114 protein-coding genes and 1 pseudogene (1 of these 115 only partly in view) are annotated in these 112,238 nt (G+C 60.8%); 75 read left to right on the top strand and 40 right to left on the bottom strand.

Annotated elements, in window-relative coordinates; translation table 11 throughout:
• On the bottom strand, positions 1–10 hold the 5' portion of the coding sequence (locus tag ACHZCU_RS01800; protein ID WP_319517404.1) for a LacI family DNA-binding transcriptional regulator. Its footprint begins 1,016 nt before the window's first position; the window shows 10 of its 1,026 coding nt (coding positions 1–10); the start codon lies at positions 8–10; its stop codon lies off the left edge, out of view.
• 367 nt (positions 11–377) lie between these two features.
• Between ACHZCU_RS01800 and ACHZCU_RS01795 the strand changes: the two genes are divergently transcribed.
• Complete coding sequence (locus ACHZCU_RS01795) at positions 378–1,445, top strand: sn-glycerol-3-phosphate ABC transporter ATP-binding protein UgpC (protein WP_319517403.1); 1,068 nt, start codon at positions 378–380, stop codon at positions 1,443–1,445.
• A 39-nt stretch (positions 1,446–1,484) separates the two neighbouring features.
• The gene (locus ACHZCU_RS01790; RefSeq protein WP_319517402.1) at positions 1,485–1,856 is read left to right on the top strand and encodes a DUF4186 domain-containing protein; all 372 of its coding nucleotides are present in this window, start codon (positions 1,485–1,487) and stop codon (positions 1,854–1,856) included.
• An 11-nt stretch (positions 1,857–1,867) separates the two neighbouring features.
• Here the strand turns inward: ACHZCU_RS01790 and glcF are convergent, their stop codons facing one another.
• Genes glcF through ACHZCU_RS01770 form a run of 4 tightly spaced genes read right to left on the bottom strand, consistent with a single transcriptional unit; the run spans position 1,868 to position 6,221 of the window.
• On the bottom strand, positions 1,868–3,184 hold the full coding sequence (gene glcF, locus ACHZCU_RS01785; RefSeq protein ID WP_319517401.1) for a glycolate oxidase subunit GlcF: 1,317 nt from the start codon (positions 3,182–3,184) through the stop codon (positions 1,868–1,870).
• 9 nt (positions 3,185–3,193) lie between these two features.
• Positions 3,194–3,571, bottom strand: coding sequence for a DUF4870 domain-containing protein (locus ACHZCU_RS01780; protein ID WP_319517400.1), 378 nt, complete (start codon positions 3,569–3,571; stop codon positions 3,194–3,196).
• Positions 3,568–4,791 (bottom strand): glycolate oxidase subunit GlcE, encoded by a 1,224-nt coding sequence (glcE, locus tag ACHZCU_RS01775; protein ID WP_319517399.1) that lies wholly within the window; start codon positions 4,789–4,791, stop codon positions 3,568–3,570. Before glcE ends, ACHZCU_RS01780 begins: the two co-directional genes overlap by 4 nt.
• The gene (locus ACHZCU_RS01770) at positions 4,788–6,221 is read right to left on the bottom strand and encodes an FAD-linked oxidase C-terminal domain-containing protein (RefSeq protein WP_319517398.1); all 1,434 of its coding nucleotides are present in this window, start codon (positions 6,219–6,221) and stop codon (positions 4,788–4,790) included. Before ACHZCU_RS01770 ends, glcE begins: the two co-directional genes overlap by 4 nt.
• Before the next feature lie 114 nt (positions 6,222–6,335).
• On the opposite strand from ACHZCU_RS01770, the gene ACHZCU_RS01765 reads away from it, so the two are divergent.
• Positions 6,336–7,247, top strand: a complete 912-nt coding sequence (locus tag ACHZCU_RS01765) for a LysR family transcriptional regulator (protein WP_319517397.1) — start codon at positions 6,336–6,338, stop codon at positions 7,245–7,247.
• Positions 7,248–7,256: 9 nt separating this feature from the next.
• On the opposite strand, the gene ACHZCU_RS01760 is transcribed toward ACHZCU_RS01765, so the two are convergent.
• Positions 7,257–7,421 carry a DUF1328 family protein gene (locus tag ACHZCU_RS01760; protein ID WP_106310149.1) on the bottom strand — a complete coding sequence of 55 codons (165 nt, stop codon included), beginning with the start codon at positions 7,419–7,421 and terminating at the stop codon, positions 7,257–7,259.
• 249 nt (positions 7,422–7,670) lie between these two features.
• Between ACHZCU_RS01760 and ACHZCU_RS01755 the strand changes: the two genes are divergently transcribed.
• The 4 genes from ACHZCU_RS01755 to ACHZCU_RS01740 all read left to right on the top strand — a co-directional run bounded on the left by ACHZCU_RS01755 (position 7,671) and on the right by ACHZCU_RS01740 (position 10,973).
• Complete coding sequence (locus ACHZCU_RS01755) at positions 7,671–8,141, top strand: NUDIX hydrolase (protein WP_319517396.1); 471 nt, start codon at positions 7,671–7,673, stop codon at positions 8,139–8,141.
• A gap of 76 nt (positions 8,142–8,217) precedes the next feature.
• On the top strand, positions 8,218–8,955 hold the full coding sequence (locus tag ACHZCU_RS01750) for a 16S rRNA (uracil(1498)-N(3))-methyltransferase (protein ID WP_319517395.1): 738 nt from the start codon (positions 8,218–8,220) through the stop codon (positions 8,953–8,955).
• Between the two features lie 138 nt (positions 8,956–9,093).
• A complete protein-coding gene (locus ACHZCU_RS01745) occupies positions 9,094–10,467 on the top strand; it encodes a glutamate--cysteine ligase (protein WP_319517394.1) in 1,374 nt (457 codons plus the stop codon).
• A gap of 128 nt (positions 10,468–10,595) precedes the next feature.
• Positions 10,596–10,973 (top strand): VOC family protein, encoded by a 378-nt coding sequence (locus tag ACHZCU_RS01740; protein ID WP_319517393.1) that lies wholly within the window; start codon positions 10,596–10,598, stop codon positions 10,971–10,973.
• A 188-nt stretch (positions 10,974–11,161) separates the two neighbouring features.
• On the opposite strand, the gene ACHZCU_RS01735 is transcribed toward ACHZCU_RS01740, so the two are convergent.
• Entirely contained in the window at positions 11,162–11,437 is a 276-nt protein-coding gene (locus tag ACHZCU_RS01735) for a DUF1127 domain-containing protein (protein WP_181190833.1), read from the bottom strand.
• 271 nt (positions 11,438–11,708) lie between these two features.
• Between ACHZCU_RS01735 and ACHZCU_RS01730 the strand changes: the two genes are divergently transcribed.
• Entirely contained in the window at positions 11,709–12,659 is a 951-nt protein-coding gene (locus tag ACHZCU_RS01730) for a LysR substrate-binding domain-containing protein (RefSeq protein WP_106310357.1), read from the top strand.
• A gap of 74 nt (positions 12,660–12,733) precedes the next feature.
• Here ACHZCU_RS01730 and ACHZCU_RS01725 read toward each other — a convergent pair whose 3' ends face one another.
• A complete protein-coding gene (locus ACHZCU_RS01725; protein WP_319517392.1) occupies positions 12,734–14,233 on the bottom strand; it encodes a catalase in 1,500 nt (499 codons plus the stop codon).
• Positions 14,234–14,381: 148 nt separating this feature from the next.
• On the opposite strand from ACHZCU_RS01725, the gene ACHZCU_RS01720 reads away from it, so the two are divergent.
• Together ACHZCU_RS01720 and ACHZCU_RS01715 are read left to right on the top strand one after the other, a co-directional pair.
• On the top strand, positions 14,382–15,293 hold the full coding sequence (locus tag ACHZCU_RS01720) for a hydrogen peroxide-inducible genes activator (RefSeq protein ID WP_319517391.1): 912 nt from the start codon (positions 14,382–14,384) through the stop codon (positions 15,291–15,293).
• Between the two features lie 111 nt (positions 15,294–15,404).
• Complete coding sequence (locus ACHZCU_RS01715; protein WP_319517390.1) at positions 15,405–16,730, top strand: hypothetical protein; 1,326 nt, start codon at positions 15,405–15,407, stop codon at positions 16,728–16,730.
• Positions 16,731–16,732: 2 nt separating this feature from the next.
• Here the strand turns inward: ACHZCU_RS01715 and ACHZCU_RS01710 are convergent, their stop codons facing one another.
• Entirely contained in the window at positions 16,733–17,404 is a 672-nt protein-coding gene (locus ACHZCU_RS01710) for an outer membrane beta-barrel protein (protein ID WP_319517389.1), read from the bottom strand.
• Positions 17,405–17,591: 187 nt separating this feature from the next.
• Here ACHZCU_RS01710 and ACHZCU_RS01705 point away from each other — a divergent pair, with 187 nt between their 5' ends.
• A complete protein-coding gene (locus ACHZCU_RS01705) occupies positions 17,592–18,239 on the top strand; it encodes a DNA-3-methyladenine glycosylase I (RefSeq protein ID WP_319517388.1) in 648 nt (215 codons plus the stop codon).
• Here ACHZCU_RS01705 and ACHZCU_RS01700 read toward each other — a convergent pair.
• Positions 18,236–19,285 (bottom strand): putative sulfate exporter family transporter, encoded by a 1,050-nt coding sequence (locus ACHZCU_RS01700; RefSeq protein WP_319517387.1) that lies wholly within the window; start codon positions 19,283–19,285, stop codon positions 18,236–18,238. The two genes, ACHZCU_RS01705 and ACHZCU_RS01700, sit on opposite strands and share 4 nt — an antisense overlap.
• Positions 19,286–19,382: 97 nt before the next feature.
• Between ACHZCU_RS01700 and ACHZCU_RS01695 the strand changes: the two genes are divergently transcribed.
• The gene (locus ACHZCU_RS01695; protein WP_319517386.1) at positions 19,383–20,270 is read left to right on the top strand and encodes a LysR substrate-binding domain-containing protein; all 888 of its coding nucleotides are present in this window, start codon (positions 19,383–19,385) and stop codon (positions 20,268–20,270) included.
• A gap of 4 nt (positions 20,271–20,274) precedes the next feature.
• On the opposite strand, the gene ACHZCU_RS01690 is transcribed toward ACHZCU_RS01695, so the two are convergent.
• Positions 20,275–20,943, bottom strand: a complete 669-nt coding sequence (locus tag ACHZCU_RS01690; protein WP_319517385.1) for a DNA-3-methyladenine glycosylase I — start codon at positions 20,941–20,943, stop codon at positions 20,275–20,277.
• A gap of 155 nt (positions 20,944–21,098) precedes the next feature.
• Between ACHZCU_RS01690 and hisS the strand changes: the two genes are divergently transcribed.
• From hisS to ACHZCU_RS01665, 5 genes are all read left to right on the top strand, one after another.
• Complete coding sequence (gene hisS / locus ACHZCU_RS01685) at positions 21,099–22,628, top strand: histidine--tRNA ligase (RefSeq protein ID WP_319517384.1); 1,530 nt, start codon at positions 21,099–21,101, stop codon at positions 22,626–22,628.
• Positions 22,629–22,975: 347 nt separating this feature from the next.
• The gene (locus ACHZCU_RS01680) at positions 22,976–23,338 is read left to right on the top strand and encodes a VOC family protein (protein ID WP_319517383.1); all 363 of its coding nucleotides are present in this window, start codon (positions 22,976–22,978) and stop codon (positions 23,336–23,338) included.
• 76 nt (positions 23,339–23,414) lie between these two features.
• Positions 23,415–24,542 (top strand): ATP phosphoribosyltransferase regulatory subunit, encoded by a 1,128-nt coding sequence (locus ACHZCU_RS01675; protein ID WP_319517382.1) that lies wholly within the window; start codon positions 23,415–23,417, stop codon positions 24,540–24,542.
• Entirely contained in the window at positions 24,539–25,228 is a 690-nt protein-coding gene (hisG, locus tag ACHZCU_RS01670) for an ATP phosphoribosyltransferase (RefSeq protein WP_106310200.1), read from the top strand. The genes ACHZCU_RS01675 and hisG overlap by 4 nt, the downstream gene beginning before the upstream one ends.
• A gap of 199 nt (positions 25,229–25,427) precedes the next feature.
• Entirely contained in the window at positions 25,428–26,135 is a 708-nt protein-coding gene (locus ACHZCU_RS01665; protein WP_319517381.1) for a glutathione S-transferase C-terminal domain-containing protein, read from the top strand.
• A gap of 271 nt (positions 26,136–26,406) precedes the next feature.
• On the opposite strand, the gene groL is transcribed toward ACHZCU_RS01665, so the two are convergent.
• Both groL and groES read right to left on the bottom strand, forming a co-directional pair.
• Entirely contained in the window at positions 26,407–28,065 is a 1,659-nt protein-coding gene (groL, locus tag ACHZCU_RS01660) for a chaperonin GroEL (RefSeq protein ID WP_319517380.1), read from the bottom strand.
• A gap of 82 nt (positions 28,066–28,147) precedes the next feature.
• Positions 28,148–28,444, bottom strand: coding sequence for a co-chaperone GroES (gene groES / locus ACHZCU_RS01655; RefSeq protein WP_106310208.1), 297 nt, complete (start codon positions 28,442–28,444; stop codon positions 28,148–28,150).
• A gap of 266 nt (positions 28,445–28,710) precedes the next feature.
• On the opposite strand from groES, the gene chrA reads away from it, so the two are divergent.
• The 8 genes from chrA to ACHZCU_RS01615 all read left to right on the top strand — a co-directional run bounded on the left by chrA (position 28,711) and on the right by ACHZCU_RS01615 (position 37,509).
• Entirely contained in the window at positions 28,711–30,021 is a 1,311-nt protein-coding gene (gene chrA, locus ACHZCU_RS01650; protein ID WP_319517379.1) for a chromate efflux transporter, read from the top strand.
• Positions 30,022–30,075: 54 nt separating this feature from the next.
• Complete coding sequence (locus tag ACHZCU_RS01645; RefSeq protein WP_319517378.1) at positions 30,076–30,924, top strand: TIGR01459 family HAD-type hydrolase; 849 nt, start codon at positions 30,076–30,078, stop codon at positions 30,922–30,924.
• 32 nt (positions 30,925–30,956) lie between these two features.
• A complete protein-coding gene (locus ACHZCU_RS01640) occupies positions 30,957–31,937 on the top strand; it encodes a bifunctional riboflavin kinase/FAD synthetase (protein ID WP_319517377.1) in 981 nt (326 codons plus the stop codon).
• A 190-nt stretch (positions 31,938–32,127) separates the two neighbouring features.
• The gene (locus ACHZCU_RS01635; protein ID WP_319517376.1) at positions 32,128–32,544 is read left to right on the top strand and encodes a YeeE/YedE family protein; all 417 of its coding nucleotides are present in this window, start codon (positions 32,128–32,130) and stop codon (positions 32,542–32,544) included.
• Between the two features lie 12 nt (positions 32,545–32,556).
• Positions 32,557–33,012 (top strand): YeeE/YedE family protein, encoded by a 456-nt coding sequence (locus ACHZCU_RS01630; RefSeq protein WP_319517375.1) that lies wholly within the window; start codon positions 32,557–32,559, stop codon positions 33,010–33,012.
• Positions 33,013–33,272: 260 nt separating this feature from the next.
• Positions 33,273–36,155, top strand: coding sequence for an isoleucine--tRNA ligase (gene ileS, locus ACHZCU_RS01625; RefSeq protein WP_319517374.1), 2,883 nt, complete (start codon positions 33,273–33,275; stop codon positions 36,153–36,155).
• A gap of 185 nt (positions 36,156–36,340) precedes the next feature.
• Positions 36,341–37,006, top strand: a complete 666-nt coding sequence (locus ACHZCU_RS01620; protein WP_146132356.1) for a hypothetical protein — start codon at positions 36,341–36,343, stop codon at positions 37,004–37,006.
• A 23-nt stretch (positions 37,007–37,029) separates the two neighbouring features.
• Complete coding sequence (locus ACHZCU_RS01615) at positions 37,030–37,509, top strand: GNAT family N-acetyltransferase (RefSeq protein ID WP_106310228.1); 480 nt, start codon at positions 37,030–37,032, stop codon at positions 37,507–37,509.
• 4 nt (positions 37,510–37,513) lie between these two features.
• Here ACHZCU_RS01615 and ACHZCU_RS01610 read toward each other — a convergent pair whose 3' ends face one another.
• Positions 37,514–37,963, bottom strand: coding sequence for a nucleoside deaminase (locus ACHZCU_RS01610; RefSeq protein WP_319517373.1), 450 nt, complete (start codon positions 37,961–37,963; stop codon positions 37,514–37,516).
• A 100-nt stretch (positions 37,964–38,063) separates the two neighbouring features.
• Between ACHZCU_RS01610 and ACHZCU_RS01605 the strand changes: the two genes are divergently transcribed.
• A complete protein-coding gene (locus ACHZCU_RS01605; protein ID WP_319517372.1) occupies positions 38,064–39,548 on the top strand; it encodes a pseudouridine synthase in 1,485 nt (494 codons plus the stop codon).
• Positions 39,529–40,086, top strand: a complete 558-nt coding sequence (gene rsmD, locus ACHZCU_RS01600) for a 16S rRNA (guanine(966)-N(2))-methyltransferase RsmD (protein WP_319517371.1) — start codon at positions 39,529–39,531, stop codon at positions 40,084–40,086. Before ACHZCU_RS01605 ends, rsmD begins: the two co-directional genes overlap by 20 nt.
• Positions 40,087–40,093: 7 nt before the next feature.
• Here the strand turns inward: rsmD and ACHZCU_RS01595 are convergent, their stop codons facing one another.
• The 5 genes from ACHZCU_RS01595 to hemP are packed head-to-tail and all read right to left on the bottom strand — an operon-like array spanning position 40,094 to position 44,143.
• Positions 40,094–40,882: a heme ABC transporter ATP-binding protein gene (locus ACHZCU_RS01595; protein WP_319519726.1), complete on the bottom strand. Its 789-nt coding sequence runs from the start codon at positions 40,880–40,882 to the stop codon at positions 40,094–40,096.
• Positions 40,883–40,892: 10 nt separating this feature from the next.
• Positions 40,893–41,993, bottom strand: coding sequence for an iron ABC transporter permease (locus ACHZCU_RS01590; protein ID WP_319517370.1), 1,101 nt, complete (start codon positions 41,991–41,993; stop codon positions 40,893–40,895).
• Between the two features lie 7 nt (positions 41,994–42,000).
• On the bottom strand, positions 42,001–42,882 hold the full coding sequence (locus ACHZCU_RS01585; protein ID WP_319517369.1) for an ABC transporter substrate-binding protein: 882 nt from the start codon (positions 42,880–42,882) through the stop codon (positions 42,001–42,003).
• Positions 42,883–42,890: 8 nt separating this feature from the next.
• Positions 42,891–43,955, bottom strand: a complete 1,065-nt coding sequence (locus ACHZCU_RS01580) for a ChuX/HutX family heme-like substrate-binding protein (protein WP_319517368.1) — start codon at positions 43,953–43,955, stop codon at positions 42,891–42,893.
• Positions 43,956–43,969: 14 nt separating this feature from the next.
• The gene (gene hemP, locus ACHZCU_RS01575) at positions 43,970–44,143 is read right to left on the bottom strand and encodes a hemin uptake protein HemP (RefSeq protein ID WP_106310249.1); all 174 of its coding nucleotides are present in this window, start codon (positions 44,141–44,143) and stop codon (positions 43,970–43,972) included.
• A 192-nt stretch (positions 44,144–44,335) separates the two neighbouring features.
• Between hemP and ACHZCU_RS01570 the strand changes: the two genes are divergently transcribed.
• The gene (locus tag ACHZCU_RS01570; RefSeq protein ID WP_319517367.1) at positions 44,336–44,809 is read left to right on the top strand and encodes a hypothetical protein; all 474 of its coding nucleotides are present in this window, start codon (positions 44,336–44,338) and stop codon (positions 44,807–44,809) included.
• 91 nt (positions 44,810–44,900) lie between these two features.
• The gene (locus ACHZCU_RS01565; protein ID WP_319517366.1) at positions 44,901–46,373 is read left to right on the top strand and encodes a TonB family protein; all 1,473 of its coding nucleotides are present in this window, start codon (positions 44,901–44,903) and stop codon (positions 46,371–46,373) included.
• 9 nt (positions 46,374–46,382) lie between these two features.
• Here ACHZCU_RS01565 and ACHZCU_RS01560 read toward each other — a convergent pair whose 3' ends face one another.
• Both ACHZCU_RS01560 and rpsU read right to left on the bottom strand, forming a co-directional pair.
• Positions 46,383–47,243, bottom strand: a complete 861-nt coding sequence (locus tag ACHZCU_RS01560) for a tetratricopeptide repeat protein (RefSeq protein ID WP_106310258.1) — start codon at positions 47,241–47,243, stop codon at positions 46,383–46,385.
• 146 nt (positions 47,244–47,389) lie between these two features.
• Positions 47,390–47,602 carry a 30S ribosomal protein S21 gene (gene rpsU / locus ACHZCU_RS01555; RefSeq protein WP_024710130.1) on the bottom strand — a complete coding sequence of 71 codons (213 nt, stop codon included), beginning with the start codon at positions 47,600–47,602 and terminating at the stop codon, positions 47,390–47,392.
• Between the two features lie 364 nt (positions 47,603–47,966).
• On the opposite strand from rpsU, the gene ACHZCU_RS01550 reads away from it, so the two are divergent.
• From ACHZCU_RS01550 to ACHZCU_RS01530, 5 genes are read left to right on the top strand one after another with little or no spacing between them, the layout of a single operon-like run.
• Entirely contained in the window at positions 47,967–49,220 is a 1,254-nt protein-coding gene (locus ACHZCU_RS01550; protein WP_319517365.1) for a sarcosine oxidase subunit beta family protein, read from the top strand.
• Positions 49,221–49,230: 10 nt separating this feature from the next.
• Positions 49,231–50,067 (top strand): alpha/beta fold hydrolase, encoded by an 837-nt coding sequence (locus ACHZCU_RS01545; RefSeq protein WP_319517364.1) that lies wholly within the window; start codon positions 49,231–49,233, stop codon positions 50,065–50,067.
• 3 nt (positions 50,068–50,070) lie between these two features.
• Positions 50,071–50,373, top strand: coding sequence for a sarcosine oxidase subunit delta (locus ACHZCU_RS01540; RefSeq protein ID WP_106310266.1), 303 nt, complete (start codon positions 50,071–50,073; stop codon positions 50,371–50,373).
• On the top strand, positions 50,370–53,327 hold the full coding sequence (locus tag ACHZCU_RS01535; protein ID WP_319517363.1) for a sarcosine oxidase subunit alpha: 2,958 nt from the start codon (positions 50,370–50,372) through the stop codon (positions 53,325–53,327). The genes ACHZCU_RS01540 and ACHZCU_RS01535 overlap by 4 nt, the downstream gene beginning before the upstream one ends.
• Entirely contained in the window at positions 53,320–53,874 is a 555-nt protein-coding gene (locus tag ACHZCU_RS01530; RefSeq protein WP_319517362.1) for a sarcosine oxidase subunit gamma, read from the top strand. Before ACHZCU_RS01535 ends, ACHZCU_RS01530 begins: the two co-directional genes overlap by 8 nt.
• Here ACHZCU_RS01530 and ACHZCU_RS01525 read toward each other — a convergent pair.
• The 12 genes from ACHZCU_RS01525 to ACHZCU_RS01470 form a co-directional block, all read right to left on the bottom strand.
• Positions 53,868–54,932, bottom strand: coding sequence for a DUF2332 family protein (locus ACHZCU_RS01525; protein ID WP_319517361.1), 1,065 nt, complete (start codon positions 54,930–54,932; stop codon positions 53,868–53,870). The genes ACHZCU_RS01530 and ACHZCU_RS01525 overlap by 7 nt on opposite strands.
• A 4-nt stretch (positions 54,933–54,936) precedes the next feature.
• Positions 54,937–55,425 carry a MaoC family dehydratase gene (locus ACHZCU_RS01520; protein ID WP_319517360.1) on the bottom strand — a complete coding sequence of 163 codons (489 nt, stop codon included), beginning with the start codon at positions 55,423–55,425 and terminating at the stop codon, positions 54,937–54,939.
• Positions 55,426–55,473: 48 nt separating this feature from the next.
• Positions 55,474–57,450, bottom strand: coding sequence for a glycogen debranching protein GlgX (gene glgX / locus ACHZCU_RS01515; RefSeq protein WP_319517359.1), 1,977 nt, complete (start codon positions 57,448–57,450; stop codon positions 55,474–55,476).
• Between the two features lie 8 nt (positions 57,451–57,458).
• On the bottom strand, positions 57,459–59,087 hold the full coding sequence (locus tag ACHZCU_RS01510) for an alpha-D-glucose phosphate-specific phosphoglucomutase (RefSeq protein ID WP_319517358.1): 1,629 nt from the start codon (positions 59,085–59,087) through the stop codon (positions 57,459–57,461).
• The gene (gene glgA / locus ACHZCU_RS01505; RefSeq protein WP_319517357.1) at positions 59,084–60,535 is read right to left on the bottom strand and encodes a glycogen synthase GlgA; all 1,452 of its coding nucleotides are present in this window, start codon (positions 60,533–60,535) and stop codon (positions 59,084–59,086) included. The genes ACHZCU_RS01510 and glgA overlap by 4 nt, the downstream gene beginning before the upstream one ends.
• 3 nt (positions 60,536–60,538) lie before the next feature.
• Positions 60,539–61,801, bottom strand: coding sequence for a glucose-1-phosphate adenylyltransferase (gene glgC, locus ACHZCU_RS01500; protein WP_106310289.1), 1,263 nt, complete (start codon positions 61,799–61,801; stop codon positions 60,539–60,541).
• Between the two features lie 13 nt (positions 61,802–61,814).
• The gene (gene glgB / locus ACHZCU_RS01495; RefSeq protein WP_319517356.1) at positions 61,815–64,028 is read right to left on the bottom strand and encodes a 1,4-alpha-glucan branching protein GlgB; all 2,214 of its coding nucleotides are present in this window, start codon (positions 64,026–64,028) and stop codon (positions 61,815–61,817) included.
• Positions 64,025–66,487 carry a glycogen/starch/alpha-glucan phosphorylase gene (locus tag ACHZCU_RS01490; RefSeq protein ID WP_319517355.1) on the bottom strand — a complete coding sequence of 821 codons (2,463 nt, stop codon included), beginning with the start codon at positions 66,485–66,487 and terminating at the stop codon, positions 64,025–64,027. The genes glgB and ACHZCU_RS01490 overlap by 4 nt, the downstream gene beginning before the upstream one ends.
• A gap of 336 nt (positions 66,488–66,823) precedes the next feature.
• Positions 66,824–67,720, bottom strand: coding sequence for a transglutaminase domain-containing protein (locus ACHZCU_RS01485; protein WP_106310375.1), 897 nt, complete (start codon positions 67,718–67,720; stop codon positions 66,824–66,826).
• Positions 67,721–67,726: 6 nt separating this feature from the next.
• Complete coding sequence (locus ACHZCU_RS01480) at positions 67,727–70,123, bottom strand: circularly permuted type 2 ATP-grasp protein (protein ID WP_319519725.1); 2,397 nt, start codon at positions 70,121–70,123, stop codon at positions 67,727–67,729.
• Between the two features lie 164 nt (positions 70,124–70,287).
• Positions 70,288–73,617, bottom strand: coding sequence for a transglutaminase family protein (locus ACHZCU_RS01475; protein ID WP_319517354.1), 3,330 nt, complete (start codon positions 73,615–73,617; stop codon positions 70,288–70,290).
• A gap of 198 nt (positions 73,618–73,815) precedes the next feature.
• On the bottom strand, positions 73,816–74,106 hold the full coding sequence (locus ACHZCU_RS01470; RefSeq protein WP_106310304.1) for a transcriptional regulator: 291 nt from the start codon (positions 74,104–74,106) through the stop codon (positions 73,816–73,818).
• A 202-nt stretch (positions 74,107–74,308) separates the two neighbouring features.
• Between ACHZCU_RS01470 and ACHZCU_RS01465 the strand changes: the two genes are divergently transcribed.
• From ACHZCU_RS01465 to rplQ, 33 genes are all read left to right on the top strand, one after another.
• Positions 74,309–74,971 (top strand): DUF1906 domain-containing protein, encoded by a 663-nt coding sequence (locus ACHZCU_RS01465; RefSeq protein ID WP_319517353.1) that lies wholly within the window; start codon positions 74,309–74,311, stop codon positions 74,969–74,971.
• A gap of 158 nt (positions 74,972–75,129) precedes the next feature.
• The gene (locus tag ACHZCU_RS01460) at positions 75,130–76,755 is read left to right on the top strand and encodes an ABC-F family ATP-binding cassette domain-containing protein (protein WP_319517352.1); all 1,626 of its coding nucleotides are present in this window, start codon (positions 75,130–75,132) and stop codon (positions 76,753–76,755) included.
• Positions 76,756–77,154: 399 nt separating this feature from the next.
• Positions 77,155–77,526 carry a 30S ribosomal protein S12 gene (gene rpsL, locus ACHZCU_RS01455; protein ID WP_018065617.1) on the top strand — a complete coding sequence of 124 codons (372 nt, stop codon included), beginning with the start codon at positions 77,155–77,157 and terminating at the stop codon, positions 77,524–77,526.
• 74 nt (positions 77,527–77,600) lie between these two features.
• Positions 77,601–78,071, top strand: a complete 471-nt coding sequence (gene rpsG, locus ACHZCU_RS01450) for a 30S ribosomal protein S7 (RefSeq protein ID WP_106310313.1) — start codon at positions 77,601–77,603, stop codon at positions 78,069–78,071.
• A gap of 27 nt (positions 78,072–78,098) precedes the next feature.
• Positions 78,099–80,198: an elongation factor G gene (fusA, locus tag ACHZCU_RS01445; protein WP_319517351.1), complete on the top strand. Its 2,100-nt coding sequence runs from the start codon at positions 78,099–78,101 to the stop codon at positions 80,196–80,198.
• Between the two features lie 69 nt (positions 80,199–80,267).
• Positions 80,268–81,443 carry an elongation factor Tu gene (gene tuf / locus ACHZCU_RS01440; protein WP_319517214.1) on the top strand — a complete coding sequence of 392 codons (1,176 nt, stop codon included), beginning with the start codon at positions 80,268–80,270 and terminating at the stop codon, positions 81,441–81,443.
• 149 nt (positions 81,444–81,592) lie between these two features.
• On the top strand, positions 81,593–81,901 hold the full coding sequence (gene rpsJ / locus ACHZCU_RS01435) for a 30S ribosomal protein S10 (protein ID WP_018065614.1): 309 nt from the start codon (positions 81,593–81,595) through the stop codon (positions 81,899–81,901).
• A gap of 129 nt (positions 81,902–82,030) precedes the next feature.
• Positions 82,031–82,726, top strand: coding sequence for a 50S ribosomal protein L3 (rplC, locus tag ACHZCU_RS01430; protein WP_106313018.1), 696 nt, complete (start codon positions 82,031–82,033; stop codon positions 82,724–82,726).
• Entirely contained in the window at positions 82,726–83,346 is a 621-nt protein-coding gene (gene rplD, locus ACHZCU_RS01425; RefSeq protein ID WP_106313021.1) for a 50S ribosomal protein L4, read from the top strand. The genes rplC and rplD overlap by 1 nt, the downstream gene beginning before the upstream one ends.
• Positions 83,343–83,636, top strand: coding sequence for a 50S ribosomal protein L23 (locus ACHZCU_RS01420; protein WP_106313024.1), 294 nt, complete (start codon positions 83,343–83,345; stop codon positions 83,634–83,636). The genes rplD and ACHZCU_RS01420 overlap by 4 nt, the downstream gene beginning before the upstream one ends.
• A gap of 41 nt (positions 83,637–83,677) precedes the next feature.
• Positions 83,678–84,514 carry a 50S ribosomal protein L2 gene (gene rplB / locus ACHZCU_RS01415; protein ID WP_319517350.1) on the top strand — a complete coding sequence of 279 codons (837 nt, stop codon included), beginning with the start codon at positions 83,678–83,680 and terminating at the stop codon, positions 84,512–84,514.
• 15 nt (positions 84,515–84,529) lie between these two features.
• Positions 84,530–84,808 (top strand): 30S ribosomal protein S19, encoded by a 279-nt coding sequence (gene rpsS, locus ACHZCU_RS01410; RefSeq protein ID WP_024708105.1) that lies wholly within the window; start codon positions 84,530–84,532, stop codon positions 84,806–84,808.
• Between the two features lie 2 nt (positions 84,809–84,810).
• Positions 84,811–85,194 (top strand): 50S ribosomal protein L22, encoded by a 384-nt coding sequence (rplV, locus tag ACHZCU_RS01405; RefSeq protein ID WP_106313030.1) that lies wholly within the window; start codon positions 84,811–84,813, stop codon positions 85,192–85,194.
• A complete protein-coding gene (gene rpsC, locus ACHZCU_RS01400) occupies positions 85,194–85,907 on the top strand; it encodes a 30S ribosomal protein S3 (protein ID WP_319517349.1) in 714 nt (237 codons plus the stop codon). The genes rplV and rpsC overlap by 1 nt, the downstream gene beginning before the upstream one ends.
• Positions 85,908–85,943: 36 nt before the next feature.
• Positions 85,944–86,357, top strand: a complete 414-nt coding sequence (rplP, locus tag ACHZCU_RS01395; RefSeq protein ID WP_106313035.1) for a 50S ribosomal protein L16 — start codon at positions 85,944–85,946, stop codon at positions 86,355–86,357.
• Between the two features lie 12 nt (positions 86,358–86,369).
• Positions 86,370–86,570: a 50S ribosomal protein L29 gene (rpmC, locus tag ACHZCU_RS01390; protein ID WP_024708101.1), complete on the top strand. Its 201-nt coding sequence runs from the start codon at positions 86,370–86,372 to the stop codon at positions 86,568–86,570.
• A gap of 21 nt (positions 86,571–86,591) precedes the next feature.
• Positions 86,592–86,828: a 30S ribosomal protein S17 gene (rpsQ, locus tag ACHZCU_RS01385; RefSeq protein ID WP_106313038.1), complete on the top strand. Its 237-nt coding sequence runs from the start codon at positions 86,592–86,594 to the stop codon at positions 86,826–86,828.
• Positions 86,829–87,195: 367 nt separating this feature from the next.
• Positions 87,196–87,564 carry a 50S ribosomal protein L14 gene (gene rplN, locus ACHZCU_RS01380; protein ID WP_106313041.1) on the top strand — a complete coding sequence of 123 codons (369 nt, stop codon included), beginning with the start codon at positions 87,196–87,198 and terminating at the stop codon, positions 87,562–87,564.
• A 13-nt stretch (positions 87,565–87,577) separates the two neighbouring features.
• On the top strand, positions 87,578–87,889 hold the full coding sequence (gene rplX / locus ACHZCU_RS01375; protein ID WP_106313044.1) for a 50S ribosomal protein L24: 312 nt from the start codon (positions 87,578–87,580) through the stop codon (positions 87,887–87,889).
• The gene (gene rplE, locus ACHZCU_RS01370; protein ID WP_106313047.1) at positions 87,882–88,439 is read left to right on the top strand and encodes a 50S ribosomal protein L5; all 558 of its coding nucleotides are present in this window, start codon (positions 87,882–87,884) and stop codon (positions 88,437–88,439) included. Before rplX ends, rplE begins: the two co-directional genes overlap by 8 nt.
• Positions 88,440–88,471: 32 nt before the next feature.
• Positions 88,472–88,777: a 30S ribosomal protein S14 gene (rpsN, locus tag ACHZCU_RS01365; protein WP_024708096.1), complete on the top strand. Its 306-nt coding sequence runs from the start codon at positions 88,472–88,474 to the stop codon at positions 88,775–88,777.
• 11 nt (positions 88,778–88,788) lie between these two features.
• Positions 88,789–89,187 carry a 30S ribosomal protein S8 gene (gene rpsH / locus ACHZCU_RS01360; RefSeq protein WP_106313051.1) on the top strand — a complete coding sequence of 133 codons (399 nt, stop codon included), beginning with the start codon at positions 88,789–88,791 and terminating at the stop codon, positions 89,185–89,187.
• A 43-nt stretch (positions 89,188–89,230) separates the two neighbouring features.
• On the top strand, positions 89,231–89,764 hold the full coding sequence (rplF, locus tag ACHZCU_RS01355; RefSeq protein ID WP_319517348.1) for a 50S ribosomal protein L6: 534 nt from the start codon (positions 89,231–89,233) through the stop codon (positions 89,762–89,764).
• Between the two features lie 12 nt (positions 89,765–89,776).
• Positions 89,777–90,139: a 50S ribosomal protein L18 gene (gene rplR, locus ACHZCU_RS01350; RefSeq protein ID WP_106313056.1), complete on the top strand. Its 363-nt coding sequence runs from the start codon at positions 89,777–89,779 to the stop codon at positions 90,137–90,139.
• A 171-nt stretch (positions 90,140–90,310) separates the two neighbouring features.
• A complete protein-coding gene (rpsE, locus tag ACHZCU_RS01345; RefSeq protein WP_106313059.1) occupies positions 90,311–90,880 on the top strand; it encodes a 30S ribosomal protein S5 in 570 nt (189 codons plus the stop codon).
• Positions 90,881–90,892: 12 nt separating this feature from the next.
• Positions 90,893–91,093 (top strand): 50S ribosomal protein L30, encoded by a 201-nt coding sequence (rpmD, locus tag ACHZCU_RS01340; protein ID WP_106313062.1) that lies wholly within the window; start codon positions 90,893–90,895, stop codon positions 91,091–91,093.
• A 14-nt stretch (positions 91,094–91,107) separates the two neighbouring features.
• Positions 91,108–91,584, top strand: coding sequence for a 50S ribosomal protein L15 (rplO, locus tag ACHZCU_RS01335; RefSeq protein WP_319517347.1), 477 nt, complete (start codon positions 91,108–91,110; stop codon positions 91,582–91,584).
• Between the two features lie 222 nt (positions 91,585–91,806).
• Positions 91,807–93,144, top strand: a complete 1,338-nt coding sequence (secY, locus tag ACHZCU_RS01330) for a preprotein translocase subunit SecY (RefSeq protein ID WP_106313068.1) — start codon at positions 91,807–91,809, stop codon at positions 93,142–93,144.
• A complete protein-coding gene (locus tag ACHZCU_RS01325) occupies positions 93,141–93,791 on the top strand; it encodes an adenylate kinase (RefSeq protein WP_319517346.1) in 651 nt (216 codons plus the stop codon). Before secY ends, ACHZCU_RS01325 begins: the two co-directional genes overlap by 4 nt.
• Positions 93,792–94,099: 308 nt before the next feature.
• Positions 94,100–94,468, top strand: coding sequence for a 30S ribosomal protein S13 (rpsM, locus tag ACHZCU_RS01320; protein WP_106313074.1), 369 nt, complete (start codon positions 94,100–94,102; stop codon positions 94,466–94,468).
• A gap of 142 nt (positions 94,469–94,610) precedes the next feature.
• Positions 94,611–95,000, top strand: coding sequence for a 30S ribosomal protein S11 (gene rpsK / locus ACHZCU_RS01315; protein ID WP_106313077.1), 390 nt, complete (start codon positions 94,611–94,613; stop codon positions 94,998–95,000).
• 97 nt (positions 95,001–95,097) lie between these two features.
• A complete protein-coding gene (locus ACHZCU_RS01310) occupies positions 95,098–96,108 on the top strand; it encodes a DNA-directed RNA polymerase subunit alpha (RefSeq protein ID WP_106313080.1) in 1,011 nt (336 codons plus the stop codon).
• A gap of 45 nt (positions 96,109–96,153) precedes the next feature.
• Positions 96,154–96,582 (top strand): 50S ribosomal protein L17, encoded by a 429-nt coding sequence (rplQ, locus tag ACHZCU_RS01305; RefSeq protein WP_319517345.1) that lies wholly within the window; start codon positions 96,154–96,156, stop codon positions 96,580–96,582.
• 379 nt (positions 96,583–96,961) lie between these two features.
• On the opposite strand, the gene ACHZCU_RS01300 is transcribed toward rplQ, so the two are convergent.
• Complete coding sequence (locus tag ACHZCU_RS01300) at positions 96,962–97,777, bottom strand: DUF817 domain-containing protein (protein ID WP_319519724.1); 816 nt, start codon at positions 97,775–97,777, stop codon at positions 96,962–96,964.
• A gap of 650 nt (positions 97,778–98,427) precedes the next feature.
• Between ACHZCU_RS01300 and ACHZCU_RS01295 the strand changes: the two genes are divergently transcribed.
• Positions 98,428–99,000 (top strand): DoxX family protein, encoded by a 573-nt coding sequence (locus tag ACHZCU_RS01295; protein ID WP_319517344.1) that lies wholly within the window; start codon positions 98,428–98,430, stop codon positions 98,998–99,000.
• A gap of 70 nt (positions 99,001–99,070) precedes the next feature.
• On the opposite strand, the gene msrQ is transcribed toward ACHZCU_RS01295, so the two are convergent.
• Positions 99,071–99,724: a protein-methionine-sulfoxide reductase heme-binding subunit MsrQ gene (gene msrQ, locus ACHZCU_RS01290; RefSeq protein ID WP_319517343.1), complete on the bottom strand. Its 654-nt coding sequence runs from the start codon at positions 99,722–99,724 to the stop codon at positions 99,071–99,073.
• 8 nt (positions 99,725–99,732) lie between these two features.
• The gene (msrP, locus tag ACHZCU_RS01285; protein ID WP_319517342.1) at positions 99,733–100,710 is read right to left on the bottom strand and encodes a protein-methionine-sulfoxide reductase catalytic subunit MsrP; all 978 of its coding nucleotides are present in this window, start codon (positions 100,708–100,710) and stop codon (positions 99,733–99,735) included.
• A 314-nt stretch (positions 100,711–101,024) separates the two neighbouring features.
• Between msrP and ilvD the strand changes: the two genes are divergently transcribed.
• Positions 101,025–102,860, top strand: a complete 1,836-nt coding sequence (ilvD, locus tag ACHZCU_RS01280; protein WP_319517341.1) for a dihydroxy-acid dehydratase — start codon at positions 101,025–101,027, stop codon at positions 102,858–102,860.
• A gap of 190 nt (positions 102,861–103,050) precedes the next feature.
• Positions 103,051–104,219, top strand: a pseudogene (locus ACHZCU_RS01275) (IS481 family transposase); the annotation flags it as partial.
• Positions 104,220–104,317: 98 nt separating this feature from the next.
• On the opposite strand, the gene ACHZCU_RS01270 reads toward ACHZCU_RS01275, so the two are convergent.
• The gene (locus tag ACHZCU_RS01270; protein WP_319517340.1) at positions 104,318–104,674 is read right to left on the bottom strand and encodes a MerR family transcriptional regulator; all 357 of its coding nucleotides are present in this window, start codon (positions 104,672–104,674) and stop codon (positions 104,318–104,320) included.
• A gap of 83 nt (positions 104,675–104,757) precedes the next feature.
• Between ACHZCU_RS01270 and ACHZCU_RS01265 the strand changes: the two genes are divergently transcribed.
• The gene (locus ACHZCU_RS01265; RefSeq protein ID WP_319517339.1) at positions 104,758–105,576 is read left to right on the top strand and encodes an alpha/beta hydrolase; all 819 of its coding nucleotides are present in this window, start codon (positions 104,758–104,760) and stop codon (positions 105,574–105,576) included.
• 265 nt (positions 105,577–105,841) lie between these two features.
• On the opposite strand, the gene ACHZCU_RS01260 is transcribed toward ACHZCU_RS01265, so the two are convergent.
• Together ACHZCU_RS01260 and ACHZCU_RS01255 are read right to left on the bottom strand one after the other, a co-directional pair.
• Positions 105,842–106,210, bottom strand: a complete 369-nt coding sequence (locus ACHZCU_RS01260; RefSeq protein WP_319517338.1) for a hypothetical protein — start codon at positions 106,208–106,210, stop codon at positions 105,842–105,844.
• 22 nt (positions 106,211–106,232) lie between these two features.
• Positions 106,233–106,607: a hypothetical protein gene (locus ACHZCU_RS01255; RefSeq protein ID WP_319517337.1), complete on the bottom strand. Its 375-nt coding sequence runs from the start codon at positions 106,605–106,607 to the stop codon at positions 106,233–106,235.
• Positions 106,608–106,792: 185 nt separating this feature from the next.
• On the opposite strand from ACHZCU_RS01255, the gene ACHZCU_RS01250 reads away from it, so the two are divergent.
• The 4 genes from ACHZCU_RS01250 to ACHZCU_RS01235 all read left to right on the top strand — a co-directional run bounded on the left by ACHZCU_RS01250 (position 106,793) and on the right by ACHZCU_RS01235 (position 111,501).
• Positions 106,793–108,310, top strand: coding sequence for a sulfatase (locus tag ACHZCU_RS01250; protein WP_319517336.1), 1,518 nt, complete (start codon positions 106,793–106,795; stop codon positions 108,308–108,310).
• Between the two features lie 191 nt (positions 108,311–108,501).
• Positions 108,502–109,908, top strand: coding sequence for a Do family serine endopeptidase (locus ACHZCU_RS01245; RefSeq protein WP_319517335.1), 1,407 nt, complete (start codon positions 108,502–108,504; stop codon positions 109,906–109,908).
• Positions 109,905–111,218: a replication-associated recombination protein A gene (locus tag ACHZCU_RS01240; protein WP_319517334.1), complete on the top strand. Its 1,314-nt coding sequence runs from the start codon at positions 109,905–109,907 to the stop codon at positions 111,216–111,218. The genes ACHZCU_RS01245 and ACHZCU_RS01240 overlap by 4 nt, the downstream gene beginning before the upstream one ends.
• Before the next feature lie 76 nt (positions 111,219–111,294).
• Positions 111,295–111,501 carry a hypothetical protein gene (locus ACHZCU_RS01235; protein WP_319517333.1) on the top strand — a complete coding sequence of 69 codons (207 nt, stop codon included), beginning with the start codon at positions 111,295–111,297 and terminating at the stop codon, positions 111,499–111,501.
• A gap of 83 nt (positions 111,502–111,584) precedes the next feature.
• Here the strand turns inward: ACHZCU_RS01235 and gpt are convergent, their stop codons facing one another.
• The gene (gene gpt, locus ACHZCU_RS01230) at positions 111,585–112,082 is read right to left on the bottom strand and encodes a xanthine phosphoribosyltransferase (RefSeq protein ID WP_319517332.1); all 498 of its coding nucleotides are present in this window, start codon (positions 112,080–112,082) and stop codon (positions 111,585–111,587) included.
• Between the last annotated feature and the right edge of the window lie 156 nt (positions 112,083–112,238).

Below are 112,238 nucleotides of genomic sequence, written 5' to 3'. Positions count from 1 at the left end.
TTGTCGCCATGTTTCTCCGCGCTCCAATGCCCCCTATTTAGGGGCTCGTTCGGCAATAGCCAGCGTTTTCGGAGACCTTGGCTGATCGGAAACGGCCGCAGCGCTGTTTCAGCCGTTGCAGCCGTTTCCTGACCCTTGAAACCATCCCCGGCACATTTCATGTGCCGGGGCGGGCCGCACCCATCCCGGACCGCAGTTTTTTTGCTCGCACTGCTTGTCCGGTAGACATGTAACGGCAATCCTCCCCGATTGGTTTCCGATTCGCTAAAATTTAATTCTGCCGCCTTTCTTGATCTCGCATTGCGTCATGCAATTTCATCATTCGCCAAAATGCGCTAATGCGGTCGCAGGAAAGCGCCCCGGAGGAAAGAAAAACAATGGCCAGTCTCACGCTGCGCGACATCGTCAAGAAATACGGTCAACGCCAGGTCATCCACGGTCTCGATCTCGACATTGCCGATGGTGAATTCATTGTCCTCGTCGGCCCGTCGGGTTGCGGCAAGTCAACGCTTCTCAGGATGCTTTCGGGGCTGGAGGAAATCACCGGCGGTGAGGTGCTGGTCAACGGCGTGGTCGCCAACAAGATGCAGCCGCGCCAGCGCAACATTGCCATGGTGTTTCAGGATTTTGCGCTCTATCCGCATATGAGCGTGCGCAAGAACATGGCGTTTGCGCTGCGCATGGCCGGTATCTCGCGGGCCGAGCGGGATGCCGCCGTTGAGCGGGCGGCCGAGATGCTGGGTCTGACCCCGGAGTTGGAGCGCTATCCGAGCGAGCTGTCCGGCGGCCAGAAGCAGCGCGTTGCCATGGGCCGGGCGCTGGTGCGCAATCCGGAAGCCTTCCTGTTCGACGAGCCGCTGTCGAACCTTGATGCCAAGCTCCGCGCCCAGATGCGCGCCGAAATCAAGGCGCTGCACCGCAGGCTTGAGACGACGATGATCTATGTGACCCATGATCAGATGGAAGCCATGACCATGGGCGAGCGTATCGTGCTGATGCGCGCCGGCGTGATCGAACAGGTCGGGACCCCGCTCGAGCTTTATGACCGGCCGCAGAACGTTTTCGTCGCAGGCTTTATCGGTGCGCCGGGCATGAACCTCATTGAAGGCACGGTCGAGGGTGAGGACGGGGCGCCGGTGCTGCGCAGCAGGGGCGGCGCGCTCTGGCCGCTGCCGGCGCTTCCCGCAGTGCAGGCCGGGGCCGCGATCACCATTGGCGTGCGGCCCGAACACGTGGCGTTTTCCGACGCAGGGACCGGGGCCGTGATCGAGTTTACCGAAACCACCGGTTCTGAAACCCATGCGACAATGACGGCGGGTGGTGATCAGGTTCTGCTGCTGACCCCGGAACGCGTTCCCTATGAGCGTCATCAACCGGTGACGATTACCTTCGATGCCGAACGGATGCACATCTTCGACACGGAAAGCGGTGCGCGGCTGAACTGATACCAAGAGTCAATGTTTAGGACTCATATGGGGCGCAAGATGATCCGTCGTGACCTCGACCCGCTTTTCGATCGGCTGTCGCATTCGAGGTTCAGAAGCCGTTTTGCGCTTTCGGCGAAAGACAGGGCCTATGCCGCGGCAAAGGGCCGGGCGGAGGTGAATGCCCATGCGGAGGATTTTATCCGCAAGCGGCTGGCCCCCGCCGCACCGGCCAATGACGGAAAACAGACGCCGATGCGTGGCCATCCGGCCTTTGTCGCCCAGCATGCCACGGCCACCTGCTGCCGGGGCTGCCTGATGAAATGGCACGGCATCGCTGAGGGCCGGGCGCTCGAGGAAGACGAAATCGCCTATGTGGTTTCGGTGCTGGACCGCTGGATCGTCAGCCAGATGTCGCCTGGCAGCGACTGACGCGCGCCGCTTCAGGCGGAGCGTTTCAGCGCTTTCAGTTTTTCGGGCTTCTCGCCGCCATAAGCCCAGTCCAGCAGTTCCACCGTATGCAGGATCGGCACGGCGGTGCCCGAGGCAATCTGGGTGATGCAGCCGATATTGCCGGTGGCAATGATGTCCGGTTTCACAGCTTCGATATTCTTCACCTTGCGGGATTTGAGCTTGGCGGAAATTTCCGGCTGCATGATGTTGTAGGTGCCCGCCGAGCCGCAGCACAGATGGCCTTCCGCCGGTTCGCGCACGCTAAAGCCGGCCGCTTCCAGCAGCAGTTTCGGACCGGCCTTGATCTGCTGGCCATGCTGCATCGAACAGGCGGAGTGATAGGCGACGGTCATGTCCTTGCGCTGCTGTTCGGCAAGGTCGAGCGTGGTCAGATATTCAGTGATGTCCTTGGCCAGCGCGGAGACCCGTTCGGCTTTTTCGGCATAGGCGGGATCGCGCGCCAGCATGTGGCCGTAATCCTTGATCGTGGTGCCGCAGCCCGATGCGGTGATGATGATGGCATCGAGCCCGCCAGCATCGATTTCACGACACCAGACATCGACATTGCGCCGGGCCTCGAAAAGCGCCTGTTCCTCGCGGCCCATATGGTGGACCAGCGAACCGCAACAGCCTTCGCCCTCCGGCACCACCACTTCGATGCCGAGCCGGGTCAGAAGCCTGACGGTCGCCTCGTTGATCGCCGGGTCGAGAACCGACTGGGCACAGCCGGTCAGCAGCGCCACACGGCCGCGTTTTTCGGCGCTTGCCGCATGGGTGGCGGGCTTTGAAACGGAAGATGCGGGCGGCAGGCGCGCCGGCGCCAGTTTCAGCATTGCCTCAAACGGCTTCAGCGCGGAAACGCGGCCGAAAAGCCCCGCAAACGGCCGCCCGAGCCTTGCCAGCGAAAGTGCTGCGCGGAAACGGGCGGGATAGGGCAGGACCGCGGCCAGAACCGCGCGGGTGAAGCGGTTCATGAACGGCCGCTTGTATGTCTCTTCGATATGGGCGCGGGCATGGTCGACCAGATGCATGTAATCGACGCCCGAGGGACAGGTGGTCACGCAGGACAGGCAGGACAGACAGCGGTCGATATGGGTAACCACTTCCTCATCCGCCGGCCGGCCGTTTTCCAGCATATCCTTGATCAGGTAGATGCGCCCGCGCGGACTGTCCAGCTCGTTGCCGAGCGTCACATAGGTCGGGCAGGTCGCCGTGCAGAAGCCGCAATGCACGCATTTGCGCAGGATGGATTCGGCTTCGGCGACCTTCGGATCGGCGAGCTGCTCGTCTGAAAAACGGGTCTGCATGGCGGCTGCCTAGACCAGCCAGCTTTCCGGGCGCTCGATCGGCTCGGAACGGTTGACCTTCTGCAGGCCGACAATCACGCGGACGATGACCCAGACACCCGTTGCGACAAAACCGAGAATGCCGATGAGCACAAAGGTCAGCACGAAGGAAATCGCCGAGAACAGAAGCGCGATCCAGAAGGTGCGGATTGCCCAGGTATAGTGGGTCTTCAGCCAGTCCTCGGCCTTGTCCCGGTTCATGTAAGCCGAAATCAGGCCGATGATGCCGGCGATGAAGATCACGCAACTGACCAGATAGAGGATATAGATCAGGATGACGTTGTTCTTGGTCGGGTCCATCCATCCATCGCCAAAGCGTGGGGGCGGTGTCGTTTCGGGGTCGCTCATGCTGCCATCTCCTCGGTGTTGATCTTGCCGGGGCTGAATATCCCCTTGGGGTCGAGTTTCTGTTTTATCCGCGCTGAAAGTGCCGCGATTGCCGGTGCTTGCGGCTCGAAAGCGGGAATTGCGGCGCGCGCTTGCGGATCGGCCCGCACCAGCGTTGCGTGCCCGCCGCCATGCGCCTTGACGAGCGCGCGCACCCGCTCGGCTTCCGGTGCGCCATCCATGCGCATCCATATGAGACCGCCCTGCCAGTCGTAAAGCGCATCGACAGCCGCTTCGAGGCGGAGGGCGGCAACAAGTTTTGCGGCCTCGGACGGGGCGACGCTGACACGCCAGAGCGGCCGCAGCGATTTTTCGGCATAGGGCGCGACATCGCGGATCTCGCGCCACAATGTTTTCGTGTCGGAGCCGTCGCGTTCGAAGACCGGCCCGAGCGCGCTTGCATAATCTTTCAGCTTTTCAGCCCGCACGGCGACCGATTCCGGCAGGCCTTCCAGCCGCAGGCAGGTGGCGCTGTCGCCTGGAAGCGCGCCGGAGAGGAACGCGGAGCGGACACTGTAGGGCAGGTGGGCAGCACCCGAAACTTCCAGCGGCAGCGCCATGGCGGCCGCCATCAGGGCGATGGCGTCATCATCGGTGAGGTCGGAAACCACGATGGTCGCGGCGGCCTTCGGGGCGGGAAGCACCTTGAAGGTCACCTCGGTCAGGAACCCGAGCGTGCCGTGGGAACCGGCCATCAGCCGCGCCAGATCGAGGCCGGTGACATTCTTCATCACCCGGCCGCCGGCCTTGATGCATTCGCCCTTGCCATTCACGAACCGTGCGCCGAGCAGATGGTCGCGTGCCGCCCCCGCCAGCGCGAAACGGCGGGGCCCGGAAACATTGGCCGCAAATACCCCGCCGATCGTCGGCGTGCCTTCGGTATTCATGATGCCGCGATGGTCCATCGGCTCGAAGGCCAGGAACTGCCCGTTTTTGTGCAGCGCAGCCTCGATTTCCGCAAGCGGCGTTCCGGCCCGCGCCGTCATCACCATTTCGGATGGCTCGTAGGCGACAATGCCGGAAAGCGCTGAGGACGACAGGCTGATTGCAGCCTGTGGCGGATTGCCGAAGCCAGCCCGGGTATTGCCGCCGCAAAGGGCAAGCGGCACGCCGCTTTCGAAGTGACGGGCAATGATGCCGGCAGCCTCTGCCTCGCTTTCAGGTGTCAGTCTCTCAGTCATTCTCGTCCCTCGAGCGGGAAAACCTTGGACGGGTTCAGGTTCCAGTCCGGGTCGAAAGCCGCGCGCACCGCCATCTGCTGGCGCAGGTCGGTGTCGGAATATTGATGGCGCATCAGATCGCGTTTTTCGATGCCCACGCCATGTTCCCCGGTCAGGCAGCCGCCGGCATCGACGCAGAGTTTTAAAATTTCAGCGCCCGCCTCTTCCGCGCGCGCGGCATCTTCCGGGTCGTTGATGTTGTAGAGGATCAGCGGATGCATGTTGCCGTCGCCGGCGTGAAACACATTGGCGACGCGCAGGCCGTAGCGGTCGGTGATCTCGCTGGTCTTCTGCAACACATAGGACAACTGGCTGAGCGGCACGGTGCCGTCCATGCAGATATAGTCGGCGATGCGCCCGGTAGCGCCGAAAGCGGATTTGCGGCCCTTCCAGATCAGTGCGGCTTCCGTTGCCGACTGGCTGCGGCGGATCGCCATCACGGCATGGCGTTCGGCAATCGCGACGATTTCGGCCAGCATCGCCTCCATCTCGGCTTCCGACCCCTCGACCTCGATGATCAGCAGCGCGCCGGCATCCAGCGGATAACCGGCCTTGGCAAACGCCTCGCAGATCTCGATTGCCGGCTTGTCCATGAATTCGATGGCGACGGGAATGATGCCGGCGGCAATGATATCGGTGACGCAGGCGCCGGCCTGTTCCGAGGTCGGGAAACCGAACAGCACGGGCCGCGCTCCTTCCGGGCTTGCCAGCAGCCGGACGGTCGCCTCGGTGACAATGCCGAGCTGGCCTTCGGACCCGCAGACCAGCGCCATCAGGTCGTAGCCGCCGGAATCGAGCGCCTTGCCGCCGAGATCGACCACAGTGCCGTCGATCAGCACCAGTTTGACGCCGAGCAGGTTGTTCGTGGTCACGCCGTATTTCAGGCAATGGGCGCCGCCGGAATTCATGCCGATATTGCCGCCGATGGTGCAGGCAAGCTGGGAGCTTGGATCGGGCGCGTAGAAAAAGCCCTCGGGCCTTACCGCTTCGGAAATGGCGATATTGGTGACGCCGGCCTGGACCACGGCCGCGCGGTTCGGCAGGTCGATGTCGAGAATGCGGTTCATGCGCGAAAGCCCGAGGATGATCGCATCCTCCTGGCCGATGGCGCCGCCCGAAAGCGAGGTGCCCGCCCCGCGCGGGACCACGGGAATGCCGTTTTCATGGCAATAGGCGAGCACATTGGCCACCTGCTCGGTGGTTTCCGGCAGGCAGACAGCCAGCGGCACGCGGGTATAGGCAATGAAACCGTCGGTCTCGAACGGCACCAGTTCGCGCCCCTCGCTAACCAGCGCGTCCTTGGGCAGCAGGGCTTGCAGATCGGAAATAATCTCGTCCCGCCGCGCCAGAATTTCAGCCTTTGGCGTGCTGAACGCAATTGCGCCTGACAAGGGCTCACCTCCGCATAACAGGAAACGCCATTCCGGCCGTTTCGATCTCCTGTCGCGTTCTAACACTGGCTGTAGAGCAAGACAAATGCTAACACTTGTTCCAAAATGGAAATAATGGCGAAAACTATGAACCTCAGCGATATCGAGATATTTGCCCGTGTGGCGGCAACCGGCAGCATGACCGAAGCGGCGCAGGAATTGCGCCTGTCGCCCGCCGTCGTTTCCAAGAGCATCAAGCGGCTGGAGAGCGGCCTTGGCGCGCGGCTGTTGCAGCGGACCACCCGCCGGGTGATGCTGACGGAAACCGGCCGCGGCTATTATGAGCGTATCCTGCCGGTTCTGGCCGGCGCGGAGGAGGCGCAGGCATTTGTGGAGGGGCGCACGTCGGCTGTCCGTGGCCGGCTTCGCGTTTCCGCGCCGACATCTTTCGGGCGCATGCATATTGCGCCTCATCTGGCCACCTTCATGAATGCCCACGCGGCGCTGCAGATCGAGCTGCTTTTGAACGACTCGTTCGTCGATATCGTCGCGGAAGGCTTCGATGTCGCCATCCGCATCGGCGAGCTGAGCGACAGCACGCTGGTGGCGCGCAAGCTTGCGCCCGTCCGGCGTGTCCTTTGTGCCGCGCCCGCCTATGTCGCGCGCATGGGACAGCCGGAAACGCTGGCCGCACTTGACCACCATGTCTGCCTGCCGGCGCATAACGGCGAACACTGGAAGCTGGAAGGGCCCGAGGGGCCGGTCGCGCTGCGGCCGGAAGGCCGTCTCGTCACGAATTCGAGCGAGGTTATTCGCGAAGCGGTGCTGGCGGGCATGGGCATTGCACTGCGCTCCACCTGGGATATCGGGCCGGAGCTTGCCGAGGGACGGCTGGTTCAGATCCTTCCCGATTATGAAAGCCCGGACGATGTCGGGCTTTTCGCAGTCTATCCGAGTCGCAATTTCCTGCCCGAGAAAGTGCGGCTGTTCATCGATTTTCTGGCAAGGCTCTACGCCCCCGCATCCTATTGGGACAAGGGGGCGTGAGGTGTCGCGTCAGGCCACGATCAGTATGCCGGTGACAAGCGAGATCAGGATAACGACAAGGACGATAAAGATCAGGATACGCGCAATGCCGGCCGAAAGGCCTGCCACGCCGCGGAATCCCAGAAGGCTCGCAACTGCTGCGATAATCAGCAATATCAGTATCCACTCAAGCATCGTTTTTCCTTTCCTCAAGGTCACATGTTGAAATGAAAACGGCGTCGCTGGCGGAAAGTTCCGCGATGCCCTGTCCCGGCGGCGGCGCGGCGGGATGATTTTGCCGGGCGAAACCGAAATTTCACAAAAGCTTCACCTGCCGGTCGTTACGGCCTGTGCAAGCTGTGATAGAAACATCTTTTATCAAATTTGCAGGATATCCAGTCTGTGCTTCAGCAGGCATGATGTCCGGAAGGAAAACAGCGGGAAATGCCATCAGACAACAGGTTGGCTGCCAACAAGACCATGCGCGAAGCCCGCCAGCAATATGCCGCCCTCTGCTACAGGCTCACGAAAACCAAAAAGAAGACCGCGATCGAGGTTCTGCTGATCACCAGCCGCGATACCGGGCGCTGGGTGACGCCAAAAGGCTGGCCGATGGCCGACAAGGCCCCGCATGAAGTTGCCGCCCAGGAGGCATTCGAGGAGGCCGGCATCCGGGGCAAGGTCTCGGAAAAGCCGCTGGGAAATTTTTCCTACCTGAAACGGCTCGACAATGGCACGTCGGTTCCCTGTATCGTCGATCTGTTTCCGCTGCGGGTGCGCAAGGCCAAATCGAAATATCCCGAAGCCGATGAGCGCACGCGCAAATGGACCTCGCCGGAAAAAGCGGCCGAACTGGTGCAGGAAAGCGAACTGAAAACCCTGCTGATCGATTTCATCAACCGTCTCGACGGCTGAGGTTTCCTGCTGTCCGGGGATTCTGATCCGGTATAATTTGTACTAGGCTACCCGCATTCGAATCGCGGGAGCCTTTATGCGCGCCAATTACAAACTGCAGCGCCTTTTCGTGGATGCCGAACTTTCCGTCGGCGCACAATTTGAAGCCAACAAGGATCAGTTCCATTATCTCGCCCATGTCATCCGTGCCGACGAGGGAAGCGAGCTTCTGCTCTTCAACGGGCGTGACGGGGAGTGGTTATCGCGGCTTTCCTATCCGACCCGCAAGAAGATCGTGCTTGAGCCGATCGAGCAAACCCGCCCGCAGCCGCCTTTGCCCGACCTGACCTATCTGTTCGCCCCGCTGAAGGTCGGGCGGATGGACTATATGGTGCAAAAAGCCGTCGAGATGGGGGCAGGGCGCATTCAGCCCGTTCTGACACAGCATGTTCAGGGCAAGCCCGCAAAACCAGAGCGGCTACGGGCCAATATTGCCGAGGCTGCCGAGCAATGCGGCGTGCTCGCCGTTCCCGAACTGGAAGAACCGGTGAAGCTTTCAGACCTTTTGGAAAACTGGGACGACGGGCGGCGGCTGATCTTCTGCGACGAGGCTGACGCGCACCAGAACCCGGTAACCGCGCTTGCGGGCATTCAGGAGAAAAAACTGGCGCTGCTGATCGGCCCGGAAGGCGGTTTTTCCGATGATGAGCGTGCTCTGTTGCGGGCGCAGCCGTTTGTGACGCCGATACCGCTTGGTCCGCGCATTCTCAGGGCCGATACCGCTGCCGTTGCCGCCCTTGCCGTCATTCAGGCGACAATCGGCGACTGGATGTGAAATCGGCGCGCACACAAACGGGTCACGTCCACGTGCATTTACGCCCCAATCAAGGAAATTGACTTGATCGTCCGGAAAAACCGGGCCAATAGCGGGGACGACCGGCCCGAACCGGCATTTGATATCGAGGACGCTTCCATGGCCCGTGACACTTCCGACGACACGCCGATCACCGACACGGCAGAACTCGCTGCCTATCTGGAAACCGGCTGCAAGCCCGAAGCCGAATTCCGGATCGGCACCGAGCATGAGAAATTTCCTTTCTTCAAGGCCGATAATTCGCCGGTTCCCTATGCGGGCGAGCACTCGATTTCCGCCATTCTGGTGGGCATGAAGGAAAAACTCGGCTGGGATGCCATCAAGGATGGCGACAATATCATCGGTCTTGCCGAACCCGCCGGCATGGGCGCGATCTCGCTGGAACCGGGCGGCCAGTTCGAGCTTTCGGGCGCCGCCGTGAAGACCCTGCACGAGACCTGTCGCGAATCGAACCGGCATCTGGCGGTGCTGCGCGCCGTTGCCGAACCTATGGGGATCGGTTTCCTCGGTGTCGGCGGCAGCCCGAAATGGCGTCTTGAAGAAACCCCGCGCATGCCGAAATCGCGCTACGAAATCATGACCCGCTATATGCCGAAAGTCGGCAGCCAGGGCCTCGACATGATGTATCGGACCTGCACGATCCAGGTGAATGTCGATTTCTCCTCGGAAGCCGACATGCGCCGCAAAATGGCGCTGTCGCAAAAGCTGCAGCCGCTGGCAACCGCGCTGTTTGCGTCCTCGCCTTTCACTGAGGGAAAGCCGAACGGGCTGCTGTCGTGGCGCGGCGATATCTGGCGCGATACCGACAATAACCGTTCCGGCCTGCTCGACTGCGCCTTTGAACCCGGCTTCGGGTTCGAGCGCTATGTCGAATGGGCACTGGACGTGCCGATGTATTTCATCATTCGCGACGGGCGCTATCGCGACTGCACCGACATCACCTTCCGCCAGTTCATGGCCGGTGCATTGAAGGGCGAGATCGAGGCATGGCAGCCGACCATGGGCGACTGGACCAATCACCTCTCGACGCTGTTTCCCGATGTGCGGCTGAAGCGTTTTCTGGAAATGCGCGGCGCTGACGGCGGCACCTGGCGGCGCATCTGTGCGCTGCCGTCCTTCTGGGTCGGCCTGCTTTATGATGCGGGCGCCATGGATCAGGCTGAACAACTGACGGCGGACTGGTCGATTGCCGATATCCACCGCCTGCGTGACGAGGTTCCCCGTCTTGCGCTGAAGGCCGAAATCGGCGGACGTTCGCTGCTTGATGTCGGTCGCGATGTGATCGAGATCGCGCGGGCGGGGCTGAAAGCCCGCAACAATCTCAATGCCAGCGGCCAGAGCGAGGCGGTGTTCCTGATGACGCTTGACGAGATCATCGCCAAGAAGGCGACCTTTGCAGAGGATCTTCTCGCGCTCTATAACGGCCGCTGGAACGGCTCGGTCGATCCGCTGTTTGCTGAATTTCAATACTAGAAGTCGGGGCAAAGAGCCGGAAGCTGGCCTTCCCGAAAACCGTTGCTGAACAACCGTTAATTTCCAAAGGACAGGCACCTGTTGCCGGTCTATAGTCACCGCGTATGGCTTTGAGCGGAGGCTTTGCGATGGGTGTTACAGGGATTGGCGGTTTCTTTTTCCGGGCGCGCGATCCGGAGGCGTTGCGCGCTTGGTATGCCGAACATCTCGGTGTTGGCTCGGTGCCCTACGGAAGCTGGGAGACGGCATCCGGCCCTTCGGTGTTTGCGCCGTTTCCGGCCGATTCCGATTATTTTCCGGAAGATCGCGGCTTCATGCTCAACCTGCGTACCGACGACCTCGACGGGCTCTGCGACAGTCTGCGGGCGGCGGGTATTGCGGTGATCACCAATCCGGATTGGGATATGCCCGGTGTCGGTCGCTTCGCGCGCATTCACGATCCCGAGGGCAATCCCCTCGAACTCTGGCAGCCGGACACGCGCGAACAAAAAAGCCCGGAAACATGAGTTTCCGGGCAAAATGCAGAGTGAAGGCTGAACCACTCTGCGGGGAAAATGACGCTTATCTCCGGCCGTGGTTGGGAATACGACCTTCAAACCGACGTCAAATCTTCAAAAGCAATGCGCAATACCGGCGATGTCGGATGCGCAGAACCGGACGGGCATAAAGCCCGCCTGCCGTCAACGGCCGGCTTTCAGAGCACCATGCGCTGGGCGCGGTTGCTGGCTGCCTGCTGCAGTTCCACCATCGGGTCTTCCTTGACGGTGCTCATGTAGGCGCGCTCGACTTCGGCGCGGTCAAGGCCGATATCCTTCAAAAGAGCATCGTCCATCTCGTTCATGTAGCGGATGGCCGAACGGTTTCTCAAAAAGCGTGCGACAGCGGCGCGAAACGCGCGCAGTCCTTCTATCCAGAAGTGGGACCGGTGCGCCAGGGACCGGCTTTCAGACGCTCTTTCAATCAACGACATCGTCGCCTCCTTCGGTCGGCCGCTCCCATTGTGGTTGCGGCCTGGTAAACAGTTCCGGCTGCATTCCCTCCACGCACGTTTCGGTGCGCCTGCGTCCGGCCAAATGTGAGCAAACCGAAAAAAACGTGCTGCTGCCACCCGATTCATGCCAGGGTGCGTTGCGCTGCCAATGGAATGCTCATTTCGTTGTTTGACAAAATGGTGATTCCTTATTGATCAGTCCAACGAATGTTTCTAATATCAAACATCAATAGTGTTGATGGGTGGTTTTATGGTTGCGCCTTTGGATATCGATCAGCTTCAGACCTTCGTTTCCATCGTGGACAACGGGTCGTTCACACGTGCTGCAGAACAGGTGTTCAAGACCCAGTCGGCCGTGTCGATGCAGATGCGCCGGCTTGAGGAGCGGATCGGCAAACAGCTGTTTACCAAGGATGGTCGCGGGGTGCGGCTGACGGACGAGGGCGACAAGCTTCTGAATTACGCGCGCCGTATCATCCGGCTCAACAACGAAGCGATTTCGGCTTTCGACGACAACCGCCTCGAAGGCCTGATCCGCATCGGCACGCCGGATGATTATGCCGACCGCTACATGCCCGATATCATCAACCGGTTTGCGAAATCGCATCCCAATGTCGAGCTTTACATCGTTTGCGAGGATTCCAACGATCTGGTTGAACGGCTGAAGCGGGGCGAGCTGGATATGGCGTTGGTCACCCACAATCCGCGCACGCGCAATTCCGAAGTTGTCCGCACCGAGCCTTTGTGCTGGGTTGCCTCTGCCAACCACGCACTGCCGATCGACCGCCCTGTGCCGCTTGCCGTCGGGCGCCGCGACTGCCGCTGGCGTCAGCTGGCGATCTCTGCCCTTGAAGGCGTGGATCGCGAATATCGCGTTCTGTTTACCAGCTGGTCGGCAACGGTGGTGGCATCAGCCGTGCTTGCCGGCATGGCGATCTCGATCCTGCCGGAATCGGCGCTGCGCAACGGCATGCGTGTACTTTCCCAGGCCGATGGCTTTCCGCCGCTGCCGCCGGTGCAGATCGGCCTGATGAAGCGTCCCGGCGCTTCTGTCTCGCTGACAAATGCGCTCTCCAATCACATCATCGCCTCGCTCGACAATATCAGCGCGGTGGACGTGTCTTCGGATATCGATCTGGGCGTAAAGGCGCTGTCGCGTCCGCAGCGGATGAAACAGGGACATGTTTCTGCCAGCTGGTAGGCGCTGATCAATCGCTGTACAAAAAAGGCCGGCGCAGATGACGCCGGCCTCCGGACCGTTTTCAACGGCTGAGCCTATTCAGCCGCGTTTGGCGTTCCCGGGGTCGAGATCGCATTGGCCTCGTAGCCGTGGGCTTCCTTCAGCGCGGCGCGCACGCCGGCCTCATAGTCGGGGTGGACCTGTTTGAACAGGGCGAGCTGGCGCTCGATGATCTCGCCCGGCACGCCGCCCATGGCCGCGGCAACATTGGCGAACAGACGCGCCTTCTGACCGTCATCGAACAGCTCGAACAGCGCGCGGGGCTGCGAGAAGTCATCATTGCCCTCACGATGATTGAACCGGCCCATATCGCCTTCGATTGCGAGCGGCGGCTCCATGGCCGACTTGTCCTCGACGGCGCCACCCATGCTGTTGGGTTCGTAATAGGCATCCGTTGCCCCGGTCTTCTGGCCGAAGAAGTTCATCTGGCCATCCTTGTGGTAGTGATGGACCGGACATTTCGGCGCGTTGACCGGCAGCGCCTCATAATGGGTGCCGAGACGGTAGCGGTGTGCATCGGCGTAGGAGAAGATGCGCGCCTGCAGCATCTTGTCCGGCGAATGCGAGATGCCGGGGACGATGTTGGACGGCGAGAACGCCGCCTGTTCGATTTCGGCGAAGTAATTGTCGGCGTTGCGGTTCAATTCCATATAACCGACATCGATCGGCGGATAGTCGCTGTGCGGCCAGACCTTGGTGAGATCGAACGGGTTATAGGATGTCTTGTCGGCATCCGCTTCCGGCATGATCTGCACCTGCAGCTTCCAGCGCGGATATTGGCCGGTCTCGACCTTTTCGAACAGCGCTTCCTGATAGGTTTCGCGGCTCTTGCCGACCAGCTTTTCGGCCTCATCATTGGTGTAGTGCTGATGGCCCTGTTCGGTCTTGAAATGGAACTTGACCCAGAAGCGTTCGCCGGCCTCGTTCCACAGCGAATAGGTATGCGAACCGTAGCCGTTCATGAAGGTCGGGTCGACCGGGATGCCGCGGTCGGACATCAGGATAGTGACCTGATGCAGGCTTTCCGGCGACAGCGACCAGAAATCCCACATCGCCGTCGGGGAGCGCAGATTGGTGCGTGGGTGGCGCTTCTGCGTATGGATGAAATCCGGGAACTTGTAGGGATCGCGGACGAAGAACACCGGCGTGTTGTTGCCGACCAGATCCCAGTTTCCGTCTTCGGTGTAGAATTTCAGGGCAAAGCCGCGCACATCGCGCTCGGCGTCTGCAGCACCCAGTTCGCCGGCGACGGTGGAAAAACGCGCGAGCATCGGCGTTTCCGCCCCCGGCTGGAGACACTTGGCCTTGGTGTATTGCGAAATGTCGCCGGTGATTTTCAGCGTGCCGAACGCGCCCCAGCCCTTGGCATGCACCACGCGCTCGGGGATGCGCTCACGGTTCTGGTGGGCGAGCTTTTCGATCAGCTGATAATCCTGGATCATTACCCCGCCGCGCGGGCCGGCGGTGATCGAGTTCTGGTTGTCCGGCAGCGCAGCGCCGGCCGTGGTCGTCAATGTCGGTTTCTTGTCGGTCATGGTTTCCTCCTTCTCTGGACATATTGTCATGCCGAAAACACGGCATTTTCACGGCGTGTGCCGCAAACTTGGGGACGCAGTAAAATCATCGCATTGGTTTTGAATAATTTCCAATTGTGATTTCTGTATTTTTAGATAAGAAAAACCTATGGTAACGCTCAAACAACTCCGCTATTTCGAAGCGCTGGCGCGCGAACGTCATTTTGGCCATGCCGCCGAAACGGTGAATGTCAGCCAGCCGGCGCTTTCCGCACAGATCATGGAGATGGAGGCCGACCTGGGGGTGCGGCTTGTCGAGCGCGGCCGCCGGCAGGTCCTGCTGACGCCCGAGGGCAAGCGCGTGCTTGGCCATGCGGGCACGGTGCTTGCGGCAATGGCTGCGCTGGAGCGGGCGGCAAAGCCGTCCGTCACGCCGCTTTCAGGCCCTCTCGCCATTGGCCTCATTCCCACCGTTGCACCCTATCTGATCCCCGGGCTCGTACCCTATCTGAACACGCATTTTCCCGATGCCGAGGTCTCCCTGAGGGAGGCGGTCACCGACCGGCTGCTTGATGATCTTGAGGCGGGAACGCTCGATGTGGTGATTGCCGCGCTGCCGCTGGAGCGCGACGGACTTTCCACCGTAAAGCTGTTCGAGGATCGGTTTTTCATGGCCGTCGCGCGCAATGACACGACGGTGCTGGCCTCTCCGCTGACACAGGCGAGCATTGCGCCCGAACGGCTGCTGCTGCTGGAGGAGGGGCACTGCCTGCGCGATCAGGCGCTGGCGCTGTGCACCCGCACGCCGCGGCGGGCCATTGTCAATGTCGGCGCCACCTCGATGACCACGCTGCTGCAGATGGTTGCAAACGACATGGGCATGACGCTGATACCGGAGATGGCCATTGCGGCGGAAACCGCGCGCACGGCGCTTTCGATACTGCCCTTTGCGGACCCGATGCCGGCGCGCTCCATCGGTCTTGCCTGGCGCCGTTCGGATGCGCGCAAAGCCGACATGACCGCGCTTGCAGAGGCCATTATGGCCTGCCGGCAGCCGTCAGCGCCGCATAAAACGCGTTGATCGTGTCACCGGGCTGTCAACAGAGATAGCTATTTCTCTGCGGACACGGCATGATTGCGGTGACGGGCGCCGGGGACGTGGCGTCGCCCCCGCATTCAGGAGAGGGACATCATGATTGATACTGCAAAACGGCTGCTCACTGTAGCATTGTTGGCAGTGATACCATCGGTGGGGTTTGCCGATGATGATGTCATGGTCTTCGGCGGCGATACCTATGCCAGCGGGAAAATGTCCAATCTCGATACGGACAGCCCGCGCAGCGCTTTCGTCTCGGGCTTTTCAGCCTCCCTTGACGGCCCGGTGGCCAAGGACGCCCATATCGCCGGCGGTCATGTCAGCGTCGATGCGCCCGTTTCCGGCGATCTCTATGCGGCCGGTGTCTGGGTTGCGGTCGATGGTCCGGTCGGCGGCGATCTGTCGGTCTCGGCCTATTCGGTCGCGGTCGAAACGAAAGCCACGGTCGGCGGCAACAGCCGGATTGCCGCCCGCTCGGTCGAGATCGACTCCGATCTTGCCGGCAGCCTGCTGGCGGTGGCGCAGGATGTCACCATCAACGGCACGATCACCGGCGATGTGATGCTGGCGGTCGACAATCTGACCTTCGGACCCGATGCGAAGATTGCAGGACTACTGTCCTATGTCGGGCCGCAGAATATCGAAATCCCCGAAAGCGTGATCGCGGCCGATCGCGTCATCCACCGGCGGGTTGCCGGTGCGGCGCTTTCCTCGCTGGCCCAGATGACCGCGGCGGGCGAAGCGCTGCATGATCTGCGCGAAAACGGCACCGTGCGCACGGCAGCCGAAATTGCCGCAGGCAAGGAAGCGGTGAAGATCGCCGATGAAAAGACCTTTGGCCACGACGACGGTTTCTGGGCTCTGCTGGCCGGTTTTCTGGTGACGTTGATCGCCTACGTCATTGTCGCAGCCATCTTCTTCAACTTTGTGCCCATACGCACCGAGGCAACCCGCGCACGGCTGATGGCTAAGCCGCTTGCGTCGCTCTGCTACGGCTTTCTGGCGCTTTCCATGCTGGTGGGCGCGGTGCCGGTTGCGGCGATCACGATTGTCGGCATCGTCTTCATTCCCTTTGTGGTGCTGGCGATCTTCGTTGCCAGCGTGCTGGCCTATCTGGTGGCCGCCTATGCCTTTGCCTGGGCGATCCTGTCGCGGATCAAGCCGATCGCACCCTCGTTGACCAACAAGCTGCTGGCGACGGCTGCGGGCATCGTTCTGCTGTCGATGACACACTACCTCTGGTTCTTCGGCTGGATCATCAATCTCGCCGTGGTTCTGATGGGGCTTGGCGCGCTGGCTGCCGTCTGCGGCCGGCGCATGCTCTCGCGAAAGGATGGTCCGGCCGCGACCGGGCCGGAGAACATCGAGCGGCAAGGTGCCCCGGCGCGCGAGAACGGCGAGGGGCCGGCTGGACAGCCGTAACGTCAGAAGCTGAAACTGACGCCGAGATTGACGGCGTTGGTCCAGATATTGCTCTTCATGCTGTCGCCGCTGTCGATGTCGACATCGACCCAGGAATAGTTGGCCTTGTACTCAATGAAGGCGTCCCAGTTCCGGGCGAAGCTGTAGGCGAGGCCGGCCTGGGCCTGAAGGGTTGGCCCGCCGAACTGATAGCCGTAGGTCCTGCCCGAAGGCCGGGTGACCTCGACATGCGGCACGTTGATGCCGGCGCCAAGGCCGACATAGGGCGTCCATTTGCTGTCATTCAGCGGAAAGCGGTAGAGCGCGTTCAGCGTCAACAGGTTGAGGCCGTCGGAGTATTCGAAATGGCTCCAGCCTGCTTTCGCCAGCGTTTCATCATCGGCATAGACCTTGGTATGACTGAAATCGAGCGCGATGCCGAGATTGGGCATCTGATAGTCATCCAGCCACAGCGTCCCGCGCGCGCCCCAGTAGACGGGCCACGTAAAGGAACGTCCTTCCCAGCCGGCGGTAAATGCGCGCACGCCATCGATATCGATTTCCGAATGCGGGGCGGACTGATAGCCGCCGTAAAGCGAAAGCGCCATCTCCGCCGCAGCGGAACCCGCCGATCCCGCCATCGCGGCAAAAGCGAGGGGGATAACGGAAGCTCTTTGCAAAAATGGAGAAAGCATTGGCAACGGTACTCTTGGGAGAGGATTTTATACTGCATGCAACCTGAATATAGTATGTTTAAAATTACCTTAAAATGCAATTCAGAATTGTGATATCCGCACTTCTCTAGCGTGCTCCCAAACGCGGCCTTGCGAATGATCCGAAAACATGTTTCTGTTTTGTTCTTGGTGGAATCAGGAGAGATACGTGGCGGATAAACCGGGTCTGATCGCGAGCGAAGATGGCAAGCTTCGCTGTTTCTGGCATGGCAATCTGCCGGATTATCTGCGTTATCACGATGAGGAATGGGGCCGTCCCGTCACCGATGATTTCCGGCTGTTCGAGAAGATCTGCCTTGAAGGGTTTCAGTCGGGGCTTTCCTGGCTGACCATTCTGCGCAAGCGCGAAAACTTCCGTGACGCCTTTGACGGTTTCGATTTTCACAAGGTCGCTCGCTATTCCGAAGCCGATGTCGAACGGCTTCTGGGCAATGCCGGGATCATCCGCCATCGCGGCAAGATCGAAGCGACAATCAACAATGCCGGCCGCGCCATCGAGATGGAGCGCGAATTCGGCTCGCTTGCCGCCTGGTTCTGGGCGCGGGAACCGGGGCCGGACGAACGGCCCGAAACCGTCGACCGCCAGACGCTTGCAGCCAATCCGACGACGCCGGTTTCCGTGAAGATTTCGAAGGAACTGAAAAAGCGTGGCTGGAAATTCGTCGGCCCCACCACCGTCTATGCCTTCATGCAGGCCATGGGGCTGGTCAACGACCACCTCGAAGGCTGCTGCTGCCGGGGCGAAGTGGAAAGGCTGAGGGCGGAACTGGTCCGCCCCGTGATCAGATCGGCTTAGCCGATCTGCAATACGAAGATCAGGCCAAGCGCGATTGCCGTCAGCACGAGGATGGAGAGGATCGCGGTGGCGATCACCCGGCCGCCGGCGCGGCCGAGCGAGCGGACGTCGACCGCAAGCCCGAGGGCGGCCATGGCCAGCACGGTGAGCGCATTCGACGTATGGGCCAGCGACGGCACAACAGCCTCGGGAATGGCGCCGGCCGAACGCAGCGCCATCATCAGCGCAAAGCCGATGATGAACCACGGGGCGATATGCCTGAGCCTCACCTTTGCTCCCGCACCATTGGAAGCGGCGCGTGCGCTCATGCCGAGCGCGAACAGCACGGGGCCGAGCATCATCACCCGGATGAGCTTGACCAGCGTGCCGGTCTGCACGGCAATCACGCCGCCCGGCTGGGCGGCGGCCAGCACCTGCGGCACGGCATAGACGGTGAGCCCCGACAGCACGCCATATTGCGGCCCGGTCAGCCCGAACCCGACAAGCGCCAGCGGCAGCGCCAGCACCATGACGACGCCGAGCACGGCGGTAAACGCGATGGCCGAAGCGATATCCTCCGGTTCCGCATCAATGACCGGGGCGGCAGCGGCAATTGCCGAATTGCCGCAGATGGAATTGCCGCAGGCCACCAGCGTTGCCAGCTTGTGTTTCAGCCCGAGGCCCCGGCCGATACCGTAGGAAATCGCGATGGCCGCAACCACGGTAAACACGATGCCGAGCACCAGCGCCGGGCCTGCCGCTTTCAGCGCCTGCATGCTGATCGACGCGCCAAGCAGCACGATGGCGACCTCGAGCACGAATTTCTCGCAGAAACGAATCCCGGGCGTGAATGCCGCCGGCAGGTTGACGAGCGAGCGGATCGCCGTGCCGATCAGGATGGCGAGCACCAGGTTTTCAACGAAGCGATGTTCGGTCAGATGCACCTCGACCGCCTCCAGCCCGAAGGCTGCCAGCGCAACGAAGCATGACAGCACGATGCCGGGCGCCAGCGACAGAAAGGGGGCGGCCCATGGATGGGTGTTTTCGTTTTGAAGTGCAATGCGCATCGGAAAATCCTGTGTTGCGCAAAGCATGTCATGCTCAAATATAACCTTCCATCGAATAATAATTGACGTTTCGTTCGATTAAGGCGAATGTTTTGCCATGATGACGCTTGAGCAAATCGTGGTGTTCGTGGCTGTCGCCGAGCGTGAGCATCTGACGCGGGCGGCCGAAAGCCTGCATCTGACGCCGTCGGCGGTCTCCAGCGCCATCCGCAAGCTGGAGGATTTTTATTCCGTCACCCTGTTCGATCGCGTCGGGCGCGGCATCGTGCTGACGGCGGAGGGCAGGGCCTTTCTGGACGAGGCGCGGGCGACGCTGGCGCGGGTTCGCGCCGCCGAACGCGTGCTGGGCGAGCTTGGCGGGCTGGAGCGCGGCGCGCTTTCGGTGTTCGCCAGCCAGACCATTGCCAGCTACTGGCTGCCGCAGGTGCTGATGCGCTTTCACGCGCGTTATCCCGGCATCGAGCTGAAACTGTCGATCGGCAACACCATGCGGGTGGCCGATGCGGTGGCCCATGGCGAGGCGGAGCTTGGCTATATCGAGGGCACGCTCGACAATCCGCTTCTGGCCAAACGGCACCTTACCGACGACGCGCTAATGGTGGTGGTCGCGCCCACCCATCCGCTGGCTGATGGCCGGCCGGTCACCCCCGGCGAACTGGCCCGGAATGTCGCCTTCGTGCTGCGCGAGGAAGGCTCCGGCACGCGCTTTGAGTTCGAGCATGCCATGGCCGATTTCGGCATTTCCACGGCCGATCTCAATGTGGTCATGGTGCTGCCGTCAAACGAGGCGGTGTTGTCGGCTGTGCGGTCCGGCCATGCGGCAACGGCGATTTCGGGCGCCGTCGCCGCCCCCTGGCTGGCCTCGGGCGAGCTGAAACGGGTCAATTTCGACCTGCCGTCGCGCGCTTTCCAGCTTCTGAGCCACAAGGAACGGCACCTGAGCAAGGCGGCGAACGAACTGGTGGCTTTCTCGCTCGATGCCTGAGCGTTCAGTCGATGCTGACCGCCAGAACGCGGGAGATTTCGGTGAGCGAGCGGCCGGATTGCGCCCGCCATGTATTGAACGCGGCCTGCACCGCCGCCATGGCGGATTTTGAAGACGGCGCCTTGTCGACCACGCCTTCGGCAATCAGCCGGTTGATCACGCTGGCCGACAGCACGAAGCTGTCGACACCGGAAAACCGCAGAAAATACTGCCCGGTATTGCCGCCAAGCCGGGTGCCGCGCTTTTTCAAAACGTCCAGAAGGCCGACATAATCCTCCGCCGGCCAATCGGCGAAGAATGCGCCCGCAGACCCGTGTTCTTCCGCAAGGGCTGCAATGAACCGGGCATTTTCCTGCACTGCGCGGATTTTTTGGCCGTGGCGGACGATGCGGGTGTCTGAGACCAGCAGCTCGAAATCCTCGTCATGCAGCATCAGGCAATGGCCGATATCGAAACCGGAAAACGCCGACTCGAAACCCGGCCACATGGCATCGACGACCTTCCAGTTGAAACCGGCATTGAAGATGCAGCGCGTCATCAGCGACAGATAGCGGTCATCCGGCCGCGCGCGGATTTCCTCTGCGGGGGAGGGGCGTTGCAGCACTGCCTCCACCGCTTCCGCGCCGCCCTTGCGGGTCTCTGCGATGGCATGGATTTCGTCGAATGAGCGCATATCTTTCCGTCCTTGGGTGGCGTTGCGGGCAGAATAAGGCTTTCGCGGCATTTGGAAAGCTGATCTTCGGCCGGACTTCCGGTTCCAAAGCCTTGCCGCACGGGCGTGCATCTTCTAAGACTGCCGCCAGATTTTGACCGAGAGACACGGATCCCATGAGCGACAAGAAGAAAAAGAAACCGCAGAAACTGAAGGCCCGCCTGCCGCGCGGCTTTGTCGACCGCTCGGCCGCCGATATCCGCGCGACGGAAGAGATGGTGGCGAAGATCAAGGCGGTCTACGAGAATTACGGCTTCGACCCGGTGGAAACGCCGCTGTTCGAATATACCGATGCGCTGGGGAAATTCCTGCCCGATCAGGACCGCCCCAATGAGGGCGTGTTCTCGCTGACCGACGATGACGACCAGTGGATGAGCCTGCGCTACGACCTGACGGCCCCGCTCGCCCGCCATGTCGCCGAGAATTTCAACGACATCCAGCTTCCCTACCGCACCTATCGCGCCGGCTATGTATTCCGCAACGAAAAGCCGGGCCCGGGCCGCTTCCGCCAGTTCATGCAGTTCGACGCCGACGTCGTCGGCGCGCCGGGCGTCCAGACGGATGCCGAAATGTGCATGATGATGGCCGATACGATGGAAGCGCTCGGCATTCCGCGCGGGGATTATGTGATCCGGGTGAATAACCGCAAGGTGCTGGATGGCGTGCTGGAGGCGATCGGCCTCGGCGGCGAGGAGAATGCCGGGCAGCGGCTGACGGTGCTCAGGGCTATGGACAAGTTCGACAAATTTGGCCTCGATGGCGTTTTCAAACTCCTAACTACAGGACGAGAAGACGAAAGCGGTGATTTTACCAAGGGAGCAGGACTTGTTGAAGAAGACGCTGCTGCTGTCTGTGATGTGCTCGAGGCGGGCAGCGATGGCGTGCCAGTCGTCGGCCTTAAGGATCGGCTGTCGGACAGATTTGCAAATAGCGGCCGTTTCACTGAAGGCCTTTCTGAACTCGAAATGATTGAAAAAATCGTTCAGGCAAGCGGTTATCTTTCCGACCGCATCAAAATCGACCCCTCAGTCGTCCGTGGCCTCGAATACTACACCGGTCCCGTCTACGAAGCCGAACTCACCTTCGATGTCACCAATGAAAAGGGCGAAAAAGTCGTGTTCGGTTCGGTCGGCGGCGGCGGGCGGTATGACGGGCTGGTGTCGCGCTTCATGGGCCAGCCGGTACCGGCGACGGGCTTTTCCATCGGCGTGTCGCGGCTGATGACGGCGCTGAAGAACCTCGGCAAGCTCGGCACCTCCGAGGTGATCGAGCCGGTGCTGGTCACCGTCATGGATGGCGACGCCGAGGCCATGGGCCGCTACCAGAAGATGACGCAGGAACTGCGCGCTGCCGGCATCCGCGCCGAGATGTATCAGGGCAACTGGAAGAAATTCGGCAACCAGCTCAAATATGCCGACCGTCGCGGCTGCCCCATCGCCATCATCCAGGGCGGCGATGAGCGCGCCGAAGGCGTCGTCCAGATCAAGGACCTGATCGAGGGCAAGCGCTTGTCCGGCGAAATCGAGGACAATGCCGAATGGCGCGAGGCCCGCGTGGCGCAGGAAACCGTGCCGGAAGGCGATCTGGTCGAAAAGGTGCGCCGGATGCTGGAAGCGCAGGCGGAGGACCGGCGTCGGGCCGGATGATTCAGCGGGGGAGGCGTCGGCTCTCACAACCTCCCCCTCGTGAGGGCAGGGCTATCGCAGATGGCCTTGGATCTTGCTCCACATACTCTCTCCCGCTTGCGGGAGAGATGCCCCGAAAGGGGCAGTGAGGGTGAAGCGGCATTTCAAAATCGTGACGGCGTCCGTGTGGATAGGTTCCCCCCTCACTGTCGCTGTCGCGACATCTCTCCCCTCCGGGGCGAGAAGATTTGGGGGCTGTGCGGCAAAGCCCTCTGCGATAAGCCGTCCTTCAAGGGGATCGGTGGCTTCGACGTCCGTCGCGATTTTCCGGCAATCGTGCTACATATAGCAGCGATGAGGGGGCGGCCATGCTCAAATCCATCCATCACATTCAGCTTGCCATGCCCGAGGGCCGGGAAGATGAGGCGCGGGCGTTTTATGCCGGTGTGCTTGGCGTGCCGGAGGTGGAAAAGCCTGACAATCTGAAGGCGCGCGGCGGGTGCTGGTTCGAGGCAGATGGCCTGCGCATCCATCTGGGCGTCGATAAGGATTTCCGGCCCGCGAAAAAGGCGCATCCGGCGTTTCTGGTCGATGATGTCGCGGCGGTTGCGGCGGCGGTGGAAAAGGCCGGTTATGTGGTGAAGCCGGACGCGCCGCTTGAGGGCTTTCTGCGGACCTATGTTTACGATCCCTTCGGCAACCGGATCGAACTGATGCAGGTTTTGGGCTGAAGCTGGCCGCAATCGTTGACTTTTGCCGCAAAGGATGGTCATCGGATGCGGAAACTCGAATGACGATGGGACAACGATGCCCTCCACCAGCCTGCCGGATTGCGCCGGCGCCATCCTTGCCGCCTTTTCCGCGCGCGACACGGTCCTGACCGATACACCGGTGATCCAGCCCGCCGCGCCGTTTCTGGACATGACCGGTGAGGCGCTGCGCCGCCGTATCTTCATGACCGAGAGCGAGACCGGCGAAAGCCTGTGCCTGCGCCCTGAATTCACCATTCCCGTCTGTCGCCACCATATCACCGACAACGCCGGAACGCCGAAGCGCTATGCCTATTGCGGCATGGTGTTCCGTCAGGCGCGCGAGGACGGCGCGGACGAGTTCTTTCAGGCCGGTATCGAGGACCTCGGCACAGTGGATGTGGCCGCCGCAGACGCACGCGCCATCGCCGATGCATGGAGCACGCTTGGCGCTTGCCTGCCGGGTGCGCGTTTTTCCGTGACGCTGGGCGATCAGGCGATCTTCGAAGCCGTGGTGCGCGCACTCGGGCTTCCCGGCGGCTGGCAGAAGCGGCTGATCCAGGCTTTCGGCAACCATGCCCGTCTTGCAGCCCTTCTGGAGGCGTTGGCCCGCCCGCAGCCGGTTTCAGGGCTCGACCGCCGCGTGGCCGCGTTTCTGGCCGATGGCGACGAGGCCGGGCTGATCGATCATATCGACCGGACCATGCAGCAAACCGGCTATTCCACCAATGCCAGCCGCAGCCCCAGGGAAATTGCCCGGCGGCTGAAGGAGAAACTGGCGCTGTCGGTCACCAGTCTCGACCGCGAGGCGCTCGAAGCGCTGAAAACATTCCTGTCGCTTGAAGTCGGCCTTGATGCCGCGTCGTCCGAACTGGCTGCCTTTTCGGAGAAATTCGGTCTCGATATCGGCGCGGCCATCGGTGTGTTCGAGCGGCGCATAGCCGCGCTGCGGGCCGCCGATGTCGACGTTGCGGCGATCACCTACCGCGCCGCTTTCGGCCGTCCGCTTGATTATTATACCGGTCTGGTGTTCGAGATCGCGGAAGCCGGCGCGCGCGGTGCGTTGCTTGCCGGTGGCGGACGCTATGACCGCCTGCTGACGCTGCTTGGCGCCAGTGATCATATTCCCGCCGTCGGCTTTTCGCTGTGGCTCGACCGGATCGAACGCGCCGGAGAACAACAATGACCGTCACCATCGCACTACCCTCCAAGGGGCGCATCAAGGAAGGCGCGGAAAAGGCCCTTGAAAAGGCCGGGTTCCCGGTCGAGACCAATGGCAATGACCGCTCCTATCGCGGCCAGGTGCGCGGACGCCCGGATATCGAAATCGCCTTTCTGTCGGCCTCGGAAATTTCCCGTGAAGTCGGCAACGGCGCCGTTGATTTCGGCGTTACAGGCGAGGATGTGGTGCGCGAAAACGTGGCTCAGGCCGATGCCCGCGTCGAGTTCGTCTCCCGTCTCGGTTTCGGTCAGGCCGATGTGGTCGTCGCCGTGCCGGAAATCTGGCTCGATGTCGACACCATGGCCGACCTCAACGACGTTGCCTCCGAATTCCGCAGCCGTCATGGCCGCAGGCTGGCGATCGCGACAAAATTCTGGCGGCTGACGCAGCAGTTCTTCACCGCCAAGCACGGTATCCAGCTCTATCGGATTGTCGAAAGCCTGGGCGCCACCGAAGGCGCGCCGATGGCCGGCCAGGCTGATATCATCGTCGATATCACCTCCACCGGTTCGACGCTTGCGGCCAACCACCTGAAGATCCTCTCCGATGGCGTGATCCTGAAGTCGGAGGCCTGTTTCGTGCGGGCCCGCAAGGCCGCGCATGAGGGCGATCCGGTTGTTGATGAAATCCTCACGGCGATGCGCAGCTGAAGGGGGCGCAGGCCAATACCCGTGTCGTTTTTCCTGCGATGAGGCGGGCCGTGCGTAAATTTTAAGTGATGTTTCCGGAAAAACGTCATTTTTTTGGCGTTGTGACACCGTTTTGCCAATAAAGTGACAAGTGTGGGCTTGCGATTCCTTTTTGCACTGCACATCTCGCACCTATCCCTATAACTTTTCAGGAACGTCCATGCCACGCTTGTCCGCATTTCCGATCACCCAGAAATGGCCAGCACAAAACCCCGACGTCATTCAGCTCTATTCTCTTCCCACTCCGAATGGCGTGAAGGTTTCTATCGCTCTGGAAGAGCTGGAACTGCCGTATGAGGCGCATCGTGTGTCCTTTGATACCGATGATCAGATGACGCCCGAGTTTCTGTCGCTCAATCCCAACAACAAGATCCCGGCGATTATCGACCCGCACGGGCCGGACGATACGCCCATCGGCCTGTTCGAATCCGGCGCGATCCTGCTTTACCTCGCCGAAAAGGCCGGCCGGCTGATCCCCAACGATCCGATCGGGCGCTATGAGACGATCCAGTGGGTGATGTTCCAGGTTGGGGGCGTGGGCCCGATGTTCGGTCAGTTCGGCCATTTCTACAAATATGCCGCCGACAAGGTTGCCAACAATTCCTATCCGGTGGAGCGCTACACCAAGGAAGCGCGCCGTCTGCTGGGCGTTCTGGAAGGCCGGCTGCTCGACCGTCAGTTCATCATGGGCGATGAGTATACGATTGCCGATATCGCGATCTTCCCCTGGGTGCGTGGCCTGTCGAATGGCTATGATGCAGAGGAAACTTTGCGGCTTTCCGATTTCAAGATCGTCAATGCCTGGGTCAAGCGCTGTTCGGAGCGTCCGGCCAGCGTCAAAGGTCTGACGGTTCCCGCGAAGAACTGAGCTGTTCTCAGGACAGTACGAAACGATAAAAGGCGTGGCCGGGCGGCCGCGCTTTTTTTTGTTTGCAAAGCTCGCCCCTCGTTCTTCGTCATACCGGCCTTGAGCCGGTATCCAGGGCCGCTTGTTGTGCGCCTCCGGAAAGAGTCTTTGCGTGCAAGGACTTGGCTCTTGCTTGCAGGGTTTGTCAACAAAAAAGGCGCCCCCCGAAGGAGCGCCTTTCTGAAATTTTGAATGGTCGAGCGAGGCTCTAAGCAATCAGGCCCAGGCCTGATTACATCATGCCGCCCATGCCGCCCATGCCGCCCATTCCACCCATGCCGCCCATGTCGGGCATGCCGCCGGCAGCTTCCTTCTTCGGAAGTTCGGCAACCATGGCTTCGGTGGTGATGAGGAGCGAAGCAACCGAGGCTGCGTCCTGCAGAGCGGTGCGGACAACCTTGACCGGGTCAACGATACCCATGGTGATCATGTCGCCATATTCACCGGTCTGGGCGTTCCAGCCGAAGTTGAAGTCGTTGTTTTCAAGAACCTTGCCAACAACGATGGAAGCTTCGTCACCGGCGTTCGTGACGATCTGGCGGGCCGGAGCCTGCAGAGCGCGACGGACGATGGCGATACCGGCATCCTGGTCTTCGTTTTCACCCTTGACCGTAACGGCAGCCGAGCAGCGCAGGAGAGCAAGACCACCACCGGGAACGATGCCTTCCTGAACGGCCGCGCGGGTTGCGTTCAGAGCGTCGTCGACGCGGTCCTTCTTTTCCTTCACTTCGACTTCCGTGGAGCCGCCAACGCGGATCACGGCAACACCGCCGGCGAGCTTGGCAAGACGTTCCTGCAGCTTTTCGCGGTCGTAGTCGGACGTGGTTTCTTCGATCTGAGCCTTGATCTGGGCAACACGTGCCTCGATGTCGGCCTTCTGGCCGGCGCCGTCGACGATCGTGGTGTTTTCCTTGGTGATCGAGACCTTCTTGGCCGTGCCGAGCATGTCGAGGGTGACATTCTCAAGCTTGATGCCGAGATCTTCGGAGATGACAGTGCCGCCCGTCAGGATGGCGATGTCTTCCAGCATGGCCTTGCGGCGATCGCCGAAGCCCGGTGCCTTGACGGCAGCAATCTTCAGGCCGCCACGCAGCTTGTTGACGACGAGGGTCGCAAGAGCTTCGCCTTCGACGTCTTCAGCAATGATGATGAGCGGCTTGTTGGACTGAACGACCGATTCCAGAACCGGCAGCATGGCCTGCAGGTTGGAAAGCTTCTTTTCGTGCAGCAGGATGTAGGCGTCTTCCAGCTCGGCAATCATCTTTTCCGAGTTGGTGACGAAGTACGGCGACAGGTAGCCGCGGTCGAACTGCATGCCTTCAACGACTTCCAGCTCGGTTTCGGCGGTCTTGGCTTCTTCAACCGTGATCACGCCCTCATTGCCGACCTTCTGCATGGCGTGGGCAATGTCTTCGCCGATCTGCTTTTCGCCGTTGGCGGAGATGGTGCCAACCTGAGCGACTTCAGCAGAGGTGTTGATCTTCTTGGCCTTGGCAACGAGTTCCTTGGCAACTTCGGCAACAGCGAGGTCGATACCGCGCTTGACGTCCATCGGGTTCATGCCGGCAGCAACAGCCTTCGAACCTTCCTTGACGATGGCCTGGGCCAGAACCGTCGCGGTGGTGGTGCCGTCACCGGCGGTGTCGTTGGTCTTCGAAGCAACTTCGCGGACCATCTGGGCGCCCATGTTTTCGAACTTGTCTTCGAGTTCGATTTCCTTGGCGACCGAAACACCGTCCTTGGTGATGCGCGGAGCGCCGAAGGACTTTTCGATAACAACGTTACGACCCTTGGGGCCGAGCGTGACCTTCACAGCGTTGGCGAGAATGTCGACGCCGTCGAGCATCTTTTCACGCGCCGTACGGCCGAATTTGACTTCTTTGGCAGCCATTTGAAAACTCCTGGTTTCTCAAACCTTGATGGGCTCGAAAGCCCGGCTGAATGGAATGGTAAGCGTCAGGGATGACCGCCGATCAGGCGACAACACCCATGATATCGGCTTCCTTCATGATCAGAAGGTCTTCGCCGTCGAGCTTGACTTCAGTACCCGACCATTTGCCGAACAGAACGCGGTCGCCGACCTTGACGTCGAGCGCGACAACCTTGCCGCTGTCGTCACGGGCGCCGGAACCGACGGCGACGATTTCGCCTTCCTGCGGCTTTTCCTTGGCGGTGTCGGGAATGATGATGCCGCCCTTGGTCTTTTCTTCGGACTCAACACGACGTACGACAACGCGGTCGTGCAGGGGGCGGAAAGAAATGCTTGCCATTGTCTATACCCTCGATCAAATGACACTCGCAGCCGGCATGTGCCGGCGGCCTGGATATGGTGTTAGCACTCTCCTCTGTTGAGTGCTAATGGCGGACATTTAGGCAGGGGGTGACTGAGTGTCAAGAAATTGGCGAAAGATTTTTTGCCAGTACCGGTGAGGGGGCGCCGGTGAGGGCGGCATGTCGTTTTCACAAAGCCTTCGTATCATCGCGATAGATGCAACGAAACCTCTATCTGTAATGCGGGGATATTGTGGCACGTGGCATGGCGGATGTAACCGGCCCCTCCTTTCGTGAATTTTTCACGGTGTTTTTCCGCATCGGCATGCTGTCGTTCGGCGGCCCTGCCGGCCAGATCGCGTTGATGCACCGCATCGTGGTCGATGAAAAACGCTGGATCGGCGAAAGCCGGTATCTGCATGCGCTCAACTACTGCATGCTGTTGCCCGGCCCGGAGGCCCAGCAACTCGCCACCTATCTCGGCTGGCTGCTCTTTGGCGTCCGTGGCGGCGTTGTCGCCGGAATTCTGTTTGTGGTGCCGGGGCTTGTCGTCATCATCGCCCTGGCGCTGGCCTATGCCTTTTTTGCCGATACCGGCTGGCTTCAATCCGTTTTCCTGGGTCTCAAGGCCGCCGTGCTGGCCATCGTCGCGCAGGCATTGTGGCGCATGGCGAAAAAGTCGCTGAAGGGGCCGCGTTATGCCGGTTTCGCATGTCTGGCGTTTCTGGCGCTGTTCGTTTTCGGCATTCCGTTTCCGCTGGTCATTCTGTTTGCCGCTCTTGGCGGGTATCTGCTGCAGCAGGCCGAAATCGCGGACGCCGATGATGAGGATGCGGTGGCAACGCGCGATGGCGGTCACGGGTGGCGCGCCCTTGCAAGCTTGATCGTCTGGGTGCTCGTCTGGCTTGCGCCGCTGGGCATTTTCATGGTTGTCGGCGGCGGCACTCTGGCCGAAATCTTCACATTCTTTGTGAAAATCGCCGTCTTTTCCTTCGGTGGCGCTTATGCGGTTCTGTCCTATGTGGCGCAGGAAGCGGTCAACACCTATCACTGGCTGACCCCGGCTGAAATGCTGGACGGTCTGGCTTTGGCAGAAACGACGCCCGGGCCGCTGGTGCTGGTGCTTTCTTTCGTCGGCTTTCTTGCGGCCTTCGGTGTGCCGGTTTTCGGCAGTGCTATCCTTTCCGGTATTCTCGGGGCGCTTTTGACGGCGTGGGCGATTTTCGTGCCGAGCTTCGTCTTCATCTTTGCCGGCGCTCCCTATGTCGAAAGCGTGCGGAAGAAACCGGCTTTATCCGGTGCGCTTGCCGGCATCGGCGCTGCGACAGTCGGCGTCATTGCCAATCTGACGTTCTGGTTTGCCCTTCACGTTCTTTTCCCGTCCGTTGGCCGTATTGAATTATTTGCTTTTCATCCGTTCCTCGATGTCGCGCTGGTGTGGCCTCAGTGGCAAAGCCTCAGCCTGTCATCGCTGGCAATCGCCGTTGCCGGCGGTGTTGCCGTTTTCCGGTTTAGCCTTGGCGTCATCCCGCTGCTTCTGGCGGCGGGCGTTGCGGGGCTTGCCATCGGCGCGTGATTGTGACCTTTTGTGCGCGCCCGCCCGACTGCATTCTTATCAATGAGGATATTCATGGCCCGATCCATTCCCGCGCTCAGCGCCGTTTACGATGCCTATGACGTCATACTGTGCGATGTCTGGGGCGTTTTGCACAATGGCGTTGCCTCTTTCGATGCGGCGAAGAAAGCGCTGGCCGATGCCCGGGCCGCAGGCAAGACCGTCATTCTGCTGACCAATTCGCCGCGCCTTTCCCCGGCGGTTTCAAAACAGCTGGTCGGCCTTGGCGTCACGGATGCCGCCTATGACGGTATTGTCACATCCGGCGATGTGACCAAGAAGATCGTCAGTGAAGGGCCGCGCAAGCTTTTCTTCCTCGGGCCGGAGCGCGATATCGGTCTTGTCAGCGAAACCGGCGTTGAACTGGTTGAGGCGGAAGAGGCGGAAAGCATCCTTTGCACGGGCCTTTTCGACGACGAGACGGAAACGCCGGAGGATTACTGCGACATGCTGACCGGGTTTGCCGCGCGCGGCCTGCCGCTCGTCTGTGCCAATCCGGACCTGATCGTCACGCGCGGCGATCGCCTTATCCCCTGCGCCGGCGCTCTTGCCGCGCTTTATGAGGAGCTTGGCGGCACCACGCTGATTGCCGGAAAACCGCATCAGCCGATTTACGACGCGGCGCTGGAAACGGCCCGCACGCTTCTGGGCGCTGTCGACAAGGCGCGCATTCTGGCCATTGGCGACGGCATGCCGACCGATGTTCTGGGCGCCATGAATTACGGCCTCGACCTGCTTTATATCGCCGAGGGCATTCATGCCGCCGATTATACCAGGGAGGGCACCGTTGACGAAGCGTTGCTGAAACGCTTCTTGACGGACAAGGGCGCAACCCCGAAATACTGGATGCCGGATCTGGCCTGAGACGGCCATCGACATCCATCTGGACCTGAGCAATGACGGTATTTCATCGTAACGAATTTCTGGAACCCCTCCCTTCCGAACTGAAGGGGGGCGTTGTCGCCATCGGCAATTTCGACGGTGTCCATCGCGGACATCAGAGCGTGCTGGAGCGGGCGCGGGATATCGCAACCGAGCGCGGCGTGCCGGCGCTGGTGCTGACATTCGAGCCGCATCCGCGCACGGTGTTCAATCCGCAGGCGCCGGTTTTCCGCCTGACGCCCGCGCCGATGAAGGCGAAGCTGCTGGAGGCGATGGGCTATCACGCCGTGATCGAATATCCCTTCGACAGGACGTTTTCGCAGCGCTCGCCGGAAGAATTCGTCACCACGGTTCTCGTCGACTGGCTGGGGGCAAGCGAAGTGGTGACCGGGTTCGACTTTCACTTCGGCCGCAACCGCGAAGGCGGTCCGGCCTATCTGATGCAGGCTGGGAAACGCTTCGATTTCGGCGTCACGCTGATGGATGCCTTTCGTGACGAAAATGCCGATGTCGTCTCCTCGAGCCGTATCCGCGACCTGTTGAGCCGCGGCGAGGTGGTCGAGGCCTCCGGCCTTCTGGGCTATCGCTATACGGTGAGCGGTGAAGTCATTCACGGCGAAAAGCTTGGCCGCACGCTGGGCTTTCCGACGGCCAACATGGCTTTCGACCCGCATGCCAAGCTGCGGCCCGGCATTTACGCGGTCCGCTATCGCCGGCCATGCGGCACGCTGCATGACGGCGTCGCAAGCTTTGGCCGCCGGCCGACCGTTGTCGAGGACGGGCGCCCGCTGCTCGAGACCTATATTTTCGACTTCAAGGGCGATCTTTACGGCGAAACCGGCGCAGTATCCTTGTTCGGCCGGTTGCGCGACGAGCTGAAATTCGATGGTCTCGAAGCCCTCGTCGCCCAGATGCACCGCGATGCCGATCAGGCCAAGGCGCTGCTGTCGTCGGTTCAGCCATTCTCGCCGCTGGATGCGAAAATCGCGTTTTAGTCAAATCCGGCATGGGTTTGCCCTGCTTGGCTGCCGGATGCCCCGGGAGTAGTCGGATTTTCTCATTATATCTTCATAAATGCGAAAATTTGTCTGTTTGAATGTGCGTTGTTTGACCTATATCCAGGCCGGCAATGCGAACCGGTTTAGACCGGTCGTGCATTGATTGCGAAAGTTTCGAGGTCCTCCCATGACTGAATTCACCCCTCTGATGTCGTTTTCCGGCGGTCTGCTAATCGGGCTGTCGGCTGTGCTGCTCATGTTTTCATGGGGCCGGATTGCCGGAATGACGGGTATTCTCGGCGGTCTGTTGCCGCCGTTCAACCGCGACCTTGCCTGGAAGTCCTGCTTCATCGCCGGCGCCATTGTCGTCGCTTTGCTGTTCCGTCTTCTCGGCGGCGCGGTTGCCTATGATATGCCGGTTTCTACGGCGGCGATCATTGTCGGCGGCGTGATCACCGGTATCGGCGTGACCTATGGTTCGGGCTGCACATCGGGGCATGGCGTGTGCGGGCTTGCCCGCTTCTCCCGTCGTTCGGCCGTGGCGGTGCTCTCTTTCATGAGCTTCGCCTTTCTGACCGTGTTTGTTATCCGCCATCTTCTGTGAATGGAAATCGTGATGCGTTATCTGGTTGCAGCCGTCATCGGCGCGATCTTCGGTCTCGGGATCGTCATCTCGGGCATGGCCGACCCCGCCAAGGTGCTTAATTTCTTCGATCTGTTCGGCACGTTCGACCCGAGCCTTGCCTTCGTTCTGGCGGGCGCGCTCTGCGTTGCCGTTCCCGGCTATTTCCTGATTTTCAGGTCCCGCAACAAGCCGGTCTTCGATCATGAATTCCGTCTTCCCGGAACGCGGAAGATCGATGCGAAACTGGTCGCAGGCTCTGCGGTCTTCGGTATCGGCTGGGGGATTGCCGGTTTCTGCCCGGGGGCTGCCATTCCGACACTGGGGCTTGGCCACACGTCGACGGTCATCTTCGTCGTTGCGCTTCTGGCCGGGATTTCCATCGCCCGATTGCTGCAAAACTTCAAGCTGCCATCGTCTTCGGCCAGGCCTTTGCCGCACAAGCCGTAAAACATGTGAGGGCGCGGGCAGATTCTTGGCGCCCGCCCTCTTTCCATTTGCGGCAAAACCGCTTAAACAACCGCCGCTATGCTGAAAAAAGTTCTGGTCGTCATTTTCCGAATTATGAGCCCGGCCCTTTGAGGCGCTCGTGTTGAGCATGCCCGAGGGTCCGGGATTTTGGCGTCCGAGAAGGATGCATTTTACCAGTTTTACCTGAACAGTTGCGCGCTGCCTTTATGGTGGCGCTGCCCAGCAGGAATGCACAAGAGATGACCGACAAAAACGACACCGTCGACTATTCCGAAACCCTTTATCTGCCGAAAACCGATTTCCCCATGCGTGCGGGCCTTCCCAAGAAGGAACCCGAAATCGTGGCCCGCTGGGAGGAAATGGGGCTCTACAAGAAGCTGCGCGAGGATGCTGCCGGCCGCGAGAAATTCGTGCTGCATGACGGCCCGCCCTATGCCAACGGCAATATCCATATCGGCCACGCGCTGAACAAGATCCTGAAGGACGTCATCACCCGTTCGTTCCAGATGCGCGGCTTCGATTCCAACTACGTTCCCGGCTGGGATTGCCACGGCCTGCCGATCGAGTGGAAGATCGAGGAAGCCTACCGCGCCAAGGGCCAGAACAAGGACGAGGTGCCGATCAACGAATTTCGTCGCGAATGCCGCGAGTTCGCGCAGCACTGGATCGACGTGCAGACGGGCGAATTCAAACGTCTCGGCATCGAGGGCGATTTCGAAAAGCCATACACGACCATGGCCTTCCACGCCGAAGCGCGTATCGCCGGCGAACTGCTGAAGATCGCCAAGGCCGGCCAGCTTTATCGCGGTTCCAAGCCGGTGATGTGGTCGGTGGTTGAACGCACGGCGCTGGCTGAGGCGGAAGTCGAATATCACGAGGTTCAGTCGGACACGATCTGGGTGAAGTTCCCGGTTGTCGAAGGCCCCGATGATCTTCTTGGAACCTTCGTCATCATCTGGACGACCACGCCCTGGACCATCCCCGGCAACCGCGCCGTGTCGTTTTCGTCGCGTTTTGCCTACGGGCTCTACGAGATCACCGAAGCAGCCAATGATTTCGGTCCGCAGCCGGGCGAGCGCGTCATGTTCGCAAAGAACCTTGCCGAGGAATGCGCCGCCAAGGCCAAGCTGACGATGAAGCTTGTGCGTGATCTTGATGCGACCGAACTTTCCGGCGTCACCTGTGCCCATCCCCTCGTCGACCTTGGCTACGACTTCAAGGTCCCGCTGCTCGATGGCGATCACGTCACCGATGATGCCGGTACCGGTTTCGTCCACACCGCGCCCGGTCATGGTCGCGAGGACTTTGACGCATGGATGGAGCAGGCGCGGGACTTCGAAGCGCGCGGCATCTCGCCGAAAATCCCGTTCACCGTCGGCGATGACGGTTTTTACACCGACGAGGCACCGGGCTTCGAGGGCGCGCGCGTCATGGATGACAACGGCAAGAAGGGCGATGCCAATGAGCGTGTCATCAAGGCGCTGATCGCCGCTGACCGCCTGTTTGCCCGTGGCCGCATCAAGCATGATTATCCGCATTCATGGCGCTCGAAAAAGCCGGTGATCTTCCGCAACACGCCGCAGTGGTTCGTCTATATGGACCGCGACCTCGGCGATGCGTCGACGCTGCGCTCGCGCGCGCTGTCGGCCATCGATGATACCCGTTTCGTGCCCGCTGCCGGCAAGAACCGCCTGCGCGGCATGATCGAGACCCGGCCCGACTGGGTGCTTTCGCGTCAGCGCGCATGGGGCGTGCCGATCAGCATCTTCTGCGATGCGAAGGGCGAAGTGCTCGTCGATGAGGCCGTCAATGCCCGCATTCTCGAAGCCTTCGAGGCGGAAGGGGCCGACGCCTGGTTTGCCGAAGGCGCGCGCGAGCGTTTCCTTGGCGAGCGTGCATCGGAAGACTGGGAACAGGTCACCGACATTCTCGATGTCTGGTTCGACTCAGGTTCGACGCACACCTTCGTTCTGGAAGACCGTCCGGACCTGAAATGGCCGGCCGATGTCTATCTCGAAGGCTCCGACCAGCATCGCGGCTGGTTCCATTCCTCGCTGCTGGAAGGCTGCGTCACGCGCGGTCGCGCGCCCTACAACGCCGTCGTGACCCATGGCTTCACCATGGACGAAAAGGGCCGCAAACAGTCGAAATCGCTGGGCAACCAGGTCTTCCCGCAGGACGTGATGGCAAAATCCGGCGCCGATATCCTGCGTCTGTGGGTGATGACCACCGATTACTGGGAAGATCAGCGTCTGGGCGACACGGTTATCAAGACGAATGTCGATACCTATCGCAAGCTCAGGAACTCGCTGCGCTGGATGCTCGGCACGCTGGCCCATGACGAGGGCGAGGATATCGCTGCCGCCGACATGCCGGAACTCGAACGGCTGATGCTGCATCGCCTGGCCGAACTGGATGCGCTGGTCCGTAAGGGCTATGACGACTTCGATTTCAAGAAGATCGCCCGCGCGCTGACGGATTTCGCCAATATCGAACTGTCGGCCTTCTATTTCGATGTCCGCAAGGATGCGCTTTACTGCGATGCGCCGTCGAGCCTGCGCCGTCGTTCGGCGTTGGTTGTCATCCGCAAGCTGTTCGATTGCCTGGTGACATGGCTTGCGCCGATGCTGCCCTTTACCATGGAAGAAGCCTGGCTTTCGCGCAATCCGGAGGCGGTTTCCGTCCATCTGGCACAGTTCCCGGATGTCTCGGCAGACTGGAAGGACGAGGCGCTTGCCGCCCGCTGGGCCAAGATCCGCGAAGTCCGCAAGGTCGTCACCGGCGCGCTGGAAATCGAGCGCCGCGAAAAGCGCATCGGCTCCTCGCTGGAGGCCGCACCCGTGGTCTATGTCGGCGACAAGGCACTGCTCGAAGCGTTGGGAGGCCGTGATTTCGAGGAAATCTGCATCACCTCGGCCATCACGGTGAAGGAAGGCGACGGCCCGGAGGATGCCTTCCGCCTGCCTGAAGTTGCCGGCGTTGCCGTCGTGCCCGAACTGGCAAGCGGCACCAAATGTGCCCGCTCGTGGAAAATCACCGATGATGTCGGCTCTGATCCCGATTATCCGGATGTCTCCGCGCGCGATGCTGCAGCCCTCAGGGAGCTTGCAGCCGGGGCCTGATCGATAATGGCAGCCGGGCGCATCATTGCCCGGCTGCCCCAAGCCCGTTATTCTCCCTGAGAATAATTGCGAAAAGGACAGTTCTACGGTAGGAATGTCGCGTTTTCGCCGGATTTATCGCCGAAATATGGCAGATGGCGTAGTGTGAGTGGCGCCAGCGACGCCGAGGAGTGGTTATAGAGCGCATGACTTTTGTTACCCGTTCGATGAAAATTGCAATCGCTCTTTTGGGCGTGTCCGCGCTCGCATCCTGTGTCAGCGGCCCGACCTATGGCACCGGCAAATCCGCCACCACCCAGCTCGTCGAGGACCTTGGCGAGGCTGTTCTGGTGATCAATCCCGATGATCCCGACATCACCTATGAGGCACGGCCTGAACTGGTGAAGCCCGGTAAAAGCGTGGCGGGCCGGACCTTGATACCGCCGCAGAAATCGGTGGCTTCGGCTGATAATCCCAACTGGATCGAATCGCCGGAAGAACAGCGCGAACGGGTCTACCAGGAAGCCGAGGACAACAAGGACAATCCGTTCTACGAATCGCCGCTTCTGGTGGGCAAAAACCGCGACAACATGACCGAGAAGGAACAGCTTGAAGCCTTCCGCAAGGCGCGTGCCGAAGCCAACACGATCGACATCACGCAAAGCCGTTACCTGATCGATCCGCCGGAACAGTATCGTCAGCCGTCCAGTCCGGAAGCGTTGAACGATCTCGGTCAGCCGGAGCGCGCCAAGGAGCGTCGCCGCCAGAAACTGGCCGAGGGCAAGAACCCCGATCGCTGCTTCCTGTTCCTGAACTGCAAGAGCGGCAAGACGGAAGACTTCCTCGAATCGTCCAAGAACGCCGGTCAGTAAGCGCGTTTCATACCGGGGGTATCATGACGTATTCGATCCGTCCGGCGGTGCGTGCCGACGCCGCCACCATCTATCGTTTTGTCTGCGAGCTTGCCGAATTCGAAAAGGCGCTGGACAAGGTTGAAACCACCGAAGAGGGCCTCGCCGAGGCGATCTTCGGCGATGGCTCCGTCACCGAAGGGCTGATTGCCGAAATCGATGGCAAGCCGGCAGGCTTTGCCGTCTATTACTTCACCTTCTCAACCTGGCAGGGCCGCAACGGCATCTATCTGGAAGACCTCTATGTCTCGCCGGAGTTTCGCGGCGCGGGGCTTGGCAAGGCGCTGATGCGCGCGGTTGCCGATGTTGCGGTTTCGAGGAATTGCGGGCGGATGGAATGGAGCGTGCTGGACTGGAATGTCGGTGCGATCCGCGTCTATGACGCCGTCGGCGGAAAGCCGCAGAGCGAATGGATTCGCTACCGGCTGGAAGACGAGACGCTGTCTGCCTTTGCCGGGCGTTGAGGTTTTACCGGCGTTCGTTGAAGAAGTCCCTGAGAAGGGCGGCCGCGCGGATTTCGGAAAAACCGGAATAGACATCGGGACGGTGGTGGCAGGTGTCCTGGTCGAAAAAGCGTCCGCCATGATCGACCCCGCCGCCCTTCGGATCGGCCGCACCGTAATAGAGCCGTTCGATGCGGGCGAAGGAGATTGCCGCCGCACACATGGCGCAGGGTTCGAGCGTGACGTAGAGATGGGCACCGTTCAGGCGTTCGGAGCCGTTCTTTTCGCAGGCCGCGCGGATCGCCAGCACTTCGGCATGGGCCGTCGGGTCGTTCAGTTCGCGGGTGCGGTTTCCCGCCGAGGCGATGACCGATCCTTCATGGGTGATGACAGCGCCGATCGGCACCTCGCCGCGCGCGCCCGCCTTTTCGGCTTCTTCCAGTGCCAGTGCCATGAAATCGCGGCGCTCAGCCATTTTGACAAGTTTCCTCTTAACCAATTCGCCCTGTCCTGTTAGAGCGTTTCAATCCTAAAATGAAGCGTTCCGGCGGACAGGGATCAACAGGCGAAGCGAAATGAACCAGAAAGACAAATTCCCCAAGCGTGGCGGAAAGCCGAAAGCCAGGCCTGACCGCAAGCCCGCACCGGCCCAGAACGCACCGAAGGTCGAGGCGGAAGGGCAGACGCCCGAGCGGATTGCCAAGCTGCTGGCGCGTGCCGGCGTCGCCTCCAGGCGCGATGTGGAACGGATGATCCTTGATGGACGCGTGAAGGTCAACGGCAAGACGCTCGACACGCCGGCGCTGAACGTCACGCTTGCCGACCGTATCGAGGTCGATGGCGCGGAAATTCGCGGGATCGAGCGCACACGGTTGTGGATCTACCACAAGCCCGCCGGTCTGGTGACCACCAATTCCGATCCGGAAGGCCGGCCGACGGTGTTTGAAAACCTGCCGAAGGATCTGCCGCGTGTGATCTCGATCGGCCGGCTCGACATCAATACCGAAGGCCTGCTGCTTTTGACTAATGATGGCGGGCTTGCGCGCGTGCTGGAGCTTCCGGCAACCGGCTGGCTGCGCCGCTACCGGGTGCGCGCCCATGGCAATATCAAGCAGGACGATCTCGACAAGCTGAAAGACGGCATTGCCGTCGACGGTGTGTTGTACGGCGCCATCGATGCGACGCTCGACCGCGAGCAGGGCTCCAATGTGTGGATCACCATGGGCCTTCGCGAAGGCAAGAACCGGGAGATCAAGAACGTGCTCGGCGCGCTCGGTCTTGAGGTTTCGCGTCTGATCCGCATTTCCTACGGGCCGTTCCAGCTCGGGGAGCTGCCAGAGGGGCAGGCGCTGGAAGTGCGCGGCCGCACGCTGCGCGACCAGCTTGGCCCCCGCCTGATCGAGGAAGCCGGTGCCAATTTCGACGCGCCGCTTTATCACGACGGCGAGGCGGCGGTTGCAAAGCCCGAACAACAGTCGGAAACGCCGAAACGTGCCCCGCGCAAGGAAAAGCTGGACCGGGGGGAGCGCGCCGAACGCGGTCGCGACCGTCTCGATACCAAGCGCAAGGGGGATGACGAAAAGCCGTTCAAGGATATCGTAACCCGAAGCCGGGCTGCCAATGTCTGGATGGCGCCGGGTGCACGCCCGCTTGGCCCCAAGGCCAAGAAGAAGGCAGAGGACAAGGCGCGCGAGGATGAACGGCGCGATGCGCGTCGTGATGCACGGCGCAAGACGGATGGCGATGCGCCGCGCAAGCCGCGGCCGGCAGGCGGCAAAGGCCTGGCAAGGGGCTCGGGCGGCGGCAAGGGCAAGTCCTTTGGCGACAAGCCCGGTGCTGCATCCGCCAGAGGCGCTGGCAAGCCGCGTGGCGATGCTGGTGCCGATGCGCGCGGGGGCAAGCGTTTTTCCGGGCCGAAGCGGCCGGACGGCGCCAACCGTTCGCGCTCTGAAGGCCGGCCCGCAGGGGATCGCCCTTCCGGCGGCAAGTCCGGCGGCGACAGGCCGCGCGGCGGTGCAGGCAGAAAGGGGCCGAGGGGCAATGCGGATCGTCGGCGGTGAATTTCGCGGACGCGCGCTTTCCGCCCCCAAAACCTCTGCCATAAGACCGACGACAGACCGGACCCGCGAGAGCCTGTTCAACATTCTCGCCCATGGCTACCGTGATGCGGTCGAGGGGGCGCGTCTGCTGGAGCTTTTTGCGGGCACCGGCGCGGTCGGTCTCGAGGCCCTGTCGCGGGGTGCGCGTGCCGCACTTTTCGTTGAAAACAGCATTGAGGGGCGCGGCCTGCTCTGGGCCAATATCGAGGCACTGGGCCTTGCCGGGCGCACCCGTATCATGCGTCGCGATGCGACCAGGCTTGGCAGTGCCGGGCGGCTTGAGCCGTATGATCTGCTGTTTGCCGATCCGCCTTATGGCAAGGGGCTTGGCGAAAAGGCGATTGCCGCAGCCGGCGAGGGCGGCTGGCTGAAACCGGAGGCGCTTGTCATTCTGGAGGAAGCCGCGGATGTCGCCCCACAGCTTCCGGACGGTTTTGCGCTGATGGAAGACCGGGAATTCGGCGACACGCGCATGCACTTCTTCCGCTACCGGCCCTAGTCCGAAATCAAAGCGCGCTGTGCGGCAGGACGAAGGTCGTGTCGTCGGCGGGTGTCTGATTGACCGAAAGCCGCGCGCCGAAAACGGTAAAGAGATTGTCGTTGGTCAGAACCTGTTTCGGCGTTCCCGCAGCGGCAACCTCGCCATCTTTCATCAGCACGATCCGGTCGGCGAAAAGCGCTGTCAGGTTGAGGTCGTGCATCACTGCGACAACGCCACCTCCGTTGCGGCAGAACGTCTGCGCCAGTCGCATGATCGCAAGCTGGTGGAGAATGTCGAGACTTGCCACGGGTTCATCCAGAAGCAGCCAGCGTGGTGATCCATGGGCAAGCGGCGCCTCGATCTGGCACAGCACCCGCGCCAGTTGGACGCGCTGCTGCTCGCCGCCGGAAAGTTCCTGATAGAAACGGCCTTCGAAGCCATCCAAATCGACGGCCTTGAGCGCTTTTGCCATGGTCCGCCGGTCGGCCTCTCCATCCCGGTGGGCGCGGCCTGAAAGGCCCATGCGCAGCACTTCGGTGACCGTGAAGGGAAAGGCGAGGTTCGAGGCCTGCGGCAGCACGCCGCGCAGCTGGGCAAGTTGCCAGGGCGCCAGTCCGGCAATGTCCTTGCCATTGATGGTGACATTGCCGGTGTCGGGCTTCAGATCGCCTGCAATCGCCTTCAGCGTTGTCGTCTTGCCGGAGCCGTTCGGCCCGCAGATGGCTGTCAGTTCGCCGGCCTCAGCCTCAAGCGAAACATCTTTCAGAACCGGGCGACCCGAAAGCGCCACGGTTATCCGGTTGGTCGAGATTATGGTCATGGTGTCACAGATTGAGCCGCGAGCGGTTCTTCAGCAGGATCCACAGGAAGAACGGGCCGCCGGCAGTTGCGGTGATGATGCCGATCGGCAGTTCGGCAGGCGCCACGACCGTCCGGGCGAAAAGATCGGCCAGTACCAGCAGCGCGCCGCCGAGAAGGGCCGAGGACGGCAGCAGGTAGCGATGATCCGGGCCGATGACGAGGCGCAGGAGATGCGGCACGACAATGCCGACAAAGCCGATGCCGCCGGAAACGGCAACGCCCGCACCGGTGGCTGCGGCGACGGCGACAATGGTGATGTTCTTCAGCCGCTGAACCGGAATGCCGATATGATAGGCCGTCGCCTCGCCAAGCGTGATGGCATTCAGCCCGCGCGCCATGAAAGGCAGGACGGCGAAGGCGGCCGCCATGATCGGGACAATCGCCCAGACCTTCGTCCATGTGGCGCCGGCAAGTGACCCCATCGACCAGAAGGTCAGGTCGCGCAATTGCTGGTCATTGGCAAGATAGACGAGAAAACCCGTGGCGGCGCCTGCAAGGGCTGCCAGCGCGATGCCGGCAAGCAGCATGGTGGCGACCGAGGTTTGCCCGTGGCGAGTTGATATGCGGTAGAGCGTCAGCGTTGTGGCCAGCGCCCCGACAAAGGCGGCCACGGGCAGCGCGTAGACCCCCATCAGATTTGTGAGCGGCGCGGCAACCGAACCACCGAGCACGATCATCACCACAGCGCCGAGACTTGCACCGGCGGAAACGCCGACAAGGCCGGGATCGGCCAGCGGATTGCGGAACAGGCCCTGCATGGCCGCCCCGCAAACGGCAAGCGATGCGCCCACCAGAAAACCCATGATGGCGCGTGGCAGGCGGATATCGAAGATGATGATCCGGTCGCGTGCCGCCAGTGCGCCACCGGCATCGCCGGTAACAAGCGCGCGCGCCACATCGAAGACGGAGGCATCCGAAGCGCCGTTGGCCACGGATATCAGAACCGCCAGAACCGAAACGACGGCAAGCACCAGAATGGTGAACACGGCGACCGTGGAGCGGTCGCCGTGTTCACGCCAGTTCAGCCGCCGTCCGGCTGAAGACAGTGTATCAATCACCGCCATGCCTGCATCATTCTCCGTAGATTTCGGTCGTCAGCGCCGCCAGGTTCTCACCGAATCGGGGACCGAAATTCATCATGCCCACAGGGTCGATCCGATGGATTTCCATGGCTTCGCCCGCAGGTGTCAGCGCAAGCGCCGGCTGGGCGGCAACGTCCTCGTCGCTGGGAACGTGATTGCCGGCAGCACCGTCCATCAGCAGGATAACATCGGGCGCCGCCTCGATCACGGCTTCATCCGAAAGTGCCTTGTAGCCCGCGAAATCGGCGAGGGCATTTTCAAGACCGGCTGCTTCGATCACGCCGTTTGCGGCCGTGCCGGTGCCGGACCCCATGACCTTGCCGCCGCGCAGGCTGAGAATGAAGATCGCGCTCTTTCTGTCTTCGGGCGCACGGGCGGCGTTTTCTGCCAGAATCGGATCGAGTTGGGCCGCAATGTCATCGGCAAGCTGCTTTGCTTTATCCTCACGGCCGAGAAGCGTGCCAATCGTCGAGACCTTCTCGAGAATGCCGTCGCGGCTGTAATCTTCCGGCACGATCGCCATATCGACATCGGCGTTTTTCATCACGTCGAGGGTTTCCGGCGGACCGGCGCCATCGATGCTGATGATTGCCGAGGGATCGACGGAAAGAATGCCTTCCGGCGAGAGCTGGCGCATATAGCCGATATCGGGCAGGGCGAGTGCTTCCGGCGGATAGAGGCTGGTCGTGTCGCGGCCGATCACGCTGTCGCCGGCACCCAGCGCGTAGACGATTTCGGTGACGGAGCCACCGATGGTCACGAGGCGGGATGGGTCCTTGAGCGGTTCGGCAGCCTTGGCCGCGGTAATACCGGCAAGCAGCATGCCTGCAATGAGAGGCGCTTTCTTCAGCGCAGATGAGAGAACCGTCATGTTTACTCCTAGGCGGCGGCGGTTTCGCTGTGGCGCGGCAGGCTCTCGGCCAGTTCGCGCCAGACCGGACGTTCGGCATAGCCTTCCAGGCGCTTGCCGAAGAACTGGATGATCATCTCCCCGGCTGCATTGAAGGCCTCGACCGACGTCACGTGGCCGTCGCTGGTGGGCTTGCGCACCAGCCAGGTCTCGGCGATCTGGTCGCGGCGCAGGTGAAGATGAAAGGTCGGATCCATGACATTGATCCACGGTCCCATCTCGACGATCTTTTTCACCGGTCCGGAGTGGATCTGAACGATGCCGTTATTGTTGACGAATACCATGATCGGCAGTTCGGCATTTTCAGAGGCCTTGTGGAGCAGGGTGGCTGCTGCATCGTCGGCCAGGCGGAAGGCATAATCATCGCCGACCGTCGAGATCGCCGTCTGGCGATGGACCTTGAGGTCGTTCAGCATGCCGAAGAACTGGTGGGTGTCGGTCAGCGCCGTCCAGCGGTCGCGCAGAAGCTCGACATCGACGGCCTGCGGGTCGCGGGCATGGTCGGCGTCATGGGCGGTGATTTCGCGTGTTTCGATGGTCTGGCTGGTGTCGTCCAGTTTGAATGCCTCGACGAAGCGATGATAGGCCTCGACATTCGATTTCGGGCGCCAGTGCACCTTGAAAACGGCCGTGCCGCTTGCATCGAAATATTGCAGGCTCAGCTTTTCATTGCCGTCGGCATCCGTCTTGGTGACGGCGAAAGCATGGGTCCAGCGGCTCGGAAATATCCTGAGGTCGATGTTTTCACCAAGCACGATTGCGGATTTCTTGCCGCTCTTGATGTTTTCGAAAACGCCGATCTTCTCGTGCACCGCGCTTTCATTGCGCGACAGCGCCATGATTTCGCCGAAACCTTCGGCATGGGCCAGAAGATCATCGGGGGCGGGCGAAATCCGCGTTGCCGTCAGGCCGGTCTCGGCGGCAACGAGGGCGGCTTCGGAAATGCCGAGCGTTGCGGCGATGTCGCGCTCGCGCATTTTGGGATTGTCACGGCGGAAGGCGCGGATTTCCTCGGGTGTCTTGGTCGTGCTCATCGGTCTTGTCTCGTCTACTTGTTCAAAATGAGTTTGCCTTGGCGGGTGATTTTCATGCGATAATCGGCTCCGTTGTGGCGAATGATGATTTCATTGCCACCCTTGAAGAGCGATTCGCTTTCATGCACCGGCGCGCCGTTTCCGCCTGGCTGGGGGTCGGCCTTTCCGGCCGTCTTTTCATCGTTCATCCTGGTTGTTATATCTGTGCGTGTTTAAAACTTGAACTTGGGAATCCGGTTTTTTATAAGTTGACTCTATAAGTCATCTTTGGCTATCCACGCAATAGACGTTTTCCAAAGCGAGCGGTAGGAAAACACGTCACCCGGATAAGCCTTGTGCAACCAGCCAATTTCGATCCGAACCCGCCGGAGATTTGAGCAATGAAAATTCTTCCATGCGCCGTTGCCGCGCTTTTTGTCATGTCCCAACCGATTCTGGCGCAGGAGACTGCAGCCGATGATACGGATGTGCCGGCAGCAGCCGATGAAGCGAATGCGCCGGCAGCACCCGAGACTGCGGGTCTGTCGATCTCGCTGAACGCGCTCGACACCACGGCAAACGGTTGCAAGCTGACATTCCTGGTGGAAAACAATCTGTCGGAAACGGTTGAAAGCCTGCAGGCCGAAGTGGCGCTGTTTGATGTTGACGGCGTGGTTGACCGGTTGACCATGCTCGACTTCCTGACGCTGCCGGCCGGCAAGATGCGGGTGCGCCAGTTCGAGCTGCCGGGCGAGGATTGCGATGCGTTGGGCGGTCTGCTGCTGAACGACATCAAGGTCTGCGATGCCGCCGGTGTGGATTGCATGGCCGAGCTTGAGACCGATTCGAAGGCCGGTATTCCTTTCGACGGCTGAGCGGCGCGACAAGAAACCGCGCAGTTCGCGCCAAGACCAATAAGACATGCTGTAGCAAAGCTGGTTTCTGCCGATGATGGATGACAGGGCAATGTTTGCGATGGGGTTGCCGGGCGGCATCCGTGACGCCGAACCGGTGGAACCTGTTTCTTCCTCTCCGGCCGCCGGGCGTGCGCCGGAGGTTGAGCTGGACAGCCGGAAACCTGCCGATCTCGATACCGTGGTGAGCGAACTGATGGCTGCCGCCGGTGCCAAAAAGGATGATGCCGGCGCTTCGTCCGCGGATGACGGGCCGGAGCTGCCGGAAGAAGAAGTCGATCTGGGCAGCGTGACGCTGCCGCGCATCAGCGGTGCTGGTGAAAAACCATCTGCCGGTACGCGCCTGCCGCTGTCGGCTCTGGCTTCGCTGCTCGTCCATGTCACCGCCTTTGCAATGGCAATGCATGTGGCCGAGGTTCTTCCCGACGCGCCGGAAGAAGAGGGCAGCACCGTCGTCAATGTGGTGATGCTGGGCAATGGCGATGTCGATGCCGCGGCAAGTGGCAGCGAAGAGGTTCAGCCGACGGAAGTCGAAGCCGAGCCCGTCCCCGTCGAGCAGGCGGTGGCGCCCGAGGCGGAAACCCTGGCGCCCGAGGCCGCCGAACCACCGCCGCCATCCGAAACGCCGGTGGAACAGACCCCGCCCGTCGAGACATTGTCGGCACCGACGCCTGTGCCCGAGGAAGCCGTTGCTCCGCCGGCCGAGGTCGCGGAGGCCGTTCCCGCCGAATCGCCTGAACCTGCGCCAGTCGCCGCCCTTTCCAGTCCCGAGCCGGATGTGCTGGCCGTCGCGCCGACCGATGCGGCCGCGCCCGACGCCGTGGCTCCGGCGAGACCAACCGTTCCCGAAACGGTAGCGCCCCCGGAGACCGTCGAGGCAACGCCACCGGATGCGGAAACCACACCGCTTGTGGCCGAGGCAACGCCGACGGAGACCATCAAGGCGCAGGAAGACGACCCTGAGCTGGCCTATGATATCGCGCCGCCCGTTCCCCAGCGTTCACCATGGGAAAATGAGCCGCTGCCGGAGGATCAGGTTGCCACACGCCAGGCGCAGGCAGAGCGCCAGCGCCAGCAGACCCGACAGCGGCAGACCGCACAGCGTCAGAGTGCGGGATCAGGTGGTCAATCGGCGCAGGATGCCCGTCGGGGTTCTGTCAGCGGCAATTCGGAAACCGGCAGCTCGCAGGCCGCCGAAGCGCGTCGCGGCTCTTCCGGCGACGGGGCGGCTGCAATGGCGAACTACGCCGGCAAGGTCGGTGCGCGCCTGCGCCGGGCCGTGGCGTCCGATCGCCATTATCGCGGCTTAGGGCCGCTGCGCGCGACCGTGGTCGTTCATGTCACGCTGAACCGCTCGGGCCATATTGCATCGGTGTCGATGGCGCGTTCTTCAGGCAATGGCAGTGTCGATTCGATCGTATTGCAACGCGCCCGTTCGGCGGGGCCGTTCGGGGCGTTCCCGTCAAGCTATGCCGGTGCGAGCCATACTTTCCGCCTGCCGATCAATCTTAACCTTCGACGGTAACGCGTCTGATCAGCTATTGCCGACTGTGCGCTGCAGGCCCTGAATTGCCGGCTGGTAGTTCGGGTTCAGCGCTTTCGCCTTCTGGTAATAGGAGGCGGCTTCCGAGAAATTACCCTCGCGCTCGAAGATCAGGCCGAGATTGGCCCAGCTTTCGGCATTGCGCTGATCAAGCGCCAGCGCCTTGTCGAAATCCGAGCGCGCATTGCGGTCGTCATTGAGCGCCAGATAGGAAACGCCGCGCCCGTTATAGGGCTGGGCGGCTTTAGGGGCGAGCGAGATGGCTTTCGAGAAGTCGGCGATCGCCTGTTCCTGCTGGCCGCGGCGCTGGTAGATCAGGCCGCGATTGTGATAGGCGCGCGGGTCGGTGGTGTTCAGCTGAATGGCGCGGCTATAGTCGTTGAAAGCGTCATTCTGCTGGCCGGCTTCCCGGTAGAGGTTTCCGCGCCCGATATAGGCGATGTCGTAATCGCCGTTGATCTGGAGTGCCTTGTTGTAGTCGTTCAGGGCATCCATCCGGCGGCCGAGGCTGCGTTCGATCAGCGCGCGGTTGGCATAGGCCTGGTAATAGTTCGGATTGAGCGCAATCGCCTGGTTGAAATCGTCCATCGCGCGCCGGTCGTCGCCCGCACGCCCGTAGGCAGCGCCGCGCACATTATAGGGCTCGGGGTCATTGGGGTTTGAGGCGATCACATTGGTGAGCGAGGCGATATTCTGTTCCGAGCCCTGAGCCGTATCGATCGACACGATATTCTGATTCATCATCTGGGAACTCTGGCAGGCAGCGAGCAGGCCGACAGTGCCAGCCAGAAGTGCGATCCGTATCGCCCGGCCGGAGCCTGTCATGAATGTGCCAGCGGTTGTCTCTGTCATTTTTGTCCCTCGTGTCGTTCGTCGCGCGCGTTTTGAGAGCGCGCGGTCTTTTTTTTACCGGCGCAAGGTAAATATCTAGCAAATAAAAAGGCGGGGGCCTACGCTCCCGCCATATCAACATCTTCAATGTGCCGAAAAAACGACAATCAGCGCGAAACCAGACCTTCGCGGATGGCGCGCTTGCGGGCCAGCTTGCGAACGCGGCGGATCGCTTCGGCCTTTTCGCGGGCGCGCTTCTGAGAGGGCTTCTCATAGAAATCGCGCATTTTCATTTCGCGGAAGATGCCTTCGCGCTGCATCTTCTTCTTCAGAGCGCGGAGAGCCTGGTCAACATTGTTGTCGCGGACAAGTACTTGCACGTGTATCCCGTTCCTTAAGATCGTTGGTGTTGTTCAGCCTGACAAATACTTGCAACTCAGGCATCGTTTCCTGTCATTATCGGATTTGCCCGATATTTGGCGTCGCGGATACCAGACTTTGCCGGGTAAGTCCAGCCCTTTGCCGCGCGGTCCGCGCAATTGCGCCCGATTTGATGCCGCATTTGCGTCAGCCCCCGGAAATCAGGCGTTCGGGGCCAAAACCGGCCGCATGCGCAGCGGCGTTAAAAACAGATGTCGAACTGAGGCGGCAAAAGCGTCGCAAAAAGGACGTTGCGTCATATACTGATTTGCGATTGGTATAGGGTAATGATCGGTAACAAACCCGGCCCGAGGGAGCTTTCAGATGCGCAAATATTCCGTTTTCGCCCTGGCGCGCGAGGCCATGCGGCATCATTCGGGCTGGGAAAAGCACTGGACTTCGCCCGAGCCGAAGCCTGAATATGATGTCATCATCATCGGCGGCGGCGGCCATGGCATGGGGGCGGCCTATTATCTCGCCAAGGAACACGGCATCACCAATATCGCGGTGATCGAGAAGGGCTGGATCGGCGGCGGCAATACCGGCCGCAACACCACCATCGTGCGTTCCAACTATCTCTACGACGAGAGCATGGACATCTACGAGCACTCCCTCAAGCTCTGGGAAGGTCTGGCGCTCGATCTCAATTACAATGTGATGTATTCGCCGCGCGGCGTCCTGATGCTGTCGCATAATGAACATGACCGCCAGTCCTTCAAGCGTCACGTTCATGCCAACCGGCTTTACGGCATCGACAATGAATGGCTGACGCCGGAAGCGGCGAAAGACTATTGTCCGCCGCTCGATATCGCGGCAACGGCGCGTTATCCCGTCAATGGCGCGGCACTCCAGCGCCGCGCCGGCACGGCCCGCCACGACGCGGTAATCTGGGGGTATGGACGGGCGGCCTCCGACCGCGGCGTCCACATCATTCAAAACTGTGAGGTTACCGGCATTCGCCGCGGCCCCGATGGCGCTGTAACCGGCGTCGAAACCTCCAGGGGCTTCATCGGCGCCAAGAAGATCGGCGTTTCGGCCTCGGGCCACAATTCCGTGGTGATGTCGATGGCCGATGTCAATCTGCCGCTGGAAAGCCAGCCGCTGCAGGCGCTGGTTTCCGAGCCGCTGAAGCCGATTTTCCCCTGCGTCGTGATGTCGAATACGGTGCATGCCTATATCTCGCAGTCCGACAAGGGCGAACTGGTGATCGGGGCTGGCACCGACCAGTACAATTCCTATTCGCAGACCGGGGGCTTGCAGATCATTACCCACACGCTCGATGCCATCTGCGAGTTGTTCCCGATCTTCCGCCGGGTGAAGATGATGCGCCAATGGGGCGGGATCACCGACAACACGCCCGACCGCTCGCCGATCCAGAGCGTGACCCCGGTTCCCGGCCTCTTCGTCAATTGCGGCTGGGGAACGGGCGGCTTCAAGGCAACGCCGGGCTCGGCCCATCTCTTCGCGCATCTGATCGCAAAGGGCGAGCCGCACAAGCTGGCGGCCGGCCTGACGCTCGACCGTTACCGCACCGGACGCCTGATCGACGAGGCGGCCGCTGCTGCCGTCGCGCACTGAGGGGACGGCGATGCTCTGGAACGTCAACCAGAAGACGGAGACCAGCGCAGGCACGGTTGCCTGGGGCTCGGCCGGCGAGGGGCCGCCGCTGGTGCTGGCCCATGGCTGGCCATGGTCGTCGTTTTCCTGGCACCGGATGATCCTGCCCCTGTCGCGGGCCTATACCGTCTACTGGTACGACATGCCGGGGTTCGGCCGCTCGGCGAAGGACCCGGAGCAGGCGACCGGCCTGGATGTTCAGGGGCTGATCTTCAAGGAGATGCTGACATATTGGGGGCTCGAATCCCCGAGTGTTTTTGCCCATGATTTCGGCGGGGCGGTGTCGCTGCGCGCCCATCTCCTGCATGATGTCGCCTATAATGATCTGGTGTTGATGAATGTGGTGGCGGTCAGCCCCTGGGGATCGGAATTTTTCGATCATGTCAGCCGCCATATCGATGCGTTCACGCCATTGCCGCCGCATATTCATGCGGCCATCGTTGCCGCCTATATTCGCGGCGCGCTGGTCAACGAGATCGATGAGCACGAGCTGCATGAACTGGTGTCGCCCTGGCTGACGCCGGAAGGGCAGGCCAGTTTCTACAAGCAGTTTGCCGCAGCCGACGAGCGCTTTACCGATGAATTCGCCGACAGGCTGAACGCGATCGCCTGTCCCGTCAGCGTCATCTGGGGCGAAAAAGACCCGTGGATACCGATTGCGCGCGGCCATCAGCTTGCCGGCGCCATTGGCGTTCAGCTTCACCCGCTGGAAGGCGCCGGCCATATGCCGCAGCTGGAAACACCGCGCCCGCTGCTCGACCTCATCACCTCGTTATCCGATACCCTACCCGAACTGGAAGGGAACTAGAAAATGCTGCTCATTCATTGTCCCTATTGCGGCGAAGCGCGAAGCGAACTGGAATTTTCGGCCGCCGGCGAAGCCCATATCGACCGGCCGCAGAATATCGCTGAAATTTCCGATGAGGATTTTGCGGCCTATTTCTTCATGCGCACCAATCCCAAGGGTATCCATTACGAGCGCTGGCGCCATGCCCATGGCTGCGGCCGGTTCTTCAATGCCGTGCGCGATACCGTTTCCGACCGGTTCCTGAAAACCTACAAGGCCGGCGAGCCGAAGCCCGACCGTGCCGAATTCGAGGGAGAAGGCCGATGAGCGGCGCATTGCGTATCGAGGGCAAGGGGCGCCTCACGCCCGCCAAGACCATCCGCTTCACCTTCGACGGCAAGAGCTATTCCGCGCTGGAAGGCGATACACTGGCCTCCGCACTGCTTGCCAATGGCATTCATCTGGTCGGCCGGTCCTACAAATATCACCGCCCGCGCGGGTTTCTGACGGCGGGCTCGGAAGAGCCGAATGCGCTGTTCGATATTTCCCGTGACAGTGCGCGGCGTCAGCCGAATGTGCGCGGCCCGGTGCAGGAAGTGTTCGACGGCATGACGGCGTCGTCGCAAAACCGCTGGCCATCGCTCTCCTTCGATGCCGGCGCGGTTAATGATTTCCTGTCGCCCTTCTTCATCGCCGGGTTTTACTACAAGACCTTCATGTGGCCGCGCATTGCCTGGCACAGGCTCTATGAGCCGCTGATCCGCAGGGCCGCAGGCCTTGGCGTTGCGCCCACGGAGGAAGATGCCGATACCTATGCCTGCCGCTACATCCATTGCGATGTGCTGGTGGTCGGCGCCGGGCTTGCGGGACTGACGGCCGCGCTTTCCGCCGCGCGGGCCGGCAAGGATGTCATCCTCTGCGATGAAAAGCCGGAACCGGGCGGCGCGCTGCAGTATGAAACCGGCACGACGGTGGATGGCAAACCGGGCTATGAATGGGCGCTGGCTGCCGTGGAAGAGCTTCGCGGCATGGACAATGTCCGCTTTCTGCCGCGGACCACGGCGTTCGGTTACTACAACCACAATTTCCTCGCGCTTTGCGAACGGCTGACGGATCATCTGCCGACAGGCAAGGCGAACGGCCCGCGCGAGCGGCTTTGGCAGGTGCGCACCGGCGAGGTGATCGTGGCCACCGGCGCCATCGAACGGCCGATGGTGTTTCCGCAAAACGACCGTCCCGGCATCATGCTGGCCTCTGCCGCACGCGCCTATCTGAACCATTACGGCGTTGCCGTCGGACGCAAGGTCGGCGTCTGCTGCGCCCATGATTCGGCCTATGAGGCGGCAATCGATCTGAAGAACGCCGGTGTCGATGTGGTCGCCATTATCGACAGCCGCAGGCAGGCCGGTTCCGGGCTGGCCGAGGCGGCAAGGGCGCTCGGCATCAAGGTGCTCGCCAATCATGCGGTTGTCGGCACCAAGGGGCGCCTTCGGGTATCCTCGATGAAGGTGAAGGACAAGGAGAGCGGCAAGACCCGCAGCTTCGATATCGACGCGCTGATCACCTCGGCCGGCTGGACCCCGTCGGTCCACCTGTTCTCGCAATCGCGCGGCAAGCTGGTGTTTGACGCCGAAGAACAGCGTTTCGTGCCCGGCACCTATGCGCAGAACACGATCTGCGTCGGCGCCTGCAACGGCACGGATGCCATCCACGCGGCAATCGGCGAGGCGGCAGCGGCCGGTGGCGGGACTGTCGATATCGCAGGCGAAAATGCCCATCAGTGGACTGGGGGCATGCTGGGCGAAGACGAGACCGCCGACAGCCATGCCCGCGCCTTCATCGACTATCAGCACGATGTCTGCGCCAAGGATATCCGTCAGGCCGTGCATGAGGGCATGGCCTCGATCGAGCACATCAAGCGCTTCACCACCAATGGCATGGCCTCCGACCAGGGCAAGCTTTCCAACATGCACGGCCTGGCGATTGCCGCCGAAATGCTGGACAGGCCGATCCCGCAGGTGGGGCTGACCACGTTCCGCCAGCCGTTCACGCCGGTCACCTTCGGCACGCTGATCGGCCATTCGCGCGGACCGCTGTTCGATCCGGCCCGCAAGACGCCGATTGGCGGCTGGGCGGAAGAGCAGGGGGCTGCCTTCGAGGACGTCGGCAACTGGAAGCGCGCCTGGTATTTCCCGCGCGCGGGCGAGACCAAGCATGATGCCGTCAACCGCGAATGCCGGACGGTGCGCGAGAGCGCCGGTGTCTTCGATGCTTCGACGCTCGGCAAGATCGAGGTTGTGGGGCCGGATGCCGAAGCCTTCATGAACCTGATGTATTCCAATGCCTGGTCGACGCTGAAGCCCGGCAAATGCCGCTACGGCCTGATGTTGCGCGAGGACGGCTATATCTATGACGACGGCGTGGTCGGCCGGCTGGCCCATGATCGCTTCCATGTGACGACGACGACGGGCGGCGCGCCGCGTGTGCTCAACCTGATGGAAGACTACCTCCAGACTGAATTTCCGCATCTGAAGGTGTGGCTGACATCGGCAACCGAACAATGGGCGGTGATTGCCGTTCAGGGGCCGAAGGCGCGCGAGATCATCGAACCCTTTGTCGAGGGCGTGGATATTTCCACGGAAGCCTTCCCGCATATGAGCCTTGCCGAATGCACCGTCTGCGGCGTTCCCGCACGGCTTTTCCGGGTGTCGTTTACCGGTGAACTCGGTTTCGAGATCAATGTGCCGGCCGATTACGGGCTTTCCGTGTGGAAGGCGATTTTCGAGCGTGCCGAGAGTTTCGGGGCCTGCGCCTATGGCACCGAGACCATGCATGTGCTGCGTGCCGAAAAGGGTTATATCGTCGTCGGGCAGGATACCGACGGCACGGTAACCCCGTTCGACGCCGGCATGGGCTGGGCGGTTTCGAAGAAAAAGACCGATTTCGTCGGCATTCGCGGGCTGAAGCGTCCCGACCTTGTGGCCGAAGACCGCAAGGAACTTGTCGGCCTGATGGTCAAGAACAATTCCCGCATGGTGCTGGAAGAAGGCGCCCAGATCGTTGCCGACCCCAATGCGGAAAAGCCGGTGCCGATGCTCGGCCATGTGACGTCCGCCTATTGGTCGGAAGCGCTGCAGAGCGGCATTGCCATGGCGGTGGTCAAGAATGGCCACAAGCTGAAGGGCGAAACGCTATACGTGCCGATGCCCGACCGCACGATTGCCGTCGAGGTGGTCGACACGGTTTTCTATGACAAGGAAGGAGCCCGCATCCATGGCTGAGGAATTCGTTGCCGAACGCACCCTGCCGCTTGAAGGCGTTTATGGCGGTTCGGGGCTGGCCCGGCTGACGGTTGCGGCTCCTGCCAGCCGGCTTTCGCTGCGCGCCGGCGAAGATGCGCTGCAGGCGCTTGGCGCTGCGCTGGAAATCGATCTGCCGGTTGCCCCGCTGACGGCTTCCGGCGATAACGGGCGTTACGCCTTCTGGCTCGGGCCGGATGAATGGCTGGTTATCGACGAAAACGGCGGGGACCTGATACAACGTCTTCGCGGTGTCGAGGTGCTGCATTCCGCCGTTGACGTCTCCCATCGCAACATCGCCGTCATGGTCGACGGGCCGGGAGCGGCCGAGGTTTTGAACGCGGCCTGCCCGATGGACCTGAGACTGGAGAAATTTCCGGTCGGCAAGGTTGCGCGCACCGTTCTGGGCAAGGCGGAAATTGTGCTGTTCAGGCAAGCGGAAACGGCGTTCAGGCTCGAATGCTGGCGTTCGTTTGCGCCGTATGTATTCGGCCTTCTTGATCAGGGGGTAAGGGACGCCGCTTACTGAGCGGACGGCAGCCCGCGCCAATCGACCCAGCGGCCGTGAAAATCGGCCCGGCCGACACTGTGGGTTTCGCCCGTCGGCCAGATGGTGAGTGAAAGTCCGGCGCCCGGTCCCTCGTCATCGGCTTCCATCGCAAGATGGCAAAGCGGGGCCTGCCGGTCGGCGCGTGCGCCGGCTTCGGCAATCAGCTGCAATCCCCGCTTCTGCGCGTTATCGGGCAGATATTGCCAGGCAATCGTGTGATAGATGACGTGCACCTTGCCGTCATGCCGGGTTGCGAGCCGGTGCGCCAGCCAGTCGACGGCATCCGCCCGGTCAATATGCAGCCTGTTTTGGCGGGCAAGGGCGAGCGCTTTTTCTGTGCGCTCCAGCCGGTCGGCCTGATCCGGCCAGACATAGGACAGCAGGCGCTCGCAATCATCGGCACTGTCCGCTTCCAGCGGGTTGAGATCGCAGCCCGCCCTTTCGCTGACGGCGATTTCGGCCTGCGGCGGCAAGGGACCTGTCCAGTCGGGCGCGATGACGAAGGGGGCATCGCCGTTCTGTGGCTGATAGAGAGCGTTGTCGAAGCGGTATCCGTAGCAGTCCCACATCAGGTTCAGCCCGGCGGAAGCCCCGATTTCGGATAGCACGAGCGGCATGCCGCCGAACCGTTCGGCAATCAGCGCAAAGGCCGGAAACAGGGCTGCCGACCGGCGCACTTCATTGGTCTGCGGCGCCGATTGCATGCGGGTGGCGATGAAGTCCGCCTTTTCCGCCATGGCCTGTTCAGCACCTTGCCACAGCGCATCGTCGGAAACCCTGTGCGGTGGATAGCAGTCGACAAGCGGGCGATAGCCCTGTCGTTTCAAAGCGTGCAGCGCGCCGCAAAATCTGAGTGCCAGCGCATCGGCGACAGCGCGTTCGGGTGGCCAGCCGGACACGAGGGCGGCAATTTCGCCCGTCCCGTCAAGGCGATCGGCAGCCAGGCGGCAAAGGCGGGCGTTGAAGGGCGAACCGAGCGTTTCACAGGCATCGGCCTGCCGCTCGAATGCCGTTCTGATCGCCACATCCGCCACCATGATTTTACGCCATTTCCGGGCGATCGGCGGCATCGAACTGAATGAGGGTAATCCATTCCGCCGTCAGTGCCGGCTTGCGCTCGTCCTCGATTTCGATGCTGACGGCGTAGTTGATCGCCAGAAGTTCAGCGCCGCGGAAGCGGGCTTCCTTCAGGGTGAAATGGCCACGGACACGCTTGCCGCATTTCACCGGCGCCATGAAGCGCACCTTGTCGAAACCGAAATTGATCCCCATGGTCTGCTCGCGCACTCGCGGTGCACAGTCGAAGTTCATGGCCGACAGCAATGACAGCGTCAGGAAACCATGCGCGATCGTGCCGCCGAAAGGGGTTTCCGCGCGCGCGCGTTCGGGATCGGTATGGATGAACTGGTGGTCGAGCGTGGCGTCGGCAAATGTATCGATCATCGACTGATCGACCGTGAACCAGCGTGATACACCGACTTCATGGCCGATATAATCCTTCACTTCAGCAAGCGAAATGTCTTTGACCATGGTCTTCTTTCAGGTGCGCGCGTGTTTCGGTTGTTGTCGGTCGGGCGATTATCCGCCGGTGGAGAGTTTCTCCGCATAAAACGATACTGACCGCGGCGCAAGCGCGATCTCGACCGTCCCACGGCTTTCGCCGGTCAGGCTGTGCCAGCCGTGATCGTCACGTTCAGGCAGCCGGAATACGGTTTCGGACTGGCCGCGGTTCATCAGGACGGCAAGCCGGGTCGGGTCACCGCTTTCCCGCTCAACGGTGGAAAATACGATACTCAGGCAATCGCAGCCGGGCGCTTCCCAGTCCTCGACAGTCATGACACTGCCATCGGGCCGCAGCCAGGAAACGTCGTCTTCGGTAAAGAAGGTGGTTTCGGAAAACACCGAAAACTGCCGGCGCAGCGCCGAAAGCTCGCCCGTATAGGCGATCAGCGCCTGATCCATGGCATCCCAATCGATCCAGGTCGTCTCGTTGTCCTGACAATAGGCATTGTTGTTGCCGTACTGGGTAATACCGCCTTCGTCGCCGGCTTTCAGCATGATGGCACCGCGGCTGGCAAACAGCGTGGCGAGAAGCGCCCTGATATCCTGCCGCCGCCGCTCGAGCACAACCCGGTTGTCGGTCTCGCCCTCAACCCCGTTGTTCCACGAATAGTTTTCGTCGTGACCGTCCCGGTTGTTCTCGCCGTTGGGGCCGTTGTGCTTGTGCACATAGGCGGTCACGTCATGAAGCGGAAAGCCGTCATGGGCGGCGATGAAATTGACCGAACGCGTTACATGCTGCTCGCCCACGGAAAAGATATGCGAGGAGCCGGAGAGCGCATCGGCCAGCCGGCCGGTCATGTAATCGTCGCCGCGCCAGAACCGGCGCAGATCGTCGCGCGCGCGGTCGTTCCATTCCAGAAAGGGAGGCGGGAATTGGCCGAGCTGATAGCCACCGGGCCCGATGTCCCATGGTTCGGCGATCATCGTGCGATCCTTCAGCACCGGGTCGCTCAGGATCGCTTTCAGCGTTTCGGCATGGGTGTCAAAGCCCGCGCGCGTGCGCCCGAGGATCGGCGCCAGATCGAAGCGGAAACCGTCAACGCCGGCCTGGGTGACGAAGAACCGAAGGCTGTCGACAATATACTGGCGCACCATCGGGTGGTCGCAGGCCACCGTATTGCCGCAGCCGGTGTCGTTGATGAACACCGAGGCATCATCATCGGCCAGCCGATAATAGGTTGAATTGTCGAGCCCGCGAAAACTCAGCGAACCGCCGAACTGGTCGCTTTCGCCGGTGTGATTGAAAACCAGATCGAGGATCACGGCAATGCCTGCGTCATGCAGGGCTTCGACCGCGCTGCGCAGTTCGGCGATGCCGCCCGGGCACAGGCGCGGATCCGGGGCCATGAAGGTAACCGGATTGTATCCCCAGGCATTGGTCAACCCAAGCTGCTGAAGATGGCGTTCGTCAATCCAGGCGGTGACCGGCATCAGCTCGATCGCATCCGCACCGATTTTCTGCAGATGCTGGATCAGGGCAGGGTGGCCAAGGGCTGCGACGGTGCCGCGAATGTGCTCCGGGATATGCCGGTTAAGCCGGGTCAGCGATTTGACGCCGGCCTCGTAGATGAAACCGCCTGCCGGCAGGTTCACATGCGAAGGCTCGTCGCCGACATCCGCAACCACCACGCTTTTCGGCACAAGTGCTGCGGTGTCGAAGCCATATTCTGCAAGCTGCGGATCGAAACTGTACGGGCTGTCGATCTGCCGCGCATAGGGATCGACCAGCAGTTTGGCAGAATCGAACCAGTGGCCGTTCATCGGGTCCCAGCGTCCGAAGGCGCGGTAGCCATAGCGCTGGCCGGGCTTTGCCGCATCAACGAGCAGCCGGAACAGGTTGCCGCGCTCGTGCGCCATCGGCAGATGCGCGGTTTCCCGCCCATCCGCGTCAAACAGGCAAAGCTCCATGCCTGTGGCGTTTTCCGAATAGACGGAAAACTCGACGCCCCGGTCGAGGACCCTGACGCCGGGTTTTGCAATCGCATCGCTCATTGTCGGGCTCAGGTGATCACGGTCGGAGCATCGCGGCCGGTGCGTTCCCTGATGCCGGCGATATGCTCGGCATAGGCGATCAGCGTGGCAAGCGTCTCCTGTGTATCGTCCTCATGGCGGGCCGGGTCCGGCTCGAAATGCTCCAGATAGACGCGCAGCGTGGCGCCCGAGGTGCCAGTGCCCGAAAGCCGGAAGACCACGCGCGAACCGGTTTCGAACATGATGCGAACGCCCTGGTTCTTGCTGACGGAGCCATCGACCGGATCGTGATAGGCAAAGTCGTCGGCTTCCTTAACGGTCAGATCGCCGAAGGTGGTGCCGGGCTGGGTGGAAAGCTTTTCGCGCAGCGCACCCATCAGGCCGTTGGCCGCATCGGTTTCGATGCCCTCGTAATCGTGGCGAGAATAATAGTTGCGGCCGTATTCGGCCCAGTGCTTCTTGACGATGTCGAACGCGCTTTCGCCGCGCACGGCCAGAATGTTGAGCCACAGCAGCACGGCCCACAATCCGTCTTTTTCACGCACATGGTTCGAGCCGGTGCCGAAGCTCTCCTCGCCGCAAAGCGTGGCCTTGCCGGCATCGAGCAGATTGCCGAAGAACTTCCAGCCGGTCGGCGTTTCATAGGCGCCGATGCCGAGCTTTTCGGCAACCCGGTCGGCGGCCTGGCTGGTTGGCATCGAGCGCGCAATTCCGGCAAGGCCGACCTTGTAGGCAGGCGCCAGATGCGCATTGGCCGCCAGGATCGCAAGACTGTCGGACGGGGTGATGAAGATGCCCTTGCCGACAACCATGTTGCGGTCGCCATCGCCGTCCGACGCCGCCCCGAAATCGGGACCGTCTTCGCTCATCACTTCGTCATAAAGCGCCTTGGCATGGACGAGGTTCGGGTCTGGATGATGTCCGCCGAAATCCTCAAGCGGCACGAAATTGCGTACCGAACCTTCAGGCGCGCCGAGCCGGTTTTCAAGGATCTCCCGGGCATAGGGGCCGGTTACCGCGCTCATGGCATCAAAGGCGATGCGAAAGCCGCCGGCAATAGTGGAGCGGATCGCCTCGAAATCGAAAAGCTCTTCCATCAGGGCGGCATAATCGGTGACCGGATCGAAAACCTCGACCTCCATGTCGTCGACATGATAGCTGCCGATTTCATCGAGCGGCACGTCGTCGGCTTCGGAAATGCGGTAGCGGTCGATCAGCTTGGTACGCTCGTAGATCGCATCGGTGATGCGCTCGGGCGCGGGGCCGCCATTGGCGGTGTTGTACTTGATCCCGAAATCCTCGTCCGGGCCGCCGGGATTGTGGCTGGCTGACAGGATGATGCCGCCGAAGGCCTGGTATTTGCGGATCATGTTGGAGGCGGCAGGCGTTGACAGAATGCCGCCCTGGCCGACCATCACCTTGCCGAAACCGTTGGCGGCCGCCATCTTGATTGCCGTCTGGATCACCTCGCGGTTGAGGTAGCGCCCGTCGCCGCCGATCACCAGCGTCTTGCCCTTGTAATCCTCAAGGCTGTCGAACACCGACTGGATGAAGTTTTCGGCATAATGCGGCTGGCTGAATACCGGCACTTTCTTGCGCAGGCCGGAGGTTCCGGGCTTCTGGCCGTCAAACGGTTTGGTGGAAATCGTTTTGGTCATGATTGGGGAGCCATCATTTTAAGACTGGAATAAAGATCAACATAGAGTTTTGCGCTGGATTTCCAGGACACATCGCTTTTCATGCCCTGTTTTTGCATATGCATCCAGGTTTTCTTGTCCTCGAACAGGTTGATGGTGCGGCGCAGCGCATGGATGAGCGACCACGTCTCGACCGGCGAAAACTGGATGCCGGTGGCAACCTTCACATCGAGCGCGGCGGGATTGGCGTCGATCACCGTATCGGCCAGTCCGCCGGTGCGGGCAACAAGCGGCACGCAGCCATAGCGCAGGCCGTAAAGCTGGGTCAGGCCGCAGGGCTCAAAACGGGAGGGAATGACGATGACATCGGCGCCGGCCTGCTGGATATGCGACAGGGTTTCGTCATAGCCGATAATGGTGCCCACACGGCCGGGATAGAGCCTGACCGCGTTGCGGAAGGTTTCTTCCAGCTGATGTTCGCCGGTGCCCAGCACCGCAAGCTTGCCGCCCATGGCCACAAGCGGGCCGATGGCTTCGGCCAGAAGGTCCATGCCCTTTTGCCAGGTCAGGCGCGAGACCACGCAGAAGATCGGCGAATCATCATCATCCAAACCGAAGCGTTCGCTGAGCACCTGCCGGTTGGGCTGCCGCAGCCTGAGCCTGCTCGGCGTGTAGCGGCTGACAAGCGTCTGATCGGTCGTCGGGTTCCAGACATCGGTATCGATGCCGTTGACGATGCCGTGCACCGTATGCGCGCGGGCGGAGATCAGCCCTTCAAGGCCCATGCCGTATTGCGGGGTCTGGATTTCGCGGGCATAGGTCGGGCTGACGGTGGTCACCGCCCAGGCCGTCTGCAGCCCGCCCTTCAGAAAGCCGACATTGCCGTAATATTCGACACCGTCGACCGACATGGCATGGGCCGGCAGGCCGAGCCAGGGAAAGATATCCGGGCCGAAATTGCCCTGAAACGCGATATTGTGGATGGTCAGGATCGACGGTTTTTCCGGAACTTCGGAATAGCGCATATAGACCGGCGTCATCGCCGCCTGCCAGTCGTGGCAGTGGACAAGGTCGGGCTCCCATCCCGGCATCACGCCGGCAGCGACTTCCGTTGCCGCTTTCGAAAGCGCGCCGAAGCGCCGCCAGTTGTCGGAATAGCCTTCGCCGGTGGCGGCATTGTAGGGATTGCCGAGACGGCCGAAAAGTGCCGGAATATCGAGGACCAGCAGGTCGAGCCCCTGATATTCGGCCGCAAGAAGCGTGGCGCGTTCACCGAAAAGGTCGCCGAAATCATGAACCTTTTCGGCCTGATCGCCAATGGCCTTCATGACGGCCGGATAGCCCGGAATCATGGTGCGGGTTTCAATGCCGAGACCGGCAAGGGCAAGCGGCAGCGCGCCTGCGACATCGGCAAGACCTCCCGTCTTGATCAGGGGGTAGATTTCCGACGTAACGGAGAGGACTTTCATGTATCAGATATCCAGTTTGTCGATCATCGACTGTGTAATCAGGCAGATGCCGTTGTCCGAACGGCGGAAACGACGAGCATCGATTTCGGGTTCCTCGCCGACGACAAGGCCTTCGGGGATGTGAACGCCGTGATCGATGACCACGTTTTTCAGCCGTGCGTGACGGCCGATATGGACATGGGGCAGAATGACGGCGCCTTCGAGGCGGGAATAGGAATTGGCGCGCACGCCGGTAAACAGCAGGCTCTTGTAAAGCTGCGAACCGGAAATGATGCAGTCGCCCGAGACCACCGAGGAGATCGCCGAACCGCGGCGGTTTTCATCGTCATGAACGAATTTCGCCGGCGGGGTTACTTCCGAATAGGACCAGACAGGCCAGGACTTGTCGTAGATATCGAGTTCGGGAACCACGGCGGTGAGGTCGATATTGGCCTGCCAGTAGGCATCGATCGTGCCGACATCGCGCCAGTAGGCTTCCTTTTCGTAGCTTGAGCGTACGCAGCTCTTGGAAAAGCGATGGGCCAGAGCCTTGCCGTTCTTGACGATGTAGGGAACGATATCCTTGCCGAAATCACGGCTGGAGGTCGGATCGGCGGCATCGCGGTAGAGGCATTCGAACAGGAATTTGGTGTTGAAGACGTAGATGCCCATCGAGGCCAGCGCCATGGTTTCATTTCCCGGAATGCCCGGCGGATTGGCCGGTTTTTCGACAAAATCGACGATCCGGTCGGTGGCATCCACATGCATCACCCCGAAGCCTTTCGCCTCTTCCACCGGCACTTCGAGGCAGCCGATGGTGATATCGGCGCCCTCGTTGACGTGCTGCTGGAGCATCGCCTCGTAATCCATCTTGTAGATGTGATCGCCGGCCAGGATGATCATGTATTCCGGGCCATAGGAATCGATGATGTCGATGTTCTGGTAAACCGCGTCGGCGGTACCCTCATACCACTGCGTTTCCGAAACGCGCTGGGAGGCGGGCAGCACGTCGAAACTTTCGTTTCGTTCGGGCCGGAAGAAGTTCCAGCCCTGATGCAGGTGGCGGATCAGCGAATGCGCCTTGTACTGCGTGGCAACGCCGATGCGCCGGATACCGGAATTGAGTGCGTTGGACAGCGCGAAATCGATAATGCGTGTCTTGCCGCCGAAATAGACCGCGGGCTTGGCACGCGTATCTGTCAGTTCCTTCAGTCGGCTTCCGCGTCCGCCGGCCAGCACATAGGCCATGGCATCACGCGCAAGGGGGTGTCCAATCCGCGAATTCATCCTTCCCTCCCTCTCAGTCTTCCGGTTCCAGCATAATGGTTGCAAGTGGTGGTAAAAGCAGCGTGGCGGAGATCCCGCCATGGCCGTGAACTTCGGCACGCACACGCCCGCCATTGCCCTTGCCGCTGCCGCCGTAGATTTCGGCGTCGGTATTCAGGATTTCCCGCCAGACACCGGCCTTCGGCAGCGGGACATGATAATCCTCGCGCGGGATCGGCGTGAAATTGCAGATCACGATGACCGGTTTTTCACCCGGCGCCTTGCGCTGCCAGGCGAAGACCGAGTTGTCCTGATCGTCGACGATGGCCCACTCGAAACCTTCCGGTTCGCAATCGCGGGCATGCAGCGCCGGTTTGGCGCGGTAGGTGAAGTTCAGGTCGCGCACCAGCCGGCGCATGCCCTCGTGGGTCGGGTAGCTGAGCAGGTTCCAGTCGAGCCCGCGTGCCTCGCTCCATTCGCTCCACTGGGCGAATTCCTGGCCCATGAACAGGAGCTTCTTGCCGGGATATCCCCACATGAACGCGTAATAGGCGCGCAGATTGGCGAACTTCTGCCAGTCGTCACCGGCCATCTTGGCAATCAGCGAGCCCTTGCCATGCACGACCTCGTCATGGGAGAGCGGCAGCACGTAGTTTTCGGCAAAGGCGTAGAGCAGGCCGAAGGTGATTTCCTGATGGTGGTGCTTGCGGTAGATCGGCTCACGCGCGAAATAGCTGAGCGTGTCGTGCATGAAGCCCATGTTCCACTTGAAGCCGAAACCGAGGCCGCCCTCGTGCACCGGCTGGGAAACCTTGGGCCAGGCGGTCGATTCCTCGGCAATCGTCATCATTTCGGGATGATTGCCGTAGACCGCCTTGTTGGTGTCCTGAATGAACCGCACGGCGCCGAGATTTTCATTGCCGCCATATTCGTTCGGCACCCATTCGCCGTGTTTGCGCGAATAGTCGAGATACAGCATCGAGGCAACGGCATCGACACGAAGCCCGTCGACATGGAACTTCTCGCCCCAGTAAAGCGCGTTGTTCAGAAGGTAGGATGCGACCTCGGTGCGGCCGAAATTGTAGATCGCTGTGTTCCAGTCCGGGTGAAACCCCTGACGCGGATCGGCATGTTCGTAAAGCGCGGTGCCATCGAACTGCCTGAGACCGTGCTCGTCGGTCGGAAAATGCGCCGGCACCCAGTCGAGAATGACGCCGATGCCGACCTTGTGGCAGCCGTTGACGAAGCGGGCGAAGCCTTCCGGTTCGCCAAACCGCGCGGTCGGCGCGTAAAGGCCGGTCGTCTGGTAGCCCCAGGACGGGTCGTAGGGATATTCGGAGACCGGCAGAAACTCGATATGGGTAAAGCCCATGTCCGAGCAGTAGGGGATCAGGCGGTCGGCCAGTTCGTCCCAGGAGAGGAAAGAACCGTCGTCATGGCGCTGCCAGGAACCGGCATGCACCTCGTAGATCGATATCGGTTCGCGCCGCCTGTCGGTGCTTGCCCAGTGTTCGCGGTGGGCATCGTCATCCCATTCCTGTTCGAGTTCGCTTGCCGTCAGCGAGGCGGTTTGCGGGCGAAGCTCGCTGCGGCGGGCAAACGGATCGGCCTTCAGCGGCAGGAGATTGCCATCGGCGCCGATGATCTCGAATTTGTAGGGCTGGCCCGGCTCGACATCGGGGGCAAAGATTTCCCAGACGCCGGAATCGCGGCGAAAGCGCATCATGTGGCGGCGACCATCCCAGCCGTTGAAGGACCCGACAACCGAGACCCGGCGGGCATTCGGCGCCCAGACCGCGAAATGAAAACCCTTTACCCCTTGGTGGGTTATCTGATGGCCACCGAGCTTGTCGAAAAGCCTCAAATGCGAGCCTTCGCGGACATAGTAATCGTCCATCGGCCCGAGAACCGGCCAGAAACTGTAGGGATCGGTGACCGTCCATTCGGCTGCGCCGCGGGTGGCATGATAGCGGACAGGCACAAAACCGGTCACATCGACGCTGCCGGCAAAGAACCCGGCTTCATCGAGACATTCCAGCTTTCCGAGCGGCTTGCCTTCGAGGTCGAAGACCGTAACGGTTTCCGCCCCGGGCAGAAAACACCGGGCAACGTGCTTTCCGCCGATGTCCTGGATACCCAGCACGGAGAAGGCATCTCCGTGCGTTGCATTCAGAATACTGTCAATTTCCTCCCGCGACGGGGCAATGCCCCGCGCCTGTTCCGGATCGTCTGATTCCGGCTTTTTCATAAAGCACTCCAGATGTCGTGTGCATACTCCCTGATCGTCCTGTCGGACGAGAACCACCCCATACGGGCAGTATTCCTTATCGCCTTAACGTTCCACGCGGTCGGATCGTTCCAGATCGCATCCACTTCGCGCTGGGCGGCGGCATAGGCATCGAAATCGGCGGCGACCATGAACCAGTCGTGGTCATAAAGCCCGCCGATGAGGTCGACATAGCGGCCGGGATCATCATGCGAGAACACGCCCGACGAAATGGCGGAAAGCGCCTGAGAAAGCTCCTTCGATCCCTCGATGATCTCGCGGGGATTGTGTCCCTGCGCCCGGGCCTGATCAACCTCTTCGGCCGTCATGCCGAAAATTACCATGTTCTCGGCGCCGACCCAGTCGCGCATCTCGACATTGGCGCCATCGAGCGTGCCGATGGTCAGCGCGCCGTTGATGGCGAATTTCATGTTGCCGGTGCCCGACGCCTCCATGCCGGCCGTCGAGATCTGTTCGGACAGGTCGGCCGCCGGGATCATCACCTCGGCCAGCGAGACGTTGTAGTTGGGAATGAACACGATCTTCAAAAGGCCGCGCACCGCCGGGTCATTGTTGATGACGCGGGCGACATCATTGGCGAGTTTGATGATCAGCTTGGCGTTATGGTAGCTCGGCGCGGCCTTGCCGGCGAACAGTTTGACGCGCGGCACCCAGTCCATTTCCGGGTGCGAACGGATCTGGTCGTAAAGCGCCACCGCCTCGATGATGTTGAGAAGCTGGCGCTTGTATTCATGGATGCGCTTGATCTGGATGTCGAACATCGCCGACGGATCGATGCGCGTGCCCATCCGTTCGCCGATGAGGTTGGCAAGCCGCACCTTGTTCTCCCGCTTGACGGCGAGGAACTTCTCCTGAAAGGCGGAATCTTCGGCCAGATCGTTGAGCGCCTGCAGTTTTTCCGCGTCATCGAGGAATTCGTCGCCGATGGCTTCGCGGATAATGCCGGTCAGTCCGGGGTTGCATTCTTTCAGCCAGCGGCGCGGGGTAATGCCGTTGGTCTTGTTGTTGATCCGGTCGGGATGAAGGCGGTGGAGGTTGTAGAACACCGTTTCCTTCATCAGTTCGGTGTGAAGCGCCGACACGCCGTTGATCGAGTGCGAGCCGAGGAAGGCGATATTGCCCATGCGCACGCGCCGCTCGCCGCCCTCGTCAATCAGCGAAATCTGGCGGATGGCGTCGTCACTGGCATCGGCCTCCTTGCGGGCCTTCAGCAGGATCTTGGCATTGATGGCGTAGATCAGCTGCATGTGGCGCGGGAACAGGCGCTCGAACAGCGGCACGGGCCAGGTTTCCAGCGCCTCGGGCAGAAGCGTGTGGTTGGTATAGGCAAATGTGCCGGTGGTCAGCTCCCACGCTTCATCGAACTCGACATCGTGGATGTCGACCAGAAGGCGCATCATCTCGACGATGGCGATCGCCGGATGGGTGTCGTTGAGGTGGATGGCGGCCTTTTCCGGCAACAGCCGGATATCGTCGAACTGCTGCATATGCCGGCGCAGAATGTCCTGCAGCGAGGCCGAGGAGAAGAAATATTCCTGTCTGAGGCGCAGTTCCTGGCCTGCCGGGTTGGCATCGGCCGGGTAGAGAACGCGGGTCAGCGTTTCGGCCTTGGTGCTTTCCTGAAGCGCGCCGATATGGTCGCCGGCATTGAACTTGTCGAGCAGGATCGGGTCGATCGGATCGGCCGACCACAGTCTGAGCGTGTTGACCCGCTTGGCGCGCCAGCCGACGACCGGGGTGTCGTAGGCCTCGGCGATCATGCGTTCGGCGGGTTTCCAGACATAGCGCGGCTCCTTGCCGGCCTCCTCGATAATGTCGACCTTGCCGCCGAAATTGATTTCGTAGGTGCTTTCGCGGCGATGAAATTCCCAGGGGTTGCCGTGCGCCAGCCAGTTTTCCGGCAGCTCGACCTGCCAGCCATCGGCGATTTCCTGACGGAACAGGCCGTTCACGTAGCGAATGCCGTAGCCATAGGCCGGCACGTCGACGGTCGCCATCGATTCCATGAAACAGGCGGCGAGGCGTCCAAGCCCGCCATTGCCGAGGGCGGCATCGGGCTCGAGGCCTGCAAGTTCGGCCAGATCGACATCGAACTTGGCGAGCGCCTGATTGATGGCTTCGATCATTTCGAGGTTGGAGATCGCATCGCGCAGCAGCCGGCCGATCAGGAATTCCAGCGAGAGGTAGTAGACCCGTTTCGAGCCTGCTTCATAGGTCTTTCGGGTCGATTCCATCCATTTGTCGGTGATCCGGTCGCGGATCGCCAGAATGACGGCGCGCAGCCAGTCATGCGGCTTGGCGACAATGGTGTCCTTTCCGACCTGATATGTCAGCTTTTCGAGAATATCGGCAGCCAGTCCATCGACGTCGAGGGAGCGGGGCGTCGGCAGGGGCAGATCGGGATTGGTCAATTTGCTCATTGGTTTTTCCGTCAAATAATGGCTGGAAATCTTGAAATATGCGGCGCCTGAAAACGATCTCCCCGAAAAGGAGTGACCGGTATACTCTTATTCTTTCTCGTAATTTATGCACTGATATGACGCACTTGCAACAAACCGATGCGCCGGCGCGCGAATTTCTCGCCGAGGCGTCGGCCGCATTCAGTCAGAACGCCGACAAACGGGCAGGAAAATGGCAATGCGGATGGGGACGGGCGGGGGCAGGGGACGCACTCCTGCCGCAGCCGCAAATCGACCGGTCGCGCTTGCTGTCTGCCGCAGGGGCGAAAGCCCTCGGGGCAGCAGTCGGCGGTGATATCAGGATACGGCCGGGGTTCCCTGAACCGGGATCACGTCGACGGCCTGGGTGGCCTGATGTTCGCCATAGGTTTTCATCACGCCTAAAACCGGGGCGACATCGGCATAATCGCGCCCATATCCGACGACGATATGGTCGGCGCCGGCTTCCATGTTGTTGGTCGGGTCGAACTCCACCCAGCCGGTGGCGCGGCCGCACCAGACCCGCACCCAGGCGTGCATGGCATCGGCCCCTTCCAGACGCGGCTTGCCCGGCGGGGGGATGGTGCGCAGATACCCGCTGACATAACCGGCCGGAATGCCGATCATCCGGAGCGCCGAAATCATGACATGGGAAAAATCCTGGCAAACGCCCCGGCGCATTGCGAAGGCTTCCGCGGGCGTGCTGTCGACGGTTGTCGCCTCGCCGTCATAGGCGAAATCCTCGAAAATCCGCGCGCAGACGGCCTTTGCGATAGCGTAGACGCTGTCTTCGGGCGAAACCATATCACGGCCATAGGCGCCGATGATGCGGTCGGGCGGGATGCGCGGGCTCGGGCCGAGAAAGTGGTGCGGAGAATCGCGGTCCAGATCGAGCACGCCGCCATATTCACGCTTCAGTTCGGAAAGCGTGGTCGCGAAGCCGAGCATGGTGCGCGGCGTTTCGACATTGACGCGGGCCTTCATCATGATTGCAAAGCGCTGATGCGGCGGGTTGACCAGCGTGGCGATTGCGGGGTGGCCGAAGAAATCGGTGAAACCGCGTTCTTCGTCTGGCCCGGGATCGAACTTGACATGGCCGGCGATCAGCCGCTGGCGTCCGCCGATCGAAAGCGGCATGACACGGCTGATATGGCGCGCATAGGAAGCCGGCGTGTCGTAGTGATATTCCATCTTGAGGGAGAGGTCGTAGAGCATCATCCCTCACAGATAACTTTGCGCCAGACAGTCGGACAGCGTTTCGAAATCGCGTTCCAGCGCCGCATAGTAATCGCTGGAAACGGAATCGGCGGTCATCACCGCAAGGCCGGACTGTACCCGCATGGTTTCACGATGCAGCGGCGACATGGAGGCAGGGTATGCCTGGTCGGGCAGCTTCTTGACCTCTGCCAGGATCTGGTCGAGCTGGAACAGCACCGAACGCGGGTTCTGCGGATCGAGCGCCAGAAGGTCGGTGATCGTCAGCGGATCGGTATAGACATTGTAGTGACGGCGATGGGTCATCACATTGTCGCTGATCTCGAGCAGCATATCGAGCGCGCCGTCGGGGGCATCCTCACCCGCAAGCTCGCCCAGAAGCCGGGTCATGTGCAGGCCGCGTTCCAGATAGCGGCCGATGGACAGGAACCGCCAGCCGGTGGAGCGGTACATGTTTTCGTGCACCAGACCGGCAAAGCCCGCCAGCTTTCGCAACAGCACGGTCACGGCATGGGCCGCATCATCGCCCGGATTGACCCGGTCGACGAAACGCCGTGCCGTCTTGGAAAGATCGTTCAGCGCCAGCCAGCCATCGGGTGAGAAACGGTCGCGGATATTGCCGGCGGAATAGACGGCGCTGTCGATATCGCGCAGCAGGCTCGGGGGCAGGGCGGCTTCGGAAAGGTCGAGCCCGATCTGGTCGAGATAGGCTTCCACCCGCGTCAGCAGCGCCTGCCCGCGATCATCCACCTCGGCAAAACGCCCGTGCCAGGCGCGCAGGATGCGCAGATTGCCTTCCGCGCGCTCGATATAGCGGCCAAGCCAGAACAGGTTGTCGGCCGCCCGGCTGGGCAGGTTCGACGGCTTGTTGCGCGGGATGCGGCTTTCACGCGTCAGAAGCGTCGGCTTGCCCACAGGCGTCTGGCTGACAACCCAGACATCGGCCGCCCGCCCGCCGGACTGCATGGCTATGGCCGCAACATCGTCCGAAGAGCCGATGCGCGCGAAGCCGCCCGGCATCAGCTTCCAGCCATCGCGGGTGCGCGCGGCGAAAACGCGCAGCGAAAACGGATGCGGTGTCAGCTTGCCGTCGACAAAGGCGGGCGCGGTGGAAAGCTTGACGGCCTCCTGACCGACAAGCCAGGGACCGCGCTTGTCAAGCCAGCGGGCAACGGCGCCGGGCCTGCGTTCGCGCAGCCGCTCGCCGGTAAACGACTGCCCGGAATCGTCGAAGAACGGCATGCGTGAATAGGCGGGGCCGATCAGCATCTGATCAAGGTTTTCGGCCACATGATGGCGTTCGTTTTCCTGTCCGCACCACCATGTGGCAATTGACGGGATCTTCAGATCCTCGTTCAGGAGACGGCGGGAAAGTGCTGGCAGGAAAGCAAGAAAAGCGCGGGTCTCCACCATGCCGGAGCCGAGCGCGTTGACCATGGTGAGATTGCCCGCGCGGATGGCGCCGACGAGACCCGGCGTGCCGATGCGCGAATTCTGGTTGAGTTCCAGCGGATCGGTAAAGCTGGCGTCCAGACGCCGCCACAGCACGCTGACAGGCATGGGGCCGGCCACCGTGCGCACCATCACCCGGTCGTTGACCACGATCAGGTCCTCGCCTTCCAGAAGCGAGATGCCGAGATAGCGGGCGATATAGGCGTGTTCGTAATAGGTTTCGTTGGCCGGACCCGGCGTCAGCACGCCGATACGGCCTTCATTGCCGGCGGGGTCGCCCTGCAGCGCATCGCGGAATGCACCGAAGAAGGTCGCAACGCGGCGCACATGCATGTCGCCGTAAATGCCGGAAAAGGCGCGCGATGCGGCAACCCGGTTTTCCAGCGCAAACCCCGCGCCGGAAGGGGCCTGGGCACGGTCCGCCAGCACCCACCATTTGCCGTCCGGCCCGCGCCCGACCTCGAAGGAGACGAAGTGGAGATAATGACCGCCGGGCGGATCAATGCCGACGAGCGGACGCAGAAACTCGCTGTTGGAGGCAACGAGGGCGGGCGGGATGAAGCCTTCGGAAACAAGCCGGTTCTCACCGTAGAAATCCGCCATCATCGCCTCGAGCAGGTCGGCGCGCTGCTTCAGGCCGTCGGCAAGCTCCTGCCATTCATTGTCGTCGATGATTACCGGGATATGGGAGAACGGCCAGGCGCGGGTATCGTCCTGTCCGTCATAGGCGCGGTAAAACACGCCGGCGTCGCGCAGATAGCGGTCGGCGCGGGCAAAGCGCTCGGACAGCTCGCTGGCAGTCATGCCCGAAAGCGCGTTGACGAAAGGCTGCCACACAGGCCGCACCTTGCCTTCGGCGTCGACCATCTCATCGGGCACGTCGGACAGGGGCACATAGTCCCGGGCATTCCAGGCGATGGCGGGTTCCGCCTCGTGGTCCTCGTCAGCCATATGCTTTTCGGCGGAAGTGTCCGCCTTCGGTTCTGCCATCTGCAGCGCTTCCTGCCGCCCGCATCACAAGAGAGCCTGTTCACAATAAATGCGGGCAGGTGTCCCCTCTCAGTCATCGTCCCATTGGATGCGGGCGGTTTTTCTCGCCGCCCGCCGCCGAAATTCTAGAGCCCGGCCGGCCGCCTCAGGTCGAGCGTCAGCGGAAATTCCGCATTCGGCGCGTCATTAAAGGCGGCATAGTGCCCTGCGGTATGCCCTGACGGCTCGAAGCGCGCCAGACGTCGTGCTTCCGCCTCATTGCTGTTGACCGGGAAGGTTTCATAATTCCGCCCGCCGGGATGCGCAACATGGTAGATGCAGCCGCCCACCGATCTTGCAGACCATGTGTCGTAAATGTCAAATGTCAGGGGCGAGTTGACCGGTAGCAGCGGATGCAGGCCGGCTGCCGGCTGCCACGCCTTGAAGCGCACGCCGGCGACCGAGATGCCGGATTTTTCCGTTGGCTTGAGCGGCACCTTGCGGCCATTGCAGGTGACGATGTAGCGCTCCGGCGCATTGCTTTCCAAAAGCACCTGCAGGCGCTCGACGGAGGAATCGACATAGCGCACCGTGCCGCCGATGGCGCCGTGTTCGCCCATCACATGCCAGGGTTCCAGCGCCTGACGCAATTCCAGCCGGTTGCCTTCATATTCGACCTCGCCGAAGAAGGGGAAGCGGAACTGCAGCTGCGCCTCGAACCATTCCGGCCGGAATTCCAGCCCGTTTTCCTTCAGGTCCTGCAGCACATCCATAAAGTCCTGCCAGACATAATGCGGCAGCATGAACCGGTCGGCCAGCGCCGTGCCCCAGCGGATGAACTTGCCCTCGACCGGGTTTTTCCAGAACCGCGCCAGAAGCGCACGCACCAGCAATTGCTGGGCAAGGCTCATGCGGGCATTCGGCGGCATTTCGAAACCGCGGAATTCGACAAGGCCGAGGCGGCCGGTTGGCCCGTCGGGCGAAAACAGCTTGTCGATGCAGATTTCTGCCCGATGGGTGTTGCCGGTGACATCGATCAGCAGGTTGCGAAACAGCCTGTCGGTGCCCCAGGGCAGCGGCGGGGCAAAGCCCGATTGCGGATGCGGGATCTGCGAAATCGCGGTTTCCAGCTCGTAAAGCCCGTCATGGCGCGCCTCGTCGATGCGCGGCGCCTGGCTGGTCGGGCCGATGAACAGGCCGGAAAACAGATAGGACAGCGAGGGGTGGCGCTGCCAGTGGAGCACCACGCTTTTCAAAAGGTCCGGCCGCCGCAGGAACGGGCTGTTGCCGGGATTGGCGCCGCCGACCACCACATGATTGCCGCCGCCGGTGCCGGTATGGCGGCCGTCGATCAGGAACTTGTCGGCGCCGAGCCGGGTCTGGCGGGCTTCTTCGTAAAGCGTGGTGGTGGTTTCCACGCATTCCCGCCAGTTGGAGGCGGGGTGGACATTGACCTCGATGACGCCGGGATCGGGCGCGACCCGTATGACGTTGAGCCGCTCGTCGTCCGGCGGTGCGTAGCCTTCGATATGGACCGGAAGGCCCAGTTTTTCCGCAGCGCGTTCGGTGGAGGCGATCAGGTCGAGATATTCCTCCAGCGTTTCGAGCGGCGGCATGAACACGCAAAGCCGTCCGTCGCGGGGCTCCACCGAAAGCGCGGTACGCACAGCCCCGCCAATGGCCGGCCCGGGCATGCGCTGCGGTGTCTGCGGGTTTTCCTCAAACGGCGTGAACTGGGTTTGCGGCAGCGGGCGTCCCTCGTCGATCCGGTAGTCGGGCAGGGGATCACGTTTGACCGACGGATCGCGCGGATTGATGAAGGGATATTGCGATTCCGGTATCCAGGCGAGTGAATCGAGCGGCAGGCGGAAACCGACCGGGCTGTCGCCGGGAATGAGGAAAATGCGGCCGCGCCGGGTCTTCCATTTCTCAGATACCCATCTGACGCCCGATGCCCGGCCCTGCCAGGCCTGAACCGGGAGAATATAGCCGGCCGGTTTCGTCAGGCCGCGTTCGAACACGCGGGTGATGCGGGCGCGGTCCTCGGCGTTTTTCAGCTTCGGGTTCGACGGGTCGACATTTTCGGGCAGGTTGCCCTCGCGGAGCAGCCATTCGGCGGGATCTTCAAACGCGGGCGCGACGTGATCGGGGTCGATATCCAGCTCCGCGGCAATCGCCTGCATCAGCGCGCCGGCATCGTTTTCATCGGCGGATGTGTCGGTATGTTCCTCGGCGATCAGGTCCTGATTGTTCCAGACCGGCAGTTCATCCTTGCGCCAGTAGAGCGAAAAGGTCCAGCGTGGCAGGCTTTCGCCCGGATACCACTTGCCCTGGCCGTAATGCAGGAAACCGCCCGGCGCGAAGCGTTCGCGCAGACGGCGGATCAGGTTATCGGCAAGGCCGCGTTTGGTGGGACCGACGGCGCCGGTGTTCCATTCATCGGCCTCGAAATCGTCGATGGAAACGAAGGTTGGCTCGCCGCCCATGGTCAGCCGCATGTCGGTTTCCTCGATCAGCCTGTCGACCTTGTCGCCGAGCGTATTGAGGGCCTCCCAGCTTTCGTCGGAAAACGGCTTGGTGATGCGCGGGTGTTCGGCCACGCGGGTGATCGACATGTCGAAATCGAAGCTGGTTTCCGCCTTGCCTGAATAGCCGCCGGTGATCGGCGCGGCATTGCGGTAATGCGGGGTTGCCGCCAGCGGAATGTGGCTTTCGCCGGTCAGCAGGCCTGACGTGGGGTCAAGGCCGATCCAGCCCGCGCCCGGCAGGAAAACTTCGGTCCAGGCGTGGAGGTCGGTGAAATCGTGATCGGTGCCCGACGGGCCGTAGAGCGCCTTCAGGTCCGGCTCAAGCTGGATCAGGTAGCCGGAGACGAACCGGGCGGCAAGGCCCATATTGCGCAGCACCTGCACCAGCAGCCAGGCGCTGTCGCGACACGAGCCGGACGCCCGCTCCAGCGTTTCCTCCGGCGTCTGCACGCCCGGCTCCATGCGGATGATATAGTTGACGTCATGCTGCAGGCGGGCATTGATGCCGACGATCATGTCGACCGTGCCCTGGCCGGGCGAAAGGTCGAGTTTGTTCATGAACGCCTTCAGCCGCGGTCCCATCTGCTCCGGCTTCAGATAGATCGACAGATCCTCGCGGATCGCCTCGTCATAGTCGAACGGATATTTGGTTGCCTGTTCTTCGACGAAGAAGTCGAAGGGATTGTAGACCGTCATGTCGGCGACCAGATCGACCTCGATCTTGAACTCGGTGACCGGCTCGGGAAACACGAAACGGGCCTGGTAATTGCCGTAGGGGTCTTGCTGAAGATTGACGAAGTGGTTCTCCGGCGTGACCTTCAGCGAATGCGAGATGACTTTTGTCTTGGAATGAGCCGCCGGCTTCAACCTGATGATCTGCGGTCCGAGATTGACGGGATTGTCGTATTTATAATGGGTAAGGTGATAAATCGCTGCTTTGATTGACATCTGCGTCCTTGCCGGCCGTGAAAGACATTTCCCGCCTGCGCCGAAAACGTCCTTTCATGTTCCCCTGTTCTTTTACAGGGAAGTTTGGGCAAAGCTTGGCGATAAAGCAAGCAAGATCACGCGCCTGGCGTGAAATTCAGGATGGATGCGATACCGGCAGCGTGCAGCGATTCCGGAAGCCGTTTGAACGCGGTCTGTCTATCCGCCGAGCTTGACGATCGCGACTTCGCCTTCCAGTGCCGTCTGGTAGGCCGAGGCATGCGGTTCCTCGTCGGGGATTTCGGTGATCATGCCGATCTGGTCGAGGTCGGCTTCCGAATAGCCTTCATTGGCCAGCGCGTTCAGCGTGTTGCGCACGGCGGTGTCCTCGTCGGGGGCGGCGATGATCACGTGAACTTCGGCATCGCCGTTCCATTCGTGATAAACCTTGCCGGTGATGATGAAGACCATGCGCTCGCCGTCGCTGGTATAGCCGGGAATGGCAATCATGTCTGATCCTTTCGTTTGTTCCGTCCCTCTCATATAGCGGCCGCGCCGACAAGCCGTTCTGCAGGGAAAGGGCGCTCTTCAGGCCGACAGCCTGCGCCAGAACTGTGTCGCGATGCAACCGCTGGAATTTCCTTTTGGTTGCGATTGTCGTTATTTAGTATATTATAAGTTGCGTTTATGAATCCGGTAGGGACGGTGACCCATGCACAAGATCATTGATACCCCTTGGGATACGACGTCATATATCTCTCAGCTGAAAAGCGGCGGTGTCGAGACCGTCATCCGTTACTATAACCATGAAAATTCCGAGAGCCTGCCTGAAAAGCAGCTTGGCGGCAGTGAGGCCGCGGCGCTTGATGCGGCCGGGCTTTCGCTCGCGGTGATCTTCGAGCAGGATGGCGGCGCCGGCGGACAGATCGGCGATCTCGATGCCACTGCGGGAAAGAGCGATGCCGCCCAGGCGCTGGCACTGGCCAAAACACTTGGCCAGCCTCATGGCTCGGCAATCTATTTCTCAGTGGATTATGACTATTACCAGCAGAGTGACCTCAACCGGATCGCGCCCTATTTCGCCGCCGTCGCCGTTGCGCTAAAGGGGGTGTTCCGGGTCGGGGTCTATGGTTCGGGTACGGTCTGCACGGCGATGGAGGATGCCGGCCATGCCGAACTGATCTGGCTTGCCGGCTCCACAGGGTGGTCCGGTACACAGCAGATGCTTTCAACGGATCGCTGGGCGCTGTTCCAGAGCGAAATGAATATCAGCGCCCCGCTGCCGCATGACGGAAACACGGCTTCATCGTCCTTTCCGAATTTCGGCCAGTTCACGCTGGGCGGCGCATCGCACGGCGAACCCTTGCTGGCGTGATGCCGGGCAACACGCTTTTCGCGCCACGCCTTGCCTTGAAAAAGCCCGGCGCTGGCGTTATCTCTCATGTTCGGAAAGCAAACCAACCGGAGTGTACCGCAAAATGATTTCTCACCTGAAGACAGCAAACGCACTGGCTTTACGGGAGAACTCTTTTTATGCACGCCACCATCACACTTTCCGGCCTGTCCTTCACCACCGCTGACGGGCACTTCATTTTCGACAATATCGATGCTGTCTTCGGACCGGGCCTGACCGGGCTTGTCGGGCGCAATGGCGTCGGCAAGACGACGCTGCTGAAGCTGATCGCCGGCCGGACAACACCGACCTCCGGCGCGGTTTCGGTTGCGGGCCGGCTGTCGCTGTTCGATCAGACGGTTTCCCCGAAAGCGGGAGAGACGCTCGCCGATTGCTTCGCGATCCGCGCCATGCTGGAGATGATCGAGGCGGCAAGCCAGGGCAGGGCAAGCATTGAGACCATGGAGCGGATCGACTGGCTCGCCGAAGAAAAGGCCGTCGCGGCTTTGTCCCGGTTCGATATCGCCTATCCGCTGACGACCCCGCTTTCTTTGCTTTCCGGCGGCGAACTGACACGCGCGCGGCTTGCGGCTCTCATTTATGATGCGCCGGATTTTATCCTGCTTGACGAGCCGACCAATAATCTCGATGCCGCCGGGCGCAGCTATCTCCTGGATTTCCTCCACAGCTGGCGTGGGGGCGCGCTTGTCGTCAGCCATGATCGGGAACTGCTGGAGGCGATGACCGAAATCGTTGAACTCACCAGTCACGGTATGACGCGCTATGGCGGTAATTTCAGCTTCTATGAACGGGAAAAGGCGGCAGAGCTGGCAAACCGCGAAAAACGCCTTGGCGAAGCGGAACGCGAGGTGCGGCAGGCTTCCGCTGCCGCGCGCCAGCGGGCCGAGCGCAAGGCCCGCACCGATGCAAAGGGCCGCAAAGTGCGCAAGCGCCGCGATATGCCGAAAATGGTGCTCGATGGCATGAAGTCTCAGGCCGAGGCGACGGAAGCCCGGCAAAAGGCGCTGAAAGACCGGGAAGCCGAAAAGGCGACCGAGGCGCTGGCAGAGGCGCGGTCGCATCTTGAGGTGATCGCGCCGTTCTCGATCACGCTGCCGCCCTCGGGCTGCGCTGCCGGGCGCCGGGTGCTCAGAGCCGACCGTCTTGCCGGCGGCTATGATGTCGACGCGCCGCTCTTCCGCGATCTTTCCTTCGAAATGATCGGGCCCGAGCGCGTGGCGATCGAAGGCAGGAATGGCGCCGGCAAATCGACGCTTGTGCGCACCCTGACAGGCCGGCTTGAGCCGATTGCCGGAACGGCGGAGATCGCGGTGCCGTTTGCATTGCTCGACCAGACGGTGTCGCTTCTTGATGGCGCGGCGAGCGTTCGCGACAATTTCAGGCGCATCAACCCGGATGACGACGAGAATGCCTGCCGGGCGGCGCTGGCGCGGTTTCGCTTCCGCGCCGATGACGCGCTGAAGCGGGTCGCGGATCTGAGCGGCGGCGAATTGCTGAGGGCGGGCCTTGCCGCTGCGATCGGCGGCAGCCGCCCGGCGCAGCTTCTTGTCCTCGACGAGCCGACCAACAATCTCGACCTGGAAAGCCTGGCGACGCTGGAGGCGGGACTCAATGCCTATGACGGCGCGCTGCTTGTCATCAGCCACGATCCGGTGTTTCTGGGGAGAATCGGTATTGAGACACAGATCGTGCTTTCCGGCGACGGCACGGTCGGACGACATAATATTGCGTCTGACCCGGCTTGAAATGCGTCAAAATTGCCTGAAGCGGCAGGGCGGGCCGAAAAGCCATGCCGGCAAGCCCCGAGATTCAACAATTTCGGGGCTGTGGACTTGACGGCGTTAACCGAAATGAGTATGTCGGCGCCAACAGAACCCATGTGAGGCATGGCCGTTCGGGAAGCCTAATGTCCCGGAGTTCACCTCAGACTAGGTTCTCATACAGCACGTTGAAGATCAAATGCTGCACGCATGACGCGGCAAGGCGCCTGTGTCCTCTGCTTTAAGGTCCATCTGCCGGGAAGGCGGGTCGGGCCGTGCTTGTGCGCATATAGGCGCTGAATGTGCTTCTGATCGCCGGTGACGGCATTGAATTGAAATGCCCCACAAGGGCGACGAGACACGAAATTCTAAAGGGATGGGTATATGCCTACCGTAAACCAACTGATCCGCAAGCCGCGCCAGCCTCAGGTCAAGCGGAACAAGGTTCCCGCGCTGGAACAGAACCCGCAGAAGCGCGGCGTTTGCACCCGCGTCTACACCACGACGCCGAAGAAGCCGAACTCGGCTCTGCGTAAGGTTGCCAAGATTCGTCTGACCAATGGCTTCGAAGTCATCGGCTACATTCCGGGTGAAGGTCATAACCTTCAGGAGCACTCCGTCGTCATGATCCGCGGCGGCCGCGTGAAGGACTTGCCGGGTGTTCGTTACCACATCATCCGTGGTGTTCTGGATACCCAGGGCGTCAAGAATCGTAAGCAGCGTCGTTCGAAGTACGGTGCGAAGCGTCCGAAGTAATTCGGTTTTCATTTTTCTGGCGCTGCGCGAGGTTCTCCGCGTTTTAAGTGCCGCAACTGTTGAGAGACAAAAGTATGTCACGACGCCATAGTGCAGAAAAGCGTGAGATCAATCCGGATCCCAAGTTCGGTGATCTGGTGATCAGCAAGTTCATGAATGCCATCATGCTTCATGGCAAGAAGTCGGTCGCCGAGTCGATCGTCTATGGTGCGCTCGACGCGGTCGAGGGCAAGATGAAGCAGGACCCGATCGAGGTCTTTCATCAGGCGCTCGAAAACGTTGCGCCGCATGTTGAGGTTCGTTCCCGCCGCGTTGGTGGTGCAACCTACCAGGTTCCGGTCGACGTTCGTCCCGAGCGCCGTCAGGCTCTCGCGATCCGCTGGTTGATCGCTGCTGCCCGCAAGCGTAACGAAACCACCATGATCGAGCGCCTGTCCGGCGAGCTCATGGACGCTGCGAGCAACCGCGGTTCTGCTGTCAAGAAGCGTGAAGACACGCACAAGATGGCCGACGCCAACCGCGCATTCTCCCATTACCGCTGGTAATACAGATACGAGGGAAGGCCTAACATCATGGCTCGCGAATATAAAATCGAAGATTACCGTAATTTCGGTATCATGGCGCACATCGACGCTGGCAAGACCACGACGACCGAGCGCATCCTCTTCTACACCGGCAAGTCGCACAAGATCGGTGAAGTTCACGACGGCGCAGCCACGATGGACTGGATGGAGCAGGAGCAGGAACGTGGCATCACGATCACGTCCGCTGCGACCACGACCTTCTGGGAAGGCCGTGACGGCAAGAAGCGTCGCTTCAACATCATCGACACCCCCGGACACGTTGACTTCACCATTGAAGTTGAGCGTTCGCTGCGCGTGCTTGACGGTGCTGTCGCGCTGCTCGACGCCAATGCCGGTGTTGAGCCGCAGACGGAAACCGTCTGGCGTCAGGCTGACAAGTACAACGTTCCGCGGATGATCTTCTGCAACAAGATGGACAAGATCGGCGCCGACTTCTATCGCTCGGTCGAAATGGTCAAGTCCCGTCTCGGTGCGATCCCGGTTGTCATCCAGCTGCCGATCGGCGCTGAAAACGACTTTGCCGGCGTGATCGACCTGATCGAGATGAAGGCACTTGTCTGGGACGGTGAGCACCTCGGCGCTCAGTGGGATATCACCGATATTCCTGCCGACATGAAGGAAAAGGCCGAAGAGTGGCGCGAAACGATGATCGAAACGATCGTCGAAGTCGATGAAGCTGCGATGGAAGCCTATCTGGAAGGCGAAATGCCCTCCAACGACAAGATCCGCGAGCTTATCCGCAAGGGTACCATCAGCGTTCAGTTCTACCCGATGATGTGCGGTTCGGCCTTCAAGAACAAGGGCGTTCAGCCGCTGCTCGACGCTGTTGTCGACTTCCTGCCGTCGCCGATCGACATCGAATCCATCAAGGGTATCGACGTCAAGACCGAGGCCGACATCGAGCGTCATGCCGATGACAACGAGCCGCTTTCCATGCTGGCGTTCAAGATCATGAACGACCCCTTCGTCGGTTCGCTGACGTTCTGCCGTGTCTATTCGGGCACGATCGAAAAGGGTTCGTCGGTGATGAATACGGTCAAGGAAAAGCGCGAACGCGTTGGCCGTATGCTTCAGATGCATTCGAACTCGCGTTCGGACATCGAGATTGCCTACGCCGGTGACATCGTTGCGCTGGCCGGCCTGAAGGAAACCACCACTGGTGACACGCTCTGCGATCCGCTGAAGCCTGTTATTCTGGAACGGATGGAATTCCCCGAGCCGGTTATCCGGATCGCCATCGAGCCGAAGACCAAGGCCGACCAGGAAAAGATGGGTATCGCTCTCAACCGTCTTGCTGCCGAAGATCCGTCCTTCCGCGTTTTCTCCGATGAGGAAAGTGGCCAGACGATCATCGCCGGCATGGGTGAGCTTCACCTCGATATTCTCGTCGACCGCATGAAGCGTGAATTCAAGGTTGAGGCCAACGTCGGTGCGCCGCAGGTTGCCTACCGCGAAACCATCACCCAGGCACACGAAGAAGATTACACCCACAAGAAGCAGTCGGGTGGTTCGGGTCAGTTCGCCCGCGTCAAGATCATCTTCGAACCCAACCCGGATGGCGAAGATTTCGTCTTCGAATCCAAGATCGTCGGCGGTTCTGTTCCGAAGGAATACATCCCCGGTGTTCAGAAGGGTATCGAGAGCGTTCTGTCGTCCGGTCCGCTGGCCGGCTTCCCGATGCTCGGCATCAAGGCCACCCTCATCGATGGTGCCTACCACGATGTCGACTCCTCGGTTCTGGCCTTTGAAATCGCCTCGCGCGCCTGCTTCCGTGAAGCTGCCCGCAAGGCCGGTGCCCAGCTCCTCGAACCGGTCATGAAGGTCGAGGTTGTGACGCCGGAAGATTATGTTGGCGACGTCATCGGCGATCTGAACTCCCGCCGTGGCCAGATCCAGGGCCAGGAGCCGCGCGGCAATGCGACGGTTATCGACGCTCAGGTGCCGCTGGCCAACATGTTCAAATACGTCGATACGCTGCGCTCGATGTCGCAGGGCCGTGCCCAGTATTCGATGGTCTTTGATCACAACGCACCCGTGCCGTCGAATGTCGCACAGGAAATTCAGGCGAAGTATTCCGGTTCCAAGTAACCGGGATACACCCGTAACGCATAAATGAGATAACCCCGTCGCGGGGTCTGAAAAGAATAGGAGCCTAAAATGGCAAAGGCAAAGTTTGAGCGGAGCAAACCGCACGTCAACATCGGCACGATTGGTCACGTTGACCACGGCAAGACGACACTGACGGCTGCGATCACGAAGTTCTTCGGTGACTTCCGTGCGTATGACCAGATTGACGCGGCGCCGGAAGAAAAGGCACGCGGCATCACCATCTCGACGGCACACGTCGAGTATGAGACGGAAAAGCGCCACTACGCGCACGTCGACTGCCCCGGCCACGCCGACTATGTGAAGAACATGATCACCGGTGCTGCCCAGATGGACGGCGCGATCCTGGTGTGCTCGGCCGCTGACGGCCCGATGCCGCAGACCCGCGAGCACATCCTGCTTGCCCGTCAGGTTGGCGTTCCGGCCATCGTTGTCTTCCTCAACAAGGTTGACCAGGTCGACGACGAAGAGCTTCTCGAGCTCGTCGAAATGGAAGTTCGCGAACTTCTGGACTCCTACGAGTTCCCCGGCGACGAAATCCCGATCATCAAGGGCTCGGCTCTGGTTGCTCTGGAAGATGGCGACAAGGCTATCGGCGAAGACGCAATCCGCGCCCTGATGGCTGCTGTTGACGACTACGTCCCGACGCCCGAGCGTCCGGTTGACCAGCCGTTCCTGATGCCGATCGAAGACGTTTTCTCGATCTCCGGCCGTGGTACGGTTGTGACCGGTCGTGTTGAGCGCGGCATCATCAAGGTTGGCGAAGAAGTCGAAATCGTCGGCATCAAGGACACGCAGAAGACGACGGTTACTGGCGTTGAAATGTTCCGCAAGCTGCTCGACCAGGGCGAAGCCGGCGACAACATTGGCGCACTGATCCGTGGTGTTCAGCGCGACCAGGTTGAGCGTGGCCAGATTCTCTGCAAGCCCGGCTCGGTTACGCCGCACACGAAGTTCAAGGCAGAAGCCTACATCCTGACCAAGGATGAAGGTGGCCGTCACACGCCGTTCTTCACGAACTACCGTCCGCAGTTCTACTTCCGTACGACGGACGTGACCGGTGTTGTCACGCTGCCGGAAGGCACGGAAATGGTCATGCCGGGCGACAATGTTACGGTTGACGTCGAGCTGATCGTTCCGATCGCGATGGAAGAAAAGCTGCGGTTTGCTATCCGCGAAGGCGGCCGCACCGTCGGCGCCGGCATCGTGGCCGCTATCGTCGAGTAATCGACGCGCGACAGGCACTTTTGATTGAGGTAGGGACGGGGCAAAACCTGTCCCTACTTTTGAAGATTGAAGTGTGCGGTCGAAGTTCAATGAATGCGCCTGATCGATGACGAAAAGGCGGGAAGAAGAAGAAGACAAGGACGAGTCGCATGAACGGCCAGAATATCCGCATCCGCCTGAAGGCGTTTGATCACCGGATCCTTGATGCCTCCACGCGTGAGATCGTTTCCACGGCCAAGCGCACCGGTGCCAATGTACGCGGTCCGGTTCCGCTGCCGACCCGGATCGAGAAGTTCACGGTCAACCGTGGCCCGCATATCGACAAGAAGAGCCGCGAGCAGTTTGAAATGCGCACCCACAAGCGCCTGCTCGACATTGTCGATCCGACCCCCCAGACGGTCGATGCTCTGATGAAGCTCGATCTGGCTGCTGGTGTCGACGTAGAAATCAAGCTCTGATTTTTCAGGGTAGGGATAATTAAACGGGACCAATCGCTGCACCCGCTCTAGGGCGATGTGCATGACGTCCCAAACAGAGACACGCCAGGGCCGCGAGGGCTTGGCCGGAACTCTAAAAGGAACGAACCGATGCGTTCAGGTGTGATAGCACAAAAGGTGGGAATGACCCGCGTCTTCAATGACGCAGGAGAGCATATCCCGGTAACAGTTTTGCGAATGGACGGCTGCCAGGTCGTCGCAACGCGCACAAAAGAAAAAAACGGCTATACGGCAGTTCAGCTCGGTGCAGGTCGTTCGAAGGTCAAGAATACGTCGAAGGCTCTGCGCGGCCATTTCGCTGCCGGTTCGGTTGAACCGAAGGCCAAGCTGGTCGAATTCCGCGTTTCCGAAGACAACCTGCTCGATGTTGGCGCCGAACTGACGGCCAGCCACTTCGTTTCGGGGCAGCTTGTCGACGTTACCGGCACCACCATCGGTAAGGGTTTTGCCGGTGCGATGAAGCGCCACAACTTCGGCGGCCTTCGTGCCACCCACGGTGTTTCGATCTCGCACCGTTCGCATGGTTCGACCGGTTCCAACCAGGATCCGGGCAAGGTCTGGAAGGGCAAGAAGATGGCCGGTCACATGGGCCAGACCCGTGTCACCACCCAGAACCTTGAAATTGTCCGCACCGATGAAGAGCGCGGTCTGATCCTCGTCAAGGGTGCCGTCCCCGGTTCCAAGGGCGCGTGGATTACGGTTCGCGATGCTGTGAAGTCCGGTGTTCCTGAAAATGCGCCGCGGCCGGCTGGCCTGCGTGCGGCTGAAGCCAATGGAGCCGAATAATGGATCTCACTGTAAAAACACTTGAAGGCAAGGATGCCGGCAAGCTCAGCCTGAAGGACGAGATCTTCGGCCTGGAGCCGCGCGAAGACATCCTCGCTCGCATGGTCCGCTATCAGCTCGCTGCAAAGCGTCAGGGCAGCCACAAGACCAAGAGCCGTTCGGAAGTCGCCCTTACGGGTGCCAAGATGTACAAGCAGAAGGGCACGGGTAACGCCCGCCACCACGCCAAGCGTGCGCCGCAGTTCCGCGGCGGTGGTCGTGCTCATGGTCCCGTCGTTCGCGATCACGGCCATGACCTGCCGAAGAAGCTGCGCGCTCTGGCGCTCAAGCATGCGCTGTCGTCCAAGGTGAAGGCTGAAGAGCTGATCATCGTTGACGATCTCGTTGCCAAGGAAGCCAAGACCAAGGCGCTGGTTGCACAGTTCGCCGGCCTCGGCCTGGATAGCGCTCTGATCATCGGCGGTTCGGAAGTCGACGGCAACTTCAAGCTTGCTGCCCGCAACATTCCGAATATCGATGTTCTGCCGGTTCAGGGCATCAATGTTTACGACATTCTGCGCCGTGGAAAGCTGGTGCTTTCCAAGTCCGCAGTCGAAGCTCTGGAGGAGCGGTTCAAATGAGCGATATCCGCCATTACGACGTGATCGTTTCGCCGGTCATCACTGAAAAGTCGACGCTGGTTTCGGATAACAACCAGGTTGTCTTCAACGTTGCCAAGGGCGCAAGCAAGCCTGAGATCAAGGCCGCCGTCGAAGAACTCTTCGGCGTCAAGGTCAAGGCCGTGAACACGCTGGTGCGCAAGGGCAAGATCAAGCGCTTCCGGAACTTCTCCGGCAAGCAGAAGGACGTCAAAAAGGCGATCGTCACGCTGGCTGAAGGTCAGTCCGTAGACGTGACGACCGGCGTTTGAAACAGGCCCGGTAGGGTAAAAACCCAATAGGGAATGAGAAAATGGCATTGAAAACATTCAATCCGACAACGCCGAGCCAGCGCCAACTGGTGATCGTCGAGCGTTCGGAGCTTTACAAGGGCAAGCCTGTCAAGGCCTTGACCCAGGGGCTGTCTTCCAAGGGCGGCCGCAACAACTACGGTCGTGTGACTGCACGCTTCCAGGGCGGCGGTCACAAGCGGACCTACCGCATGATCGACTTCAAGCGTCGCAAGCTTAATGTCGAAGGTACGGTCGAGCGTCTGGAATACGACCCGAACCGTTCGGCTTTTATCGCGCTCGTCAACTATTCCGACGGCGAACTGGCCTACATCCTGGCGCCGCAGCGGCTTGCCGTCGGCGACAAGGTCATGGCCTCCGACAAGGCAATCGACGTGAAGCCGGGCAACACCATGCCGCTTCAGTACATGCCGGTCGGCTCGATCGTGCACAACGTCGAGATGAAACCGGGCAAGGGCGGTCAGATCGCCCGTTCGGCTGGCACCTATGTGCAGCTCGTCGGTCGTGACCAGGGCATGGCGATCCTTCGCCTGAACTCCGGTGAACAGCGTCTCGTTTCTGGCTCTTGCCTTGCGACCATCGGCGCTGTATCGAACCCCGACCATTCCAACACGAATGACGGCAAGGCCGGTCGTTCGCGCTGGCGGGGCAAGCGTCCGCATGTTCGCGGCGTTGTCATGAACCCGATCGACCACCCGCACGGTGGTGGTGAAGGCCGTACATCCGGTGGCCGTCATCCGGTCTCGCCCTGGGGCAAGCCCACCAAGGGCAAGCGCACGCGCAAGAACAAGTCGACCGACCGGTTCATCATGCGCTCGCGTCACCAGAAGAAGAAATAAGAGAGGTAGTCTGAAATGGCTCGTTCAGTATGGAAGGGACCGTTTGTTGACGGCTATCTTCTCAAGAAGGCTGAGAAGGTGCGTGAAGGCGGTCGCCACGAAGTGATCAAGATCTGGAGCCGTCGCTCCACGATCATGCCGCAGTTCGTTGGCCTGACCTTCGGCGTCTACAATGGTTCCAAGCACATTCCGGTCTCCGTGTCGGAAGAGATGGTCGGCCACAAGTTCGGTGAATTTGCACCGACCCGTACCTATTACGGTCACGGCGCCGACAAGAAGGCGAAGAGGAAGTAATAATGGGCAAGGCAAAAGCCGCACGCCGGCTCAAGGAAAACGAGGCGCAGGCTGTTACGCGCACGATCCGCGTCAGCCCGCAGAAGCTCAACCTCGTCGCCGCCATGATTCGCGGCAAGAAGGTTGACCGGGCGCTGGCCGATCTCGAATTCTCGCAGAAGCGGATTTCCGAGACCGTGCGCAAGACGCTGGAATCGGCCATCGCCAATGCTGAAAACAACCATGATCTCGACGTCGATTCGCTGATCGTCGCCGAGGCCTATGTCGGCAAGTCGATTGTCGCCAAGCGCTTCATGGTTCGTGGCCGCGGTCGCGCTTCGCGCATCCTGAAGCCGTTTTCACATCTGACGATTGTCGTCCGTGAAGTCGAAGAGGAGGCCGCATAATGGGTCAGAAAATCAATCCGATCGGTTTCCGCCTCGGCATTAACCGCACCTGGGACAGCCGCTGGTTCGCTGACAATCACGAATACGGCAAGCTGCTTCATGAAGACCTGAAGATCCGCAGCTACATCCAGAAGGAACTGAAGCAGGCGGGTGTTTCCAAGGTCGTCATCGAGCGTCCGCACAAGAAGTGCCGCGTCACGATCCATTCGGCCCGTCCGGGTCTCATCATCGGCAAGAAGGGCGCTGACATCGAAAAGCTGCGCCGTCAGCTGTCGACGATGACCGACTCGGAAATGCACCTCAACATCGTTGAAGTGCGCAAGCCGGAAACCGACGCCACGCTGGTCGCACAGTCGATCGCTCAGCAGCTCGAACGCCGCATCGCCTTCCGCCGCGCCATGAAGCGCTCGGTTCAGTCGGCCATGCGTCTCGGCGCTGAAGGTATTCGTATCGTCTGCTCGGGCCGTCTTGGCGGCGCTGAAATCGCACGTACCGAATGGTATCGCGAAGGCCGGGTTCCGCTTCACACGCTGCGCGCCGATATCGACTACGGCACGGCTGAAGCTGAAACCGCATACGGCATCTGCGGCATCAAGGTCTGGGTCTTCAAGGGCGAAATCCTTGAGCACGATCCGATGGCCTCCGAGCGTCGCGCGACCGAGGGCGACAACAAGGGTAACAGCGGCAACAATCGCCGCCGCGAACACGCCTGATCTGGCGCTGTCCGCGAAGTTCGGAGATAGAAGAAAATGTTGCAGCCAAAGCGTACAAAGTACCGCAAGCAGTTCAAGGGGCGCATCCATGGCGTTGCCAAGGGCGGCAGCGATCTGGCTTTCGGTGAATATGGGCTGAAGGCGCAGGAACCCAACCGCGTCAACGCACGTGAAATCGAGGCGGCCCGCCGCGCGATTACCCGTCACATGAAGCGTGCCGGTCGTGTGTGGATCCGGATCTTCCCCGATACGCCGGTCACCTCCAAGCCGACCGAAGTGCGTATGGGTAAAGGTAAGGGCGGTGTCGATTACTGGGCGGCCCGGGTCAAGCCTGGCCGGATCATGTTCGAAATCGATGGTGTGAGCGAAGAGATTGCTCGTGAAGCCCTGCGCCTCGGCGCGGCCAAGCTTTCGGTCAAGACGCGCTTTATCCAGCGTATCGCAGAATAAGGAGTGGTACTGATGAAAACTTCTGACGTACACGCCATGACCGAAGACCAGCTCAAGGACGAGCTTGCCAAGCTGAAGAAGGAGCAGTTCAACCTGCGCTTCCAGAAGGCAACCGGACAGCTGGAAAAAACGGCGCGCATCAAGGAAGTGCGCCGCGACATCGCGCGTGTGAAGACCATTGCTGCCCAGAAGGCAGCAGCCGCCAAGGCTTGAGATTAAAGGACCGACAAGAAAATGCCTAAACGCATCCTGCAAGGCGTTGTCGTAAGCGACAAGAACGATAAAACGGTCGTAGTCCGGGTTGAGCGTCGTTTCGCCCACCCGCTGATGCAGAAGACTGTTCGCCGCTCGAAGAAGTACAAGGCGCATGACGCCGAAAACCAGTACAAGGTCGGAGATACCGTATTCATCGAAGAATGCGCTCCGGTTTCCAAGGACAAGCGCTGGACGGTCGTTTCCGCCCAGGCTTGACATCAAAATTGAGCAGCTATTTCGCCGGGCCCCTTGCGCTTTGGCGAAATATCTGTATGTAGCACGGCATTGAGATGCGGGGGCGTCCGGCAACGGGCGGCCTTTTCCGTAAGGGCTTTCCCCTTCAAAAAGGGTGTTTTCGCCCCGAAAGACGCTACAACAAGACGCTCTGGCTCTTGCACACGGCGCGATTGTCCCGGAAAAAATCCTTTCCGGACGGCGCCGGCCTGAAAGTGCTGGACAGGAAATTCAGGCGACCGCCGGGTCTGGTCAAGGACAGGGCGGGCGCCTCGATACGTGTCGATTAAGCTGGTCTAGGGGGCAGAGGTGCCCAACCGGGCCGGTAACAACAAGAAGGCGACCTGATATGATTCAGATGCAAACAAACCTCGACGTGGCGGATAATTCCGGCGCACGTCGTGTCATGTGCATCAAGGTTCTGGGCGGCTCAAAGCGCAAATATGCCTCGATCGGCGACATCATCGTCGTATCGGTGAAAGAGGCTGTTCCGCGCGGGCGCGTCAAGAAGGGCGATGTGATGAAGGCCGTTGTCGTTCGCACGGCAAAGGACATCCGCCGCGCTGACGGCTCCGTCATCCGCTTCGACGGCAATGCCGCCGTTCTGATCAACAACAACAAAGAGCCGATTGGTACGCGTATCTTCGGGCCGGTTCCGCGCGAGTTGCGTGGCAAGAGCCATATGAAGATCATCTCCCTGGCTCCGGAAGTTCTGTAAGGGAGCGCGGAACATGCAGAGAATCAAAAAAGGCGACAAGGTCGTCGTCATCGCCGGTAAGGACAAGGGTCGTACTGGTGAAGTCGTTAAGGTTTTCCCGAAGGAAGACCGTGCCGTGGTTTCGGGCATCAATGTCGTGCGTCGCCATCAGAAGCAGTCGCAGACCGCCGAGGCCGGCATCATCACCAAGGAAGCACCGGTTCACCTGTCGAACCTCGCCGTGGCCGATCCCAAGGACGGCAAGCCGACCCGCGTCGGCTTCAAGGTCGAAGGCGAGACCAAGGTCCGCTATGCAAAGCGTTCGGGAGAAGTGATCGATGGCTGAAGCAAAGTATGAGCCGCGTCTGAAGACGGTATTCAACCAGTCCATTCGCGCGCAGATGCAGGAATCCTTCTCCTATGCCAACGAAATGATGATCCCGCGCCTGGACAAGGTCGTGATCAACATGGGTGTGGGCGAAGCCGTTGGTGACAGCAAGAAGCCGACCAATGCAGCAGCCGATCTTTCGGCGATTGCCGGCCAGAAGGCGATCATCACGCATGCACGCAATTCCATCGCCGGCTTCAAGGTCCGCGAAGGCATGCCGATCGGCGCCAAGGTGACGCTGCGCGGCAACCGCATGTATGAATTCGTTGACCGCCTCATCAACATCGCGCTTCCGCGCGTTCGCGACTTCCGCGGCCTTAATCCGAAGAGCTTTGACGGCCGTGGCAACTTCGCCATGGGCATCAAGGAGCACATCGTGTTCCCGGAGATCGAATACGACAAGGTCGATCAGATGTGGGGCATGGATATCATCGTTTGCACGACGGCGAACACGGACGACGAAGCACGGGCGCTACTGACAGCGTTCAACTTCCCGTTCCGCAAATAACCGTAACGACGAGCGTAGAAAAGGAAAACGACATGGCGAAAGTAAGCGCAGTCGAAAAGAACAAGCGCCGCCGCAAGACGGTCGCCCGGGACGCCGAGAAGCGTGCCGCGCTGAAAGCGATCATCAAGAACCAGGAGCTGCCGATCGAAGAGCGGTTCCGCGCTTCCCTGAAGCTGGCGGAAATGCCCCGCGATGGCTCCAAGACGCGTATCCGCAACCGCTGCGAAGTATCCGGTCGTCCGCGTGCGTATTACCGCAAGCTGGGCATGTCCCGTATCGCACTTCGTGATCTCGGCAACACCGGCAAGGTGCCGGGTGTCGTCAAGTCGAGCTGGTAAGGAGGCGTCCAATGGCAATGTCTGATCCCCTGGGCGATATGCTCACCCGTATCCGCAACGGTGCTTCGCGCCGCAAGTCCTCCGTGACCACGCCGGCTTCCAAGTTGCGCGCTCACGTTCTGGACGTGCTGCAGTCGGAAGGCTACATCCGCGGTTACACCCAGACCGAATTCGAAAACGGCAAGTCCGAAATCGAAATCGAGTTGAAGTATTACGAAAACGCATCGGTGATCCGCGAGATCGCCCGCGTTTCCAAGCCGGGCCGCCGGGTTTATGTCTCGGTCAAGTCCATTCCGCAGGTCGCAAATGGTCTGGGTATCACGATCCTGTCCACCCCCAAGGGTGTGATGGCTGATCACCAGGCACGCGAACAGAATGTTGGTGGTGAGGTTCTCTGCTCGGTCTTCTAAGGCTTTTTGCAGATCCTCCTAACGAAACAGACAGGTAGATAAAATGTCTCGTATCGGTAAAAGGCCCGTTCAGGTTCCGGCTGGTGTAACTGCGACCGTAGAAGGCCAGAAAGTCACAGCCAAGGGCCCCAAGGGCGAACTCTCCTTCGTCGCCAATGACGAAGTGAGCGTCAAGCTCGAGGACAACGCGATCGTTGTTGCCCCGATCAACCAGTCGAAGGACGCCCGCTCCAAGTGGGGCATGTCCCGGACCATGGTTGAAAACATCATCAATGGTGTCACCCAAGGCTACGAGCGCAAGCTCGAAATCAACGGCGTTGGTTACCGCGCGGCCATGCAGGGCAAGAACCTGCAGCTGTCGCTCGGTTTCTCCCACGAAGTTGTGTATCAGCCGCCGGAAGGCATCACGATCACCTGCCCGAAGCCGACGGAAATCACCGTTGCCGGCATCGACAAGCAGGTTGTCGGCCAGGTCGCTGCGAACATTCGCGAATATCGCGGTCCCGAACCCTACAAGGGCAAGGGCGTGAAATACGCGGAAGAGCGCATCGTCCGCAAGGAAGGCAAGAAGAAGTAAGGAACACGCGTTATGGCTAGCAGGAAAGAAACCATTGCACGCCGCGCCAGCCGCGTGCGCCGTCAGCTCAAGAAGGTGGCCAATGGCCGTCCGCGTCTGTCGGTCCATCGTTCTTCGAAGAACATCTACGCTCAGGTCATCGATGACACGGCAGGCCGCACGCTGGCAGCCGCTTCGTCGCTCGATGGATCGCTGAAGTCTTCGCTGAAGACCGGCGCCGACCGTGCGGCTGCAGAAGCCGTTGGCAAGCTCATCGCAGAGCGCGCCACCAAGGCCGGCGTCAAGGAAGTCGTGTTTGACCGCGGCGCCTTCATCTTCCACGGTCGCGTCAAGGCTCTTGCCGACGGCGCCCGCGAAGGTGGTCTGAGCTTCTGATGAAGCGGTGCGCCCTCCAGGTGAGGGCGCCCATGAAATCCGGCCAAGGCGATACTGTTCCTTTCGAAGCAAGTCGCCTTCGGTCATTCACCGGCCGCCACCCTGTCAGCAATGACAGAAGCGGCTTTCGCATATGCCGATTGCACCCGGAAAAGAAAAAGGAACAGGACAATGGCACAGGACAGACGGGGATCGCGCGACGATCGCCACAACAGGGATGAGCGCGACAGCGAATTTGTTGACAAGCTCGTTGCCATCAACCGCGTAGCCAAGACCGTCAAGGGCGGTCGCCGTATGGGCTTTGCAGCACTCGTCGTCGTTGGTGACGGCAAGGGCCGCGTTGGCTTCGGTCACGGCAAGGCACGCGAAGTACCGGAAGCCATCCGCAAGGCGACGGAAGCTGCCAAGCGCGAGATGATTTTCGTGCCGCTGCGCGACGGTCGTACGCTGCATCACGACGTCAAGGGCCGTCACGGCGCGGGCAAGGTTCTGCTGCGCACCGCCAAGGCCGGTACCGGTATCATTGCCGGTGGTCCGATGCGTGCCGTTTTCGAAACGCTGGGCGTTGCCGACGTGGTTGCCAAGTCGACCGGTTCGTCCAACCCCTACAACATGGTTCGCGCCACGTTCGACGCTCTCAAGAGCCAGATGCATCCCAAGGACATCGCAGCACAGCGTGGCCTTAAGTACGCTACGCTCCAGGCTCGCCGCCAGGCCGCCGGCGCGGTTGTCGACGAGTAAGGGGAGGCAAACATGGCCAAAGCTAGCACCAAGAAGACTGTCACCGTTGAGCAGATCGGCAGCCCGATCCGCCGTCCCGCCGTGCAGCGCCAGACGCTGATCGGTCTCGGTCTCAACAAGATGCATCGTGTACGCACGCTGGAAGATACCCCGGCTGTTCGCGGCATGATCAACAAGGTCGCCCATCTCGTGCGCGTCGTCGACGAGAAGTGAGACGGGAGTAGATTATGAAACTCAATGAAATCAAGGACCGCGAAGGCGCAACGCATTCGAAGAAGCGCGTCGGCCGTGGCATTGGCTCGGGCTCCGGCAAGACCGGCGGCCGCGGCGTCAAGGGTCAGAAGTCGCGTTCGGGCGTTGCCATCAACGGTTTCGAAGGCGGTCAGATGCCGATCTATCGCCGTCTGCCGAAGCGTGGTTTCACCAACATCTTCGCCAAGGACTTCACCGAAGTATCGCTGGGCCGCCTGCAGGCTGCCGTCGATGCCAAGAAGCTCGATGCCAAGAAGACGGTGACCGCCGAAGCGCTGAAGGAAGCCGGCGTGATTCGCCGCGTGAAGGACGGTGTACGCGTCCTGTCCGATGGCGAGCTGAAGGCGAAACTCACGCTTGAGGTTGCCGGCGCATCCAAGACGGCGATCGAGAAGATCGAAAAGGCCGGCGGTTCCATAACCGTGCTGGCCGGCGCCAAGAACGCTGAGTAAATAGCGCCGATTTGAAAAATGATCGCCCGGAGTGCTTCACACCGGGCGTTTTTTCTTCCATATGTGCCTCGACCACCGGCCGGCCTCGATCGTTCGTGTCCAGCGGGTGGTTTATCGCGAAGGCCGGTGAGCGCCCGTTGAGGGCTGCATGACGGCCCGGGCGATTTGGCACTTAATCGCATCGGGCGCTTCGCGCGGCCGTGCGGCGACGCGGAGATACGCATGGCTTCTGCAGCGGAACAACTTGCATCCAACCTCAATTTCTCGACCTTCGCGAAAGCGACGGATCTGAAGAAGCGCATCTGGTTTACCCTGCTGGCGCTTCTGGTCTACCGGCTCGGCACGCATATTCCGCTTCCCGGCATCAACCTCGATGCCTATGCGCAGGCTTTTCAGGGTCAGTCCGAGGGCATCCTCGGCATGTTCAACATGTTTTCCGGCGGCGCCGTGCAGCGCATGGCGATCTTTGCCCTGGGAATCATGCCCTACATCTCGGCTTCCATTATCGTGCAGCTCATGACGGCGGTGGTGCCGTCGCTTGAAGCGCTGAAGAAGGAAGGCGAGCAGGGCCGCAAGATCATCAACCAGTACACCCGCTATGGCACGGTGGTGCTGGCCACCGCGCAGGCCTACGGCATTGCGATCGGTCTGCAGTCCGGTAACAATCTGGTCAACAATCCCGGCTGGTTCTTCATTCTGTCCACGGTTGTCACGCTGGTCGGCGGCACCATGTTCCTGATGTGGCTCGGTGAGCAGATCACCTCGCGCGGCATCGGCAACGGTATTTCGCTGATCATCTTTTCGGGCATTGTCGCCGGTCTTCCCGCTGCTGTCGGCAACATGCTGGAACTGTCGCGCGTCGGTTCGATCTCGGCCTTCGTTGCCGTCGGCATTCTGGTCGTGGTCATTGCCGTGTTCGCGCTGATCGTGTTTGTCGAGCGCGCCCAGCGCCGCCTGCTGATCCAGTATCCGAAGCGCCAGGTCGGCAACCGGATGTTCCAGGGCGACACCTCGCACCTGCCGCTGAAGCTCAACACCTCGGGTGTTATTCCGGCGATCTTTGCCTCCTCGCTGCTGCTTCTGCCGGCAACGCTGGCCGGCTTCTCCTCGAGTGAGCTGCCGGGTTGGGCCACCAGCATCATCACCGCGCTCGGTCACGGGCAGGCGCTCTATATGGTCGCCTATGGTGCGCTGATTGCGTTCTTCGCATTTTTCTACACCGCCATCGTCTTCAACCCGAAGGAAACTGCGGACAATCTGAAGCGTCATGGCGGCTATATTCCGGGCATCCGTCCCGGTGAACGCACGGCCGAGTATATAGACTATGTTCTGACTCGCATTACCGTGGTCGGTGCGATCTATCTGGTGTTCGTGTGCATCCTGCCGGAAATCTTGGTGGCGCGCACGGGCGTTTCCCTGGCGCTGGGCGGCACCTCGCTGCTCATCATCGTCAGCGTCACGCTGGATACCGTATCGCAGATACAGGGACATCTGATCGCCCAGCAGTATGAAGGGCTGATCAAGAAATCGAAATTGCGGGGAGGAAAGAGGGGACGATGAGACTGATACTTCTGGGACCGCCCGGCGCCGGCAAGGGCACGCAGGCGCAGCGTATAGTCGCCAGTCATGGCATTCCGCAGCTTTCGACCGGGGACATGCTGCGCGCAGCCGTCGCCGCTCAGACCGAGGTCGGCAAGAAGGCCAAGGCCGTGATGGATGCCGGGGGGCTGGTATCCGACGATATCGTCATCGCCATCGTTTCGGAGCGAATCGATCAGCCCGACTGCAAGGACGGCTTCATCCTCGACGGTTTTCCGCGCACGCTGGTGCAGGCCGATGCGACCGGCAAGATGCTGGAAGCCAAGGGCCTCGACCTTGATGCCGTGATCGAAATCCAGGTGGATGACGAGACGCTGACGGAACGCATTGCCGGTCGTTACAGCTGCGCCAAGTGCGGCACGGGCTATCACGACGAATTCCACAAGCCTGCGGTAGACGGTGTCTGCGACAAGTGCGGCTCGACGGAATTCAAGCGCCGGCCCGACGATAATCGCGAGACCGTCGAAAAGCGCCTGCAGGCCTATTACAAGGAAACGGCGCCGCTGATCGGCTATTACTACGCCAAGGACAAGCTGACATCGGTTGACGGCATGGCCGATATGGACGCCGTAACCGCCAGCATCGAGAAGGTTCTGGCAGGCGTGTGATTCTGTTGTGCGACACCGTGTCTGAGACAGGTGTTGCCTGAGAAGAACGAATTCTGTGCGTCCGGCTGTCCCCTGGGGCTTCGGGCGTTACAAAAGTAAAGGAAATGGTTGCATTGAGGCGCTGTTTCCGCTATGAGCGCTCCAACTCGCAACACTGGGCAAAACCTTTAAAGTCCTTTTTATTTCGATCAGGACAGGGTTTTCTACGGAAATTTGTTGCGTCAGAGCTATTTAAGGCGGGCAGCCCCGTCGAAAGAAACCGGCAGTTTCCGCTAGCTGCCCAATAGATAATGCTAAGGAGAATCGGCGTGGCTCGTATTGCTGGCGTCAACATCCCGACTGCCAAGCGCGTTGTTATCGCGCTGCAGTATATTCACGGGATTGGACCGAAATTTGCACAGGACATCTGCGCTGCAGCTAACATTCCGGCAGAGCGCCGGGTGCATGAGCTGACGGATGCGGAAGTTCTGTCGATCCGTGAACAGATCGACCGTGACTACATGGTCGAAGGTGATCTGCGTCGCGAGAACTCGATGAACATCAAGCGTCTGATGGACCTTGGCTGCTACCGCGGCCTGCGTCATCGTCGTGGCCTTCCGGTCCACGGCCAGCGCACGCACACCAATGCCCGCACCCGCAAGGGGCCGGCAAAGGCGATTGCAGGCAAGAAGAAGTAATTTTCGGATTTCATCAATCCGGATGAAGCCGGCGGTTTGACGCCGGCTTTCTGCGTGAATGACCAGGTGACGGCAAAAGCCAGAACCTCGTCGGTGGAGCCGCTGGGATTACGGCGGTGAAGAGATCAACGGAAGGAAGATCATGGCCAAGGAAGCCACCCGCGTTCGCCGTCGCGAGCGCAAGAATATTTCGTCGGGCGTTGCCCACGTCAACTCGTCGTTCAACAATACGATGATCACCATCACGGACGCACAAGGCAACGCAATTGCCTGGTCGTCCGCTGGCGCTCAGGGTTTCAAGGGTTCGCGCAAGTCGACCCCGTTTGCTGCCCAGATTGCTGCTGAAGACTGCGCCAAGAAGGCTCAGGAACACGGCATGAAGTCGCTTGAAGTGGAAGTCTGCGGTCCCGGTTCGGGTCGTGAGTCGGCTCTGCGTGCGCTGCAGGCAGCCGGTTTCGTCATCACTTCCATTCGCGATGTCACGCCGATCCCGCACAATGGTTGCCGTCCGCGCAAGAAGCGCCGCGTCTGATTAACTGTCAATTTGCTCCGGTCTTTCCTCACGGGATGCCGGTTCTACGAAGGTCGGCCGTCACGATTGGATAGTGCGGCGAACGAAAGGTAGAAATATGATACAGAAAAACTGGCAGGAACTGATCAAGCCGAACAAGGTGGAATTCACCTCGAGCGGTACGAAGAAGGTGACGCTCGTCGCCGAGCCGCTGGAACGCGGTTTTGGCCTGACGCTCGGCAATGCGCTTCGTCGTGTTCTTCTGTCGTCGCTGCGCGGCGCTGCCGTGACCGCGGTTCAGATCGACGGCGTTCTGCATGAATTCTCGTCGATCCCGGGCGTTCGCGAGGATGTCACCGATATCGTCCTGAACATCAAGGAAATCGCCATCCGCATGGAAGGCGACGAGGCCAAGCGCATGGTTGTGCGCAAGCAGGGCCCCGGCGTTGTCACCGCAGGCGATATCCAGACTGTTGGCGATATCGAGATCCTCAATCCGGGCCTCGTTCTCTGCACGCTCGATGAAGGCGCTGAAATCCGCATGGAATTCACCGTCAACAACGGCAAGGGCTATGTGCCTGCAGAACGTAACCGTGCGGAAGATGCGCCGATCGGTCTCATTCCGGTCGACAGCCTCTATTCGCCGATCCGCAAGGTTTCCTACAAGGTCGAGAATACCCGTGAGGGACAGGTTCTCGACTATGACAAGCTGCTGATGACGATCGAGACGGATGGTTCGGTCTCCGGTGAAGACGCGGTTGCCTTTGCAGCCCGCATTCTCCAGGACCAGCTTTCGGTCTTCGTCAACTTCGAAGAACCGCAGAAGGATCAGGAAGAGGACGATGTCACCGAACTCGCCTTCAACCCGGCTCTTCTGAAGAAGGTCGACGAGCTGGAACTTTCGGTCCGTTCGGCCAACTGCCTGAAGAACGACAACATCGTCTACATCGGCGATCTCATCCAGAAGACCGAAGCCGAAATGCTGCGTACGCCGAATTTCGGTCGGAAGTCCCTGAACGAGATCAAGGAAGTGCTGGCCTCCATGGGCCTGCATCTGGGCATGGAAGTGCCGGCCTGGCCGCCGGAAAATATCGAAGACCTCGCAAAGCGTTACGAGGATCAGTATTAAACGTCATACTGCGGGCTGACCGCCTGCAAGTGAAGGAGAATAGCAATGCGCCATAAGAATGCAGGCCGCAAGCTGAACAGAACGGCAAGCCATCGCAAGGCGATGTTTGCCAACATGGCCGTCTCGCTCATCGTGCATGAGCAGATTGTCACGACGCTGCCCAAGGCCAAGGAAATCCGTCCGATCGTTGAAAAGCTGATCACGCTCGGCAAGCGCGGCGATCTGCATGCCCGCCGTCAGGCGATCGCGCAGGTCAAGGATGTCGAAGCCGTCAAGAAGCTGTTCGACGTTCTGGCTTCCCGTTACGCCGAGCGCAACGGCGGCTACACCCGCATCATGAAGGCCGGCTTCCGCTACGGCGACAACGCTCCGCTCGCCGTCATCGAATTCGTTGACCGCGACGTGGACGCCAAGGGCGCAGACGACAAGGCCCGCGTCGAGGCCGAAGCCTCATCGGAAATGGAAGCCGCGTAAGACGCGCTTTCCGTTTTGAGAGTTTGAAGAGCCGGGGGCGAAAGCCTCCGGCTTTTTCGTTGAAAGCTTCAATGCGCCATTGCCGTCATGCCGAGGTTGTTCCGTCGCTGTTCGTGTCATGCTTTGGCTTGCACCCGTGGCTGGTCTGGTGATCCGGCCAGTATTACAGCCTTTCTGTTGACCGCAACCGTAACGACTTGTGTCATCCTCGTGCCTGACACGAGGATCCAGTCACAGTTGCAGCGATAAAGGCGACTGATTTCATGACTCCGCGGATCAAACCGGTAAGTTCTCGTCGGAGGTGAAGTGGTACGTGGATCCTCGTGTCAGGCACGAGGATGACGCCTGAGAGAGGCGTGAATGCGAACCCTAAACCTTCTCACCGCGGAATATGAACCGTCTCCCGCACATGTTTCAGCGAGACGACGATGGTAAACGTCATGATCACCAGCAGCGTCCATGAGCTCCATTTGCCGAGGTGAACGGTCGACCAGGCGCCGATCTGGTCGGGATACTGCCAGATGGCGAAGAAGGTTGAGATGTTTTCGGCAAGCCAGATGAAGAAGCCGATCAGGATGAAGGCGAGCAGCATCGGCATCTTGCGGTCGCGATCATAGGGGCGGAAGACGACGGTGGCCCGCGCATAAAGGCCGATGGCAAGCGCTGCGATATACCAGCGGTAATCGCCGATGAAATGGTGGGTGAAGAAATTGGCGTAGATCAGTAGCGCCACCAGCGCTGCCATCCAGTAGGGCGGATGGTGCAGGATGCGCACCTGAAGGATGCGCCAGGCCTGAATGATATAGCTGCCGACGGCGGCATACATGAAGCCGGAAAACATCGGCACGCCGAAAAGCTTGGTATAGGCGAAATCGGGATAGGACCATGACTGGATCGCGCCCGATGTCTTGAACACTTCCAGCGCAAAGCCGACGACATGAAACAGGCAGATTGCCCTGAATTCGTCCCACGTCTCCAGCCCGAGCCGGATCATGGCGAACTGTATCGCAAGTGCGATGACCAGCAGGACATCATAGCGTGGTAGGCCCATGATCCCTTCGCGCGGCACGATGAAGATCGAGACGAAGAACAGACCGGCAAACAGGCACGCCCGCGCCTCCTTGAGGCCGAAGAACAGGAACTCGACACAGAAGCGGCGGATGCCCCTGAGGCCGGGCGCCGGCGCGATATCCATGAGCCATATGTCGAGCGAGCCGATGAGCGGCAGTGAAATTGTGCGCAAGTCACGTCCCTGATGCTGGTGCTGTTGCCGCGATGAAGCTAGCGGGGGCTATACGGCGAAAGCATGGCGCTTAACACAGGCCGCCGGTATTCGCGAGGTTTGTCTTGCTGTTCCGGCAGCGTGGAGAGCGGTCCAACCAAAATTCCGGTTGCTGTGCCGCTGCCAGTGAGACCGCTCCAAGAGTATTGCGGTCAGCGCACCGGCCTTTCTTGTGGCCACAAACTTCCCACTTGGGTCATTCTCGTGCTCGACACGAGGATCCATGTCCTTCCCCAACACGTGATGCAGGTTGCCGGTTTGATGATCTGAACCTCATAAAGCTCAATCGTTTTATTGCCGCAACTGTGATTGGATCCTCGGGTCGAGCCTGAGGATGATACATGAGAGTGTGGCGCCGACCTCCATGCAGCATGGAGCGCGGTGCGAAAAGTGATGGTCGGTTTTGGCGCGCTTCGCAATCCTTTCCGTCGGTAAGTCAAGCCTTCAAAAGGTGAACGGACTGTTCAGGTTTTCACCGTTCGGATTTTGATCCCGGTCAACTTTTCCGGGCGCGTTCTGCCTATCTTGTGGGCATCGAACACCTGCTTTATGGGGACTGAAAAATGAGCGATATCACTTTTAAAAACGAACCGGCGCGGCTTTATTTCCCGTTTCTTGCCGGTTTTTATGACCGGGTTGCCCAGCCGCTGGCCTGGGTTGCTTTCCGTGTTGCGATCGGCGGCCTTCTCGCCATCGAGGGCTGGCCGAAGATCACCCATCCGATGGGGCAGGTGGGGTTTGTCGAAAACCTGCATTTCTACCCCGGCTGGCTCTGGTCGCCGACACTTGCCGCCATCCAGTTCTTCGGCGGCATATTGATCGTGCTGGGTCTGTTTACCCGTGCCGCCGCGCTGGCGAATGCGGTCATGCTGTCGATCACGATCGTGTTCCACTACACGCACCCCTATGGCCATGCCTTTCTGACCCCGGCCGGTATTGAGGCTTTGACAACACATGCGGAGTTTTTCACCAGCGCCGCACAGCGCCGGCTTGCCGATGGCGGCCATGCCTTCCTTGAACTGGCGCAGGGAAAGGCGGAACAGGATTCCTGGTTCTGGGCTGGCGGTGCGTTCCTCTTTGCAGCATTCGGCGGCCGCTATTTCGCACTCGACAATATGATGAAGAAGATTTTCTGACTGCCACTTGCAGAACAGCGCGAACGGGCCGGGCATTTTTGCACCGGCCCGTTGGCTTCAGGAATATCCGTCAGGCCGCCATACGGGCGGCTTTTTTGCGTGCGCGTCTGCGCTCCATCAGCCAGGGCCGTACGATCCGGTAGCCCAGAAGCAGAACCACCGCGGCGATATAAAACATGATTTCCGGGCCGATGACCTTGCGGCTCATGGCAAAGTGAAGCGTGCCCAATGCCGCGATCACATAGACGAGCTTGTGCAGGCGGATCCAGTTCTGCTTCAGCTTGCGGATGGCGTAATTGCTGGAGGTCAGCGCCAGCGGCACGAGCAGGATCAGCGCCAGCATGCCGAAGGTGATGAACGGACGCTTGATGACGTCCTGAACGACCACGGCGAGGTTCATCTGCTGGTCGAGCACCAGATAGACCAGGAAATGGAACGAGACGTAATAAAAGCCGAGCAGGCCCAGCGCGCGGCGAAAGCGCAGCAGGTTGACGCCGGCAAGGTCTTTCAGCGGCGTGACGCAGAGGGTGAGCAGGATGAACCGCAAGGCCCAAATGCCAAGCAGGTGCTCAAACGTCTTGACCGGGTCGACCCCGAGCCGGTTGGTGGCGCCAAGCCAGAAATACCAGATCGCGGGCAGAAGGCCGACCGCGTAGAGCGCCCAGACGGGGGCGGAGCGCTTCAGGCTCTGGCCCTTACGCTTTTTCGGTTTTGTTGCTTTCATCGCCGGGCTCAGTAGTTCTTCTTCAGGTCCATGCCGGCGTAAAGGCTTGCAACCTCATCGCCATAGCCATTGAACATCTGCGTATCGATGCGCTTTCCGCCGCCGAAAAGGCCGCCACCTTCACCGATGACGCGTTCGCTCGCCTGGCTCCAGCGCGGATGCGGCACGTTGGGGTTCACATTGGCGTAAAACCCATATTCATGGGGGGCCAGCAGGTTCCAGCTGTTGGGCGGCTGGGTGTCGGTCAGCGTGATCTTTGTGATCGACTTGATGCCCTTGAAACCGTATTTCCACGGCACGACAAGACGCATCGGCGCGCCGGACTGGTTGAGCAGTGTCTTGCCGTAAAGCCCGACGGCAATGATGGTCAGCGGATGGTTGGCCTCGTCCAGCCTCAGGCCTTCGACATAAGGCCACGGCATGGGCTGGCCGAAACCGCTCTGGCCGGGCATTTCCTTCGGCCGCACCACGCCTTCGAAGGCGACATATTTCGCCGAACCCGTCGGCTCTGCCATATCGATGATGGATTTCAGCGGAATGCCGACCCACGGAATGACCATCGACCAGGCTTCGACACAGCGCATGCGGTAGACGCGGTCTTCCAGCGGGAACTTCGTCAGCAGGGTTTCGATATCCACCGTCTGCGGCTTTTGCACCATGCCGCCGATTTCAAACGTCCAGGGATAGGGCTTGAAATCCTCCGAATATTTGAACGGATCGGCCTTGCCGATGCCGAATTCGTAGAAATTGTTATAGTGGGTAATGTCTTCGAAACTGGTCTCGGCGCGCTTCGGTTTGGGAAAGGGGCCGGGAACGGTCTTCAGGCTCTCGCCCTGCGCCAGCTTCGGGGACGCGGCAAAGGCGCCCGGCGCGGCGGCAAAGGTTGCGCCTGCGGCCAGACCGGCAAGCAGGGTGCGCCGGTTGATGTAGAGATGCTCCGGCGTAATTTCCGAAGCCGGAATGTGCGGCGGTTTGTAGGCGGACATCAGCATGCCTCCTTCACGGCTTGTGAATTCTGCTATGAACAACTACGCATGAAGATTGCCTATAGTTTGCCCGATCACAATAAACATCGGAACCACGTTTTCGTGTTCGCGTTGTGAGAAAGCCGGAGAAGAAGGGGAAATGAACCGTACCGGAGAGTACCGTTTTCCCGCCAAGCGATAGTGACAGGCCTCTCAAATTACGTTACCAAACGCCAAACGAGGCGCATAAACGCGAAAAATGCGAGCGGTGCTTAACGAGGAGGGCCCTTGAACGGGCCGGCATCAGACGCCCGGATTTTAAGAAAGGAAGCCCCATGCCAGCCTATCGTTCCAGAACGACGACACACGGACGTAACATGGCCGGCGCGCGCGGTCTGTGGCGCGCAACCGGCATGAAGGAAGGCGATTTCGGTAAGCCGATTATCGCCGTGGTCAATTCATTCACCCAGTTTGTGCCCGGTCACGTGCATTTGAAGGACCTTGGCCAGCTTGTCGCGCGCGAAATCGAAAGTGCGGGCGGCGTCGCCAAGGAATTCAACACCATTGCCGTCGATGACGGCATCGCCATGGGCCATGACGGCATGCTCTATTCGCTGCCCTCGCGCGAAATCATCGCCGACAGCGTTGAATACATGGTCAACGCCCATTGCGCCGATGCGATGGTGTGCATTTCCAACTGCGACAAGATCACCCCCGGCATGCTGATGGCCTCGCTGCGCCTCAACATTCCGACGATCTTCGTGTCCGGCGGCCCGATGGAGGCCGGCAAGGTGGTGCTCAACGGCAAGGAACAGGCGCTCGATCTGGTTGACGCCATGGTCGCTGCCGCCGATGACCGGATTTCCGACAGCGACGTTCAGTCGATCGAGCGTTCGGCCTGCCCGACCTGCGGTTCGTGCTCGGGCATGTTCACCGCCAACTCGATGAACTGTCTGACGGAAGCTCTGGGCTTGTCACTGCCGGGCAATGGCTCGACGCTCGCCACCCATGCCGACCGTCGCCGCCTGTTCGTCGAGGCCGGTCACCAGATCGTCGATCTCGCCCGCCGTTGCTACGAGCAGGACGACGAGACCACGCTGCCGCGCAATATCGCCAGCAAGGCCGCATTCGAAAATGCGATGACGCTCGACATCGCCATGGGCGGGTCGACCAATACGGTGTTGCATATTCTGGCCGCCGCCCATGAGGCCGAACTCGACTTCACCATGGACGATATCGACCGGCTGTCGCGTCATGTGCCCTGCCTGTGCAAGGTCGCGCCCGCCAAGAACGATGTTCATATGGAAGACGTTCACCGCGCCGGCGGCATCATGGCCATTCTCGGCGAGCTGGACAGGGCAGGGCTGATCAAGCGCGACAGCCCGACGGTTCACGCCGCCACGCTGGGTGACGCCATCGACCAGTGGGATATCGTGCGCACCAATTCCGAAAGCGTGCGCAATTTCTATCTGGCAGCCCCCGGCGGCGTGCCGTCGCAGGAAGCATTTTCTCAGAACCGCCGCTGGGCGGAGCTCGATCTCGACCGCGTTTCCGGCGCGATCCGCAATGCAGAGCATCCCTTCTCCAAGGATGGCGGGCTTGCCGTGCTGACGGGCAATATCGCGCTCAATGGCTGCATCGTGAAGACGGCCGGCGTTGACGAAAGCATCCTGAAATTCTCAGGTCCCGCGGTCGTCTACGAAAGCCAGGACGCGGCGGTGAAGGGTATCTTGTCCAACGAGGTCAAGGCCGGCGATGTCGTCGTCATCCGTTACGAAGGGCCGAAGGGCGGGCCGGGCATGCAGGAAATGCTGTACCCGACCAGCTATCTGAAATCCAAGGGCCTCGGCAAGGAGTGTGCGCTGATCACCGACGGGCGTTTTTCCGGCGGCACATCGGGCCTGTCCATCGGTCACGTCTCCCCGGAAGCGGCCAATGGCGGCGCCATCGGTCTCGTACGCCCCGGCGACATGATCGATATCGACATCCCCGGCCGCACCATCAGCCTGCGCATCTCGCCAGCTGAACTGGAAGCCCGCCGCACCGCGCAGGATGAAAAGGGCTGGAAGCCCGAAGGCCCGCGCCGCCGCAAGGTAACCACGGCGCTGAAAGCCTACGCCGCCTTCGCCGCCAGCGCCGACAAGGGCGCGGTCCGGATCCTGCCGGAATAAGGCGTGGGCATTGGTTTTGTGATGACAAAGGGCGCGGGGCTTCGGCTCCGCGCCCTTCGTGTGTCGGCAGACCTCTCCCTCTCGTCCTCTCCGGCGTCATCCTCGGGCTTGATGTACGGCCTTGATACATACCTGACAGATGTTCGGAGACATGCCTGACACTTCCCGGATTGCAATCTGGGAGGTTCGGATGGGGTGGGAGACGAAGTCTGTGGTGGATCAGCGGTTGGAGTTTTGCCGGCTTTGTGCGCTTGAGGGCGCGAATGTTTCGCAATTGTGCCGACGTTTCGGGATTTCTCGCCAGACGGGCTATGTCTGGCTGAAGCGTTTCAGGGCCTGCGAGGGGATGCAGGATCGCTCGCGGCGGCCGCACGCCAGTCCGCGGCGCACCGATCAGGCGCTTGAACAGGCTGTGCTTGAGGTGCGCGATGCGCATCCGGCCTGGGGCGCCCGCAAGATTGCGTGCCGGCTGGAACGAGCGGGGATCGATCCGCCGGCGGCGTCGACAATCCATGCCATCCTGGTCCGACACAAGCGGATCGCAACGCCTGAGGGCGCCGGCCCGGCCTATGGACGTTTCGAGCGCGAAGCGCCAAACCTACTGTGGCAAATGGACTTCAAGGGACGTTTTCAGCTCGTCTCGGGAGACTGGTGTCATCCGCTCACCGTCCTCGATGATCATTCGCGGTTTGCCCTCGGGCTTGAGGCCTGCACCGACGAACGGATGATGACGGTTCGCAGTCGGCTGGAACGCATCTTTCGTCACCACGGGCTGCCGATGGCAATCTATACCGACAATGGCAACCCTTGGGGAACCGGCGTTCCGCACGGCTGGACACGCTTGCGCGTCTGGCTCCTCAAGCTGGGGATAGAGCTCATTCACGCCCGCCCCTACCATCCACAGGGACGCGGCAAGAACGAACGCTTCCACCGCAGTTTCAAGGCTGAAGTTCTCGCCTTTCAACCGTTGTCGGGCTTCAGGCAGGCGCAAAGGGCGTTTGATCGCTGGCGCGACCTCTATAACCATCATCGGCCGCATCAGGGCATCGCCATGGCCGTGCCCGCAAGCCGCTACAGCCCGTCGCCCCGAAGCTTTCCCGCCACTGTTCCCGAGCCCGTCTATGATCCAGGCGAAATCGTCAGGCGTGTCAGCAGCACAAAGGCCTATGTCGCATTCAACGGCAAAGCATGGCGTGTGCCGAAGGCCTTTCAAGGGGAAACCCTTGCCATCAGACCCCTCGAAATCGACGGCCAACATGGCGTGTTCTTCGCAGCAAACCAGGTCGCCCTAATCGACCTCAACAAAGACGAATAACTGTCAGGCATGTTTCCGAACACCTGTCAGGGATGTCTCCGGGCTTTACATCAAGCCCGAGGATGACGCCGAGTAGGGCAGCACGGAACTTTCAGCTCTGCACTCTTTTACACGTGGATCGCCCCGCGGCCCGGCAATGCCGTCAGGCGTGCGCGCGCATCTCTTCGTAATAGCTGCCCAGCATGTCGCGGCTCTGGCGGAAGCCGCTGATGCGCTCTTCCAGCGCCTGCATTTCGCGTTCCATCGCTGCCATCAGCTCCGGGCATGGGTGCAGGATCGGGCCTTCGCTGCGCAGGCAGGGCAGGAAACGGCGGATGAAGTCCAGCTTCAGGCCTGCCTCGCTGAGGGTGCGGACTGCCCGGACGATCCGCTCGTCTTCCGTGCTGTAATCGCGATAGCCGGAGGCGCGGCGCGCGGGCGAGATCAGCTTCTCCGCTTCGTAATAGCGCAGCATTCGGATGGAGACGCCGGTGCGTCTGGACAATTCGCCAATCTGCATTCTGCTCTCCGATATCGCTTGACCCTGACAGTTATGTCAGGGTTTATGCCGATACGCAACTCAACGGAAAAAGGAGTTGCACCATGCATTTCACCACATTCGAAGGCGCCAGCGTCGGGTATCGCAGGGAGGGGCGAGGTCCGGCTCTGGTGCTGGTTCATGGCACGGGCGGCGATAGCGAAGGCAATTGGAGCGCGGTTGCCGCCGAGCTTTCGAAAGACTTTACGGTCATCCGCCCTGACTATTCAGGCTCGGGACAAACGAAAGACGACGGGCGCAGGCTGACGGTAGATTATCTTGCCGCGCAGGTGCTGGCGGCGGCCGACGATGCCGGCGCGGACCGCTTTTCGCTGGTCGGGTTTTCGCTCGGGGCCGCCATCGCGGCGCGGATCGCGGCGGATCATGCCGCGCGGGTCAGCGATCTGGTTCTGATTGCCGGATTCTCGAAAGCCGACCCGCGCCTGAAGCTGCAGTTTGAACTCTGGCGCGACCTGATTGTGACTGACCGCGCGGCCATGGCCCGGCTGATCCTGCTGACCGGTTTCAGCCCCGATGCGCTTTCCGGCTGGGGCGATGATGCTGTCGAACAGGCTGTAAAAGAGATGGTCGAAACGCAGGACTGGCAGGGCATGGCCCGGCAGGTGGCGCTTGATCTTGCGCTGGACGTTACCGACGCGGCCGACCGGATCACGGCCCGCACGCTGGTTGTCGGCAACAAACATGACCACATGGTGCCGCCCGCCCATGCGCGTGCGCTTGCCGCATCGATCCGGGATGCCGCCTATGTCGAACTGCCGGCCGGTCACCTTGTGCCGATGGAACGGCCGGATCTGACAGCAGAGGCGATCCGGCATTTTCTTGTCGGCCTGTCCACGGCACCAACGGCGCAGGTTCACGACTGACCGAAAGAACATCCGTCTTCCAGTTTGTTGATAAAGCTCGCTTCACCCTCATTCGTCATACCGGCCTTGAGCCGGTATCCAGTAAGCGCAAGTCCTTGCGCGCAAAGACTCTTCTGGAATCGCACAACAAGCGGCCCTGGATACCGGCTCAAGGCCGGTATGACGGCGGGGGATAGGCAGAGCTGTGATTGCTTACAGGCTTTGTCAACAAGCCGAGGCGCGGATCGCCAGACCCGCGCCTTCTTTCGGGTCGGCCGTTTGCCGTTCAGTCGAACTTTTCAAGCGCGTTGATGCGGCGTGAATAGGCTTCCGTCAGGCAGGCCTTGTCGGTTCCGCAGGCATTGCGCTCCTTCAGCCATGCCTCCTGTGCCTTGTGCTGTTCGCTGACAAAGGCCGGCTGCGCGCCACGCAGCTCGTGGTAATAGAGGTTCACCATTTTTGTATCCATGGCACTCAGGCGCGGTGAATCGCAGATGGTGACTTCGGTGCCCGTCAGGTCGCTTTTGGCGCAGTCATAGCTGGCCGCTTTGGCGCTGCCATGGCCGTCGAACGGAGTGATGGCGGCGAGTGCGGCAAATGAAAACCCGAAAATCGCAGGAATGGCCGCTTTCGCCATTTTATGAACGATACCCATCGGTGGTCTCCTTTTCGAAAGATCAGATCGGCTTGTCGATGCCGTCGTAAAGCTTCTGCAGCTGGTCGATGCGGGTGTCATAGGCCTTTTCGATGCAGGCAACATCCGTGCCGCAGGCTTCACGCTCCTTCAGCCAGGCCTTCTGGTTGTCGGCCATATTGCCGGACATGCCCATGGCGAACAGGCCCTTGAGCATGGTGTACATGGTCGCCATCTTCACGTCGTCATCGTTGAGCGTCAGGTTGGCGCAGATGGTTTTTTCATTCGCGGTGAGGCCGGAAGCGGAACAGTCGAAGCTTGCTGCCTGGGCTGGTGCACCCGTCAGGGCCATGCCCGAAACGACGAAAAGCGATGCGGCCAGTGTGAGCGCCGGTATCCGGCGGATCGTCCGTGTCATGAAATTTCCTCCTTCGGTTTGTGGTGACAATGCGCCTTATACCCGGTGTTTTTATGACATTCGGGCGTGCATTGTGATCATTTCGCGACAGAGCATCTTATCGCGGAACTTAACCCGGGATGAACGGTTTGGGAAAAATCCCGGGCGTGATCCGGGGTGTTATCGTTTCCAAAATGGAGAGCATTATGGCGTTTTCGATTTCACGCCGGGGTCTTTTGACCGGTACCGCCGCCGGTGTCGGCCTGGGATTCGTGGGCAGCGCGATGGCTGCCGAACCACAGCAGAAAATCAATATTTCAAGAACGGCCGCACGGTCGGATAAACCGAATGTCATTCTCATCGTCACCGACACCACCCGCCGCGATCATATCGGCGCCTATGGCAATAGCTGGATGCGCACGCCAAGCCTCGATCATCTCGCCTCGCAGAGCCTGAGATTTACCCGTGCGGTTCCCGAAGCCATGCCGACGGTGCCCGCCCGCCGCTCCATTCACAGCGGCATGCGCACCTTTCCCTTCCGCGACTGGGAAAAACGCAGCGGCAATAAATCAGGCGTGTGGGGCTGGCAGCATATTCCCGATGACCAGCCGACGCTGGCGGAACAGCTTTCAGGGGCCGGCTACACCACCATGCTGGTTTCCGACGTGCCGCACACCTTCAAGCCGTCGATGAATTTTGCCCGCGGCTTCAAGGTCATGCAGTGGATACGCGGGCAGGAAGGCGACGACTATATGCCCATCTGGATGGCCGACGACCGGTTTCTCGACCGCTATATGTACCAGACCGCAGGCGGCAAGGACCTGACGTCGAAGGGCGACAATCTAATGCTTGCCAACGAGTTGAGGCAGTATCTGGCCAACAATGTCGACCGCGACGGCGAGGAGGATTATCTTGCCGCCCGCGTGTTCCGCACGGCATCGCGGATGGTCGAGAATGTGCCGCCGGAAGAACCGTTCTTTCTGGCAATCGATTCCTTCGACCCGCATGAGCCGTGGGATGCCCCCCGCCATTATGCCGATTATTACGACGACCCGGACTGGAACGAGCCGGAGCCGGTTTCCCCGCGTTATGGCAAGAGCGATTATCTGACCGAGCGGCAGCTGAAACGGATGCGTGCGCTCTATGCCGGCGAAATCACCATGGTGGACCGCTGGATCGGCTATTTCCTCGAACGGGCGGAGCAGACCGGCCTTCTCGATAATACGCTTGTGATCATGACCAGCGACCACGGCATGGCGCTCGGCGAGCATGGCGCGCTGGGAAAACCGTCCTTTGCGCTGTGGCCGGAGATGACCGACACGCCGTTCTTCATCCGCCACCCCGACGGCAAGCGGGCAGGGGAGGCCATGGATTATTTCGCCTCCACCCACGATATCGCCCCGACGATCCTCGCCTTTGCCGGTGTGACGCCGAAAACCGAACTCGACGGCACGAACCTGATGCCGACGCTGGACGGAGAGATGCCGGAAGACCCGCGTGAACATTTCACCTCGGGCATGAATGATTACGTCTGGGCGTCCGACCGCAAGTTCACGCTGATTGCCAAGAATGACGGCACGGAGGCCAGGCTCTACGATATCGTTGCCGACCCGGAACAGATGAACGAAATCGCCGCCGAAAACCCCGATGAGGTCAAACGCCTTTACGACCTTGTGGTGAAGGACGCGGGCGGCGCACCGCTGCCGCATTACGATCAGGGCTAGTCTGACAAGCCTGCTCATCGGGCCGGTAAGGCCCGCTTTTTCGCCGGCGGCAGCCCCGCCGGCGTTTGCTTTCATTACGTCTTGTTCATGCTGTTGCCCATTTTTCACCGCATATGGGGCGATGATAGCCCTTGCATTTCCGGGCTTTCCGGTTCCTGAATACAAAATCCATTTGAGAAGACAGGTAACAGATGACCGCACATTTTACCCGCATATCCGCAGCGGTGCTTTTGGCAGGCGTGGCGTTTTCGGTGCAGCCGGCTCTTGCCGACACCAGGACGGTGCCTTCGAACGAAACGCAGGTGCAGCTGTCGTTTGCCCCGCTGGTGAAACAAACGGCGCCGGCTGTCGTCAATGTCTATGCCGAACGCATGGTTCAGCGCCGGATGTCGCCGCTTTTTTCCGATCCGTTTTTCAGCCGGTTTTTCGGCAACCAGATGCCGGGACGCTCTGAACGCCAGACCTCGCTCGGTTCCGGCGTGATCGTCACGGAAAACGGCATGGTGATCACCAATAATCATGTGATTGCCGGCGCGGATGATGTGCGGGTTGCGCTTTCCGACGGGCGGGAATTTCCCTGCAAGGTGCTTTTGAAGGATGACCGCTACGATCTCGCCGTGCTGAAGATCGAGGCGGATGAAGACTTTCCGACCGTGCCGATCGGCAATTCCGATACGGTCGAGGTTGGCGATCTCTCGCTTGCCATCGGCAATCCGTTTGCCGTCGGCCAGACGGTGACCAGCGGCATCATATCGGGCCGGGCGCGCAATGCGGTCAATGACGGCGAATTTGGCTTCTTCCTGCAGACGGACGCGGCGATCAATCCCGGTAATTCCGGCGGCGCGCTCTTGAACATGAATGGCGAACTGGTCGGTATCAATACGGCGATCTTCTCGTCTGGCGGCGGGTCGAACGGCGTCGGGTTCGCAATCCCCGCCAATATGGTGAAGGTGTTTCTGGACGCTGCCGAAAGCGGCGAGACACATTTCCAGCGGCCCTATGTCGGCGCCACGTTCGGGCCGGTATCCTCCGATATAGCCGAGGCGCTTGGGCTGAAGGCGGCGCGCGGCGCCATTGTTTCGGCGATCCGTCCGGGAAGCCCGGCGGAAAAGATCGGGCTTGAAACCGGTTCGGTGATCACCGCGGTCAATGATATCCCGGTCGAGCACCCTGATGCGCTGCTGTACCGGCTGACGGTGGCCGGAATCGGCAATACCGCCGATCTGACCGTCGAGCGCAATGGCGCGGTCACCCATGTGGCGCTGCCGCTTGCGCTTGCGCCGGAGGACCCGCCGCGCGATACCCGTGTCATTGGCGGCGCATCGCCGTTTTCCGGTGTTACAGTGGAAAACATCTCGCCTCGTGTGGCCGAGGAGTTGCGCCTTTCCGGGATCAGTGATGGAGTGGTGGTGAGCAATGTTGAACAAGGCACGCCAGCCGCGCGGATCGGCTTTGCAAAGGGCGACGTGATTGTCGCTGTGAACGGCGAAGAAGTCGATTCGACCCAGACGCTGGAAGCCGAGGCGGATCAGGAACCCGGCGCCTGGCGTCTCACTATCAATCGCGGCGGCAGGATGATAAACCAGATTTTCAGATGACCGACCTGTTTGCCCCGCACGTCCCCGAAGATATCGAAAACAAGCGGCCGCTTGCCGACCGCTTGCGGCCGAAATCGCTTGCCGAGGTCACCGGGCAGCCGCATCTGACCGGCGCCGATGGCGCGCTGACGCGCATGATCGGCGCCGGTTCGCTCGGCTCGATGATCTTCTGGGGCCCGCCGGGCACCGGCAAGACCACGGTGGCGCGGCTTTTGTCCGGCGAGGCGGATCTGGCCTTTGAACAGATTTCGGCGATCTTTTCCGGCGTGGCGGATCTGAAGAAGGTGTTCGAATCGGCCCGCGCCCGCCGCATGAACGGCCGCCAGACGCTGTTGTTCGTCGACGAAATCCATCGCTTCAACCGCGCCCAGCAGGACAGTTTCCTGCCGGTGATGGAAGATGGCACCATCATTCTCGTTGGCGCGACCACCGAAAATCCCTCCTTCGAGCTGAACGCCGCTCTTCTGTCGCGCGCGCGGGTGCTGACCTTCCGCTCCCATGACGCCGAAAGCCTGGCCGAACTGATGAAACGGGCGGAACAGGCCGAGGGCAAGGCGCTGCCGCTCGATGATGCCGCGCGTGAAACGCTGGTGATGATGGCAGACGGCGACGGCCGCGCGATCCTGACGCTGGCCGAAGAGGTCTGGCGTTCGGCCCGCGCCGATGAGCGGCTTGATCCGCAAAGCCTGATGAATATCGTTCAGCGCCGTGCGCCGATCTATGACAAGGGGCAGGACGGCCACTATAATCTGATCTCCGCCCTGCACAAATCCGTGCGCGGTTCGGACCCGGACGCAGCGCTCTACTACCTTGCCCGCATGCTCGATGCCGGCGAGGACCCGCTTTATATCGGCCGGCGGCTGGTGCGTATGGCGAGCGAGGATATCGGCCTTGCCGATCCGCAGGCGCTGCCGATCGTTTCCGCCGCCAAGGATGCCTATGACTATCTCGGTTCACCGGAAGGCGAACTGGCGCTGGCGGAGGCCTGCGTCTATCTCGCCACGGCGCCGAAATCGAATTCGGTGGAAGTGGCTTTTCATGCGGCAATGGCGGCGGCAAAACAGCACGGCTCGCTGATGCCGCCCAAACATATTCTCAATGCGCCGACAAAGCTGATGAAAGAGCAAGGCTATAACGCCGGCTACCGTTACGACCACGACGAGCCGGATGCCTTTTCGGGTCAGGATTATTTTCCCACGGAAATGGGCCGGCAGAAATTCTACCACCCGCCAGAGCGTGGTTTCGAGCGCGAAATCAACAAGCGTCTGCAGTGGTGGGAGAAGTTGCGGCGCGAGCGCAACGGCTCCTGAGGCCTTTTCGCGGAGGTCGGCTGGGAACCCTTTTCTTCATGTTGCGTTTACCATGCAACACGAAGGGATAACAGCTATGGATAATCTGCCCGCACGCGTTCTCGCCTATATTGTCATCGCCGTTGGCTTTGCCGCGGTTGCCTCGACGATACTCGTGGTACCGCCGCTCTACGATGCACGTATTTTCCTGCTGCCGGCAATGCTGCTGATTGCCTGGATCGCCGGCCCGGTCCTGACCCACTATCTCAGGCCCGCCGTACGCACCCGTCTCCGCAAGCGGTAATCCCCCTGCCGCGCGATGCAAACGCCCGACCGGAAGGGAAGCCGGTCGGGCGTTTGTTGTTTAAGTTTGGGGAAAAGGGCCTGCTACTGCGCCGGGCCCTTCTTGATCGGCTCCTGATAGGTGAAGCCCATATCCCAGGGAAAATAGATCCAGGTATCCTGGCTGACTTCCGTGACGAAGGTGTCGACGGTCGGCACGCCCTTGGGCTTGGCATAGATGCAGGCAAAATGCGCCTTCGGCAGCATGTCGCGGACTTCGCGGGCCGTATTGCCGGTGTCCGTCAGATCGTCGATGATCAGCACGCCTTCGCCGCCGGTCTTCGTCAGTTCCTCAGAAATGCCCTTCAAAAGCTTGGTTTCGCCCTGGCTGGTATAGTCATGATAGCTGGCGATGCAGACCGTCTCGATCAGGCGGATTTCCAGTTCGCGCGAGATCACGGCCGCCGGCACCAGCCCGCCGCGGGTGACGCAGACGATAGCGGTAAAGGTCTGGTCAAGGCCAGACAGGCGCCATGCCAGCGCGCGGGCATCGCGGTGGAACTGATCCCAGGTAACGGGAAAGGCTTTATCGGGAAGGGACATGTGAGGCTCCGGAGCACGATGACGCTGAAATAGGGGGCCGGGCGATCAAACCGTCCGGTCTTGGCATCCGTCCTGCTCCGGGGCGCTGTCGTTGGCGCCAGCTGAACCCTTGGGCAGCAGACATTCTGCCGTTGGGCATCGCTATTAGCCGTATTC

The sequence above is a fragment of the uncultured Martelella sp. genome (assembly GCF_963677965.2).
Classification (GTDB): domain Bacteria; phylum Pseudomonadota; class Alphaproteobacteria; order Rhizobiales; family Rhizobiaceae; genus Martelella; species Martelella mangrovi.
The sequence above is the reverse complement of the archived record's forward strand: the minus strand, read 5'-3'. Positions and strand labels throughout refer to the sequence as shown.

Coding starts and splice junctions, on each gene's coding strand:
- ACHZCU_RS01475 (WP_319517354.1), bottom strand. CDS start 73,617: ATGTCAATCAAAGCAGCGATTTATCACCTTACCCATTATAAATACGAC.
- ACHZCU_RS01255 (WP_319517337.1), bottom strand. CDS start 106,607: ATGACACGGACGATCCGCCGGATACCGGCGCTCACACTGGCCGCATCG.
- tuf (WP_319517214.1), top strand. CDS start 80,268: ATGGCAAAGGCAAAGTTTGAGCGGAGCAAACCGCACGTCAACATCGGC.
- ACHZCU_RS01245 (WP_319517335.1), top strand. CDS start 108,502: ATGACCGCACATTTTACCCGCATATCCGCAGCGGTGCTTTTGGCAGGC.
- hisS (WP_319517384.1), top strand. CDS start 21,099: ATGAGCGACAAGAAGAAAAAGAAACCGCAGAAACTGAAGGCCCGCCTG.
- ACHZCU_RS01470 (WP_106310304.1), bottom strand. CDS start 74,106: ATGATTGCCATTCCCGGCTATACCAGCGACGGCGAGCGCATGGTCTTC.
- ACHZCU_RS01765 (WP_319517397.1), top strand. CDS start 6,336: ATGGCGAAAACTATGAACCTCAGCGATATCGAGATATTTGCCCGTGTG.
- rplV (WP_106313030.1), top strand. CDS start 84,811: ATGGGCAAGGCAAAAGCCGCACGCCGGCTCAAGGAAAACGAGGCGCAG.
- rpmC (WP_024708101.1), top strand. CDS start 86,370: ATGAAAACTTCTGACGTACACGCCATGACCGAAGACCAGCTCAAGGAC.
- glgC (WP_106310289.1), bottom strand. CDS start 61,801: ATGAATTCGCGGATTGGACACCCCCTTGCGCGTGATGCCATGGCCTAT.
- ACHZCU_RS01695 (WP_319517386.1), top strand. CDS start 19,383: ATGATGACGCTTGAGCAAATCGTGGTGTTCGTGGCTGTCGCCGAGCGT.
- ACHZCU_RS01585 (WP_319517369.1), bottom strand. CDS start 42,882: ATGACGGTTCTCTCATCTGCGCTGAAGAAAGCGCCTCTCATTGCAGGC.
- rpsQ (WP_106313038.1), top strand. CDS start 86,592: ATGCCTAAACGCATCCTGCAAGGCGTTGTCGTAAGCGACAAGAACGAT.
- ACHZCU_RS01460 (WP_319517352.1), top strand. CDS start 75,130: ATGCACGCCACCATCACACTTTCCGGCCTGTCCTTCACCACCGCTGAC.
- rpsG (WP_106310313.1), top strand. CDS start 77,601: ATGTCACGACGCCATAGTGCAGAAAAGCGTGAGATCAATCCGGATCCC.
- ACHZCU_RS01545 (WP_319517364.1), top strand. CDS start 49,231: ATGCTCTGGAACGTCAACCAGAAGACGGAGACCAGCGCAGGCACGGTT.
- rpmD (WP_106313062.1), top strand. CDS start 90,893: ATGGCCAAAGCTAGCACCAAGAAGACTGTCACCGTTGAGCAGATCGGC.
- ACHZCU_RS01530 (WP_319517362.1), top strand. CDS start 53,320: ATGGCTGAGGAATTCGTTGCCGAACGCACCCTGCCGCTTGAAGGCGTT.
- rpsE (WP_106313059.1), top strand. CDS start 90,311: ATGGCACAGGACAGACGGGGATCGCGCGACGATCGCCACAACAGGGAT.
- glgB (WP_319517356.1), bottom strand. CDS start 64,028: ATGAAAAAGCCGGAATCAGACGATCCGGAACAGGCGCGGGGCATTGCC.
- ACHZCU_RS01615 (WP_106310228.1), top strand. CDS start 37,030: ATGACGTATTCGATCCGTCCGGCGGTGCGTGCCGACGCCGCCACCATC.
- rplR (WP_106313056.1), top strand. CDS start 89,777: ATGGCTAGCAGGAAAGAAACCATTGCACGCCGCGCCAGCCGCGTGCGC.
- msrP (WP_319517342.1), bottom strand. CDS start 100,710: ATGTCCGCCTACAAACCGCCGCACATTCCGGCTTCGGAAATTACGCCG.
- ACHZCU_RS01740 (WP_319517393.1), top strand. CDS start 10,596: ATGGGTGTTACAGGGATTGGCGGTTTCTTTTTCCGGGCGCGCGATCCG.
- ACHZCU_RS01745 (WP_319517394.1), top strand. CDS start 9,094: ATGGCCCGTGACACTTCCGACGACACGCCGATCACCGACACGGCAGAA.
- ACHZCU_RS01580 (WP_319517368.1), bottom strand. CDS start 43,955: ATGAGCACGACCAAGACACCCGAGGAAATCCGCGCCTTCCGCCGTGAC.
- ACHZCU_RS01465 (WP_319517353.1), top strand. CDS start 74,309: ATGCACAAGATCATTGATACCCCTTGGGATACGACGTCATATATCTCT.
- ACHZCU_RS01525 (WP_319517361.1), bottom strand. CDS start 54,932: ATGGTGGCGGATGTGGCGATCAGAACGGCATTCGAGCGGCAGGCCGAT.
- ACHZCU_RS01700 (WP_319517387.1), bottom strand. CDS start 19,285: ATGCGCATTGCACTTCAAAACGAAAACACCCATCCATGGGCCGCCCCC.
- ilvD (WP_319517341.1), top strand. CDS start 101,025: ATGCCAGCCTATCGTTCCAGAACGACGACACACGGACGTAACATGGCC.
- ACHZCU_RS01640 (WP_319517377.1), top strand. CDS start 30,957: ATGACGGTATTTCATCGTAACGAATTTCTGGAACCCCTCCCTTCCGAA.
- hisG (WP_106310200.1), top strand. CDS start 24,539: ATGACCGTCACCATCGCACTACCCTCCAAGGGGCGCATCAAGGAAGGC.
- groL (WP_319517380.1), bottom strand. CDS start 28,065: ATGGCTGCCAAAGAAGTCAAATTCGGCCGTACGGCGCGTGAAAAGATG.
- rplF (WP_319517348.1), top strand. CDS start 89,231: ATGTCTCGTATCGGTAAAAGGCCCGTTCAGGTTCCGGCTGGTGTAACT.
- rplC (WP_106313018.1), top strand. CDS start 82,031: ATGCGTTCAGGTGTGATAGCACAAAAGGTGGGAATGACCCGCGTCTTC.
- ACHZCU_RS01550 (WP_319517365.1), top strand. CDS start 47,967: ATGCGCAAATATTCCGTTTTCGCCCTGGCGCGCGAGGCCATGCGGCAT.
- rsmD (WP_319517371.1), top strand. CDS start 39,529: ATGCGGATCGTCGGCGGTGAATTTCGCGGACGCGCGCTTTCCGCCCCC.
- rplO (WP_319517347.1), top strand. CDS start 91,108: ATGAAACTCAATGAAATCAAGGACCGCGAAGGCGCAACGCATTCGAAG.
- ACHZCU_RS01795 (WP_319517403.1), top strand. CDS start 378: ATGGCCAGTCTCACGCTGCGCGACATCGTCAAGAAATACGGTCAACGC.
- ACHZCU_RS01760 (WP_106310149.1), bottom strand. CDS start 7,421: ATGCTTGAGTGGATACTGATATTGCTGATTATCGCAGCAGTTGCGAGC.
- chrA (WP_319517379.1), top strand. CDS start 28,711: ATGGCGGATGTAACCGGCCCCTCCTTTCGTGAATTTTTCACGGTGTTT.
- ACHZCU_RS01680 (WP_319517383.1), top strand. CDS start 22,976: ATGCTCAAATCCATCCATCACATTCAGCTTGCCATGCCCGAGGGCCGG.
- ACHZCU_RS01565 (WP_319517366.1), top strand. CDS start 44,901: ATGTTTGCGATGGGGTTGCCGGGCGGCATCCGTGACGCCGAACCGGTG.
- ACHZCU_RS01300 (WP_319519724.1), bottom strand. CDS start 97,777: ATGGATATCGCGCCGGCGCCCGGCCTCAGGGGCATCCGCCGCTTCTGT.
- ACHZCU_RS01520 (WP_319517360.1), bottom strand. CDS start 55,425: ATGGTCAAAGACATTTCGCTTGCTGAAGTGAAGGATTATATCGGCCAT.
- rpsH (WP_106313051.1), top strand. CDS start 88,789: ATGGCAATGTCTGATCCCCTGGGCGATATGCTCACCCGTATCCGCAAC.
- ACHZCU_RS01310 (WP_106313080.1), top strand. CDS start 95,098: ATGATACAGAAAAACTGGCAGGAACTGATCAAGCCGAACAAGGTGGAA.
- secY (WP_106313068.1), top strand. CDS start 91,807: ATGGCTTCTGCAGCGGAACAACTTGCATCCAACCTCAATTTCTCGACC.
- ACHZCU_RS01750 (WP_319517395.1), top strand. CDS start 8,218: ATGCGCGCCAATTACAAACTGCAGCGCCTTTTCGTGGATGCCGAACTT.
- ACHZCU_RS01710 (WP_319517389.1), bottom strand. CDS start 17,404: ATGCTTTCTCCATTTTTGCAAAGAGCTTCCGTTATCCCCCTCGCTTTT.
- rplX (WP_106313044.1), top strand. CDS start 87,578: ATGCAGAGAATCAAAAAAGGCGACAAGGTCGTCGTCATCGCCGGTAAG.
- ACHZCU_RS01235 (WP_319517333.1), top strand. CDS start 111,295: ATGGATAATCTGCCCGCACGCGTTCTCGCCTATATTGTCATCGCCGTT.
- ACHZCU_RS01485 (WP_106310375.1), bottom strand. CDS start 67,720: ATGCTCTACGACCTCTCCCTCAAGATGGAATATCACTACGACACGCCG.
- rplE (WP_106313047.1), top strand. CDS start 87,882: ATGGCTGAAGCAAAGTATGAGCCGCGTCTGAAGACGGTATTCAACCAG.
- rplP (WP_106313035.1), top strand. CDS start 85,944: ATGTTGCAGCCAAAGCGTACAAAGTACCGCAAGCAGTTCAAGGGGCGC.
- rpsL (WP_018065617.1), top strand. CDS start 77,155: ATGCCTACCGTAAACCAACTGATCCGCAAGCCGCGCCAGCCTCAGGTC.
- gpt (WP_319517332.1), bottom strand. CDS start 112,082: ATGTCCCTTCCCGATAAAGCCTTTCCCGTTACCTGGGATCAGTTCCAC.
- msrQ (WP_319517343.1), bottom strand. CDS start 99,724: ATGAAAGCAACAAAACCGAAAAAGCGTAAGGGCCAGAGCCTGAAGCGC.
- ACHZCU_RS01490 (WP_319517355.1), bottom strand. CDS start 66,487: ATGAGCAAATTGACCAATCCCGATCTGCCCCTGCCGACGCCCCGCTCC.
- ACHZCU_RS01730 (WP_106310357.1), top strand. CDS start 11,709: ATGGTTGCGCCTTTGGATATCGATCAGCTTCAGACCTTCGTTTCCATC.
- ACHZCU_RS01590 (WP_319517370.1), bottom strand. CDS start 41,993: ATGGCGGTGATTGATACACTGTCTTCAGCCGGACGGCGGCTGAACTGG.
- rplQ (WP_319517345.1), top strand. CDS start 96,154: ATGCGCCATAAGAATGCAGGCCGCAAGCTGAACAGAACGGCAAGCCAT.
- ACHZCU_RS01635 (WP_319517376.1), top strand. CDS start 32,128: ATGACTGAATTCACCCCTCTGATGTCGTTTTCCGGCGGTCTGCTAATC.
- ACHZCU_RS01715 (WP_319517390.1), top strand. CDS start 15,405: ATGATTGATACTGCAAAACGGCTGCTCACTGTAGCATTGTTGGCAGTG.
- rplB (WP_319517350.1), top strand. CDS start 83,678: ATGGCATTGAAAACATTCAATCCGACAACGCCGAGCCAGCGCCAACTG.
- ACHZCU_RS01560 (WP_106310258.1), bottom strand. CDS start 47,243: ATGACAGAGACAACCGCTGGCACATTCATGACAGGCTCCGGCCGGGCG.
- ACHZCU_RS01610 (WP_319517373.1), bottom strand. CDS start 37,963: ATGGCTGAGCGCCGCGATTTCATGGCACTGGCACTGGAAGAAGCCGAA.
- ACHZCU_RS01780 (WP_319517400.1), bottom strand. CDS start 3,571: ATGAGCGACCCCGAAACGACACCGCCCCCACGCTTTGGCGATGGATGG.
- ACHZCU_RS01240 (WP_319517334.1), top strand. CDS start 109,905: ATGACCGACCTGTTTGCCCCGCACGTCCCCGAAGATATCGAAAACAAG.
- ACHZCU_RS01605 (WP_319517372.1), top strand. CDS start 38,064: ATGAACCAGAAAGACAAATTCCCCAAGCGTGGCGGAAAGCCGAAAGCC.
- ACHZCU_RS01755 (WP_319517396.1), top strand. CDS start 7,671: ATGCCATCAGACAACAGGTTGGCTGCCAACAAGACCATGCGCGAAGCC.
- rpsC (WP_319517349.1), top strand. CDS start 85,194: ATGGGTCAGAAAATCAATCCGATCGGTTTCCGCCTCGGCATTAACCGC.
- ACHZCU_RS01265 (WP_319517339.1), top strand. CDS start 104,758: ATGCATTTCACCACATTCGAAGGCGCCAGCGTCGGGTATCGCAGGGAG.
- rpsS (WP_024708105.1), top strand. CDS start 84,530: ATGGCTCGTTCAGTATGGAAGGGACCGTTTGTTGACGGCTATCTTCTC.
- glcE (WP_319517399.1), bottom strand. CDS start 4,791: ATGACTGAGAGACTGACACCTGAAAGCGAGGCAGAGGCTGCCGGCATC.
- ACHZCU_RS01690 (WP_319517385.1), bottom strand. CDS start 20,943: ATGCGCTCATTCGACGAAATCCATGCCATCGCAGAGACCCGCAAGGGC.
- rpsK (WP_106313077.1), top strand. CDS start 94,611: ATGGCCAAGGAAGCCACCCGCGTTCGCCGTCGCGAGCGCAAGAATATT.
- ACHZCU_RS01540 (WP_106310266.1), top strand. CDS start 50,071: ATGCTGCTCATTCATTGTCCCTATTGCGGCGAAGCGCGAAGCGAACTG.
- ACHZCU_RS01725 (WP_319517392.1), bottom strand. CDS start 14,233: ATGACCGACAAGAAACCGACATTGACGACCACGGCCGGCGCTGCGCTG.
- ACHZCU_RS01645 (WP_319517378.1), top strand. CDS start 30,076: ATGGCCCGATCCATTCCCGCGCTCAGCGCCGTTTACGATGCCTATGAC.
- ACHZCU_RS01325 (WP_319517346.1), top strand. CDS start 93,141: ATGAGACTGATACTTCTGGGACCGCCCGGCGCCGGCAAGGGCACGCAG.
- rplN (WP_106313041.1), top strand. CDS start 87,196: ATGATTCAGATGCAAACAAACCTCGACGTGGCGGATAATTCCGGCGCA.
- ACHZCU_RS01270 (WP_319517340.1), bottom strand. CDS start 104,674: ATGCAGATTGGCGAATTGTCCAGACGCACCGGCGTCTCCATCCGAATG.
- ACHZCU_RS01620 (WP_146132356.1), top strand. CDS start 36,341: ATGACTTTTGTTACCCGTTCGATGAAAATTGCAATCGCTCTTTTGGGC.
- ACHZCU_RS01295 (WP_319517344.1), top strand. CDS start 98,428: ATGAGCGATATCACTTTTAAAAACGAACCGGCGCGGCTTTATTTCCCG.
- ACHZCU_RS01570 (WP_319517367.1), top strand. CDS start 44,336: ATGAAAATTCTTCCATGCGCCGTTGCCGCGCTTTTTGTCATGTCCCAA.
- hemP (WP_106310249.1), bottom strand. CDS start 44,143: ATGAACGATGAAAAGACGGCCGGAAAGGCCGACCCCCAGCCAGGCGGA.
- rplD (WP_106313021.1), top strand. CDS start 82,726: ATGGATCTCACTGTAAAAACACTTGAAGGCAAGGATGCCGGCAAGCTC.
- ACHZCU_RS01675 (WP_319517382.1), top strand. CDS start 23,415: ATGCCCTCCACCAGCCTGCCGGATTGCGCCGGCGCCATCCTTGCCGCC.
- ACHZCU_RS01735 (WP_181190833.1), bottom strand. CDS start 11,437: ATGTCGTTGATTGAAAGAGCGTCTGAAAGCCGGTCCCTGGCGCACCGG.
- rpsN (WP_024708096.1), top strand. CDS start 88,472: ATGGCGAAAGTAAGCGCAGTCGAAAAGAACAAGCGCCGCCGCAAGACG.
- glgA (WP_319517357.1), bottom strand. CDS start 60,535: ATGAAAGTCCTCTCCGTTACGTCGGAAATCTACCCCCTGATCAAGACG.
- glcF (WP_319517401.1), bottom strand. CDS start 3,184: ATGCAGACCCGTTTTTCAGACGAGCAGCTCGCCGATCCGAAGGTCGCC.
- ACHZCU_RS01665 (WP_319517381.1), top strand. CDS start 25,428: ATGCCACGCTTGTCCGCATTTCCGATCACCCAGAAATGGCCAGCACAA.
- ACHZCU_RS01630 (WP_319517375.1), top strand. CDS start 32,557: ATGCGTTATCTGGTTGCAGCCGTCATCGGCGCGATCTTCGGTCTCGGG.
- fusA (WP_319517351.1), top strand. CDS start 78,099: ATGGCTCGCGAATATAAAATCGAAGATTACCGTAATTTCGGTATCATG.
- ACHZCU_RS01420 (WP_106313024.1), top strand. CDS start 83,343: ATGAGCGATATCCGCCATTACGACGTGATCGTTTCGCCGGTCATCACT.
- ACHZCU_RS01260 (WP_319517338.1), bottom strand. CDS start 106,210: ATGGGTATCGTTCATAAAATGGCGAAAGCGGCCATTCCTGCGATTTTC.
- groES (WP_106310208.1), bottom strand. CDS start 28,444: ATGGCAAGCATTTCTTTCCGCCCCCTGCACGACCGCGTTGTCGTACGT.
- rpsJ (WP_018065614.1), top strand. CDS start 81,593: ATGAACGGCCAGAATATCCGCATCCGCCTGAAGGCGTTTGATCACCGG.
- ACHZCU_RS01510 (WP_319517358.1), bottom strand. CDS start 59,087: ATGACCAAAACGATTTCCACCAAACCGTTTGACGGCCAGAAGCCCGGA.
- glgX (WP_319517359.1), bottom strand. CDS start 57,450: ATGAGCGATGCGATTGCAAAACCCGGCGTCAGGGTCCTCGACCGGGGC.
- ACHZCU_RS01535 (WP_319517363.1), top strand. CDS start 50,370: ATGAGCGGCGCATTGCGTATCGAGGGCAAGGGGCGCCTCACGCCCGCC.
- ACHZCU_RS01250 (WP_319517336.1), top strand. CDS start 106,793: ATGGCGTTTTCGATTTCACGCCGGGGTCTTTTGACCGGTACCGCCGCC.
- ACHZCU_RS01790 (WP_319517402.1), top strand. CDS start 1,485: ATGATCCGTCGTGACCTCGACCCGCTTTTCGATCGGCTGTCGCATTCG.
- ileS (WP_319517374.1), top strand. CDS start 33,273: ATGACCGACAAAAACGACACCGTCGACTATTCCGAAACCCTTTATCTG.
- ACHZCU_RS01480 (WP_319519725.1), bottom strand. CDS start 70,123: ATGGCTGACGAGGACCACGAGGCGGAACCCGCCATCGCCTGGAATGCC.
- ACHZCU_RS01720 (WP_319517391.1), top strand. CDS start 14,382: ATGGTAACGCTCAAACAACTCCGCTATTTCGAAGCGCTGGCGCGCGAA.